Source organism: Streptomyces sp. NPDC002057 (genome assembly GCF_040296665.1).
In the GTDB taxonomy this organism is placed as follows: Bacteria; Actinomycetota; Actinomycetes; order Streptomycetales; family Streptomycetaceae; genus Streptomyces.
Genome location: NZ_JBEOXR010000013.1, coordinates 1 through 114,927, shown reverse-complemented (window position 1 = coordinate 114,927; position 114,927 = coordinate 1). Strand labels below are relative to the sequence as shown.

General features: G+C 73.9%; 98 protein-coding genes and 1 tRNA gene (1 of these 99 only partly in view). 46 read left to right on the top strand and 53 right to left on the bottom strand.

All coding sequences use genetic code 11. The features are described from left to right. From ABT129_RS14010 to ABT129_RS13975, 8 genes are all read left to right on the top strand, one after another. Positions 1-48 carry the final stretch of an ATP-grasp domain-containing protein gene (locus ABT129_RS14010; RefSeq protein ID WP_351900513.1) on the top strand. 1,191 nt of this gene lie to the left of the window's left edge, so only the last 48 of its 1,239 coding nucleotides appear in the window; its start codon lies beyond the left edge, outside the window; the stop codon is at positions 46-48. Next, positions 45-1,130 carry an aminotransferase class IV gene (locus tag ABT129_RS14005; RefSeq protein WP_351900511.1) on the top strand — a complete coding sequence of 362 codons (1,086 nt, stop codon included), beginning with the start codon at positions 45-47 and terminating at the stop codon, positions 1,128-1,130. The genes ABT129_RS14010 and ABT129_RS14005 overlap by 4 nt, the downstream gene beginning before the upstream one ends. Positions 1,131-1,218: 88 nt before the next feature. After that, entirely contained in the window at positions 1,219-1,512 is a 294-nt protein-coding gene (locus tag ABT129_RS14000; RefSeq protein WP_351900510.1) for a 4Fe-4S dicluster domain-containing protein, read from the top strand. 22 nt (positions 1,513-1,534) lie between these two features. After that, positions 1,535-3,112: a coproporphyrinogen-III oxidase family protein gene (locus ABT129_RS13995; RefSeq protein ID WP_351900509.1), complete on the top strand. Its 1,578-nt coding sequence runs from the start codon at positions 1,535-1,537 to the stop codon at positions 3,110-3,112. A 6-nt stretch (positions 3,113-3,118) separates the two neighbouring features. Beyond that, positions 3,119-3,400 carry an acyl carrier protein gene (locus ABT129_RS13990; RefSeq protein ID WP_351900507.1) on the top strand — a complete coding sequence of 94 codons (282 nt, stop codon included), beginning with the start codon at positions 3,119-3,121 and terminating at the stop codon, positions 3,398-3,400. Between the two features lie 49 nt (positions 3,401-3,449). Continuing rightward, positions 3,450-4,025, top strand: coding sequence for an RBBP9/YdeN family alpha/beta hydrolase (locus tag ABT129_RS13985; RefSeq protein ID WP_351900506.1), 576 nt, complete (start codon positions 3,450-3,452; stop codon positions 4,023-4,025). Then, positions 4,022-5,596 (top strand): amino acid adenylation domain-containing protein, encoded by a 1,575-nt coding sequence (locus ABT129_RS13980; protein WP_351900505.1) that lies wholly within the window; start codon positions 4,022-4,024, stop codon positions 5,594-5,596. Before ABT129_RS13985 ends, ABT129_RS13980 begins: the two co-directional genes overlap by 4 nt. Positions 5,597-5,610: 14 nt before the next feature. Then, complete coding sequence (locus ABT129_RS13975; RefSeq protein ID WP_351900503.1) at positions 5,611-6,981, top strand: S8 family serine peptidase; 1,371 nt, start codon at positions 5,611-5,613, stop codon at positions 6,979-6,981. Between the two features lie 100 nt (positions 6,982-7,081). Here ABT129_RS13975 and ABT129_RS13970 read toward each other — a convergent pair whose 3' ends face one another. Further along, complete coding sequence (locus ABT129_RS13970; protein WP_351900502.1) at positions 7,082-8,167, bottom strand: branched-chain amino acid aminotransferase; 1,086 nt, start codon at positions 8,165-8,167, stop codon at positions 7,082-7,084. A gap of 115 nt (positions 8,168-8,282) precedes the next feature. On the opposite strand from ABT129_RS13970, the gene acpS reads away from it, so the two are divergent. Further along, the gene (gene acpS / locus ABT129_RS13965) at positions 8,283-8,900 is read left to right on the top strand and encodes a holo-ACP synthase (protein ID WP_351900501.1); all 618 of its coding nucleotides are present in this window, start codon (positions 8,283-8,285) and stop codon (positions 8,898-8,900) included. 30 nt (positions 8,901-8,930) lie between these two features. Here the strand turns inward: acpS and ABT129_RS13960 are convergent, their stop codons facing one another. The 3 genes from ABT129_RS13960 to ABT129_RS13950 all read right to left on the bottom strand — a co-directional run bounded on the left by ABT129_RS13960 (position 8,931) and on the right by ABT129_RS13950 (position 16,254). Then, positions 8,931-13,817, bottom strand: a complete 4,887-nt coding sequence (locus ABT129_RS13960; RefSeq protein ID WP_351900499.1) for a hypothetical protein — start codon at positions 13,815-13,817, stop codon at positions 8,931-8,933. Positions 13,818-13,845: 28 nt separating this feature from the next. Further along, positions 13,846-16,179 carry a serine/threonine-protein kinase gene (locus tag ABT129_RS13955; protein WP_351900498.1) on the bottom strand — a complete coding sequence of 778 codons (2,334 nt, stop codon included), beginning with the start codon at positions 16,177-16,179 and terminating at the stop codon, positions 13,846-13,848. Between the two features lie 3 nt (positions 16,180-16,182). Beyond that, positions 16,183-16,254, bottom strand: a tRNA-Pro gene (locus ABT129_RS13950). A gap of 264 nt (positions 16,255-16,518) precedes the next feature. Here ABT129_RS13950 and ABT129_RS13945 point away from each other — a divergent pair. Further along, a complete protein-coding gene (locus tag ABT129_RS13945) occupies positions 16,519-17,544 on the top strand; it encodes a LacI family DNA-binding transcriptional regulator (RefSeq protein WP_351900496.1) in 1,026 nt (341 codons plus the stop codon). A 152-nt stretch (positions 17,545-17,696) separates the two neighbouring features. On the opposite strand, the gene ABT129_RS13940 is transcribed toward ABT129_RS13945, so the two are convergent. Next, positions 17,697-20,474 carry a glycosyl hydrolase gene (locus ABT129_RS13940; protein WP_351900494.1) on the bottom strand — a complete coding sequence of 926 codons (2,778 nt, stop codon included), beginning with the start codon at positions 20,472-20,474 and terminating at the stop codon, positions 17,697-17,699. Positions 20,475-20,750: 276 nt separating this feature from the next. Between ABT129_RS13940 and ABT129_RS13935 the strand changes: the two genes are divergently transcribed. From ABT129_RS13935 to ABT129_RS13920, 4 genes are all read left to right on the top strand, one after another. Continuing rightward, complete coding sequence (locus tag ABT129_RS13935) at positions 20,751-22,064, top strand: ABC transporter substrate-binding protein (RefSeq protein ID WP_351900492.1); 1,314 nt, start codon at positions 20,751-20,753, stop codon at positions 22,062-22,064. Between the two features lie 130 nt (positions 22,065-22,194). Further along, positions 22,195-23,160, top strand: a complete 966-nt coding sequence (locus ABT129_RS13930) for a carbohydrate ABC transporter permease (protein WP_502981756.1) — start codon at positions 22,195-22,197, stop codon at positions 23,158-23,160. Further along, positions 23,157-24,095 carry a carbohydrate ABC transporter permease gene (locus tag ABT129_RS13925; RefSeq protein ID WP_351900490.1) on the top strand — a complete coding sequence of 313 codons (939 nt, stop codon included), beginning with the start codon at positions 23,157-23,159 and terminating at the stop codon, positions 24,093-24,095. Before ABT129_RS13930 ends, ABT129_RS13925 begins: the two co-directional genes overlap by 4 nt. Positions 24,096-24,160: 65 nt before the next feature. After that, a complete protein-coding gene (locus ABT129_RS13920; RefSeq protein ID WP_351900488.1) occupies positions 24,161-25,564 on the top strand; it encodes a GH1 family beta-glucosidase in 1,404 nt (467 codons plus the stop codon). A 17-nt stretch (positions 25,565-25,581) separates the two neighbouring features. Here the strand turns inward: ABT129_RS13920 and ABT129_RS13915 are convergent, their stop codons facing one another. The 3 genes from ABT129_RS13915 to ABT129_RS13905 form a co-directional block, all read right to left on the bottom strand. Then, positions 25,582-26,334, bottom strand: a complete 753-nt coding sequence (locus ABT129_RS13915; RefSeq protein ID WP_351900486.1) for a hypothetical protein — start codon at positions 26,332-26,334, stop codon at positions 25,582-25,584. A gap of 135 nt (positions 26,335-26,469) precedes the next feature. Then, positions 26,470-27,840: a carbohydrate-binding protein gene (locus ABT129_RS13910; RefSeq protein ID WP_351900484.1), complete on the bottom strand. Its 1,371-nt coding sequence runs from the start codon at positions 27,838-27,840 to the stop codon at positions 26,470-26,472. 174 nt (positions 27,841-28,014) lie between these two features. After that, on the bottom strand, positions 28,015-28,950 hold the full coding sequence (locus tag ABT129_RS13905) for a LysR family transcriptional regulator (protein ID WP_351900482.1): 936 nt from the start codon (positions 28,948-28,950) through the stop codon (positions 28,015-28,017). Positions 28,951-29,198: 248 nt separating this feature from the next. Between ABT129_RS13905 and ABT129_RS13900 the strand changes: the two genes are divergently transcribed. Next, entirely contained in the window at positions 29,199-29,864 is a 666-nt protein-coding gene (locus ABT129_RS13900) for a GOLPH3/VPS74 family protein (protein ID WP_351900480.1), read from the top strand. A 437-nt stretch (positions 29,865-30,301) separates the two neighbouring features. Here the strand turns inward: ABT129_RS13900 and ABT129_RS13895 are convergent, their stop codons facing one another. Further along, on the bottom strand, positions 30,302-31,210 hold the full coding sequence (locus ABT129_RS13895; RefSeq protein ID WP_351900478.1) for a DUF4232 domain-containing protein: 909 nt from the start codon (positions 31,208-31,210) through the stop codon (positions 30,302-30,304). 396 nt (positions 31,211-31,606) lie between these two features. Here ABT129_RS13895 and ABT129_RS13890 point away from each other — a divergent pair, with 396 nt between their 5' ends. The 7 genes from ABT129_RS13890 to ABT129_RS13860 all read left to right on the top strand — a co-directional run bounded on the left by ABT129_RS13890 (position 31,607) and on the right by ABT129_RS13860 (position 39,419). After that, positions 31,607-32,374 carry a GntR family transcriptional regulator gene (locus ABT129_RS13890; protein WP_351900476.1) on the top strand — a complete coding sequence of 256 codons (768 nt, stop codon included), beginning with the start codon at positions 31,607-31,609 and terminating at the stop codon, positions 32,372-32,374. A gap of 40 nt (positions 32,375-32,414) precedes the next feature. Further along, entirely contained in the window at positions 32,415-32,642 is a 228-nt protein-coding gene (locus ABT129_RS13885) for a 4Fe-4S dicluster domain-containing protein (RefSeq protein WP_030313017.1), read from the top strand. Between the two features lie 44 nt (positions 32,643-32,686). Next, positions 32,687-34,057: an ABC transporter substrate-binding protein gene (locus ABT129_RS13880; RefSeq protein ID WP_502981755.1), complete on the top strand. Its 1,371-nt coding sequence runs from the start codon at positions 32,687-32,689 to the stop codon at positions 34,055-34,057. Beyond that, a complete protein-coding gene (locus ABT129_RS13875; protein WP_351900474.1) occupies positions 34,054-34,911 on the top strand; it encodes an ABC transporter permease in 858 nt (285 codons plus the stop codon). The genes ABT129_RS13880 and ABT129_RS13875 overlap by 4 nt, the downstream gene beginning before the upstream one ends. Continuing rightward, the gene (locus tag ABT129_RS13870; RefSeq protein ID WP_351900472.1) at positions 34,908-35,684 is read left to right on the top strand and encodes an ABC transporter ATP-binding protein; all 777 of its coding nucleotides are present in this window, start codon (positions 34,908-34,910) and stop codon (positions 35,682-35,684) included. The genes ABT129_RS13875 and ABT129_RS13870 overlap by 4 nt, the downstream gene beginning before the upstream one ends. Before the next feature lie 62 nt (positions 35,685-35,746). Continuing rightward, a complete protein-coding gene (locus ABT129_RS13865) occupies positions 35,747-38,479 on the top strand; it encodes a fumarate reductase/succinate dehydrogenase flavoprotein subunit (RefSeq protein ID WP_351900471.1) in 2,733 nt (910 codons plus the stop codon). Positions 38,480-38,582: 103 nt separating this feature from the next. Then, the gene (locus tag ABT129_RS13860; RefSeq protein WP_502981754.1) at positions 38,583-39,419 is read left to right on the top strand and encodes a VOC family protein; all 837 of its coding nucleotides are present in this window, start codon (positions 38,583-38,585) and stop codon (positions 39,417-39,419) included. 101 nt (positions 39,420-39,520) lie between these two features. Here the strand turns inward: ABT129_RS13860 and ABT129_RS13855 are convergent, their stop codons facing one another. Next, positions 39,521-40,987: an MFS transporter gene (locus ABT129_RS13855; RefSeq protein WP_351900470.1), complete on the bottom strand. Its 1,467-nt coding sequence runs from the start codon at positions 40,985-40,987 to the stop codon at positions 39,521-39,523. Positions 40,988-41,105: 118 nt separating this feature from the next. Between ABT129_RS13855 and ABT129_RS13850 the strand changes: the two genes are divergently transcribed. Both ABT129_RS13850 and ABT129_RS13845 read left to right on the top strand, forming a co-directional pair. Further along, entirely contained in the window at positions 41,106-41,573 is a 468-nt protein-coding gene (locus ABT129_RS13850; protein WP_351900469.1) for a MarR family winged helix-turn-helix transcriptional regulator, read from the top strand. A gap of 350 nt (positions 41,574-41,923) precedes the next feature. Continuing rightward, complete coding sequence (locus ABT129_RS13845) at positions 41,924-44,923, top strand: carbohydrate binding domain-containing protein (protein ID WP_351900468.1); 3,000 nt, start codon at positions 41,924-41,926, stop codon at positions 44,921-44,923. A gap of 51 nt (positions 44,924-44,974) precedes the next feature. Here the strand turns inward: ABT129_RS13845 and ABT129_RS13840 are convergent, their stop codons facing one another. Continuing rightward, positions 44,975-45,541, bottom strand: a complete 567-nt coding sequence (locus ABT129_RS13840; protein WP_351900467.1) for a TetR/AcrR family transcriptional regulator — start codon at positions 45,539-45,541, stop codon at positions 44,975-44,977. A gap of 7 nt (positions 45,542-45,548) precedes the next feature. Further along, positions 45,549-45,911 carry a DUF1304 domain-containing protein gene (locus ABT129_RS13835; RefSeq protein WP_351900466.1) on the bottom strand — a complete coding sequence of 121 codons (363 nt, stop codon included), beginning with the start codon at positions 45,909-45,911 and terminating at the stop codon, positions 45,549-45,551. 227 nt (positions 45,912-46,138) lie between these two features. On the opposite strand from ABT129_RS13835, the gene ABT129_RS13830 reads away from it, so the two are divergent. The 3 genes from ABT129_RS13830 (at position 46,139) to ABT129_RS13820 (ending at position 50,764) form a co-directional block, all read left to right on the top strand. Then, positions 46,139-47,965: a S8 family peptidase gene (locus tag ABT129_RS13830; RefSeq protein WP_351900465.1), complete on the top strand. Its 1,827-nt coding sequence runs from the start codon at positions 46,139-46,141 to the stop codon at positions 47,963-47,965. Positions 47,966-48,169: 204 nt separating this feature from the next. Continuing rightward, on the top strand, positions 48,170-49,072 hold the full coding sequence (locus ABT129_RS13825) for an AurF N-oxygenase family protein (protein WP_351900464.1): 903 nt from the start codon (positions 48,170-48,172) through the stop codon (positions 49,070-49,072). A 33-nt stretch (positions 49,073-49,105) separates the two neighbouring features. After that, a complete protein-coding gene (locus tag ABT129_RS13820) occupies positions 49,106-50,764 on the top strand; it encodes an FAD-dependent oxidoreductase (RefSeq protein ID WP_351900463.1) in 1,659 nt (552 codons plus the stop codon). A gap of 64 nt (positions 50,765-50,828) precedes the next feature. Here the strand turns inward: ABT129_RS13820 and ABT129_RS13815 are convergent, their stop codons facing one another. After that, entirely contained in the window at positions 50,829-51,407 is a 579-nt protein-coding gene (locus ABT129_RS13815) for a Type-2Aa cytolytic delta-endotoxin (protein WP_351900462.1), read from the bottom strand. Positions 51,408-51,502: 95 nt separating this feature from the next. Further along, complete coding sequence (locus ABT129_RS13810) at positions 51,503-52,294, bottom strand: LysR family substrate-binding domain-containing protein (RefSeq protein WP_351900461.1); 792 nt, start codon at positions 52,292-52,294, stop codon at positions 51,503-51,505. Positions 52,295-52,394: 100 nt separating this feature from the next. Here ABT129_RS13810 and ABT129_RS13805 point away from each other — a divergent pair, with 100 nt between their 5' ends. The 3 genes from ABT129_RS13805 to ABT129_RS13795 all read left to right on the top strand — a co-directional run bounded on the left by ABT129_RS13805 (position 52,395) and on the right by ABT129_RS13795 (position 54,743). Next, positions 52,395-52,793: a DUF5997 family protein gene (locus ABT129_RS13805; RefSeq protein ID WP_351900460.1), complete on the top strand. Its 399-nt coding sequence runs from the start codon at positions 52,395-52,397 to the stop codon at positions 52,791-52,793. A 102-nt stretch (positions 52,794-52,895) separates the two neighbouring features. Further along, positions 52,896-53,837: a universal stress protein gene (locus ABT129_RS13800; protein WP_351900458.1), complete on the top strand. Its 942-nt coding sequence runs from the start codon at positions 52,896-52,898 to the stop codon at positions 53,835-53,837. Between the two features lie 108 nt (positions 53,838-53,945). Beyond that, the gene (locus tag ABT129_RS13795) at positions 53,946-54,743 is read left to right on the top strand and encodes a VOC family protein (protein ID WP_351900457.1); all 798 of its coding nucleotides are present in this window, start codon (positions 53,946-53,948) and stop codon (positions 54,741-54,743) included. 57 nt (positions 54,744-54,800) lie between these two features. On the opposite strand, the gene ABT129_RS13790 is transcribed toward ABT129_RS13795, so the two are convergent. From ABT129_RS13790 to ABT129_RS13740, 11 genes are all read right to left on the bottom strand, one after another. Next, the gene (locus ABT129_RS13790; RefSeq protein ID WP_351900456.1) at positions 54,801-56,390 is read right to left on the bottom strand and encodes a hypothetical protein; all 1,590 of its coding nucleotides are present in this window, start codon (positions 56,388-56,390) and stop codon (positions 54,801-54,803) included. A 116-nt stretch (positions 56,391-56,506) separates the two neighbouring features. Next, on the bottom strand, positions 56,507-56,701 hold the full coding sequence (locus ABT129_RS13785) for a hypothetical protein (RefSeq protein WP_351900454.1): 195 nt from the start codon (positions 56,699-56,701) through the stop codon (positions 56,507-56,509). A 119-nt stretch (positions 56,702-56,820) separates the two neighbouring features. After that, positions 56,821-57,513, bottom strand: coding sequence for an ABC transporter ATP-binding protein (locus ABT129_RS13780; protein WP_351900453.1), 693 nt, complete (start codon positions 57,511-57,513; stop codon positions 56,821-56,823). Beyond that, the gene (locus ABT129_RS13775) at positions 57,506-58,504 is read right to left on the bottom strand and encodes an ABC transporter ATP-binding protein (RefSeq protein WP_351900544.1); all 999 of its coding nucleotides are present in this window, start codon (positions 58,502-58,504) and stop codon (positions 57,506-57,508) included. The genes ABT129_RS13780 and ABT129_RS13775 overlap by 8 nt, the downstream gene beginning before the upstream one ends. A 29-nt stretch (positions 58,505-58,533) precedes the next feature. Continuing rightward, positions 58,534-59,370: an ABC transporter permease gene (locus ABT129_RS13770; RefSeq protein WP_351900452.1), complete on the bottom strand. Its 837-nt coding sequence runs from the start codon at positions 59,368-59,370 to the stop codon at positions 58,534-58,536. Next, positions 59,363-60,355, bottom strand: a complete 993-nt coding sequence (locus tag ABT129_RS13765; protein ID WP_351900450.1) for an ABC transporter permease — start codon at positions 60,353-60,355, stop codon at positions 59,363-59,365. Before ABT129_RS13765 ends, ABT129_RS13770 begins: the two co-directional genes overlap by 8 nt. Further along, positions 60,352-61,968, bottom strand: coding sequence for an ABC transporter substrate-binding protein (locus ABT129_RS13760; RefSeq protein WP_351900449.1), 1,617 nt, complete (start codon positions 61,966-61,968; stop codon positions 60,352-60,354). Before ABT129_RS13760 ends, ABT129_RS13765 begins: the two co-directional genes overlap by 4 nt. An 88-nt stretch (positions 61,969-62,056) precedes the next feature. After that, positions 62,057-63,271, bottom strand: coding sequence for an acyl-CoA dehydrogenase family protein (locus ABT129_RS13755; RefSeq protein ID WP_351900447.1), 1,215 nt, complete (start codon positions 63,269-63,271; stop codon positions 62,057-62,059). Further along, positions 63,268-64,449, bottom strand: a complete 1,182-nt coding sequence (locus ABT129_RS13750; RefSeq protein WP_351900446.1) for an acyl-CoA dehydrogenase family protein — start codon at positions 64,447-64,449, stop codon at positions 63,268-63,270. Before ABT129_RS13750 ends, ABT129_RS13755 begins: the two co-directional genes overlap by 4 nt. Further along, positions 64,446-65,414 (bottom strand): NADPH:quinone oxidoreductase family protein, encoded by a 969-nt coding sequence (locus ABT129_RS13745; protein WP_351900445.1) that lies wholly within the window; start codon positions 65,412-65,414, stop codon positions 64,446-64,448. The genes ABT129_RS13750 and ABT129_RS13745 overlap by 4 nt, the downstream gene beginning before the upstream one ends. Positions 65,415-65,534: 120 nt before the next feature. Continuing rightward, on the bottom strand, positions 65,535-66,122 hold the full coding sequence (locus ABT129_RS13740) for a helix-turn-helix domain-containing protein (protein WP_351900443.1): 588 nt from the start codon (positions 66,120-66,122) through the stop codon (positions 65,535-65,537). A 67-nt stretch (positions 66,123-66,189) separates the two neighbouring features. On the opposite strand from ABT129_RS13740, the gene ABT129_RS13735 reads away from it, so the two are divergent. Beyond that, positions 66,190-67,164, top strand: a complete 975-nt coding sequence (locus ABT129_RS13735; protein ID WP_351900442.1) for an NAD(P)/FAD-dependent oxidoreductase — start codon at positions 66,190-66,192, stop codon at positions 67,162-67,164. A 234-nt stretch (positions 67,165-67,398) separates the two neighbouring features. Beyond that, positions 67,399-68,178, top strand: a complete 780-nt coding sequence (locus tag ABT129_RS13730) for a VOC family protein (protein ID WP_351900441.1) — start codon at positions 67,399-67,401, stop codon at positions 68,176-68,178. Positions 68,179-68,209: 31 nt separating this feature from the next. Here the strand turns inward: ABT129_RS13730 and ABT129_RS13725 are convergent, their stop codons facing one another. The 14 genes from ABT129_RS13725 to ABT129_RS13660 all read right to left on the bottom strand — a co-directional run bounded on the left by ABT129_RS13725 (position 68,210) and on the right by ABT129_RS13660 (position 84,149). After that, entirely contained in the window at positions 68,210-68,962 is a 753-nt protein-coding gene (locus tag ABT129_RS13725; RefSeq protein WP_351900439.1) for a PIG-L deacetylase family protein, read from the bottom strand. Further along, entirely contained in the window at positions 68,959-69,891 is a 933-nt protein-coding gene (locus ABT129_RS13720) for an SIS domain-containing protein (protein ID WP_351900438.1), read from the bottom strand. The genes ABT129_RS13725 and ABT129_RS13720 overlap by 4 nt, the downstream gene beginning before the upstream one ends. 90 nt (positions 69,892-69,981) lie before the next feature. Beyond that, positions 69,982-71,169 (bottom strand): GntR family transcriptional regulator, encoded by a 1,188-nt coding sequence (locus ABT129_RS13715; protein WP_351900437.1) that lies wholly within the window; start codon positions 71,167-71,169, stop codon positions 69,982-69,984. Between the two features lie 68 nt (positions 71,170-71,237). Then, a complete protein-coding gene (locus ABT129_RS13710; RefSeq protein ID WP_351900435.1) occupies positions 71,238-72,545 on the bottom strand; it encodes an alpha/beta fold hydrolase in 1,308 nt (435 codons plus the stop codon). A 132-nt stretch (positions 72,546-72,677) separates the two neighbouring features. Beyond that, entirely contained in the window at positions 72,678-74,150 is a 1,473-nt protein-coding gene (locus ABT129_RS13705) for a cellulase family glycosylhydrolase (RefSeq protein WP_351900434.1), read from the bottom strand. 159 nt (positions 74,151-74,309) lie between these two features. Beyond that, positions 74,310-75,275, bottom strand: a complete 966-nt coding sequence (locus tag ABT129_RS13700) for an ABC transporter substrate-binding protein (RefSeq protein ID WP_502981753.1) — start codon at positions 75,273-75,275, stop codon at positions 74,310-74,312. Then, positions 75,272-75,946: an ABC transporter permease gene (locus tag ABT129_RS13695; protein ID WP_351900541.1), complete on the bottom strand. Its 675-nt coding sequence runs from the start codon at positions 75,944-75,946 to the stop codon at positions 75,272-75,274. Before ABT129_RS13695 ends, ABT129_RS13700 begins: the two co-directional genes overlap by 4 nt. After that, on the bottom strand, positions 75,943-76,623 hold the full coding sequence (locus ABT129_RS13690; protein ID WP_351900433.1) for an ABC transporter permease: 681 nt from the start codon (positions 76,621-76,623) through the stop codon (positions 75,943-75,945). Before ABT129_RS13690 ends, ABT129_RS13695 begins: the two co-directional genes overlap by 4 nt. Before the next feature lie 117 nt (positions 76,624-76,740). Then, positions 76,741-77,130, bottom strand: coding sequence for a VOC family protein (locus ABT129_RS13685; RefSeq protein WP_351900431.1), 390 nt, complete (start codon positions 77,128-77,130; stop codon positions 76,741-76,743). A 104-nt stretch (positions 77,131-77,234) separates the two neighbouring features. Further along, positions 77,235-78,065: an NAD(+) synthase gene (gene nadE, locus ABT129_RS13680; protein WP_351900430.1), complete on the bottom strand. Its 831-nt coding sequence runs from the start codon at positions 78,063-78,065 to the stop codon at positions 77,235-77,237. Positions 78,066-78,302: 237 nt separating this feature from the next. Beyond that, entirely contained in the window at positions 78,303-79,493 is a 1,191-nt protein-coding gene (locus ABT129_RS13675) for a sulfite oxidase (protein ID WP_351900429.1), read from the bottom strand. A 54-nt stretch (positions 79,494-79,547) separates the two neighbouring features. Continuing rightward, positions 79,548-81,626, bottom strand: a complete 2,079-nt coding sequence (locus ABT129_RS13670) for an ATP-binding protein (protein WP_502981752.1) — start codon at positions 81,624-81,626, stop codon at positions 79,548-79,550. Between the two features lie 33 nt (positions 81,627-81,659). Next, positions 81,660-83,246, bottom strand: a complete 1,587-nt coding sequence (locus ABT129_RS13665) for a molybdopterin-dependent oxidoreductase (protein WP_351900427.1) — start codon at positions 83,244-83,246, stop codon at positions 81,660-81,662. Between the two features lie 216 nt (positions 83,247-83,462). Next, on the bottom strand, positions 83,463-84,149 hold the full coding sequence (locus ABT129_RS13660; RefSeq protein WP_351900425.1) for a sigma-70 family RNA polymerase sigma factor: 687 nt from the start codon (positions 84,147-84,149) through the stop codon (positions 83,463-83,465). A gap of 133 nt (positions 84,150-84,282) precedes the next feature. Here ABT129_RS13660 and ABT129_RS13655 point away from each other — a divergent pair, with 133 nt between their 5' ends. Continuing rightward, positions 84,283-85,275, top strand: coding sequence for a MerR family transcriptional regulator (locus ABT129_RS13655; RefSeq protein WP_351900424.1), 993 nt, complete (start codon positions 84,283-84,285; stop codon positions 85,273-85,275). Positions 85,276-85,441: 166 nt separating this feature from the next. Here the strand turns inward: ABT129_RS13655 and ABT129_RS13650 are convergent, their stop codons facing one another. After that, complete coding sequence (locus tag ABT129_RS13650; RefSeq protein WP_351900423.1) at positions 85,442-86,815, bottom strand: cryptochrome/photolyase family protein; 1,374 nt, start codon at positions 86,813-86,815, stop codon at positions 85,442-85,444. Between the two features lie 154 nt (positions 86,816-86,969). Further along, entirely contained in the window at positions 86,970-88,580 is a 1,611-nt protein-coding gene (locus ABT129_RS13645) for an SDR family oxidoreductase (RefSeq protein WP_351900421.1), read from the bottom strand. Positions 88,581-88,722: 142 nt separating this feature from the next. Between ABT129_RS13645 and ABT129_RS13640 the strand changes: the two genes are divergently transcribed. Together ABT129_RS13640 and ABT129_RS13635 are read left to right on the top strand one after the other, a co-directional pair. Continuing rightward, positions 88,723-89,217, top strand: a complete 495-nt coding sequence (locus ABT129_RS13640) for a MarR family winged helix-turn-helix transcriptional regulator (RefSeq protein WP_351900420.1) — start codon at positions 88,723-88,725, stop codon at positions 89,215-89,217. 332 nt (positions 89,218-89,549) lie between these two features. Next, complete coding sequence (locus ABT129_RS13635) at positions 89,550-91,682, top strand: MMPL family transporter (protein ID WP_351900418.1); 2,133 nt, start codon at positions 89,550-89,552, stop codon at positions 91,680-91,682. A 12-nt stretch (positions 91,683-91,694) separates the two neighbouring features. Here the strand turns inward: ABT129_RS13635 and ABT129_RS13630 are convergent, their stop codons facing one another. Continuing rightward, the gene (locus ABT129_RS13630; protein ID WP_351900417.1) at positions 91,695-92,318 is read right to left on the bottom strand and encodes a fasciclin domain-containing protein; all 624 of its coding nucleotides are present in this window, start codon (positions 92,316-92,318) and stop codon (positions 91,695-91,697) included. Between the two features lie 224 nt (positions 92,319-92,542). Here ABT129_RS13630 and ABT129_RS13625 point away from each other — a divergent pair, with 224 nt between their 5' ends. Together ABT129_RS13625 and ABT129_RS13620 are read left to right on the top strand one after the other, a co-directional pair. Beyond that, entirely contained in the window at positions 92,543-93,127 is a 585-nt protein-coding gene (locus ABT129_RS13625; RefSeq protein ID WP_351900416.1) for a sigma-70 family RNA polymerase sigma factor, read from the top strand. Continuing rightward, positions 93,124-93,879, top strand: a complete 756-nt coding sequence (locus ABT129_RS13620) for an anti-sigma factor (protein ID WP_351900414.1) — start codon at positions 93,124-93,126, stop codon at positions 93,877-93,879. Before ABT129_RS13625 ends, ABT129_RS13620 begins: the two co-directional genes overlap by 4 nt. 112 nt (positions 93,880-93,991) lie before the next feature. On the opposite strand, the gene ABT129_RS13615 is transcribed toward ABT129_RS13620, so the two are convergent. The 5 genes from ABT129_RS13615 to ABT129_RS13595 form a co-directional block, all read right to left on the bottom strand. Continuing rightward, positions 93,992-94,906, bottom strand: coding sequence for an amino acid ABC transporter permease (locus ABT129_RS13615; protein WP_351900413.1), 915 nt, complete (start codon positions 94,904-94,906; stop codon positions 93,992-93,994). Next, positions 94,903-95,568: an amino acid ABC transporter permease gene (locus ABT129_RS13610; RefSeq protein WP_351900412.1), complete on the bottom strand. Its 666-nt coding sequence runs from the start codon at positions 95,566-95,568 to the stop codon at positions 94,903-94,905. Before ABT129_RS13610 ends, ABT129_RS13615 begins: the two co-directional genes overlap by 4 nt. Before the next feature lie 9 nt (positions 95,569-95,577). Next, positions 95,578-96,426, bottom strand: coding sequence for a glutamate ABC transporter substrate-binding protein (locus ABT129_RS13605; protein ID WP_351900410.1), 849 nt, complete (start codon positions 96,424-96,426; stop codon positions 95,578-95,580). A 10-nt stretch (positions 96,427-96,436) separates the two neighbouring features. Next, entirely contained in the window at positions 96,437-97,201 is a 765-nt protein-coding gene (locus ABT129_RS13600; RefSeq protein WP_351900409.1) for an amino acid ABC transporter ATP-binding protein, read from the bottom strand. 253 nt (positions 97,202-97,454) lie between these two features. Beyond that, complete coding sequence (locus ABT129_RS13595; RefSeq protein WP_351900407.1) at positions 97,455-98,150, bottom strand: alpha/beta hydrolase; 696 nt, start codon at positions 98,148-98,150, stop codon at positions 97,455-97,457. Positions 98,151-98,354: 204 nt separating this feature from the next. Here ABT129_RS13595 and ABT129_RS13590 point away from each other — a divergent pair, with 204 nt between their 5' ends. After that, positions 98,355-98,813: a Crp/Fnr family transcriptional regulator gene (locus ABT129_RS13590; protein WP_351900406.1), complete on the top strand. Its 459-nt coding sequence runs from the start codon at positions 98,355-98,357 to the stop codon at positions 98,811-98,813. Positions 98,814-98,941: 128 nt separating this feature from the next. Next, positions 98,942-100,294 (top strand): carboxyl transferase domain-containing protein, encoded by a 1,353-nt coding sequence (locus ABT129_RS13585; RefSeq protein WP_351900405.1) that lies wholly within the window; start codon positions 98,942-98,944, stop codon positions 100,292-100,294. Positions 100,295-100,380: 86 nt separating this feature from the next. Here the strand turns inward: ABT129_RS13585 and ABT129_RS13580 are convergent, their stop codons facing one another. Then, complete coding sequence (locus ABT129_RS13580) at positions 100,381-100,863, bottom strand: SAM-dependent methyltransferase (RefSeq protein WP_351900403.1); 483 nt, start codon at positions 100,861-100,863, stop codon at positions 100,381-100,383. A 377-nt stretch (positions 100,864-101,240) separates the two neighbouring features. Between ABT129_RS13580 and ABT129_RS13575 the strand changes: the two genes are divergently transcribed. Continuing rightward, positions 101,241-102,944 (top strand): FAD-dependent monooxygenase, encoded by a 1,704-nt coding sequence (locus ABT129_RS13575; protein WP_351900402.1) that lies wholly within the window; start codon positions 101,241-101,243, stop codon positions 102,942-102,944. On the opposite strand, the gene ABT129_RS13570 is transcribed toward ABT129_RS13575, so the two are convergent. The 5 genes from ABT129_RS13570 to ABT129_RS13550 all read right to left on the bottom strand — a co-directional run bounded on the left by ABT129_RS13570 (position 102,921) and on the right by ABT129_RS13550 (position 107,975). After that, positions 102,921-104,564, bottom strand: a complete 1,644-nt coding sequence (locus ABT129_RS13570) for a glycosyl hydrolase family 8 (protein ID WP_351900400.1) — start codon at positions 104,562-104,564, stop codon at positions 102,921-102,923. The genes ABT129_RS13575 and ABT129_RS13570 overlap by 24 nt on opposite strands. A 135-nt stretch (positions 104,565-104,699) precedes the next feature. Further along, a complete protein-coding gene (locus ABT129_RS13565; protein ID WP_351900399.1) occupies positions 104,700-105,770 on the bottom strand; it encodes an AI-2E family transporter in 1,071 nt (356 codons plus the stop codon). 273 nt (positions 105,771-106,043) lie between these two features. Next, the gene (locus ABT129_RS13560; RefSeq protein WP_351900398.1) at positions 106,044-106,793 is read right to left on the bottom strand and encodes a 4'-phosphopantetheinyl transferase family protein; all 750 of its coding nucleotides are present in this window, start codon (positions 106,791-106,793) and stop codon (positions 106,044-106,046) included. Between the two features lie 22 nt (positions 106,794-106,815). Further along, positions 106,816-107,049 carry an acyl carrier protein gene (locus tag ABT129_RS13555; protein ID WP_351900396.1) on the bottom strand — a complete coding sequence of 78 codons (234 nt, stop codon included), beginning with the start codon at positions 107,047-107,049 and terminating at the stop codon, positions 106,816-106,818. 65 nt (positions 107,050-107,114) lie between these two features. After that, positions 107,115-107,975 (bottom strand): class-II aminoacyl-tRNA synthetase family protein, encoded by an 861-nt coding sequence (locus tag ABT129_RS13550; RefSeq protein WP_351900395.1) that lies wholly within the window; start codon positions 107,973-107,975, stop codon positions 107,115-107,117. 540 nt (positions 107,976-108,515) lie between these two features. Here ABT129_RS13550 and ABT129_RS13545 point away from each other — a divergent pair. The 6 genes from ABT129_RS13545 to ABT129_RS13520 all read left to right on the top strand — a co-directional run bounded on the left by ABT129_RS13545 (position 108,516) and on the right by ABT129_RS13520 (position 114,852). Then, the gene (locus ABT129_RS13545) at positions 108,516-109,712 is read left to right on the top strand and encodes a phytanoyl-CoA dioxygenase family protein (protein WP_351900394.1); all 1,197 of its coding nucleotides are present in this window, start codon (positions 108,516-108,518) and stop codon (positions 109,710-109,712) included. After that, entirely contained in the window at positions 109,694-111,028 is a 1,335-nt protein-coding gene (locus ABT129_RS13540; protein ID WP_351900392.1) for a DUF6271 family protein, read from the top strand. The genes ABT129_RS13545 and ABT129_RS13540 overlap by 19 nt, the downstream gene beginning before the upstream one ends. Further along, a complete protein-coding gene (locus tag ABT129_RS13535) occupies positions 111,025-112,797 on the top strand; it encodes a condensation domain-containing protein (protein ID WP_351900391.1) in 1,773 nt (590 codons plus the stop codon). Before ABT129_RS13540 ends, ABT129_RS13535 begins: the two co-directional genes overlap by 4 nt. A 1-nt stretch (position 112,798) precedes the next feature. Further along, positions 112,799-114,064, top strand: a complete 1,266-nt coding sequence (locus ABT129_RS13530) for an MFS transporter (RefSeq protein ID WP_351900389.1) — start codon at positions 112,799-112,801, stop codon at positions 114,062-114,064. Positions 114,065-114,223: 159 nt separating this feature from the next. Then, the gene (locus tag ABT129_RS13525; RefSeq protein WP_351900388.1) at positions 114,224-114,550 is read left to right on the top strand and encodes a hypothetical protein; all 327 of its coding nucleotides are present in this window, start codon (positions 114,224-114,226) and stop codon (positions 114,548-114,550) included. A gap of 113 nt (positions 114,551-114,663) precedes the next feature. Next, the gene (locus tag ABT129_RS13520; RefSeq protein ID WP_351900386.1) at positions 114,664-114,852 is read left to right on the top strand and encodes a CsbD family protein; all 189 of its coding nucleotides are present in this window, start codon (positions 114,664-114,666) and stop codon (positions 114,850-114,852) included. Positions 114,853-114,927: the final 75 nt, after the last annotated feature.

Here is a 114,927-nt window from a genome sequence, read left to right as displayed (position 1 = left end):
GACGTCGAGGGCGTCGACCTCAAGGACAAGGAAGGTGTCCGCGCATGAGCAACGAACTGGTGGTCACACCCACCGCCACCCCCCGCACGCGGCCGGAGGCGGACGGGTCGACCGTGCCGGTCCTCACCGATCACGCCTTCTTCATGCGGACCGGGAAGCGCCGTACCTGGCAGGGTCTCACCGTGGCCGACCGGGACGCGATCCCGGCGCTGCGGCCCACCGCCGCCGCCGTGCTGGCCGGCCAGACGGTCGTGGACACGTTCACGGCGTACCGGACGGAGGACGGCACCGTCGCCGTGTTCCGCCCGGACAGCCACGTCAAACGGCTGAACAACGGCGCCCGCCGCCTCGCCCTGCCGCAGGTCGACTTCGACCGGGTGTGGAGCTCCGTGCGCGCCCTGGTCGAGCTGGACCAGGGGTGGCTCCCGGCGGAGGCCGGCGCGGCCCTGCACCTGCGCGCGGTGCTCGCCGCCGACGGGGCGGGGCTCGCCCCCTCCCCCGCCGACGACTGCCTCTTCTACGTCCTCGCCTCCGTCGCCGACCCCGCCGCGGCCGGCAGGCCGGTCCGGGCGATGGCGCTCGACGGATACGTCCGGGCCTGGCCCGGCGGCACCGGTGACGTCAACGACGCCGGGTCGCTGGCGGCCGGCGTGGTGCCCGGCGAGGTCGCCGCCAACTACGGGTACGACCACGTGCTGTGGCTCGACGGGCCGCAGGGCCGCTTCGTGCAGCAGATCGGTCACCTCAACGCCTTCTTCGTGATCGACGGGGTGCTGACCACTCCGGCCCTCGACCGTTCCGTCCTGCCCGGTGTCACCCGCGACTCCGTCGTCAAGCTGGCACGGGACTCCGGGACGCGGGTCGTCGAGCGGCCGGTGGAGCTGGCGGAGGTCCTCAAGGGCATCGCCGACGGCACCGTCACCGAGGCCTTCGCCACCGGCACCGAGGCGGGCGTCGCGCCGGTGACCGCGCTCGGCCACCAGGGCGAGGAGTACCGGTTCGCCTCCGGGGAGGCCGGTCCCGTGACCGGTCGGTTCCGCGAGCTGCTGGACGGCATCCACCGGGGCGGGGCGGTCGACCGCTTCGGCTGGATGCGCCGGCTGACCGAGGTCGCGCCGATCCACGCGTGAGGGCGTCACACCCCCTGTGACACGAGCCGGCGGAGAACGCCGGAAACGCCGGAACGCCGGAAACACAGAGCGCGGAGGTACCGAGAAGATGGCGTACGTCGTCACCGACGAGTGCATCGGCTGCAAGTACACGGACTGTGTGGACGTCTGCCCCGTGAGCTGTTTCCACGAGGGCCCCGAGATGCTCTACATCAACCCCGAGGAATGCATCGACTGCAACGCGTGCGTCGCCGAGTGCCCGCCCGAGGCCATCTGGGCGGACGTCGACCTGCCGGAGGAGAAGCTCCAGTGGATCGAGATCAACGGAGAGATGAGCGCCACGTACCCGGTCCTCCACGAGAGCCGGGGTCCCCACGGGGAACCCTCCAGCCAGCCTTCCTGATCAGAGAGTGGGAGCCGAGGCCATGACGACCCAAGTCGAGAACCCCTTCATGCTCGGGCTCGACTCGAACTTCTATCTGAAGGACGAGTTCGAGAGCCCCGAGAAGCGCACCAACGTCACGTGGTTCTACCCCAAGATCTGCGCCTTCCAGGACTCCCTCGACGACGAGGCGAAGAAGGCCGAGTACTTCTCCTTCCTGGACCGGCAGTCCCACCCCGAGCAGACCGACATCCTGCTCTACTTCCACATCCCGTTCTGCGAGGCGTTCTGCAACTTCTGCGCGTGCTTCAAGGAGTCCGCGGCGAAGTACCAGGGCGAGCGGCAGAAGCGGTTCGTCCAGGCGATGGTGAAGGAGATCGAGCGGAACGCGCGCTCGAAGTACTTCCGGGGCACGAAGATCAAGTACGTCCAGTTCGGCGGCGGCACGCCCTCCGCGCTCGAACAGGACTCGATGGCCACCATCCTGGAGGCCGTGCACCGCGAGTTCGACCTGAGTGAGGTCGACGGCATCTCCCTGGAGGGCAGCCCGCTCGGGCTCTCCAAGGACGGCTACATCGAGATGCTGAAGTCGCTCGGCATCACCCGCATCTCCTTCGGCGTGCAGACGCTCGACCCGGAGATCCGCAAGAAGCTCACCATCAAGGCCACCGTCGAGCAGGTCCACCAGACGGCCGAGAACATCCGCAAGGCCGGCATCCGCACCTTCGCGCTCGACCTCATGTACAACCTGCCGGGGCAGGACGACGAGGTGCTCGCCAAGGACCTCCACGGCATCTGCGCCGAGCTGCGCCCCAGCTTCGTGCAGACCTACCGCTTCAACCAGTGGGAGGGCACCCGGCTCGACCAGCAGATCCGCGCGGGCAAGGTCGCCGACGTCAAGCCCTCGGGCGCGATCGAGCGCGAGCAGTACCGGCAGATCAAGCAGGGGCTCGCGGACTACGGCTACGACAAGCAGCTCCTGATCAACTTCTTCACCCACCTCGACGACGCGGGTGAGATCGGCCTCAACCACGCCTGCGGCGGCAACGGTTACCGCGCCAGCTACACCCTCGGCATCGGTCCGGCCGCCGAGAACTACATGGGCGAGCGCAGCTACCGCAACCACACCGACGTCGAGCGGTGGATGCGCGAGGTCGAGGCCGGGATCATCCCCATCGAGCAGGGCCGCATCTGCAGCGAGGACGAGGTCGAGAACCGCGTCATGGTCTTCTTCCCGGTCTTCGGGACCGTGAAGAAGGCGGACGTCGCCAACTTCGAGAAGTACCGGCGCGAGGTCGACTGGCTGGTCGAGGGCGGCTACGCGGAGGAGACCGACGAGGACCTGACGCTCACCCAGGTCGGCCGGGAGAACGCCGGCAACATCGCGTTCCTCTTCTACTCGGACGAGGAAAAGGCGCGGGCCCGCCGCACCATGTACCTCTCGCTGAAGAACAAGCGCAACCCGTTCCACCAGGACGCCCAGAACATCCCGCGGACCCCGCTCTTCCTGCAGACCCGCCCGAAGACGGCGGACGAGGCCGCCGCCGGGGCGAAGACGCCGGGCGAGGGCGCCCCGACGACGACGCCGGCCGAGGGCACCGCCGCGCCCGAGAGGAGCTGACCGACGGTGAGCGACCGCAAGACCCGGGCGGACATCGAGGACGACCTCCGCGAGGTCATCGCCGAGATCTTCCCGCACCAGCGGGTCGAACTCTCCTCCGGGACCCCGCTGTTCAACGGCGGGCTCTCGCTGAACTCGACCCAGATGATCGAACTGACCCTGGCCTTCGAGACGTTCTACGACATCGAGCTCGAACCGGAGCTGCTGACCGTCGAGAACTTCGCGACCCTGGGTTCGCTCTCCGAGCTGCTCGAAGAGCTCCTGGACGACGAGGTGTCCCCTGTCTGAGATCTCCACGACGGGGCCGGGCGCGGTCCGGCCCCGTTCCCGGGCGGACGTGCGGATCGTACTGATCCACGGGAACGCCGGGGCGAGCGTCGAGGGCATCTGGTTCCCGTACCTCAGACGGGAACTGGAGGCCCTCGGCCACCGGGTGGTGGCCGAGACGTTTCCGGACCCGATCAAGGGCCGGATGCGGTTCTGGCTGCCGTACCTCACGGACGTGATCCGGCCCGACGAGAACACGGTGATCGTCGGGCACTCCTCCGGCGCGCTCACCGCGTTCCGGTACGCGGAGACGGCGCCGCTGCTCGGTACGTTCGCCGTGGCCGGCCACCACACCGACTGCGGCTTCGAACTGGAGCGCCGCAGCGGCTTCTTCGACCGGCCCTGGGACTGGGACGCCATCCGGGGCAACCAGCGCTTCATCGCCCAGTTCCACTCCAGGGACGACCCCTGGGTCCCCTTCGAGGTCGCCGAGGAGCTGCACGGGCTGACCGGGAGCGACCTCACCGTGATGGACGGCATGGGCCACTTCGGCTCGTACGACCAGAAGATGGAGACGTTCCCGGAGCTGCTCGACGCCGTCCACCGGCGCCTGGAGTCGCCCCTCACCTGGCAGGAGGACGGATGACCGGGCACCCGGACGGCGGCGGCGTGCCGCTGTTCGCCGACGAGATCCTGGAGCGCCGCCGCGCGAGCGACGCCACGGCCGTGGTGGCGCTCGACACCGGGGAGACGGTCACCTACCGGACGCTCGCGCGGCGGACGCAGACGCTGACCGATCTCCTGGCCCGCCTCGGCGTCGGCCGGGGCTCCACGGTCGCCATCGTGATGGACAAGTCGGTCGCCTCGGTGACGGTCATGTGGGCGGCGCTGCGGCTCGGTGCCCGGTACGTGCCGGTGGACGAGTCGCTGCCGGCCGCCCGGATCGCCCTGCTGCTCGGCCTGTGCGAGCCCACGGTCACCCTGGTCCACCCCGAGCACCGGGGGCTGCTCGACGGGGCGCCCGCGGGCAGCGTGGTGACCGTCGGGGACGGCGCCGGCGACACGGGGTGGGATCCGGCCGCCGAGAGCGACGTGCGTCCGGCCGGCCCGCCGGACCGCAGCCCCGAGGACCACGCGTACGTCGTCTTCACCTCGGGCTCGACCGGCTCCCCCAAGGGCGTGGTGATCAGCCACCGCTCGCTGTGCGCCCTCCTCGAAGGGGTGCAGAAGGTGGTCGGCTTCGAGGACGGCATGCGCTTCCTCAACGTGGCGCCGCTCTTCTTCGACGCCTCGGTCGTCGACCTCTGGTCGACCTTCCTGGTCGGCGGCTCCGTCCATCTGCTGCCCCGGCTGCGGATGGCCACGCAGATCACCCGGGCCGTCGAGGAGTGGCGGATCACCGACACCCTCCTCGTCCCCTCGGTGATCCGCATGCTGGTGGGCCGCTTCAGCGACGCCGGCCGGCGCGACCTGACCTCGCTGCGGAGGCTCTGGTTCGGCGGCGAGTCCTGCCCGGTCCCGGTGCTGCGCGCGTTCGCGGCGATGGCGCCCGGCCTCACGTACGTGCACGGGTACGGGCCGACCGAGACCACCCACAGCGCGACGCTCTTCCTCACCGACGACATCGCCGGGTACGAGGAGGAGTTCCTGCCCATCGGCGGCCCCCTGCCGAACGTCGACGTCCTCGTCGTCGACGACGAGCTCCGGCCCGTCCCGGACGGCGGGACCGGGGAACTGCTCATCGGCGGCCCGCAGGTGATGGTGGGGTACTGCGGCGAACCGGACCGCACCGCGCGGGCGGTCGTGGAGCTGCCCGGCCCCGCCGGGGGCCGCTACTACCGCTCCGGCGACTACGTCCGGCGCCGGGAGGACGGCGCGCTCGTCTTCCTGGGCCGCCGCGACGACGCCCTCAAGATCAACGGCAACCTCGTCCATCTCTCCGAGGTGGACGCGGCCACCCTCGCCGTGGCGGGGGTGACGGACTGCTGCGCGGTCCCGGCCGAACACCCCGTGACGGGGAAGGCCATCACGCTCTTCGTCCTGGGCCGGGGGGACGGATCCGGCCCCGACGAGACCGAGCTGCGGCGGGAACTGGCCCTCCGGCTGCCCGGCTACATGCTCCCCGCCCGGATCGACTTCCTCACCGACGAGGACGTGAACCTGACCCCGTCCGGCAAGCTCGACCGGCACCGCCTGCGGGCGCTCGCGAACGGCTGAAGGGAAGGCACCGCATGGTGGAGGAGGAGCTCGCCCGCTTCGAGCGGCGCGGGGTCGTCACCGTCGTCCCCCGCTCGGCCACCGGACTCCGGATCGGCTCCGATCCCGCCCAGCTGCTGCGCCACCCGGTGGAGGAGTTCCTGCCCGCCCCCGGGGTGGTGGAGGCGCTCGCCGACGCGTTCACCGGCGAGGGGCTGAGCGTGGAGGCGCGGACGGAGGTCGGACTCACCGTCTCCGGGGAGAACACCCTGCTCGCGGAGGTCTTCGGCAGCCCCGTCCTGCCCGTACGCAACAAGTACATCCGGGGGTCGGTGCGGTACGAGCTGAAGGCACCGCGCGCCCTGCGCTCACGTGTCCGTCCCGAGCTGGTCGCCGAGGCGCGGGCCCCCCGTTCCGGCTTCGAGCTGACCGTCGCCGCCGCCCCGCCGCTGCCGCCCACCGACCGGTATCTGCGGCTGCCCGGGGACGCCGTCCGCGTGGCCGGCGCCGTGCCGCTGCACGCCGCCGGAATCCGGGGCGAGGGGGTACGGGTGGTGATGGTCGACACCGGCCTGTACGCGCATCCGCACCACCGCGCGCACGGCTACGCGACCTCCGTGGTGCCCGCCGTCGCCGGCCTCGACCCCGCCGCCGACGAGCGCGGACACGGCACCGCCATGTCGGCGCTGCTCCTGGCGGTCGCTCCCCGGGCCGAGCTCACGATGGTGAAGATGGCGAACGAGGCCTTCTCCTTCCCGCTCGCCGCGTTCCAGCGGGCGGTGGAGCTGGCACCGGACGTCATCTCGTGCAGCTGGGGAACCCTGCGGGAGGAGCCCCAGCTGCACCTGGAGGTCGCCGACGCGGTCCGGCGGGGCATCACCGTCCTCTTCGCCGCGGGCAACGGCTCCACCGACCGGCGCACCGCGATGTTCCAGTCGGTGGCCACCCCGGGTGCCCTGACGGTCGGCGGGGTCCATGTCGGCCCCGACGGCGCGCGGCGCGCCTCCGACCTGGCGTCGAGCTACCGCTCGGCGGTCTTCCCCGGCCGGAGCGTCCCCGACCTGTCGGGCCCCTGCGGGACGCTTCCGCACGGTGACTACATCGTCTTCCCGACCCAGCCGGGCTGTCTGTTCGACCGCCGCAACAGCGCCTACGACGGGACCGCGCCGGACGACGGCTGGCTGGTCTCCAGCGGGACCTCGGGCGCGACGGCGTACGCGGCCGGAGTGGTGGCCCTCGCCGTGCAGCGGGGGGTGGGCGGGGGCCGCGCCCTGCGGGCCGGGGACCTCGCGGACGCCTGCCTGCCGGTCACCGGGGGAACCACGTCCACCGGGGACGACTGCGGGGGCGTCTGCCCGAACGACGCGGTGGGCCTCGGTCTGCTGACGGCGGGGCCCCGGGGCTAGGGCCTGTCGTCACCTTCCCGTCGCCGGGAGGGCGGCCCCGCGGCGTCTGGTGCGGGCCGCACCGCGTGCCGCGTGCGGTCCCGGGCGTTCCGCCGGTCGGTCAGACGAGCTTCCGCATCCAGCCGTGCGGGTCCTCCGCACGCCCGAACTGGATGTCCACCAGACGGCGGCGCAGCCGCATCGTCACCGAGTCCTCGGCGCCCGTGTCCGGGGCGACGACCTCGCCGTCGTGCCAGACGAGGCGCCCGACGGGGGTCACCACGGCGCCGGTGCCGCAGGCGAAGACCTCACGGATGGCGCCGGTCCGCGCGCCCTCCTGCCATTCGGTGATCTCGACCGCCCGCTCCTCCACGTCGAGCCCCATCTCCTTGGCGAGGGCGAGGATCGACGCGCGCGTGACCCCCTCCAGGATGGTGCCCAGCTCCGGGGTGACCAGGCGCCCGTCGTCCGTGACGAAGTACAGGTTCATGCCGCCGAGTTCCTCGACGTACCGGCCCTCGGCCGCGTCGAGGAAGCAGACCTGGTCGCAGCCGTGCTCGCCGGCCTCCAGCATCGGCGCGAGGCTGGCCGCGTAGTTGCCGCCGCACTTGGCGGCGCCGGTCCCGCCGCGCCCGGCGCGGGTGTAGTCCGTGGAGAGCCAGATCGAGACCGGCTTCACTCCGCCCGAGAAGTACGGGCCGACCGGCGAGGCGATGACCATGTACGTGACCTCGGCGGCGGGCCGCACGCCGAGGAAGGGCTCGGAGGCGAACATGAACGGGCGCAGGTAGAGGCTCTGTTCCTCGCCGGTCGGCACCCACACCCGATCGGCCCGGACGAGTTCGGTGACCGAGTCGAGGAAGGCGGGCAGCGGGAGTTCGGGGAGGGCGAGGCGCCGGGCGGAGCGCACGAACCGCTCGCCGTTGGCCTCCGGGCGGAAGGTCCAGACGGAGCCGTCCGCGTGGCGGTAGGCCTTCATGCCCTCGAAGATCTCCTGCGCGTAGTGCAGGACGGCGGCGGCGGGGTGCATGGGGACCGGCGCGAAGGGGACCACGGCGGCGTCGCTCCAGCCGCCCTCCGCCGTCCACACCGCGCGGGCCATGTGGTCGGTGAAGTACTGGCCGAACCCGGGGTCGGCGAGGATCTCGGCGCGCCGCTCGGGACTCGCGGGAGTGGGGTTGGACTGAAGCGTGAACCGCAGACTCATCGCGGGGACCCTCTCGGTCGGCGCTCGGTGACGGCGCGCGCGTGCTCCATCATGGGTGACGGCTCGGCACCTTATCGGCCGATCGCTCGACGGAGCAAGAGAGTTGGATCTTGGGATGATGATCGGTTCGGTGGACGGCGGAGAGACCGCCGGGACGGTCGGCGAGAGGGCCGGCGAACAGGCGCCCGGGCCGGCCGACACGGCGCCCGGAGCGGCCGGGGCCGGGCCGGGGGCGGTAGGCGCCGGGCCGGGGACGGAGGGCGCGGGGCCGGGAGGAGTGGGCGCGGGGCCGGAGACCGGGTGCGGGGCCGTCGCTGAGGCCACGGTCGCCGCCGCGTCCGGGCTGGTCGGCAGGCGGGTCCTCCGGGTGGGCACGGACCTGGTGGAGGTGGACGAGATGCGGGCCGTCCTGGCCCGTCAACCGCGTTTCGCGGCGCGGGTGTTCACCCCGGGCGAGCGCGCCTACTGCGACATCCCCGCGGACTCGGCCGAGCGGTACGCCGTACGCTTCGCCGCCAAGGAGGCGGTGCTCAAGGCGCTGGGTGTGGGCCTCACCGGTTCGGTCCTCACCGAGATCGAGGTGGTGCGCGCCCCGTCCGGGAGCCCGTCCCTCCGGCTGACCGGCCGCGCCGCCGCGCTGGCCGAGGAGACGGGGATTCGGTCCTGGCTGATCACCCTCACCCACACCCGTACCCTCGCCCACGCCTTCGTGGCCGGGCTCCGGGAGGAGTGAGCCGGGCGGGGCCCGGCTCACTCCTCCCGGTCAGGCGTCCCGCCCCCGTTCGCGCTCCCACGCCTGGGCGAACAGCTCGTGCAGAGGTGCCGTCGGCAGCACCCGGACGAACGGGGCCTGAATCTGGTTGCTCCACAGCGGACGCACCTGATGGCTCGCCAGTTTCACCTTTTCGAGCGGCAGGTGCGGGGCCTTGAGCTCGGTCCACTCCCCGGGCAGGAACAGCGTCCGGCCCGCCCGCGCCCGCTTGGCCTCCAGGACCGCGCCGGTGGCGAGGAGTTCCGCCCGGACCTCCGCGTGCCGCTTGCTCGTCCACCCGTTCCACCGCCGTACGTTCCGGTCGGTGGGCGCGGCCAGCGCCGCCAGCTGGAGGTAGAGCGCGGCGGCGTCCGCCCCCACGCCCAGTTCCTGGGCCGCGCGCGCCACGAGCTCGGGGCAGGAGTGCCGGGGATCCGCCTCGTACGCCCCGTCGGGCACGGCTCCCGAGACTGCCCGGCGCATCATCCGGTCGACTCCGCCGCCCACCAGGATCGGTGCCACCCGGTCCAGCGCCTCCGCGAGGTCGGTGATCTCCCGGACCCGCCGCCACGCCTCGGGGTCGGCGGCCAGGGCGGGCCGCAGGAAGGCGTCGCCGCCGGGCGCGCACACCACCAGGGGGCCGGAGTCGTACGCCGTCGTCGCGGGCATCTCCCCCTGCTCCTTGCGGCGGTCCGTCGACACGGGCAGCCGCGCGGGCCCGAACCGCTCGGCGATCGGCACCGTGCTGTCCTGGATCCGGCCGCCGGGCAGTTCGACGAGGAGTTCCGGGCGGGCCAGTTCCGCTCGCAGCGTCTCGTGGAGGGCCGTCGCGCCGGCCACCGCGGGGTCCCCGACGGGGCGGTCGGTCCAGGCCCACACCAGTGCGCTCGCGATGTGGCCGAGCGGCAGGCCGACCGGTGTGCGGTAGGGCAGTTCGGGTCCGGCCGGCGGCAGGGCCCTCACCTCCACACCGAGGCCGTACGCGGGTGCCGCGAGGTCCCAGCCGGCCGCCGGGACGGTGTCGTCCCGGGCGGCCTCGTAGCCGCCGGCGAGGCGCCGGGCCCAGACGTCGGAGAGGCCGAGGTCGGCCTCCAGGGCGTCGGCCGCCTCGTCGTGCACGGCGGACAGCGTCCCCATCCGCTCGCTCCACACCGCGGCCATCCGCTCGACGGCCGCCTCGACGCCGCCGGGCCGCCACAGCTCGGCCGGGTCCCCGGGCAGCGCGGCGGCCAGGACGGCCCTCCGGCCGTCCCCGCCGAGCCGCGCGCGGAGCTTCTCGTACGCCTCGGCCGTCATCGGGCTCGCCCTGTACGGGGCCTTGCGGGCCAGGGAGCGGTCCGCGTCGCGGTCGCCGCGGCCGACCAGGCCGGCGACCACGAGCCGGGCCACGGCCCGGCGGACACCGGTCAGTTCGGCGAAGCGCACGGCCGCCGACTCGGGCACCGGCACGGGCCCGTTGGCCTCGATCGCCGCGAGCAGGGTCCGCAGCCGGGCGGCGTCGTCGCGGTCCACCCGGACGAGCCGGGTCCGACCGGCGTCCTCCGGGACCGGAGGCTCGCCCGTGCCGTCGCCCGCGGGCGCCACGAACCAGCACGTCCCGCCGCCGTCCCAGGCCCCGGCGGACGCCACGGGCCTGCCGCCCTCCCGTACCCGGTCCAGGACTCCGGCGTCGGAGGTGCGGCCCACCCACCACCGGCCGCCCGCACGGGCGAACGGCTGGTCGGCCCAGGTCTCCAGGAGTCCGAGGAGGGCCGACCGCTCCGTGTCGGGGGTCGGGGCCACCGCCGCCCGCCAGGCGACCGCGTCGATCGAGCCGAGCAGCTGCGACCAGTCGTGGGGCAGGGCGGGCGGGGAGAGCCGCCGCACCTCCTCGGCGATCGTCCCGGCCAGGCAGGCGCCGTCGGCGGCGAGCGCGCTCAGCGTCGCGGGCTGTGCCGCGTCCTTGGCCCGCCGCCAGGGGTCGCTCAGCCCGTCCACGAGGAGACCGAAGAGCGCGGGCATCAGCTCGGTGTCGGGCACGGCGCGGCTCGGCAGGACCGGCGGCGCCTCGGCGAGGAGGGTGACGCGGCGGTGCAGGTCGCGGCGGCGCTCCTCGATGCGGGCGGCCCGCTCGCCCACCGCGAGGACCGCCTCGACCAGGACCGGATCGGTGACCTCGGGCAGCTCGCGCGCCACGGCGGCGCGCAGGGCCTCCGTCCCTTCGAGGGCGGCGGCCAGGAGGGTGTCCGCGGTCCGCCGCTCCACCGTGCGGAGCGCCTTGGAGCCCGCCGGGTCGCGGGTCCGCAGCAGGTACCAGAACGCGGGCGGCAGGGCCACACCGTGGGACGCGGTGGCCAGGCGCTTGGGCTTCACCCGGGGGTGCCGGGGCGAGTGGTGCCCGTCCAGCTCCCACAGCAGCACGCCGTCCGCCGTGTAGGCGCGCACGCCCGTCCAGGTCTGCGCCTCGGCGAGGACCACGTCCTCCACGGCGCCCTCCGGGGGTGCCCAGAGGCCCCACGGCTCCTGTCCCGGCCGGTCGATGTCGAACCGGGCCGAGCGCCCGTCGACGCTCTCCACGAGGAAGTGGTCCGGCGCGTGGTCGCGGTGGCGGGTGCGGAACAGCACGCGGGTGCCGACGAGCCCGTCCCGGCTGCCCAGCGGCGAGTCGGTCAGACCGGCGGGCAGCGGCGCCAGCTGGAGCGCCTCGTGGGCCGGGGTCAGGTCCGCCTCGGCGGGGCCCGTGCTCGCGGGGCGGCCGGGGAAGTCCGGCAGCGGTGTCGCGCCGAGCCGCTCGCCGGTGACCGGGTCCACCACCTCCCACGCCCGCCTGCCGTAGACGGCGTTGGTCCAGATCCTGGTGCCGTCGCCGAGCTGGAGCTCCTCCCGGTCGATGCCCTCCGTGTCGCCGGGGCGCGTCACCCGCAGGCCGGCGTGGCGCCCGCCGCCGTCGGCGGTCTCGAACTGGAAGCCGTACCCGCCGTCCAGACTGCCGCCGAAGGCCACCAGACCGCCGGCCTCGGTCGGGGTGAAGGGCTCGTCCGGCCGGTCGGCCCAGACGGCCGTGTCGCAGTGGTACGGGCTCGACCCGAGGGTCCAGCTCACCAGGAAGGAGCCGCCCACGTAGTGCACGGCGAACATCGTCGCGCCCTCCGGCACCGTGAACCGGCAGGAGCCGCGCACCCCGTCGGGGGCGACGGCGACGGCCCGGTCGCGCCCGAAGACCGTGAGCACCGGCCAGGTGGAAGTCACCCCGGCCACTCCGGGGAGCCCGGCCGCACCGAGCGCCGCGGCCGCACCGGCGGCTTCCGGCCCGGCGGCTTCCGGCCCGGCCTGGGCGCCGCCCCGCTCCCCGGCCGGCGCCGGGGCGTCCGGCGTGCCAGGCGGTGTCGTCCGGCCGTTCTCCGCCTCGCGCGCGGCGTCCGCCGCGAACTCCTCGTACACCGTCTCCAGGGCGGGCCACGCCAGTTCCTCCGGCAGTCCGGCGGCGAGGGAGCGCCGCAGCGCGCCCGCGGCGGACGCGCCCGCGAGGGCGTCGACGATTCCGCCGAGCGCCGTCACCGTGGGCCGGTCGAGAACGGTCTCCAGCTCGGCGACGGCCTCCTCGGCCCCCGCCATGCCGCCGCCGCCGACGGTGTCGACGAGCTTGCCGACCCGCCCGGCCACCTCGTGGGCGATGCCCTCGTTGCCCGGGAGCAGCGTGACGGCGGATCCGGGCGTGCGCGCGGGTGCGCCGTACCAGTTCGGCGTGAGTCCGGCGTGGACGGTTCCTTCGAGGCGGGGGCCGAACACCGGGTCGGCGGCGAGCGCCGTGAGGTCCCGCTGGGACCGCTCGCCCCAGAAGCGCATCCGGGTCTCCGGGCCCGGGTCGACGACCGTGACCCCGGCCGCCAGGCAGGCGTCCAGCACGTCCGCGTCGAAGCCCTGGTAGTGGTGCCGGGTGGTGTGCGCGGTCACGGGGTCGCCCGCCGCGCGCAGGCGCGGCCCGAGGCGGCCGACCAGGTCGAGGAACTCCGGCGGCAGCTGCTGCCGTCCGACGCCGCCGCGGGGCTGGCGCGCGTACTGGTACATGTGGACGAAGTGCCCGACCCAGTGGTGCAGTCCGCGGTCCGGGACCACCCGTCCCGCCTCCATCGCCGCGGTCGCGCCGCAGCCGATCAGCAACCGCAGCCAGGGCCCGCCGTCGGTGACGCTCTCGGGGAAGACCTCGACGAGTCCGGCGGCGATCTCGTCCGTCGGCGGATGGGCCGTCAGGATCGGCTCGGCGGCGGTGAGGAGCGCGTCGGGCACCGACTTCTCCCGGGTGACGGAGAGGATCGCGGCGACCACCCCCGCGACCTCGTCGTCCCCGTGCCCGGCCTTCTTGGCGGCGGCCCGCACGCGGCGCACCAGGTCCGCCGGCAGATCCGCCTTGGAGCCCGCCCAGGCGGTCAGGAAGACCCCGAGGGCCGCGTACGCCTCGACGGGCTCCAGGGTGTCGGCGAGGAAGCGCTGGTGGGCCCCGAACTCCTTGGCGGGCATGGCCCCGCCCTTGGCGAACAGCAGGCCGTTGGCCCGGCGGTAGGCGGGGTCCACCGCGAGCCCGTGCTCGGCCTCGGCGGCCCGCGCCGCCACGTAGGCCCGGCCGCCGGGACGGCTCCCGTAGCCGATGAGGCGGTGGCCCACGGTGTCCCAGAACCAGGGCAGGTGCGCCGGCGGGAGCCGTCGGGCCCGCCACGCCATCGCGTCGACGAAGGCGCCGGGCTTGGTCCAGGAACGGTTGAGTTCGCCGCCCATGTCCTCCGTCAGGTCGCGCGCCGCCCCGGCCGCGGCCGGGTCGTGGGCGGCGACCCAGTCGGCGTACGTGGTCGAGACGTGCGTCCTGCCGTCGACGGGCAACAGGGCTTCGAGCGAGGCGATCATGTCCTGGATCGTCGCACGCACCACTGACACCGCCCGCGGCGGCAGGTGTTCACGCCTCCGGCGGCCGACCGGACCCGACCGGTCCGGCACACAGCCAGTGGCCGCCCGTGGCGGTCCAGCCGGTCAGTCTGCGGGCCCGTCCGGCGTCCGCCGTGCCGTCGGCGGCGAAGGACCCCCCGTCGGCGACCAGCCGCAGACCCGCCAGTGCCGGTGCCAGACGGGCGGCCACGTGCCCGGGGTGGCGGGCCAGCTCCCCCGGCATCCCGGCCAGTACCCCGGCCGCCGCGTCCCCGTCGCACAGGGACAGGTGGAAGAGCATCTGGCGCCAGGCGTACGCCGCGTCCTTGACCGTGGCGAGCGGCCACCGCTCGTGGTGCACCCGTCCGGTCAGGCGGCAGACCGTGACGAAGCAGCGGCGGGCCAGGTCCGCCCAGCCGCACGCGGGCGCGATGCCGACGCGGTGGACCAGGGTGGCGAGGTTGTGGGTCGTGAGGATCTGGGCCTGCTCGATCACCGTGCCGTTCTCCGCCACGCCGCCGAAGGGGCGCGCGCCGGCCCGCTGGTGGCACAGCGCGGCGAACTCCGGCGCGTCCCGCGCGGTCTTCCGCCGGGTGGCCCCGCGTCCGGGCCGGGCATCGGCCGGGGCGCGGACGGCGGCGTAGTCGATGCCGTAGTACCGCTCGTACAGCGATCCGCCGCCGAGCAGCTCGGCGGCCACCACGGCGGCGGCCTGGAACTTCGGGCTGAAGGTGCCCATGAAGATGTCGGCGGCCAGCTCCTCGACCAGCGGGGCGTCGAGGCCGGTCCGGCGGGCGAGCACGGAGAGTTCGCGGACGAGCGGGTTGGGCAGCAGGGTGCCGGGGAAGCCGTCCACGGCGACCTCGGCGAGCCGGCGCAGCGTCGCGTGCGCGGAGTCGCGGACGTCGGCGCCCGAGGCCCGCTGGGCCGACACCGCGCGGACCCAGGGCAGTTCCTCGAGCCGGACCTGCCGCTCCAGGTCGAGCAGCAGCAGGGAGCGGCGGTTGCGGAAGGCCCGGTAGTTCGCGGCCGCCAGCGCGCGCAGCGGGGCGTCCCGGTGGGCCCGGGCGGTCTCGGCGGCGACGAGCTGGGGGACCAGTTCGGCGAGCACCTCGGCGGAGGGCACCACGCCGAGCTCCACGAGGGTGGGGAGCGGCGCGCTGCGCGCCGCCTCGACCACGCGGCGGAGCGCGGGCGGTACGGCCGTCCCCGCGGGCAGGCCCGACCGTTCCCCCTCGGCCTCGGTCACCGGGGCGACGAGCGCGCTCACGTCGGCCGCGCCGGTGTCCTGCGGGAGGCCGGACAACCGGTGGGCGACGAGGCGGGCGAGGTCCTGGTGGGAGGGCAGGGCGGCCTGGGCCGCCTGAGCGCTCCGTACCGCCGTGTGCCGTTCCGAACCGGGCAGACCCCTCTTGCGGACCATCGAGGCGACGGCGTGCCGCAGCAGCCCGAGCCGCCGCGCGTCGAGGGGGCGCCCGGCCGCCGTCTCCTCCAGGGCTCCGCGCAGGATCCCGGGGTTGCCCCCGGGGTCGCGGTGGCGGCCGCACAGGGTGTGTTCCCGGGCCAGGGACCGGTAGCGGTCGAGGAGGGCGGTGCCGCGCTCGTGCCAGCCGCTGCCGGGTTCACGGTCGAGGACCCGGTGGCCGGGACCCGCCGTCTCCAGCCAGTGTGCGAGCAGTTCGTCCTCGAAGGGCCGCCAGACGCGGAGCGCCTCGCGCTGGGTCTCGACGGCGCTGTTCGGGCCGCGGGCGGCGAGCGTGGCGCCCGCCTCCGCGACCGTACGGCGGTGCACGGCGTCGGTGTCGGGCGCCGGGGAGCCGGTCGGGCGCGGGGTGAACCGCAGCGTGGCCGCGAACGGAGCGATCTCCCGGACGAGTTCGAGGGCCGCCCCGGCCTCCCCCGCGCGGACGAGCCAGGCCACCGTGAGGAGCGCGGCCTCCTCGGGGAGGGCCACCTCGTAGCAGGCGCTGTCGAGGAGCGCCCACAGCTCCGCCAGGCCCGTCTCGGTGAGGCAGTGGGCGAAGAGGGCTTCCCTGTCCTCCGGCACCCCGGCCTTCCGCGCCGCCTCCGTCTCGTAGGCGAGCAGGGGGCCGCCGGCGCGGGCGGTGCCCGTGGCGAAGCCGCCGTGCAGCACCTCGGGGGTCACCCAGGCGGGCAGACCCCGTACCGGTGTGCGCGAGCCGACCTTCAGCGTGCCCGCGGCCATGCCCGCGAGCACCCGGCGCCAGCCGCCGGCCCGCTCCTCGGCACGCGCCCGCGTGGCGGGGTCCGCGTGGGTGAGCGCGGTGACGAAGGCGCGGGCGAGCCTGCCCTCGGCGTAGGCGCCGGAGATGATCGGGGGCTGCTGGTCAGCGTGTGTGTCCATAAGCCGACATGGCGGGTTCCGCCCCCGCGCCCTCCGGGTCCCGAGCCCGGCGCTCTGCTGCTGAGCTACACGTCGTAGGCCCCTGACGGTAGTCAGGGCGCCGGGAGCGCGGCAACGGGGTTTTCCGGCGGTCCTTCGGCACCGGCGGGCGTCCGGCTCCGCGCGACCCGCCCCGTATCCCCGGGGAGGTGGACGCCGTTTCGGGCTGGGAGCGCTCTCAGAGGGTGGGGGGTACAGATATCCTGATCCGCACGAGAACCCACACCGTACGACGCGCACCGGAACGCGCCCGCCGCACGCCGGACACCGTCCACCCCACGCAGCCGAGGAGCGCCCGCCTTGCCGGAGCAGACCACGGGGCCCCGCCCCACGCTGGAAGCCGTCGCCGCTCGCGCCGGCGTGTCCCGCGCCACGGCCTCCCGGGTCGTCAACGGGGGTGCGGGCGTGCGCCCTCCGCTGGTCGAGAAGGTGCGCAGGGCCGTCGACGAGCTCGGCTACGTGCCCAACCACGCGGCCCGCACGCTGGTCACCCGGCGCAACGGCGCCGTGGCGGTGATCATCGCGGAGCCCGAGTTCCGGATCTTCTCGGACCCCTTCTTCGAGCAGCAGGTACGGGGCATCAGCCGGGAGCTGACCGCGCACGACGCCCAGCTGGTGCTGCTGTGGGTGGAGGGCCCGGGTGACCACGACCGGATCGCGCGCTATCTGGGCGGCGGGCACGTGGACGGCGCGCTGGCCTTCTCCCTGCACAACGACGACGCGCTGCCGGCCGTGATCGACCGGACCCGCATCCCGGTGGTCTTCGGCGGGCGGCCGGCTCCCGGCACGAGCCCGGCCGTTCCCTACGTCGACTGCGACAACCGCGGCGGCGCCCGGGAGGCGGTGCGGCACCTGGTGGGGCTCGGGCGGCGGACCATCGCCCACATCTCCGGGCCGGAGGACCAGACGTCCGCGCTCGACCGGATCCACGGCTACCGCGACGTCCTCGTCGACGCCGACCCCGGTCTGCTGTGCCGGGGCGACTTCACCGAGGCGAGCGGTGCCCGCGCCATGGCGGAGCTGCTCGACCGGCGGCCGGACGTCGACGGCGTCTTCGTCGCCAACGACCTGATGGCGTCGGGGGCGTTGCTGACGCTGCGGGAGCGCGGTGTGCGCGTCCCCGAGGACGTGGCGGTCGTCGGCTTCGACGACATGGACTCGGTGGTCCGCGCCGCCTCCCCGTCCCTGACGACGGTGCGCCAGGACATCGAGGGCATGGGGCGGCTGATGGTGAAGCTGCTGATGCGGCTGCTCGACGGGACCGGCCCGGAGCTTCCGGCGTCGGTGATCACCCCGACGTCGCTCGTGCTCCGCGACTCGGCCTGACCCGGGTTCACGGGGCAGGAGGACGGCGGCGGGCAAGGGACGGCGGGCCCGGGTGAGGAGGAACCCGGGCCCGCCGCCGTACCCCTGGGGGCCGTGGCCGGCCGCCGCGCCCCGAGGGACCCGGTCGGCCGCCGCACCCCGAGGCGATCGGGTCAGTCGTACGGGATGACGACCACGGAGCGGTCGGTGCCCGTCTGGAGCCGGGAGTCCCCGTTGCCGATGGCGCTCCAGACCTCGACGCGTACCGTTCCGCCGGTCAGGTTGCCGAGCGTGCCGGTGGCGGACTTGAGGCCGCGGGACTGGGCGTACTCCTCCCAGCCCGTCACCGGGTCGGTCGCGAAGTAGTGGTACGTCTCCGTCCGTTCGAACGTGCCGTCACCGGTGAGGTCGTAGCTGATCCGGGCCTGCTGGCCGAGTCCGACCCCCGTGCCGGCGTCGACCTGGAGGCGGAAGGCGGTGGAACCGCCGGCCTTGAGCGTGCCGTTGACTCCCCTGGCCACGTAGACCAGCGGCCGGTTCGGGGTGCCGTCGTGGTTGCCGCCCTGCGCGGAGGCGAGGGTGTCGCTGCCCGCCGTGGCGCCGGTGGCCGTGGTGAGCGTCCCGCCGGTGCGGAGCTGGAAGGTGTTGCCGGTGCCGGGCTCCGGCTCGGGGTCGGGTCCGGGGCCGCCCGCGCCGGTGCCGGACGCGGTGGAACGCGCGGGCACGGAGAGGGACTTGCCGTCGGAGAAGGTGACGGTACGGGCCGTGGAGCCGTGGTTGTGGGCCACGTACGTCCGCGTGCCGTTCTTGGCGAAGACGGCCGAGGTGGGGAGGGACCCGGTGACCGTCGTGTCGGGTGCGCCGAGCGTGTCGAGTGCGGTGAGCCAGTGGTAGGTGTGGGCCTTGGACTCCCCCGCCTCGGGGGTGTAGCCGGCGTGGCCCGCGTCCCACTTGGCCTTGGCGGCTCCGGGGTCGGCGAGGGACTGGAACTCCCAGAGGATGTCGCGCCATTCGACGGCGGGGCCGCCGTTCTCGCGTTCCATCTCGGCGATGTTGCGGCGGATCGCGTCCTTGTGCCCGCCGAGGTGGAGCGAACCACCGGTCACGGGGAGGACGTTGATGCCGTGGATCTCCTCGGGGTTGGCGGTCCACCAGGTGGCGTAGGCGCCGCCGCTGCCCCAGACCATGCCGACGGTGTCGTGCTGGAAGGAGCCGGGGAAGACCTGCTGGTCGGCGTCGAACCAGTACTGGGCGATGGCCTCGCCCTCGGTGGTGAGCAGATAGGTGCCGAGGTCGCGGAGCTGGGTGTTGCCGGTGGCCGAGCCCCAGAGGACGAGCGCGGCGCTGAGGTTGGTCGACTCGGAGGACGACTCCTGGTTGTTGCCGGCGGCGAAGCCCTGGTGGCCGCTGGCCCAGCTGTGCCCGGCGTAGACGTCGAAGCCGCGCAGGAACGGGAAGGCGGTGTCGGTGCGGCTGGGGTTGGCGGTGTCGCGGACCAGGGTCTTGACCATGGCGCCCCAGGCCGAGTCGGCGGCCCAGGCGGCGTCGTACTGGGCGACGATCGCGGCGGCGTACACGTAGTAGCCGTAGTGGAAGTGGTGGTCGTTGAGTTCGGTGTCGCTGCCGTAGGAGGCCGGGTAGCCGGTGAGGGTCTTCCAGGCGTTGTCGTACGAGAACTCGGTGGCGCCGCCGGCCGTGAACCACTCCTGGAGGCGGCCCTTGATCTGGCCGAGGAGCTTGTCGCGGGTCGCGGTCTCACCGATCTGGTCGGCGAGCGGGACCAGCTGGGCGAGCTTGCCGAGGGCCTTGCCGGTCCAGTAGGTGTCGACGGCTCCGGAGAAGGGGTCGGCGGAGTTCGCGACCTCGTTCAGGTAGCCGCGCAGCCGTGCGGTGTCCGCGCCGGTGGAGCCGGGCAGTCCGGGCAGGGTGGCGGCGGCCTTCTGGGTGGTCGTGAAGGAGGCCGACTCCCGGACCTTCATGGTGCCCCGGGGCGAGACGTAGGTGTACGGGGTGAGGGGGTCGGTGGTGTGCAGCCACTGGTGGCGGTAGAGCGCCTGGAGGGCGCCGCGCTCGGTGCCCTCCTTCGCCTCGGTGGTGAGGGCGTAGGTGGCGCGCACGGTTCCGGCGTCGTAGCCCCAGCTCACGGTGGAGCCGGTGACGAAGCTGAAGGCGTACTTCCGGTAGGTCGCCAGGGCGTCGGTGGAGGGCAGGACGGCGACGGAGAAGTAGTCCTTGCCGCCGAGTCCGGCGGTGATGGTGGAGCCGGAGACGTTCCAGTCGGTTCCGGTGGGCGAGAAGAGGGCGTAGTGGTGGCCCGCGACGGTGATGCCGAGGACGTTGCCCTGGTCGGAGAAGACGGTGGGCGCGGTGGCGGTGGTGATCCGCGCGTCGCCGCCGGTGCCCTTGGCGTACACGAAGGGCATGCCGTGGCCGATGGTGGTGCGCAGGGTGCGGGCGCCGTCGGACCAGTAGGGGGTGACGGTCCAGTCGGACCAGGCGTCGGCCTTGGTGTCCGGGGAGTTGAGGCCGGTGAGGCCGAGGGTGAGGTCCCGCTTGTGGGCGAACTCGTACTGCCGCCCGTCCCCGACGATCGCGGGGCTGGTCGGGTAGCCGACCTCCAGGCCGCCGGCGACGGCCTGGTAGGTGAGCGGGTGGCCGTACATGGGGGTGGAGTACGGGTTGTCCCCGTAGCGCTGGAAGGCGAGGGAGGACCACCAGTCGTTGGTGGGGACCGGCTTGCCCTGGGCGGCGGCGGTGACCTTGGGGGTGACCGGGGCGCCGGTGTTGGTGGTGGGTCCGGAGGTTCCGGCGGGGCGGGTGTCGGAGTAGCTTCCGGCGCCCGTGGGAACGGTGGCCGCGGCCGCGGGGGCGGCGGCGGGGCCGAGTCCCAGGGCGGCGAGGGCGGAGACCAGGACCAGCGCGGCGGCCGGCCTTGTGCGGGGGGCTGGCATGTACGGCACCTCATGTCGTCGCGACGAGTGGGGCACGGAGGGGATGCGCGGGGATGGGGGCGGAGCGCTCCAGAGAGCGCTCTCAGAACGCCGGAAACGTAAAACCCGCGAAACGAGTGTGTCAAGAGATTGAACACAGAGCCGAGTTGACGGCTCGTCCCGTCCGTTACGCCTTCGAGCCTTGACGGATGGGCTCCGTCCCAGGCACGCTCCCCCCGCATGCTTGAGAGCGCTCTCAGTCGCTCTCGCTCGTTCCGGAGCCAAGGGAGGCTTCCCATGCCCATCGCCCGAGCCGCCACCACCGCCAGGAGAACCGCCGTCCGTCTGGGGGCGGTCGCGCTCACCGGCGCCCTGCTCGCAGCCTGCGGAGGTGCGTCGGACGACACGTCCGCCGACGGCGCGGGAGGCGAGGTCACGATCACCGTCGACCTGTTCGGCTCCTTCGGATACAAAGAGGCCGGTCTGTACGCCGAGTACGAGAAGCTCCACCCCGGCGTCACCATCAAGCAGACGGACACCGAGGACGAGGCCGACTACTGGAAGTCCCTCCAGACCCGGCTCGCGGGCGGCGCCGGCCTCGCCGACGTCCAGGGCATCGAGGTGGGCCGGATCGCCTCCGTCGCCCAGCAGCAGTCCGAGCGGTTCGAGGACCTGCGGAAGTACGGCGCGGACGCGCTGGAGGGCCAGTTCGCCCCGGCCAAGTGGGCCGCCGCCACCGGCAAGGGCGGCGAGGTCCTCGGCCTCGGCACCGACGTCGGCCCGGAGGCGATGTGCTACCGCACCGACCTGTTCGAGCAGGCCGGACTGCCCACCGACCGCGCGGAGCTCGCCAAGAAGTGGGCCACCTGGGACGGGTACCTGGCGCTCGGCAAGCAGTACAAGGCGAAGGCCCCCGGCAAGAGCGCCTGGCTCGACAGCGTCGGCAGCCTCTACTCGATCATGATCGGGCAGGAGAAGGAGCGGTACTACGACGCCTCCGGGAAGCTGATCTGGGAGGACAACCCGGCGCTGCGCACCGCCTGGGACCACTCCGTGCAGGCGGCCCAGGACGGGCTGAGCGCGAAGCTCGACCAGTGGTCGCCGCAGTGGAACCAGGCCTTCGCCGCCGGTTCCTTCGCCACGATCCCGTGCCCCGCCTGGATGCTCGGCTACATCAAGGGCCAGGCCGGTGAGACCGGCAAGGGCAAGTGGGACGTCGCCACGCTGCCCGGCGGCGCCGGCAACTGGGGCGGCTCGTACCTGGCGGTGCCGAAGGCCGCGAAGCACAAGAAGGAGGCGTACGAGCTGGTGAAGTGGCTCACCGCCCCCGAGCAGCAGACCCGCCTCTTCGAGAAGCAGGGCAACTTCCCCTCCGCCACCGGCGCGATCGAGAAGGTCGCCGGCGCGAAGGACCCGTTCTTCTCCGACGCCCCGATCGGGCAGATCTTCGGCGAGGCGGCGAAGGCGGCCCCGGTCCAGGTCCTGGGCGTGCACGACCAGAACATCGCGCAGCAGATCACGAACGCGCTGAGCGAGGTCGAGCGGAAGGGCACGTCGCCGGAGAAGGCGTGGTCGAACGCGAAGAAGGGCGTCGCGAACACGATCGGCTGACGCGCGCGCGGACGGACTCCCTCCCCGGGCGTCCGTCCGGCCCGGTCACCGCCCGACCCGACACCGACCCGCCCCCGCTCGCGCCCCGCGCGCCGCGCCCCCGCCCGACCCCACCCCGAAGGGCCGCACCGTGACCCTCACCGCATCCGAGTCCCCGGCCCCGCCGAGGCCGGTCCCGCCGCCCGCGCGCCGGGGCTCCGCCCGGCGGGCCTGGCAGACCTTCTCGCCGTACGCCTACCTCGCCCCGTTCTTCACCCTGTTCGCGGCCTTCGGCCTCTTCCCGCTGATCTACACGGCCTTCGTCTCGCTCTACCGGGTGGAACTCCAGACGCCCGGCGACATGGAGTGGCGCGGCCTCGGCAACTACACCGCGCTCTTCGGCGACGAGTACTTCTGGCTCTCGCTGCGCAACACCTTCACCATCGGTGTGCTCTCCACCGTGCCGCAGCTGGTCATGGCCCTCGGCCTCGCCCACCTGCTGAACTACCGGATGCGCGGCCGCACCTTCCTGCGGACGGCGGTCCTCCTGCCGTACGCGACCTCGGTGGCCGCCGCCACCCTGGTCTTCGCCCAGCTCTTCGGGCGGGACTTCGGGCTGATCAACTACGCGCTCGGGCTCGTCGGCGTCGACCCCGTCGACTGGCAGAACGGCACGGTCGCCTCGCAGATCGCCGTCTCCACGGTCGTCATCTGGCGCTGGACCGGCTACAACGCGCTGATCTACCTGGCCGGGATGCAGTCGATCCCGAACGAGCTGTACGAGGCCGCCGCGATGGACGGGGCCTCGCGGTGGCGCCAGTTCTTCCACGTCACCCTGCCGGGGCTGCGTCCCACCATCCTGTTCACCGTCATCGTCTCGACGATCGGCGCGACCCAGCTGTTCGGCGAACCGCTGCTGCTCGAAGGCTCCATCTCGGGCGGCATCTCGCACCAGTACCAGACCCTCGGGCTCTACATGTACGAGCAGGGCTGGGGCTTCTTCCACCTGGGCCGGGCCGCCGCCATCGCCTGGGTGATGTTCCTGCTCATCGTGGTGCTCGTCGGGGTCAACGCCCTGATCGCGCGCCGCCGTTCCCGCAAGGAGGCCGGCCGATGACCGCGCCGATCGCCCCGGCGACGACCTCGGCGTCGACCGCGCCCGCCGACCCGCCGGCCGCTCCCCCGGCCCCCGCACGCGCGCGCGTGCCCCGCCGGGGCGCCTCCCGGGCGGGCCGCACCCTGCACGCCGGTCCGCTCGCCTACGGGATCCTCGTCGTCGCCGTCCTGTTCTCCGCCTTCCCGTTCTACTGGACGATCGTCGCCGCGAGCCGCTCCAACGCCGACCTGGCGAAGGTCCCGCCCACCCTGCTGCCCGGCCCGAACCTGATCCGGAACTTCGAGGCGGTCCTCGAAGAGGCCGACATCGGCAAGGCGCTCCTCAACTCGCTCATCGTGTCCGGCTCGATCACCCTCGGCACCGTGCTCTGCTGCACGCTCGCCGGGTTCGCCTTCGCCAAGCTCCGCTTCCGGGGCCGGGGGGCGCTCCTCGCGATCACCGTCGGCACCATGATGATCCCGCCGCAGCTCGGGGTGATCCCGCTGTTCATGCTGATCGCCGAACTCGGCTGGGTGAACCAGCTCCAGGCGGTGATCCTGCCGGGCCTGGTCTCCGCGTTCGGGGTGTTCTTCATGCGCCAGTACCTGGTGCAGTCGCTGCCGGACGAGCTGATCGAGGCCGCGCGGGTCGACGGCGCCTCCACCGCCCGGATCTTCTGGTCGATCGTCGTGCCGATCGCCCGGCCCGGCATGGCCGTGCTCGGCCTGCTGACCTTCATGGCCGCCTGGAACGACTTCTTCTGGCCGGTCGTCGCCCTCACCTCGTCCGAGCCCACCGTCCAGGTCGCCCTGCGCCAGCTCGGCGGCGGCTACGTCCACGACCAGTCCGTGATCATGGCCGGCACGCTGCTCGGCACCCTCCCGGTGCTGCTCGTCTTCGGCCTCCTCGGCCGGCAGATCGTCGGCGGCATCATGCAGGGCGCGGTCAAGGGCTGACGCCCGCCCGCCCCCGCCGGCTCCACGCCTCCCCCAGACGTCTCACCCCAGGGAGTTCCCACCCCATGACCGCGCTCGACGCCCGCACCGACACCACGACCGCCCTCCGCTTCCCCGAGGGGTTCCGCTGGGGCACCGCCACGGCCGCGTACCAGATCGAGGGGGCGGCGGCCGAGGACGGCCGTACGCCCTCCATCTGGGACACCTTCAGCCGGACGCCGGGGAAGGTGCGCAACGGCGACACCGGCGACATCGCCGCCGACCACTACCACCGGGTCGACGAGGACGTCGCGCTGATGCGGCGGCTCGGCGTGACCGACTACCGCTTCTCCATCGCCTGGCCCCGGGTCCAGCCCACCGGACGCGGCCCGGCCGTGCGCCAGGGCCTGGACTTCTACCGGCGCCTCGTCGACCGCCTCCTCGACGCCGGCATCCGCCCCGTGGCGACGCTGTACCACTGGGACCTGCCGCAGGAGCTGGAGGACGCGGGCGGCTGGCCGCAGCGGGAGACCGCGTACCGGTTCGCCGAGTACGCGGGGATCATGGCGGACGCCCTGGGCGACCGGGTGGCGACCTGGACGACGCTCAACGAGCCCTGGTGCGCCGCCTTCCTCGGCTACGGCAACGGCGTGCACGCCCCCGGCCGCACCAGCGACCTCGCCGCGCTGCGCGCCGCCCACCACCTCAACCTGGCGCACGGGCTCGGGGCGCGTACCCTGCGCGGGGCGCTGCCCGGCTCGGCGGAGGTCTCCCTGACCCTCAACCTCCATGCCGTACGGGCCCTTTCGCAGGCGCCCGAGGACATCGACGCGGCCCGTCGCATCGACGCCGTCGGCAACCGGATCTTCCTCGACCCCGTGTTCCACGGGCGGCTCCCGGAGGACCTGGTCCGCGACACGGCGTCCGTCACGGACTGGTCGTTCGTGCGGGACGGCGACCTGGAGACGGCGGCGGCGCCGATCGACTCGCTCGGCATCAACTACTACTCCCCCTCGGTCGTCGCGGCGGGCACCTCCGAGTCGCCCTCGCCGTGGGCGGGTGCGGAGCGGCACGTCCGGTTCGAGCCGATCCCCGGGCCGCGCACCGCGATGGACTGGCCGGTGGACGCGGACGGGCTGCACGAGCTGCTGGTCCGGCTGCGGGACGAACTCCCGGACGTCCCGCTGGTGATCACCGAGAACGGCGCCGCGTACGACGACTACGCCGACCCCTCGGGCAACGTGAAGGACCCGGAGCGGGTGGCGTACCTCCACGCGCACCTGGCGGCGGTGCACCGCGCCCTCGCGGACGGCGCGGACGTGCGCGGGTACTTCCTGTGGTCGCTCCTGGACAACTTCGAGTGGGCGTACGGCTACAGCAAGCGGTTCGGCATCGTGCACGTGGACTTCGCGACCCAGCGCCGGACGCTCAAGGACAGCGCCCGCTGGTACGCGGAGGTCATCGCCCGGGGAGGCCTCGCCGAGGCCTGAGGCGCGGGTCCGGGCGGCTACGCGCGCAGGGCGCCCGCGACGAAGTCCTGGGTCCACGGGACGGCCGAGTCGATCGGTACGTACTGCTCCCCGTTCGCGGGGAAGAAGTCCACGACGCCGGCCGCCCCGTAGTTCGCCCAGAAGCAGGTGGTCATCGGGAAGGTGTTGGTGACGTTCTGCCGGCACTTCACGACGAGGGTGTCGCTCGTGACCACCTTGGCCTCGCCGTTGAAGTCGCGGCCGTAGCCGGTCGCGAGCTCCACGGACGCGTCGAAGATCCGGTTCAGCGCGGCGACGGGGTCGGCCACCTGCTCGTACAGCGTGGTCCTGGCCGTGAAGGTGGGCGTCGTGGCCGACATGGAGCCCATGCGCAGGACGTTGCGCGGACTGCCGAAGCAGGACACCTCGTCGGCCAGGTCCTGGCTGTCGCCCTCGATCCGCTTCAGGTCGTCGTCGCCGGAGACGATCATGTCGAGGTCGCTGCCGTAGTGGAAGCCGCCGTCGCCCTCGTCGCAGACCTGGCCCTCCAGGGCCGGGACGGCGATGGCCCGGTACCGGGTGCCGGGGTCGGCGCCGAGCTTGCCGGCCGGGGACGGCTTCTCGTTCTCCACGTCGGCGACCGCGCTCGCGGCGGAGGACGGCGCCGCCGACGGCGCGTCGGCCGTCGGCCTCCCGGCCGGGGGCTTCGCGTCGACGGGATCGCCCGCTCCGCATCCCGCCACGGCCGACACCAGGACGACCGCGGCCACGACTGCCCGAACCCTGCTCATACGGCGACTCCCCCGCGAAGTGGCGCTGACCCGGCGATCACGTTCAAGATCGCGGTGATCATACGGGGAAGGCGAGGGGGGTGCCGCGACACCCCCCTCGGGTTCGCGGCACCCCTGCTCACCGACCGGTCGGCGTCACAGGCGCTGCCACAGCGCCGGGACGTTCGGCGGCTGCCAGCCGGCCTGGGCCTGGTGGCCCTGGAGGCAGCGGTAGCTCGCCCCGCCGTACGTGACCACGTCACCGGCGGCGTAGACCTTGCCCGCCGCCCAGCTGCCGCCCGGCTCGGGCTCGCCCGGGCCGGGACCCGGGTCGACGCCGGTGGTCCTCAGCGTCAGGCCGTAGTTCTGCAGCAGCGGGTTCAGCGGCTGGAAGAAGGTGGTCCCGCCACTGGAGCAGTTGCCGGAACCGCCGGAGGTCACGCCCTGGGCCTGGCTGCCGGAGATGTACGAGCCCCCGGAGTCGCCGGGTTCGGCGCAGACCGTCGTACGGGTCACCCCGGAGATGGTGCCCTCCGGGTAGGTGACGCTCGTGTTGTGCTGCTGCACGGTGCCGCAGTGCCAGCCGGTGGTCGAGCCGGAGCGGCACACGGAGGAGCCGACGGGCTGCAGGACCGAGCCGGTCACCTGGACGTTCGCGCCGCCGGAGCCCTTGACGTACGGGGTGGCGGTCCAGTTGGTGTTGGCGGCGACCCAGGCCATGTCGTTGCCGGGGAAGACCGAGCCCTGGAAGCTGCCCTGGGCCACCTGGTTGAACCCGCTGGTGGTGGTGCCGGTCCGGCCGCAGTGGCCGGCGGTGGCGAAGCCCTGGGTGGTGCCGCGCGTGACCGCGAAGCCGACCGAGCAGCGTCCGCCGCCGCCCATGTAGTACGCGTCCCCGCCCCGGATGTCGTACAGCGGGCGGGGGGCCTCCGCGGTGCGGACGACCCGGACCAGGCCGCCCGGGACACCGGCGGCCCCGACGAGCCGCGCACCGGCTCCGGCCCGCGCCTCCTCGACGACCAGGACGTTGGCGCGGACGTCGACGTACCGGACGGGCACGTCGGCGGTGGCGGCCTTGTCGAGGGTCTCCTTGACCCGCTCCAGGGAGGTCAGACTGTGCGTCACGAGCCGGGCCCGCGCGCCCGTGGCCCGTATCGCGGCCGCGTCGGCGGCGCGGGTGGTGGCCACGGTCAGGGTGCCGGCCTCGGCGCCGTCCACCCAGGCACCGGCGAAGGCGCCGCCCAGGTCCTGGCGGAGCCGGGCGGCGGTGGCACCGGCCTCGGCCTCGTTCGCGAGGCGGGTCAGGGCCTGGGAGTGGGTGAGTCCCAGGTCGCGCCGCATGGCCCGGAGCAGCTCGGGCCGTGCGGAGTCGGCGCCGAGGGCCTGGGCGGCGGTCTTGACCGCCGGGGCCCGGTGGAGGTGCGGGGCGTCCGGGGCCGCGGCGGCGGAACCGGCCTGGAGCCCGGCCAGCGCCATTCCGGCGGCGACCAGGGCGGTACACGCCGAGCGGGCGTGTCGTCGGAGCATGGGGAGTCTCCCTCGGTTCTCACATCTCGGTGGGGGATCTGCTGGAACCGTAGGGAACTCGACAGGGCGGCGGCAGTTGCCAGTTGGCCCCTGCCATCGTGTTATGGCGTCATCGGATCGCGGCGCGGCACCAGGTTGCGGCGTGACTCCGGGGGTCCCGCGCGCGCGGTGCCGTCAGACCGGGGGTGCCGGAGCGGGCACGCGGCCCGCGCTGGCCGCCAGCGCGTCGGCGTGGGCGGCCCGGGTGTGGGCGAGGACGGCGGCGGCCCGGGAGGCGGCCCGCCCCTCGGGGTGCCACCCGAGCAGGTGCCGCCACAGCAGCGGGGCGCCGGCGAGCGGGCGGGTGACGACGCCCGGCGTGACGGGGAAGGTGGCCCGGCAGAGCCCGACGGCCCGGCCGACCTGCACCAGGTGCACACAGGAGGCGGTGTCCGTCTCGTACACACAGGCCGGAGTGAACCCCGCCCGCACGCAGGCGGCCGCGAAACAGTCGCCGAAACAGCCGTCGCCCGGCACGTCGGTCCAGGCCTCCGCCGCCAGTTCGGCCAGGTCGATCTCGGCGCGCGGTGCCAGGGGGTGGTCGGCGGCCAGCATCACGTACACCGGGTCGCGGGCGACCTCCGTCCACGCGAGCCGCCCCGCCTCGGGCGGGCCGCTCTCCCCGCAGACGCCCACCAGGGCGAAGTCCAGCCGCCCGTCGGCCACGCCACCGGCGACCTCGCGTTCCGACCAGGAGATGTACGTGGTCACCGACGCTCCGGGGTCCGTCCGCGCGATCCGGTCGACCAGGCCCCCGAGCAGCGGCCCGTGCGTACCGCCGAGCCGGTAGCCCTCGGCTCCGTCGCGCGCGAACCGCACCGCCTCCTCCTGGAGCTCGCAGACGGCGGGCAGCACCACCCGGGCCCGGTCGAGGACCAGGTCCCCGAGCGCCGTGGCCCGTACGCCCTCCCGTCCCCGCTCGAACAGGGCGCCGCCCAGGGCCCGTTCGATCCGCTTGAGCTGGGCACTGAGCGCCGGCTGCGCCAGCCCGAGCGCGGTCGCGGCACGCGTGAGGCTGCCCGCGTCCGCGATGGCCCGGATCGTCTTGAGGTGCCGCAGCTCCAAGTCCATACCGAGAGCTTGACGCCCCCGCCCCCAGCGGTCCAGACCAAAGCGACGACGGGCGCGGGTCCGTGGCCCCCCGTCCTCGCTCCGCCCCCTCCACGCCCGTACAACGGCCCAGGTCACGGGGGCGGCGGCGGGGCGCCCGGGAACCGTCGGGGTCCGCCGCGCGTCCTCAGGGGCGTAGGGCGCCGAGGGAGCACGGATGGATGTGCCGGGCGCCGAAGAGACCGATGTGCGGAAGGCAAGGGATACGGGTGGCGGTCACGCTCGCGGAGGAGATCATGCTGCTGTCCCTGGACGACGAGTCCGGGGCGGCGAAGGAACGGCAGTCCGCCGCGTGGGCCGTCGCGGGCGGCATCCTGCTCGATCTCGTGCTCGCCGGGAGGGTGTCGGTCGATGACGGGCGGCTGCGGGTGACCGACGCGACGCCCACGGAGGTGCCCCTCCTCGACGAGCGGCTGGGGCAGCTCGACGCCTGGTGCGCGAAGAAGAACAGGGCCCCGAAGGTCACCGAGTGGCTGACGAAGGACCACACCAAGGCCGTGAGGGCCACGACCGTGAGCCTGTGCGAGCGCGGCCTGGTGCGGGAGGAGCAGCGCAGGGTGCTGGGCCTCTTCCCCGTCACCCGCTACCCGGAGGCGGACGGCACGGTCGAACGCGACCTGAGGGCCCGGCTGCGGACCGCGCTCCACGAGGGTCCCACCCACCACGCCCGCACCACGGGTCTCCTCGCCCTGATCCACGGCGCCAAGCTGCACCACCTCGCCTTCCCCGACGTGCCGCGCAAGGAGGTCGCCTCGCGCCTGGAGGAGATCACGGCCGGCCAGTGGGCGGCGGAGGGCGTGCGGCGGGCGATCCGCGACATGCAGGCCGCGATGCTCGTGGTGACGGCCGCGACGGTCGTGACGGTCACGAGCTGAACCGCTGACCGGGCCGGGCCCGTGCGCGGGGACACGGGGGGACCGGAGTGCGGGGCAATCCGGAGACGCGAGGACGCGAGGCCCCCGGAGACACCGGGACGCGTGGACACCGGCACCCGGAGACGCGGGGACGCGTAGGCGCCGGCACCCGGAGACGCGGGGACGCGTAGGCGCCGGCATCCGGAGACGCGGGGACGCGTAGGCGCCGGCATCCGGAGACGCGGGGCGGGCCCCCACGGCTCGCCCCGCGTCCGGTGCGCACGCACCGGCACTCCTCCGGTACGTGCCGGCGGCCCCGAACGGAGCGGTGGTGACACCGCCCCTGGCCTGCCGACGCGCACCACTCTTCCCGCCGCCGCTCACGTCTCGCTCACGTTCCGCTAACGCGGCGACGGCGGGCACGCCGTCCCGTGGCGCGGCCGATCCCAGGGGACGGGTCAGCGCGGCTCGTCCTTCTTCCACGGGCCGACGCCGAGCTTCCCCGTCGTGCCGATGTCGAACTCCGGGACGACCGTCACGGGGGCGGCGCCGGGCTTCGCCCACACGCGCGCGTAGGGGGCGTTCACCGGATCGCCGACCCCGGCCTCGACGGTGTTGCGCCAGACCAGACCGGCGTGGGCGCGCTCGCCCGGCTCCAGCGTGACCGGCCGGGCGGGACCGTCGGCGCCGGTGCCGCCGGCGACCGTCTCGCCGCCCCGGGTGATCGTCACTCCGTCCACGCGGTCGTGGTCCTCGTCGCGGATCTCGACGCGGGGGTAGCCGTCGAGCCGGTACGGCCGGGTGCCGCAGTTCTCCAGGTGGAGCCCGACGACACGGAGTCCCATGGCGGCGTCGCCGTCGTCCGCGTACACCCGTACGCCGGTGGCCGGGCAGGCGCCGGCCTCGGCCGGTGCCTCGGCGGTCGGGAAGCTCCGGACCGTGAGGACCCGCGCCCGAGCCACGCGGGGCGCGCCCGGGGGAAGATCGGCGGCGGTGACGGTGCGCCGCACGGTCCGGCCGGGAGCGACGGCGTCGACGGTCTCCTCGACGTTCGTGACCGCCCCGCCCGACTCCGACAGGAACGCCAGCGTGACGAGGTAGGTGAAGGGCTCGGTCTCCCGGTTGGTGACCGAGTACGCCGCACAGGGACGGTCGCCCCCGACGCTCCCGACGACCGTGACGCCGTCCGGGCCCGGGGAGGCGGTGGCCCCCGGCTCCGCGGCAGGGGACGGGGGCGCGCCGGGCCCGCACACCGGTGGCACGGCCGGTCCGGCGGCGCCGCCGCCCGGCGGCACGGTTCCGCAGGCGCTGAGCGGGAGGAGGAGCCCGGCGAAGGCGGCGGGAAGGGCGAGTCGGGCGGTACGCATGGGGAGAGTGGACCAGTCGGCGCCCGCCCCGGCCATGACGGACGTCACCCGGCAGGTAACAGGCCCGTCACAGACACGCGCTGTCGAAGCGTCAGGGAGTGGTCCGTCCGGCGGCCCGGGGTGGGTGGGGCGTGGCCCGCCGTCGGCGCCACCCGGAAGCGCACCGCCGCTCCGGGGCGCACCGCCTCTCCGGGGCGCTCCGCCTCCACGTGGGGGCGCGGTCCGGCCGGCGTTTCCGCATGGTGGGCGGGCGCCGGTCCACGTGGTGGGCGGGCGGGTGGCGGATCTCCCCGCGTCTCCGGCATCACCGCAGGTCAGGGCGGTGCGTACGGGCTGTCAGGTGGCGCAATACTGCCGCAACACCATCGGGGTCGTCCCACGGCTACGTTCCTTGCCATGCCCGCCGAACCCGCCTCCGCCGCCCTCCCGGTCGCCGCCGCCCGCCGTCGCCGGCTGCGCGCGGACCGGGCGCGGCAGCTCGCCGACCTGCTGCGCCACCAGATCCTGGCGGGTGGCTTCCCGGGCGGGATCCTTCCGCTGGAGGACGTGATCGCGGCCGACTTCCGGGCCAGCCGGAACACCGTCCGGCAGGCCCTGGACCTGCTGCGCGGCGAGCAGATCGTCGAGCGGCAGCCGGGGGTCGGCACGGTGGTGGTGTGCGAGAAGTATCCGCACGGCCTGGACCGGCTCCAGGGTCTCGCCGAGACGCTGCGCGAGCACGGGCGGGTCACCAACGAGGTGCGCACCGTCGGCCCGGTCTCCGCCCCCGCCCCCGTGGCCCACCGGCTCGGGCTGCCGGACCACTCCGACGTGCTGTGCATCGAGCGGCTGCGGCGCCTCAACGGGCTGCCGCTCTCCCTCGACCTGTCGTACCTCCCGATGGACATCGGGGGCGAACTCCTCGGCTGCGACCTGGAGAACACCGATGTGTTCCGGCTCCTGGAGCAGCTGACCGGCGGTCCGCTGGGGCACGCCGAGATCACCCTGGAGGCGGTCAACGCCGACGCGCACTCCGCCGCCGTGCTCCAGGCCCCGCGCGGGGCCGCCGTCCTCATGCTGGAGCGGCTGACCTGTCTGCCCGACGGGCGGCCGGTGGACCTGGAGTTCATCCGGTTCCGCGGCGACCGCATCACCATGGGCGGCGTTCTGCGCCGCTCCCTCTGACCCCTTCCCCCGTACCGTTCACCCCTTCCTGGAGACAGCCATGCCTCTGGTCCCCCAGCGTGCCGACGTGCCCGTGACCATCGACGAGTCGAAGTGCATCGACGGGTGCACGCTCTGCGTCGACATGTGTCCGCTGGACTCGCTCGCGATCCGCGAGGAGGACGGCAAGGCGTACATGCACGTGGACGAGTGCTGGTACTGCGGCCCGTGCGCCGCCCGCTGCCCCACCGGCGCGGTCACCGTCAACATGCCCTATCTGCTCCGGTGAAAGGCCGAACTCCCGTGTCCCGAGGAAGACTTCCCCTGCTCCGCGTGACGGCCCGCCCGGGCTCCCGCCCGCTCGTCCGCTCCGCCGCCCTCCCGCTCGTACTCCCGCTGGCCCTCCTCCTGCCGCTCGCCACCGCCTGCGGCGCGGACGCCGGGGACGGGGCCGACGCGAAGTCGGTCACCGTGACCGTCGGCTACCAGTCGAAGACCATCAACACCGTCACCGCCGGCACCCTGCTGCGCTCCCTCGGCTACTTCGAGGAGGAGCTGGCGGCCCAGGGGCGGAAGGACGGTGTCGCCTACCGGGTGGTCTGGCAGGACTACGCGACCGGGGCCCCGATCACCGCGCAGATGACGGCGGGGAAGATCGACATCGGTTCGATGGGAGACTTTCCCCTGCTGATCAACGCGGCGCGCGGCAAGGAGCTGAAGGAGCCGACGCGGCTGGTCGCGGTCACCGGCTACAACCTGCGCGGCGGCCTCAACACCGTGGTCACCGCGCCCGGTTCACCGCTGCGGTCGCTCAAGGACCTCAAGGGCCGCAAGGTGTCGACCAGTGTGGGTTCGGCCGCCGACGGCACCCTCGTACGGGCGCTGCGGCGTGCCGGGGTCGACCCGGAGAAGGACGTCAGCAAGCTCAACCAGCAGCCGAGCGTGGGGGCTTCGGCCCTGGCGGCGGGCAGTGTGGACGCGCTCTCCCAGTTCGTCGCGTGGCCCGGTCTGCTCGCCTTCCAGGGCAAGGCCACGCCCCTGTACGACGGGGCCGAGCTGAATCTGCCGACCTTCCACGGCGTCACCGTCCGGGAGCGGTTCGCCGAGCGGCGGCCCGCCGTCCTCGACGCCTTCCTGCGGGCCCAGCACCGGGCCACGGACCACCTGCGGACCCGGCCGGTCGCCGCCGCCGAGTCGGTGGCGAAGGAGACCGGGCTGCCGGCCGAGGTCGTCCACCTCTACAACGGCGCCCAGGGCATCGCCACCTTCGACCCGGCGCTCCGCCCGGAGCTGGTGGCCGCGCTCAAGGAGGACGTGCCGGTCCTGAAGGAGGCCGGTCTGGTGAAGGACGTCGACGTGGACGCGTTCGTCGACGCGGCGCCGCTGCGCCGTGCGGTGCCCGGCCTCGGGTATCCGAAGGCGGCCGTCCCGAAGGCGGAGCTGTGGCTGGAGGGGCAGGACACCACCCGTTCCTTCGACAGCCCCGGCGCCCTGCTCAAGGCGGTCAAGGGGGCCCCGGTGCGGGCCGCGTACGTGCCGGACGCCGTGACGGGGACGCCGTGGTTCGCCGACCGGGCGGTGTGGGTCGCGGACGGCGGGGAGTGGCGGGCCTTCGTGACCCGGTCGGGAGCCGAGCGGTACGTCGCCGCCCACCCCGGCTCCCGGATCACGGCGTACGCGGACGCCGTGAGGCTCGCGTCATGAGCGCCGGCCGCCGTCTGGTCCGGGTGGCCTCCCCGCTCGTGGCACTCGGCCTGTGGCAGGTGCTGACCTCGTACGACGTCGAGGTGTGGCTCCGGTTCCAGCAGTTCCCCACGGTCGTCGAGATCGCCTCCGCCCTCGCCGACCGGGTCGGCACCGAGGCCTACTGGCAGGACCTCGGCCACAGCCTGCGCCGGATCGCGGTCGGCTTCCTCCTCGCGGCCGTCCTCGGAGTGGCGGCCGGGACGGCGATCGCCCGGTCCCGGTGGGCCGCAGACCTCCTGGGCCCGCTGGTGGAGGTGGTGCGTCCGATCCCCGCCATCGCCCTGGTCCCGGTCGCGATCCTGCTGCTGCCCACCAACGAGCAGGGCATCGTCTTCATCACCTGCGCCGCCGCCCTCTTCCCCGTCCTCGTGTCGACCCGGCACGCGGTGCGGGCCCTCGACCCGGTGTGGGAGGAGGCCGTGCTCACCCTGGGCGGCGGCCGGGCGCGGGTGCTGTTCTCGGTGGTCCTGCCGGGCGCCCTGCCGGGGATCTTCGGCGGTCTGTCGGTCGGCATCGGCGTCTCGTGGATCTGTGTGATCTCGGCGGAGATGATCTCCGGCGAGTACGGGGTGGGCTACCGCACCTGGCAGGACTACACGGTCGTCGACTACCCGGGCGTCTTCGTCGGCATGGCCACCATCGGCGCCCTGGGCTGGCTGACCTCCACCGCGGTGGAGACGCTCGGCCGCCGCGTCACCGCCTGGCTGCCCCGTCCGGCCGCCCGGGGCCCGGTGGGCCCCGCGCGCGGGGCGGGCGGGCCCGCCCCCTCCGTCACCGTCGTCCGCCCGCCCCAGAAGGAGCCGGTCCCATGAGCACCGTGAGCCCGTCCGCCCTGTCCACGGATCCGGCGACCGCGCCGGCCCCCGGCGGCGCCGAACTCGCCCTGCACGGGGTCCGCCTCGGCCACCCCGAGGGCGTCGCCGTGCCCGGCCTCGTGGAGCTGCGGATCGCACCCGGCGAACTGCTGACCGTGGTGGGCCCCTCGGGCTGCGGCAAGACCACCATGCTGCGCACCCTCGCCGGTCTCCTGCCGCCGCTGGAAGGGCGGGTCACCCAGGACGGGGAGCCGATCCGGCGGCCCGGCGCCGACCGGGCCCTGGTCTTCCAGCACGACGCGCTGCTGCCCTGGCGGTCGGTCCGCGCCAATGTGGAACTGCCGCTCGCGATCCGCCGGGTGCCCCGGGCGGAGCGGCGCCGCTCGGCCGGGGAGTGGCTGGAGCGGGTGGGGCTCGGCGAGCACGCCCGCAAGCTGCCGCACCAGCTGTCCGGCGGGCAGCGGCAGCGCGTCCAGCTGGCCCGCGCGCTCGCGGGGCGGCCGCGCGCGGTCCTGATGGACGAGCCGTTCGGCGCGCTCGACGCCCACACCCGCGCGGGCATGCAGGACCTCCTGGTGGAGATCCTCCGGGGCACCGGCGCGACGGTCGTCTTCGTCACGCACGACGTGGACGAGGCGCTGCACCTGGGCGACCGCGTCGTCCTGTTCGCGTCCGGGGAGGTCCTGGAGGTGCCCCGGCCGCGCTCGCGCGACGCCCACCGGGCGCCGGACACGACCGCGCTGCGCCGCCGCGTCCTCGACTCCCTCTGAGGGCCGCCTGCCGGGCGGCCGGCGCACGCCCGAACCCCCGAAGCCCCCGAAAGGCATCCCCCGTGGACACCGACACCCTCCTGACCGTGCCCGATCCCGCCGACGCGACCGTGCTCTCCTGCGACGTGCTCGTCATCGGCGGCGGCACCGCCGGCACCATGGCCGCGCTGACCGCCGCCGAGCGCGGGGCGAACGTCCTGCTCCTGGAGAAGGCGCACGTGCGGCACTCCGGCGCCCTCGCCATGGGCATGGACGGCGTCAACAACGCGGTCGTGCCCGGCCGCGCCGAACCGGACGACTACGTCGCCGAGATCACCCGCGCCAACGACGGGCTCGTGGACCAGTCGACGGTCCGGCAGACGGCGACCCGCGGCTTCGGCATGGTCCAGCGCCTGGAGTCGTACGGGGTGAAGTTCGAGAAGGACGAGCACGGGGAGTACGCGGTCCGGCAGGTGCACCGGTCCGGCTCGTACGTGCTGCCCATGCCCGAGGGCAAGGACGTCAAGAAGGTCCTCTACCGGCAGCTGCGGCGGCGCGAGATGCGCGAGCGGATCCGGATCGAGAACCGGGTCATGCCGGTCCGGGTCCTCACCCACCCGGAGGACGGGCGCGCGGTCGGCGCGGCCGGGTTCCACACCCGCACCGGCGCGTTCGTCGTGGTCCGGGCGGGGGCCGTGATCCTGGCGACCGGTCCCTGCGGGCGCCTCGGGCTGCCCGCCTCCGGCTATCTCTACGGGACGTACGAGAACCCGACGAACGCGGGCGACGGCTACGCCATGGCCTACCACGCGGGCGCGGCCCTCACCGGGATCGAGTGCTTCCAGATCAACCCCCTGATCAAGGACTACAACGGACCGGCCTGCGCCTACGTCGCCAACCCCTTCGGGGGCTACCAGGTGAACCGGCACGGCGAGCGGTTCGTGGAGTCGGACTACTGGTCGGGGCAGATGATGGCCGAGTTCGCGGCCGAACTGGCCTCGGACCGGGCCCCCGTCTACCTCAAGCTGAGCCATCTGCCCGAGGAGACCATCGGCGCGGTCGAGTCGATCCTGCACACGACGGAGCGGCCCACGCGCGGCACCTTCCACGAGGGCCGGGGACACGACTACCGGACCCATGACATCGAGATGCACATCTCCGAGATCGGGCTGTGCGGCGGGCATTCGGCCTCGGGTGTACGGGTGGACTCCCACGCCCGGACCACCGTGCCCCGGCTGTACGCGGCCGGCGACCTGGCCTCCGTACCGCACAACTACATGATCGGGGCGTTCGTCTTCGGTGATCTCGCCGGCGAGGACGCGGCCCGGTACCGGGCGTACGAAGGGGAGTTGGACCAGGAGCAGATCGCCGCCGCGCACGACCTCGTCTACCGGCCGCTGCGCCACCCGGAGGGGCCGCCGCAGCCCCAGGTCGAGTACAAGCTGCGGCGGTTCGTCAACGACTACGTGGCGCCGCCGAAGACGGGCGCCAAGCTCTCCCTGGCCGTCGAGGCGTTCACCCGGATGTCGGAGGAGATCGCGGGCATGGGGGCGCGCACGGCGCACGAGCTGATGCGGTGCGCGGAGGTGTCGTTCATCAGGGACTGCGCCGAGATGGCCGCGCGCGCCTCGCTCGCCCGGACGGAGTCGCGCTGGGGCCTCTACCACGAGCGGCTCGACCATCCGGAGCGGGACGACACCGACTGGCTGCACCATCTGGACCTGCGCAAGTCACCTTCCGGGGCGATGGAGTTCACGGCCCGGCCGGTGGAGCCGTACCTGGTTCCGGTGCCGGAGTTCGCACCGCCGGGCGGCCCCGAGCGGCACCTCGGCGAGGTGGAGCTCGTGCCGGTCGCCACGGCCGGCCCCCGGGAGGCGGCCCCGGCCGCGCGTACGGGCGCGGAGTCTCCGGGTCCCGTCGTGTCCGCGCCGGTCGCGGCGCCCCACCCCAGGCTGCTCCAGCTGCTCTCGCTCGTCGAGGACTCCCCCGATCTCGACGCGCTCGGCCCCTATCTGGCCGACGCCGATCCCTCCGTACGGGCTGCCGCCGTCACCGCGCTCGGCGAGACCGCGCCCGCCGGTACGGGTCCGGTGCTCGCCGCGCGGCTGCGGGACGGCTCCCCTGTGGTCCGGGCCGCCGCCTCCGCGGCCCTGCGGGAGCTGGTCGAGGTGCTGCCCGCCGAACCGGAGCTCGGGGAGGGGCTGCGGGAGGCCCTCGCGGTTCCCGACGTGGGGGTGCGCGCCGCCGCCCTGGAGGTCCTGCGGGCGCTACGGCTCGGGGACGCCGCCCTGTACGCGGGAACGCTCGGCGACGACGCCGTGGAGGTGCGCGTCCAGGCCGTGCGTGCGCTGGTCTCGGTGGACGCCGTCGGTGGGCTGGCGGAGGCGGGGGCGGACCCGGCCCGTGAGGTCCGGGTGGCGGTGGCGCGGGGCCTCGCCGCCGTACGCAACCCGGTGCCGGAGCCGCTGGGACCGCTGCTGGACGACGCCGATCCGCTGGTCAGGGGGGCGGCGCTCGGCGCGCTCGCCGGCACCGGCTGCCCGCCCGGGTACGCGGCGCGGGCGGTCACGGCGCTCGGCGACGCCGCCTGGCAGGTCCGCTCGGGTGCCGCGACCGCCCTGCGGGCCGCCCCCGCCGGCCTGGCCGTCGCCGCGCTCGCCGGGACGCTGGACGACGCGAACGCGGACGTGCGCAAGGCCGCCGTCCTCTCGCTCCTGGCCCACCGCGCGGACCCCGCGGCCCGTGCGGCGCTGGCGGGGGCGGTCGACGACCCGGACGCCGACGTACGGGCCTACGCCGCCCGCGCGGCGCGCTGAGCGCCCCCGGGCGGGTGGTGATCGGCGGCAGTCGGGTGAGTGCGCGCATGCGGTGCGACGGACCGGGGAAGGGGCGCACGACGCACGCAGCGAGCAGGACGACATGGAGGTGGTGCCGGTGTCGGGGCCGACGACCGGAGAGGTGGTGGGAGCACCGTGCTGGCTGAGTCTGACCGCACGCGATCTCGACGCGGCGGAGCGCTTCTACGGAGCCGTGCTGGGCTGGACGTTCCGGCGGGGCGGTGACGAGCGGGAGTACGCGGTGGGCCGGCTGGGCGACCAGCCCGTGGCCGGGATCGCGGCGGTCGCCGCCGAGCTGTCCGTGCAGGTGGCCTGGACGGCGTTCTTCGCGGTCGACGACGCCGACCTGGCGGTGGCGCGGATCCGGGAGCGCGGCGGCACGGTCGGCGTCGGGCCGGTCGCCTACCCGCCCCAGGGGCGCGCGGCGCTCGCCACCGACCGGGAGGGCGCTGCGTTCGGCGTGTGGGAGGGGCGGCTGGAGACCCGGCTGCACATCGGCGAGCACTCGGCGCCGGCCTGGCTGGAGCTCCACACCCGGGACGCCTTCGAGGCGGCCGTGTTCTACGGGGAGGTGTTCCGCTGGGCGGACGGGAGCCCCGGGAGCTTCGAGGTGTCGTACGAGCAGGACAAGGTGGTGCTCCGGCGCGACGGCGAGGCGGTCGCCCGGCTGAACAGCGGTCCGGTCGAGGCGGCTTCGCCCCGGCCGCAGCTGCGTCCGCGGTGGCTGGTGCGGTTCCGGGTGCCCGACCCGGAGGCGGCCGCGGCGGCGGTCGAGGCCCACGGCGGTTCGATCGTGCCCGGCGGGGACTGGGGCGGCGTACGCGGCCCGGAGGAGACCGAGGGGCGCCGCGCGGTGGTCGTGCGGGACCCGGAGGGGGCGCTCTTCGCCCTGGAGGCGGCCGGGGAACGGAAGGACTGAGGCCCGACGGGCGCCGGGCGGGAGTCCCGGGGCCGAGCGGTGCGGGCCCGGGGGAAGCCCCCGGGCCCGCACCGCTCGTCGAGGGTCGCGGTGGTCCCCGGTCAGGCGGCCGTCTCGGAGGCGGCGCGCGGGGCGGTCCGCGGTCCGGTGCCGTCCGGGTCGCCGGCGGCCGCGGCGGCGGCCCGGGCGGGGATGAGCGCGGCGACGACCGCCGCCGCCAGGCCGACCCCGCAGCCGATGAGCATGGCGACGCGGAAGCCGTTCTCGGAGGGGAGCGCGTGGCCGCCCAGGGTCGTGGTCATCTGGGCGAGGACCACGCCGATCACGGCGGCCGAGACGGAGGTGCCGATGGACCGCATCAGGGTGTTGAAGCTGTTGGCCGACGCCGTCTCCTCCTGCGGGACCGCGCCCATGATGAGGGCCGGCATGGCCCCGTAGGCGAGGCCGACGCCCGTGTTGCAGATGAGGGTCACGACGAGCAGGCCCACGGTGGAGCCCATCAGGGCGAGCGAGGAGCCGTACCCGACGGCGATGACGAGCGCGCCGACGGAGAGGGTGACCTTGGGCCCCCGGGCGGCCGAGAGCTTGGCGCCGAGCGGCGCCAGGACCATCATCATCAGGCCCGCCGGGGCCATCCACAGGCCCATGGCCATCATCGACTGGCCGAGTCCGTAGCCGGTGGCCTCGGGCAGCTGGAACAGCTGGGGGACGACCAGGGACTGCGCGTACATGGCGAATCCGACCAGGACGGACGCCAGGTTGGTCATCAGGACGACGGGGCGGGCGGTGACCCGCAGGTCGACGAGGGGGTCTCGGGTACGCAGCTCCCACCGGCCCCAGGCGAGCAGGACGATCGTCGCGACGGCGAGCAGGCCGAGGGTGGTGCCGCTGCCCCAGCCCCAGCCGGCGCCCTTGGAGACGGCGAGCAGCAGGGCGACGAGCCCGACGCCGAGGCCGAGCGCGCCCGGCACGTCGAAGCGACCGGGGGCGGCGGCGCGGCGGCCCGCGGGGGCGACGCGCCAGATGAGGACGCCGACGACGGCGCTGAGTCCGGCGGCGACCCAGAAGAGGACGCGCCAGCTGGCGTTCTCGGCGACGGCGGCGGAGAAGGGCAGGCCGAGGGCGCCGCCGACGCCCATGGAGGCGCTCATGAGGGCGATGGAGCCGCCCAGCCTCTCGGCCGGGAGGATGTCGCGGAGCAGGCTGATGCCGAGCGGGACGACGCCCATGCCGAGGCCCTGGAGACCGCGTCCGACGATCATCGGGACGACGGAGGAGGCGAGGGCGCAGACGACCGAGCCGACGATCAGCGGGATCACCGAGACGAGCAGGACCCGCCGCTTGCCGAGGGTGTCGCCGAGCCGGCCGGCCACGGGGGTGGCGACGGCGCCCGCGAGCAGGGTCGCGGTGATCACCCAGGAGGCGTTGGACGCGGTGGTGTCGAGCAGCTTCGGGAGGTCGCCGATGAGCGGCACCACCAGGGTCTGCATGAGTGCGGCCACGATGCCCGCGAGCGCGAGGACGCCGACGACGCCTCCGGGTCGGGCGTCGGGCTTGGAGCCGTCCACGTGTTCTCCCTCGATCTCGCCCGGCGGCCTGCCGAGCTATATGCATCATGCACATCGATGGCCCCCTACACAAGTTATGTATGCTGCACATGGCACGCCCGCGAGAGACAATGGCCTTATGGACAAGCCCGTGGACAAACCCATTCACCTGGTCGAGTTCGAGACCATGCTGCTCGGCCGGCACGCCCATCTGTACGCACCCCGCTCCCGGGCGGGCGGCGGCAACCTCGACCGCAGCGCGTACGTCCTCCTGAGCCGCATCCGGATGCACGGGCCCATGTCCATCGGCCAGCTCACCGAGGCCTTCGGGCTCGACGCCTCCACCCTCAACCGGCAGACCGCGGCGATGCTGCGGGCCGGGGTCGTGGAGCGCATCCCCGACCCCGAGGGCGGGATCGCCCGCAAGTTCCGCATCACGGAGGAGGGCGAGCGGCGCCTGGACGCCGACCGGAACTCGAACATCGAGGGGCTCGACCGGGTCATGGAGCACTGGTCGCCCGAGGACGTGGCCCGCTTCGCGGCCTTCCTCGAACGCTTCAACCGGGACATCGAGCGCCTGGAGGGACGGCCCTGGCCGCGCCCCTGACGGCCCCCTGAGAGGCATCGGGAAACCCCTCGGGCCGCGAGCCCCGGCGATCCACCGCCGCGAGGGCGGTGTCGACCACCGCGACGACGGCGAGGACGAGGGCCGGCGCGGGCGGCCCGAGCGCGCGGACAGCGGCGGCGGGGGCCGCGACGGCGAGGCGGAGACGCGGGGCCGGGGCCTCCGCACACCACACTCTGCCGGAACCCTTTACGCGGGGGTCGGGCGGCGGTAACTTCCGGCCGACGCAAGATGTTTCTGCAACTTTCCGACTGTGTTTCCAAACGACCGCCTCCCTTCCCCAGGGGAGAGGTCTGCCCTGGGACGCGTCGCCCCCCCGCCTGGAGATTCAGATGACACGCACCCGCAGACGGTTGTCGGCGCGCCCGACAGCCGCCCTGGCGGTCGCCGCAGGCCTCCTCGGCCTGGTGGCCGCGCCGTCCGGCGAGACCTCCCCGCGCACCGAGCCCGTCGCGGCCACCGCGGAGAACACGGCGACGGTCTTCTACTGGACGAAGACCCGGAACTGGGCCCGGTACAACCTCCATTACGCGCCGGACGGCGGTGCCTGGACCGCCGTCCCCGGCGTGGCCATGGAGGCGGCCTGCACGGACTGGGTGAAGCGGACCGTCCCCCTCGGCGCGGCCACCGGGCTCCAGGCCACCTTCACCAACGGCGGCGGCACCTGGGACAACAACGGGGGCGGGAACTACGCCCTGGGCACCGGCTCCGTCACCGTCAAGGACGGGGTCGTGGCCCACTCCGACCCCTGCGCCGGAACCACACCCGACCCGACGCCGACGCCGGGCGCCAGGGCCACCGTCTACTACTCGACGGAGGCCCTGGGCTGGTCCACCGTCAACCTCCACCACCAGCCCGCGGGTGGCGCCTGGACCACCGTCCCCGGCGTCGGCATGCGGGCCGCCTGCGCCGGCTGGTGGAAGCGCGAGGTCGACCTCGGGACGGCCACCTCCCTCAAGGCCGCGTTCAACAACGGCAACGGCACCTGGGACAACAACCGGGGCGCCGACTACACCCTCGGCGCGGGCGTGAGCACCGTACGGAACAACGTGGTGACGGCGAACGCGGCCGACCCGTGCGCCGCCGAGGTGCCCGACACGCAGGCACCGACGGCCCCCGCCCGGGTCACCGCCGCCGCCGACGGCGTCTCGGTGCTGCTCACCTGGGACGCCGCCACCGACGACAGAGGCGTGACGAAGTACCAGGTCACCCGGGTCGGCGGCAGTGGTGGCAGTGGTGGCACGATCGTCACCGACGTCGGCTCCACCGTGTTCTCCGACACCGGCCTCGCCGAACGGACCGCGTACACCTACACGGTGAAGGCCGTGGACGCCGCCGGGAACGTCTCCCCCGCGTCGACCGCCGCGACCGCCACCACCGGCGAGAAGCCGGCCGGCCCCGCCGCCGGGAAGCCGCTCGGCACCGACCCGCGCAAGGACCCGATCTACTTCGTCCTCACCGCGCGCTTCAACGACGGCGACGCCTCGAACAACCGAGGCGGCGGCCAGCACGTCACGTCGGGCAACGCCGCCCACGGCGACCCCATGTTCCGGGGCGACTTCAAGGGGCTCATCCAGAAGCTGGACTACGTCAAGGGCCTCGGCTTCTCGGCGATCTGGGTCACCCCGGTGGTCCTCAACCGGTCCGACTACGACTACCACGGCTACCACGGCTGGGACTTCTACAAGGTCGACCCCCGGCTGGAGTCGGCCGGCGCCTCCTACCAGGACCTGATCGACGCCGCCCACGCCAAGGGCATGAAGATCTACCAGGACGTCGTCTACAACCACTCCTCCCGCTGGGGCGCCAAGGGCCTGTTCACGCCCACCGTGTACGGCGTGCGCGACAGCCAGTGGAGCTGGTACTACGACGAGAGGCAGCCCGGCTTCGAGTACGACGGCCTGACGATCGACACGAAGTCCGGGAAGTCGTACTACAACGGCGACCTGTGGTCGACGGCGGAGCCGGCCGGCAACACCTGTCTCCACTGGGGCAGGCCCACCGGCGGCAAGAGCGCCGAGGGGTACACCGTCTACAACTGCCAGTGGCCGAGCCCGACGTCCGGGATGTTCCCCAAGGCGCTCTTCCACCAGTGCTGGATCGGCAACTGGGAGGGCGAGGACTCCCGTTCGTGCTGGCTGCACGAGGACCTGGCCGACTTCAACACCGAGAACCCGGCCGTGCAGAACTACCTCATCGGCGCGTACGACAAGTACATCGACATGGGGGTCGACGGGTTCCGCGTCGACACGGCCGTGCACATCCCGCGCACCACCTGGAACCGCCGCTTCCTGCCCGCGATCCAGGAACGGGTGACACGGCGCCACGGCGCCGAGGCCGCGAAGAACTTCTTCGTCTTCGGCGAGGTCGCGGCCTTCGTGAACGACAAGTGGAACCGCGGCTCGGTGAACCACTCGGCGCAGTTCTACACCTGGAAGGAGCGCGAGGAGTACGCCGCCGACGACGCCGCGGCCGCCCTGGAGATGTACGACCACGAGCAGCAACTGGGCACGGGCGCGCAGCCCGTCTCCACCAACGCCTTCCTGAACGGGAACAGCTACCACGCCCCCGACCACAGCCGGTTCTCCGGCATGAACGTCATCGACATGCGCATGCACATGAACTTCGGTGACGCCTCCAACGCCTTCCACAACGGCAAGGACTCCGACGACAGCCACAACGACGCCACGTACAACGTCGTCTACGTCGACAGTCACGACTACGGCCCCAACAAGTCGAGCGAGCGGTACGCGGGCGGCACCGACGCCTGGGCGGAGAACATGTCCCTGATGTGGACCTTCCGCGGCATCCCGACCCTGTACTACGGCTCCGAGATCGAGTTCCAGAAGGGGAGGAAGATCGACTGCGGGCCGTCCTGCCCGCTCGCGACGACCGGCCGCGCGTACTTCGGCGACCATGTCGCCGGCTCCGTCACGGCCTCCGACTTCTCCCAGGTCTCCTCGGCCTCCGGAGCGGTCGCCACCACGCTCCAGCAGCCCCTGGTGAAGCACGTGCAGCGGCTCAACCAGATCCGCCGGGCGGTCCCGGCGCTCCAGACGGGCCAGTACTCCACCGAGGGCGTCTCGGGCGACATGGCGTTCAAGCGCCGGTACACCAGCGGCGCCACGGACAGCTTCGCCCTCGTCACGGTCTCGGGCGGGGCCACGTACACGGGCATCCCGAACGGCACGTACACCGACGCCGTCACCGGGGACGTGCGGACCGTCACGGGCGGCACCCTGACGGTCGCCGCACCCGGCAAGGGCAACCTGCGGGTCTACGTCCTGAACGGGCCCGGCAGGATCGGCGCCCCGGGCCCGTACCTGAAGTGAGCGCCGGGCCGTGGGGGCGGGCGCCGACCGCTCCCGCCCGCACGGCTCCGGCTACCGCAGGGGTGTGCGGTGCAGGGTGACGAGGAGGCGCCAGATCTGGTGGGCGATCAGGTCGGAGTCGCCCTCCACGAGGCCGTGCAGCCAGTCGGCGAGCACCCCGGCGAAGGTCGCGGCCACGGCCGAGGCGATGAGTTCCGGCTCCGGGGCACCGGCCAGGCTGCGCTCGTGGAAGCTGCGGGCCCGCAGGTCCTCGTGGAGCACGAGGCCGAGCGGTCCGCCGCCGCCCGGGCGCAGCAGGGCCCGGTAGAGGCCGGCGTGCGGGGCGAGGCCGGCGAGGAAGCCGAGCAGCGCGGGCGGCGGTGCGGCGGGGTCGGGGGTGCCCCGCCAGGCGTGGAGGGCGTCCACCGCGTCGCGGACCACGTCGGCGCAGGCGTCGACGGCCAGCGCCTCCAGGTCGGCGTAGTGGACGTAGAAGGTGGCGCGGCCGACCCCGGCCCGGCGGACCAGCGCGGCGATGGTGACCTCCGCGAGCGGGCGCTCCGCGCACTCCTCGAAGAGGGCTCGGCGCAGTCTGGTCCGTGTCCTGGCGGCCCGGAGGTCCCCCGGTGTCGTGGTCACCGCCCGGTCACCGGCTCAGCAGGACGGCGCCGAGGGCGAGCGCGCCGGGGAGCGCCTGGGCGAGCAGGATGCGGCGGTTGGCGGTGGCGCCGCCGTAGAGGCCGGCGATGAGGACGCAGCCGAGGAAGAAGACCTGGACGCGGAATCCGGTCGGGTCGTCGGCGATCAGGCCCCAGACGAGTCCGGCGGCGAGGAAGCCGTTGTAGAGGCCCTGGTTCGCGGCGAGGGGTGCGGTGGCGCGGGCCATGTCGGCGTCGAAGCCGGAGAGTCCGCGTCCCGGCTTCTTCTGCCACAGGAACATCTCCAGAACCAGGATGTACACGTGCAGGGCGGCCACCAGGCCCACCAGCACGTTCGCCGTCGTCTCCATCGCCGTCTCCCACCACTCACACTTCCTGGACAGGTGTCCACTATACATGGACACCTGTCCAGGAAATCGGGCCATTCTGACGCTGTCCGGTCAACAGTGCGTAACGCGAACAGGCTTCTCGGACAGAACGCTTCCTTCCGCCCCGTGAGTCTGCGATCTTGCGTCCACCCCACACATCACAGGGCCCGGCGGGCGCCACCCGCGCCACCGGGTCATCGGAGGACGCATTGTTTTCCCTCATATCCAGCCGGTTGAGAACGTCGGCCATAGCCGTCGCCGCCCTCGGTACGACCGTGGCACTCGCCGCCCCCGCCGGATTCGCCCAGGCAGCACCGTCGGACACCGCGCCCGTCGCGGCCCGTTCGGCGGGGGCGACGACCACCACGACGGCCACCCAGGCCGCGGCGGCTCCGGCCGCCTGGGCCGCGGGCACCCGCGCCTACCTGGTGATCACGGCGCCCGGCGGCACCTCGGCGGTCAGCGGCGCCGTGGCGAGCAACGGCGGTTCCGTCTTCGCCACCTACGACGCGATCGGCGTGATCGTGGCGCACTCGACCTCCGCGTCGTTCGCCTCGTCGATGCGCACGGTCGGCGGCGTCCAGCAGGTCGGGGCGACCCGTACCTCCGACGTCCCCGCCGACGCCTACAACCCGGCGCTCCCGGCCAACCCCTCGCAGTCGACGACCACGCTCACGGAGTCGAACCGCTGGGACATGACGCAGATCAAGGCCGAGCAGGCCTGGGCGGTCACCACCGGTTCACCGACGGTGAAGGTCGGCGTCCTGGACACCGGCGTGGACGACCAGCACCAGGACATCGCGCCCAACTTCAACGCCGCCGACTCGGCCTCCTGCGCCTACGGCAAGGTGGACACGCGCGCGGGTTCCTGGCGTGACGTCGGCACCCACGGCACGCACGTCGCGGGCACGATCGCTGCCGCCAAGAACGGCAAGGGCGTCATCGGCGTCGCGCCGGGCGTGAAGATCTCCTCCGTCCGCATCGCGGAGCCGACCAGCAGCCTGTTCTTCGCGGAGAACACGATCTGCGGCTTCGTGTGGGCCGGTGACCACGGCTTCAAGGTCACCAACAACAGCTACTACACGGACCCGTGGCAGTTCAACTGCCCGGACAACGTGGACCAGGCCGCCATCATCGAGGGTGTCCGCCGGGCGCAGGCGTACGCCGAGGGCAAGGGCTCGCTCCAGGTCGCCGCCGCCGGCAACTCCAACTACGACCTGGCGAACAAGACGACCGACTCCGAGAGCCCCAACGACTCGACGCCGGTCACCCGCACGATCACCAACGCGTGCATCGACATCCCGACCGAGCTGCCCGGCGTCGTGACCGTCGCCGCGCAGGGCAACGGCGGCGCCAAGGCCTCGTACTCGAACTTCGGCAACGGCGTCATCGACATCGCGGCCCCCGGCGGCGACGGCGCCTCCGGTGTCTACTCGACGCTCCCGGGCGGCAAGTACGGCAACATGAACGGCACGTCGATGGCCTCCCCGCACGTGGCGGGCGTCGCGGCCCTGATCGCGAGCGTGAACCCGGCGTTCACCCCGGCGCAGATCCGGGACCAGCTGGGCGTCCAGGCCACCGACCGCGCGTGCCCCTCGGACACCCGCTGCAAGGGCACCACGACCAAGAACGGCTTCTTCGGTGAGGGCGCGGTCGACGCCCTGAAGGCCGTCGGGGGCACCACTCCGCCGCCCGGCAAGTACTTCGAGAACCTCGCCGACGTCACGATCGTGGACAACGGCACGGTCGAGAGCCCGATCACGGTCAGCGGTGTGACGGGCAACGCCCCGGCCACGCTGAAGGTGGGCGTGGACGTCAAGCACACCTACATCGGCGACCTGAAGGTCGATCTGGTGGCCCCGGACGGCACCGTCTACACGGTCCACAACCGGACCGGCAGCGGTACGGACAACATCGTCCAGACCTTCACGGTCAACGCGTCGTCCGAGGTCGCGAACGGGGTCTGGAAGCTGCGCGTGAACGACAACGCGAGCCAGGACACGGGCAAGATCGACGCCTGGAACCTGACCTTCTGACGCCGAAGCGCCTTCTTCACGCGTCCCGTTGACGGGGCCGGAGCCGACCTGGCTCCGGCCCCGTCCCGCGTTCGCCGGGAGAAAAAGTCCGTACCGGGGGGTAGGCCTGCCGCGGCCCTTGCTATACGTTCCGTCTAACAAGCTTGCTAGACGCGACGTCTAACAAGAGTCCCGAGCCGATCGCGCGACCCAAGGAGCCGCACCATGGCCAGCAGCACCGTTCGCCCGGACAACGAGGATCAGGATGTCGCCGAGCGACTGCTCCGGTCGGCCGCGAAGCTGTCGTACGACCCCGCCGTCGACGTCGACTGGGACACCCCCCTCGACAAGGACTTCCACGGGCAGAGCCCCGAGTGGAACTCCCTCTACGGCACGGCGTACTGGAACGAGATGACCGAGGAGCAGCAGAAGGAGCTGACCCGCCAGGAGACCGCCTCGGTGGCCAGCACCGGCATCTGGTTCGAGATGATCCTCCAGCAGATGGTGCTCCGCGACATCTACCGCATGGACCACACCGACCCCCGGTTCCAGTGGGCCCTCACCGAGATCGCCGACGAATGCCGGCACTCGATCATGTTCGCCCGCGGCTCCCAGAAGCTCGGCGCGCCCTCCTACCGGCCCAGGCGAGCCGTGCTCGAACTCGGGCGCTTCATGAAGACCGTCGGCTTCGGCGAGGCCGCGTACGCCGGCATCCTCGTCGCCGAGGAGGTCCTCGACGTCATGCAGCGCGACTGGATGCGCGACGAGCGGGTCGTCCCCTTCGTCCGCACCATCAGCAACATCCATGTCGTCGAGGAATCCCGGCACATGAAGTTCGCCCGGGACGAGACGCGCCGCCACCTCGCCCGCGCGGGCAGGACCCGCCGTCACTTCCAGGCCCTCGTCGTCGCCATCGCCGCGTACTACATCATCACCAGCCTGGTGAACCCCGAGGTGTACGTGCGCGCCGGACTCGACCCCGAGCGGGCCCGCCGCGAGGCCGCCGCCAACGAGCACTACAAGGCGCAGCTGCGCGCCAGTTGCTCCGGACTGATGGAGTTCCTCGCCGACGTCGGGATGCTGACCCGGCCCGCGCTCTTCTTCTACCAGCGCGCCCACCTCGTCTGACCCCTCCGAGCCGAGCAGAGCAGAGCCGACGACATGACCTACGCGATCACCCAGACGTGCTGCAACGACGCGACCTGCGTCGCCGTCTGTCCCGTCAACTGCATCCACCCGACGCCCGAGGAGCCGGACTTCGGCACCACGGACATGCTGTACGTCGACCCCGGGGCCTGCATCGACTGCGGCGCCTGCGCCGACGCCTGCCCCGTCGACGCGATCTTCCCGGTGGACCGGCTCACCGGACGGCTGCGGGAGTACGAGGCGATCAACGCGGAGTACTACGCGGACCGGACCCCCGCGCCGGCGCTCGCCTCGCCCAACTTCCACAGCTGGGGCGCGCCCGCCTTCCCCCGCTCGCTGCCCTCCGACTTCGCCCCGCTGCGGATCGCGGTCGTCGGCACCGGACCCGCCGGCATGTACGCCGCCGAGGACCTGCTCCTGCACACCAACGCCGAGGTCACCCTCGTCGACCGGCTGCCGGTGGCCGGCGGGCTCGTCCGGTACGGTGTGGCGCCCGACCACCCGGCCACCAAGGGGGCCGGGGAGACCTTCGCCCGCTTCCACTCCCACCCCCGGGTCCGGATGAGGCTGGGCGTGGAGGTCGGCAAGGAGGTCACCCCCGAGGAGCTGGCGGCCCACCACGACGCGGTCATCTACGCGGTGGGCGCGCCCTCCGACCGGCGGCTCGGCATCCCCGGCGAGGAGCTGCCCGGCAGCGTCTCGGCGACCTCCGTCGTCTCCTGGTACAACGCGCACCCCGAGACCGGCGCGGACGCCGTCCGGCTCTCCGCCGAGCGGGTCGTCGTGGTCGGCAACGGCAACGTCGCCCTCGACGTCGCCCGGGTCCTCGTCACGGACCCCGACGTCCTCGCCGGTACGGACATCGCCGACCACGCCCTCGCGGCCCTGCGGGGCACCCGGGTCCGCGAGGTGGTGCTGCTCGGCCGCCGGGGCCCCGAACACGCGGCGTACACGGCGTCCGAGCTGCTCGCCCTGAAGCACCTGCCGGGCGTGGACCTGGTCGTCGACGACGGGGACCCGCGCACCGGCGCGGCCGTCGACGCGGCGGCCGCCGGGGAGAAGGCGGCGCTCCTCGGGGACGTGGCCCGGGAGGCGGTGGACTGGACGCGCGCTCCCGCGCCGGACCGGCGCAGGATCGTGCTGCGCTTCCACTCCGCCCCCGTCGAGGCGCTCGGCACCGACTCCGTACGGGCGGTCCGGGTGACCGGGGCGGGCTCCGCGGACGGTACGGAGATCGCGGCGGGGCTCCTCGTCCGGGCGATCGGCTACCGGGGCGTGCCGCTGGCGGGGCTGCCCTTCGACGAGGCGACCGGCACGGTGCCGCACGAGGCGGGCCGGATCGCGGGGCTGCCCGGTGCCTACGTCGTCGGCTGGATCAAGCGCGGGCCCTCCGGGGGCATCGGGGCCAACCGCGCCTGCGCGGAGGAGACGGTCGGGACGCTGCTCGCGGACGCGGTCGCGGGCACGCTCCCGGCACCGACGGGCACGGCGCGGGAGTTCCGCCGGCTGGCACAGCGCCGCAGCCGGCACCTCGTCGACGCGCGGGGGCTCGCGGCCATCGACCGGACCGAGCGGGCCAGGGGCCGGGACGCGGGGCGTCCCCGGGTCAAGCTGGCCACGGTGCCGGAGCTGGTCGCGGCGGCCCGGGGCGGGCGGCGGCGCCCGAAGGACTGAGGGAGGCGGAGGGGCGGGGTCCGGCCCGGGACGGCGGGCCGGTGGAACACGTCGACGGGGGACGTCAGGCCACGAGACCCAGGGCCTGACGGACCACGATCGCGTTGAGCCGCACCGCGAACGGCACGACGTCGGTCAGTTCGAGGGCGACGGCCTCCGCCTTCGGCAGCTCGACGGTCACGTCGACGCAGAAGGCCAGGGCGTACATGTGCTCCCCGGTCTCCTCGTCCTGGAGGGCGAAGAACAGGTCCCGGTAGAACCGGGTCCGCTCCCCCGTCTCCTCGTAGAAGGAGAGACCGGGCTGTCCCTCCTGCGCGGCGAGCCCCGTGAAGGCCTGGACGAGCTCCCGCTCGACGGTGGCCCAGAACCCGGCCTCCGCGCACTCGGGCGGCAGCGCCTGCCGGACGGCCTCCTTGAGGGAGAGCACCATCACCAGGACGGGGGCGTACTCCTGGAGCCCCCAGCCCCGCACCATCCTCACCACGGTGCTGTCCGGAACGGCCGCCGCGGCCTGCCGTATCGCCTCGAAGTCGAAGTTGACGGTCGCCGGGGCGATCGCCTGCTGGAACACCCGGTCGATGGACCGGGCCTGGTCGAGATGGTCCGCGCCGACCTCGACGACGGTCCTGAAACTGGCGGCCAAAGCTCCTCCTGGGTGATCTCGATGATCAGGAGGGGTCAGTATGACGAGCGGCCGCCCGCCGGAGCGGGCGGCGTCCGCCGTACGGATGGGGCCGGTCAGGACCGCTTGCGGGGCTTCCCGCCGGTGCGGCCCCGGCCGGAGCCTCCGGCGCCGCCGGGCTTGCGGGCCGTGGGCCTGCCCGTACGCGCGCCGGCCCCCGGCTTCCCGGACCTGGCGGGCTTGCCCGCGCCCTTCTGCTCCTTCGGCTGCTTCTGGCCCTTCTGGGCCTCGGCGCGGCGGCCGCGGGTGCTGTTCACCGTGCGGCCCCGCACGATGCCGATGAACTCCTCCACCAGGTCGGGGGCCTCGTCGGCGGCCGGCCACGACAGGGCCACCCGCGACTGCGCGCCCTCCGTCAGCGTCCGGTAGGTGAGGTCCTTGCGGTGGTGCAGCCGCGCGAGGGACTGGGGCACGGCGAGCAGGCCGACACCCGCCGCGACCAGCTCGATGGCGTCGGCGGTCGTCGCGGGCCGCTCGTTCGCCGGGCGGCCGGGCGGGCGCTCCCAGCCGAGGGTGTCGTCGAGCGGGTGCAGGACGAGCTCCTCCGCGAGGTCCTCGGCCGACACCTCCTCGGCCGCCGCGAGCGCGTGGTCCTTGGGGAGGACGACGACCGTCGTCTCCGTGTAGAGCGGGATGGCGCTCAGATCGTCCCCGTCGACCGGGAGCCGGACCAGACCCGCGTCGGCCGCGCCCTCCCGGAGGGCGCCGAAGGCCTCGGCGGGCGTCAGGGAGAGGAGGGTAAGGGGCACGTCGGGCAGCCGCTCGTTCCAGACCCGCACCCACTTCGAGGGGGTCACTCCGGGGACGTACGCCAGCCGGAAGGAGGGGGAATCCGAGGCGGCGGCCACGGGGGAGTCTGAGGGGGAAGCGTCCGAGCCTGTCACCCCGCCAGGTTACCGGTAGCTGCCGTGGTCGGAACTCGGCCGCACGCTCGATACCCTTGACACCATGACGTCGCACCAGAACACCCAGACGATGAAGCCCGCCACCGCGGCGAAGAAGCTGGGTGTGTACCTCGAGGCCACCCCCGCGGAGTTCCAGGAGGGTGTCGTCTCGCGCTCCGAGCTGAACGAGCTCCAGACCGATCCGCCCGCCTGGCTCCAGGAGCTCCGGAAGAACGGCCCGCACCCCCGCCCGGTGGTCGCGCAGAAGCTCGGCGTCTCCATCGCCGGTCTCGCGCGCGGCGGCATCACCGAGGCGCTCACCACCGAGCAGATCGACGCCCTCAAGCAGGAGCTCCCCGAGTGGCTGCAGAAGGAGCGCGCCACCCAGGCGGAGGTCCGCAAGGAGACCGTCCGCATCAAGGAGCGCGACGCGGAGCGGGCGCGCCGCGACGAGAACGCCTGATCGTCTTCCCCAGGACCGGCCCCCCGTGCGAACGGGGGGCCGGTCCTGCTTCGTCTCCACGGGCCGGTGTGGCGTTCGCGCGGGCGCGGGAGTCATTCCCCCATGAGTGACACGAGCACCGCGTCCGGGCCGCCCGTCGTCGTCGGCGTGGACGGATCCGAGCACAGTCTCCGGGCCCTGGAGTGGGCCCTGAGCGCCGCCGAGCACCTGGGATCTCCGCTGGTCGTGGCCCATGTGCGCTCCGACGCCCTGCAGCTCGGCGCCGCCCGGATCGCCTCCCTCGGCGGGTCGCCCGAGATTCCCGACACGGTCGTGACGGCCGTACGGGAAAGGGTGGAGGAGCGCGGGCACGGCGTCCCCGTGCGGTACGAGTCCCTGGACGGGTCCGTGACCGACGCCCTGCCGACCGCGGCCCGGGGCGCACGGCTCCTGGTGACCGGTTCCCGTGGTCACGGCGGCTTCGCGAGCCTGCTGCTCGGCTCGACCAGCCGCACCCTCGCCTCGACGGCCCCCTGCCCGCTCGTCGTCGTCCCGCACGAGGCCCGCGCGGCCGTCCTGGAGGGCGGCGCGGAGGCGGGCCGGGTGCTGCTCGGACTGCAGACGGAGGAGACTCCGGACGAGGTGATCGCCTTCGCCTTCGGGGCGGCGCACCACCGGCGCGTCCCGCTGGAGGTGGTGACGGCGTTCCGGGTGCCCCCGCAGCCCAGCGCCCTGATGGTCTCCCCCGCCCCGGCGCTCCAGGTGCCGCCGCCCCTGCCGCTCGCGGACGAGACGGAGGGGCTCGTCCGGGGGGCGGCGCGGGAGCAGGAGGAACGGCTGGTCCCCTTCGCGGCACGGTGGCCGGGGGTCGACCTGCGCCCGGCGGTGGTGCCGGGGGACGCGGCGGGCCGCCTGGTGGAGGGCTCGCGGGACGCCGGACTGCTGGTCGTGGGCCGCCACCACCGGCACCGCTTCGGCTCGCTGCTGATCGGCTCGGTCGCCCACGCGGTGCTGCACCACGCGCACTGCCCGGTCGCCGTGGTCCCTCCGGCGCTCCCGGCCTGAGCGGGGCATCCGGGGGTCGCCACACCGTGTCACCGAGCGCCCCGGGGCGGCCGTGACTAGCGTGGCTCGTAGGAACACGTCATCGAAGCGGAAGTGGGAGTCACCGTCATGGGCGCATCACCCGCAGGCACGCCGATCTGGGCCGACGCGATGTTCAACGACGTCGAGGGCGCCAAGACGTTCTACGGCGACGTGCTCGGCTGGACCTTCGGCGAGTCCTCCTCCGAGTACGGCAACTACACGCAGGCGTTCAAGAACGGGAAGGCGGTCGCGGCCGTCGTGCCGCCGATGCCGGGCCAGGACGGCGACATGCCGTCGGCCTGGTGTCTGTACTTCTCCTCGCCCGACGCCGCCGCCACGGCGGAGAGGATCCGGAGCGCGGGCGGCACCGTCCTGATGGAGCCGATGCAGGTCGGCGACTTCGGCACGATGTGCCTCGCGCAGGAACCGTCGGGTGCCACGTTCGGCGTCTGGCAGCCGGGTCAGCACACGGGCTTCGAGCTGCAGGGCGAGACCGGCTCGTACGCCTGGGCCGAGGTCTTCACCCGGGAGCCGGCGAAGGCCGACCCGTTCTTCACCGCGGTCTTCGGATACGGCTCGAAGACGATGCGGGACGGGGAGATGGACTACCGGGTCTTCGACCTCGGTGCCGATCCGGTGCTCGGCCGGATGGTGATGACGGCGGAGGACTTCCCGCCGGAGATCCCCTCGTACATCCAGCTGTACTTCGCCGTCGACAACTGCGACAAGGCCGTCGAGGCGGCCGAACGCCTCGGCGGACGCAAGGTGTTCGGGCCGATGGACAGTCCCTTCGGCCGTTTCGCGGCGATCCTGGACCCGCAGGGGGCCGCGTTCGCCGTGATCGACGTCAGGACCACCGTCGGCGACATGCCCGAGTTCGTCTGAGCGGTACGGGAGGGCGAACCGCCCCGGGACCGGGGTCCCGGGGCGGTTCCGTGTGCGTCAGGCGGTGTCGCGGACGGCGATGATGCCGTTGAAGACGCCCACGTACGCGGTGCCGTCGGGTCCGAGGGTGATCGGGGCCCAGTTGTTGTCGTACGAGAGGCCGGTGCCGGTGAAGCGGCTGAAGACCCGCCGGCCGGAGCGGAAGTCGACGGCGGTGAGGTACCAGGCGTCGATGCCCCAGGAGTTGGGGCGCTTCTCGTAGAAGTAGAGCAGTCCGTTGGCGGTGGAGAGCTTCGGCACGGTCGACGGCGAGCGGACGTCACTCTCCCAGACGGTGTCGCAACCGCTGCCGTCAGCGCGGACGTCGATCCGGGTCGCGCCGCCGACGACGCTCTTGCCGAGGAGGAGCGTGCTCGGGTTCTCGTAGCCGTAGTTGTTCTCGACGACGAGGCTGTTGCCCCAGCTGATCAGCGAGTTGTCGGTGGTGGAGGCTCCGGAGCCGAAGACCGGCACCTTGCAGACGAGGCGCTCGGCGGCGGGGACGTCGACGCCCCTGCGGTAGACGAGGACGTTCATCCGGTCGTCGGCGTTGTCGGTGATGGCGACGTACTCGTCACCGGTGCCGAAGAGGTCGGGGGTGGTGCCCGAACCCTGGTTCACCGAACCGGGCTTGGTGCCGGTCCCCCGGTCGTACACCTCGCGCCACCGCACGCGCGGGACCCCGTCGGCGTCGGCCTCGAAGCTGTACAGGGCGTGGTCGGTGACGAGGGAGACGCCGTCCTCGGCGACGGAGAAGGAGTTCTGGATCTCCTCGCCCGCCAGGCGGATCGCGCGGAGCGCGCCCGTGGCGGGGTCGACGGTGCCGACGCGGCCGAGACGGGTGACCCACCAGATGCGGCCGTCCCAGTCCGGCATGACGGAGGTGACGGGGTCGCAGACGCCGCTGGGGAAGAGGTTGGTCCAGGTGACACAGTCGTGCGGGACGAGGGAGGTGAGGTCCCAGTCGTTCTCGACGACGAACTCCCAGGCGCCGTCGGCCTTCTGGCGGTGGGCGATGCGCTGGATGTGCTGCCGGGAGTCGGCGAGGACGACCCGGTCCTGGTTGTCGAGGTAGAAGTAGGCGCCGCCGGAGGTGTCCTTGAAGATCTTCTCGAAGTCCAGGCGGGTGATGGCCTCGACCGTGGAGGAGCGCTGCGGCAGCTTGTACTCGGCGAGGGTGTCCAGGGTGCCCGGGTCGAGCAGCTTCAGCAGGAAGCCGTTGAAGGTGCCGCACACGGTGACGAGCCGGCCGCCGGAGTCGAAGGTGACGGTGGCGCACTCACCGCCGACGGGGGCGATCTTCTCGCTGTCCACCCGCGGGGCGCGGCCGAGCGGCCCGGGGTAGGGGTGGGTGCCGCTGCCCGCCCCGTCGGCGTGCATGCCGCTGCGCCCGTTGGGGGCGAGGTAGGGGTGCTGGGCGGTGCCCTTGCCGGGCACGGGCCGGGCGGTGCCGGGGGCGCCGTCGTAGTGGTCGACGAGCCGGTGTCCGATGGCGAGCGGTATCTCCTCGGCCTGGGCGACGGGGGCGGCGCCCGCGAGGAGGGTCGCGCTCAGCGCGGCGATCAGCACGAGCGCGCGTGCTCGTCTTCGTGGCGGGGGCGTGGTCACTGCGGCTCCTCGGGTTGCTGGCGTCTGTCGCGCCGGCGCCCGACGCTAGGCCCGAGTCCGTGAGATGTACATGCAACTGGCCTGTGTTTCACAGGCAGTTCACGACCGCGCAATGATCACGGCCTGAGGCTGGAGACCACGTCGGCGGTGGCCGCGACCCCGTTGTGGATGGTGGGCGCCATGCTGGTGCCGGCGAGGAAGAAGCCGAGCAGGGCGCAGACGAGCGCGTGGGTCAGTTTGAGCCCGCCGCTGCGCAGGAAGATCACGGCCAGCACCAGCAGCAGCAGCACGACAGAAATGGAAACGGCCATCGCGTTCACGTCCCTCCGTCGCCGCACCGGAATTGCGGCGTTCGGCGGACAGTGTGGCGGAATGCGCGGTCCGTCCGGGCGTACGGCGCGGCGGCCATACGGGTGAGATCCGTCCGGGCTCAGTCGCCGGGCGGCGTCGGCGCGGGGCTCTCGTCGGCGGGCAGGCAGTCCTTCCACTCCACCGTCCGGTCGCACCAGCGGCTCAGCAGGACGCGGTCGTGGCCGACGGCGAGGAGGCCGGCGCCGGTGTCGGCACGGTAGGCCTCGACGGCGGCGACCAGGGCGGCCGTCGTGGAGGCGTCGAGCATCGCGGTCATCTCGTCGCAGATCAGCCAGCGGGGGCGCAGGGCCAGGGCCCGTCCCAGGCAGGCGCGTTGGAGCTGGCCGTCGCTGACCTCGTGGGGGCGGCGGACGAGGAGGTCGGGGGTGAGGCCGACGGCCGGGGCGAGTTCGGCGAGCCGGGCCGGGGCCTCGGCGCGCCGTCCGGTGGCGCGCAGCGGCTCCACGACGAGGTCGGCGAGGGTGAGCCGGGGGTCGGCGGCGGTGCGGGGCTGCTGGAAGACGACGCCGACGGCGGTGCGGAGTTCGCGCGGGGCGCGGTGGCGCCAGGCGCGGATCTCGGTGCCGTCGAGGACGAGGCGGCCCGCGTGGGGGCGGTGGAGGAGCGCGGCGACCCGGGCGAGGGTGGACTTGCCGCAGCCGCTGGGGCCGAGGAGGCCGACGGACTCGCCGGGGGCGACGGTGAGCGAGGCGCCCCGGAAGACGGGGGTGCGGCGGTCGTAGCCGGCGGTGACGGCGTCGAGTTCAAGCACGGGGGCGCTCCGGGTGGTGGCAGGCCACGCCGGCGGTGAACGCGGGTCGGGTGGCGCAGAGTTCGGTGGCCGCGGGGCAGCGCGGGGCGAAGGCGCACCCCTCGGGCAGCGCGGAGAGTTCCGGGGGCATGCCGGGGATCGGGGTGAACGCCCGGTCGGGGAGGGCGTCGAGGAGTCCCCTGGCGTAGGGGTGGCGGGGGCCCGGGGGGCCGAAGAAGCGGTGCGCGGGGGCGATCTCGACGATCCGGCCCGCGTACATGACGGCGACGCGGTCGGCGATGCGTTCGGCGGCGGCCAGGTCGTGGGTGATGAGGAGCAGGCCGCGGCCGTCGTCGGCGTGGCGGCGCAGTTCGTCGACGGTGCGGTCGACGAGGTCGCGGTCGAGGCCGGTGGTGGGCTCGTCGGCGAGGAGCAGGCGGGCGTCGCCGATGAGGGCGAGGGCGGTGGCGGCGCGCTGGGCCAGGCCGCCGGAGAGTTCGTGCGGGTAGCGGTCGAGGTGTCCGGCGGGGAAGGCGGCCCGTGCGGCGGCGTCCTCGGCGGCCTTCCCGCGCTCCCGGCGGGAGGTGCCGGTGAGGGCGCGGACGGTCTCCTCCAGCTGGGACCGTACGGTGCGGACGGGGGTGAGGTGGGCGGCGGGGCTCTGCGGTACGAGGCCGACGCGGCGGCCCCGTACGGTGCGGGCGAGGGTCTTCTCGTCGGCGGCGAGCAGGTCGACGGCGCCGGTGGACCCCTCGGGGGCCGCGAGCAGCGCCGTGCCCGAGGTCTCCGCGTTGGCGGGCAGCAGTCCGAGGAGCGCGGAGGCGAGGACGGACTTGCCGCAGCCGCTCTCGCCGACGAGGGCGAGGCACTCCCCCGCCGCGAGGTCGAAGTCGGCGTCGGTGACCGCGGCGACGGTGCGGCCACCCCGGAGCCGGAACCGCACGGTGAGGTCGCGGACACTGAGAACGGCGTCCCCGGCCCGCTCGGCGGCGACGGCGTCGAGAGCGCGCAGGACCTTGCGCCCGGGAGCGGAGGGGGCGTTCACAGCATCAGCTCCGATCGGCGGCGCGGGTTGAGACGGTCGCGCCAGACGCCGGCGAGCCCGGCGATGGCGAGGGTCGGCACGATGAGCAGGACGCCGGGGAAGAGGGTGGGCCAGCCGTACCCGGCGAGGAGCGAGGAGCGCGCGTTCTGCACGAGGTTGCCGAGGCTGGCCTGGTGGCTGGGCAGGCCCAGGCCGAGGAAGGACAGCGCGGACTCGTGCCACATGGCGTGCGGGACCATCAGGACGGCGGCGAGTCCGGCCTGCGGCAGGACGGCGGGCAGCAGGTGCCGGACGGTGACGCGCCACCGGGAGGCGCCGCCGGAGACGGCGGCGTCGACGAACGGCCGGGTGCGCAGGGAGAGGACCTCGGAGCGCACGATCCGGGCGGTGGAGAGCCAGTGGGTGACGGCGACGGAGGCGATGACGGGCCAGACGCCGGGCCGGAAGAGGGCCACCACGAAGATGCCGAGGAGCAGGTGCGGCACGGAGGAGAAGGCGTCGACGAGCCGCATCAGGGTGCGGTCGATCCAGCCGCCGAGCGCCCCGGCCGCCGCTCCGACGGCGGTGCCGACGACGGTGGCGACGAGCGCGGCGACGAGTCCCACGAGGAGGGAGACCCGCAGGCCGTAGACGCAGCGCAGGAGGAGGTCGCGGCCGAGGTCGTCGGTGCCGAAGGGGTGCTCCCAGGAGGGCGGGAGGAGCTTCTGCGAGAGGTCGACGGCCTGTTCGTCGAGCTGGACGAGCGGCGGCACCACGAGGACGGCGAGGAGGACGACGCCGACGACGAGGGCGGAGCTCCAGAGCCGCAGGCGGTGGGTGCGCGGGTCAGCCATCGAAGCCCACCCTGGGGTCGGCGAGTCCGTACAGGAGGTCGGAGAGGAGGTTGCCGAGGAGTACGGCGGCGGTGGCGAGCACCGTGAGCGCGGCGAGGAGCGGGAAGTCGACGGAGGTGGCCGCGGTGACGGTGGCGGCGGCGATGCCGGGCCAGCTGAAGACGGTCTCCACGAGCAGGGCTCCGGTGATCAGCTCGGGGACGCGGGAGCCGACGAGGGTGAGCATGGGCAGCATTCCGGAGCGGAGGGCGTGGCCCGTGAGGACGGTGCGTTCGCGCAGGCCGCGGGCGCGGGCGCCGCGCACGGGGTCCTCGTCGAGGGCGTCGCCGACGCCCTGGCGGACGTAGAGGAAGAACCACGGCAGCTGCGAGACGCCGAGGACCAGCGCGGGCAGCACGAGGTGGCGGGCGACCTGGTCGAAGGTGACGGTGTCGCTCGCGGTGTCGGTGAGGCCGCCGGCGGGCAGGGCGCCCAGCTGGAGGGCGAAGAACCAGATGGCGAGGAGGCCGAGCCAGAAGGCGGGGGCGGCTTCCAGGGTGTACGCGACGGAGCTGACGGCCCGGTCGACGAGGCCGCCGCGGCGGCGTCCGGCGAGGACGCCGAGGAGGGTGCCGAGGGCGATGGCGACGAGGAAGGCGGTGACGGCGAGGAGGACGGACCAGCCGAGGCGTTCGCCGATGACCTCGGCGACGGGGCGGCGCATGACGGCGGAGTCGCCGAGGTCGCCGGTGAGGGCCGAGGTGAGCCACTCCCACCAGCGGGTGAGGAGGGGCCGGTCGACGCCGAGGTTGGCGCGGAGCTGGTCGAGGTTCTCCTGCGAGGCGGTGAGTCCGGCGGTGCCGGCGTAGGCCTTGACGGGGTCGAACGGGGAGGCTTCGGCGACGGCGAACACCGCGAAGGTGACGGCGAGGAGGACGGGGACGGCGGCCAGGGCGCGCCGTCCCGTCATCCGCGCCATGGCCCCCCAGGGGAGGCGGCGCTTCACTTCTGCGTCGCTGCGGCGGTCTTCGGCTTCCAGCTCTCGACGTTCCACCAGGGACCGGAGGCGAGACCGTGGTCGTGCGGCTCGGTCTGGGTGTCGAGGCCGTCCCAGGCGTCGTCGACGACGTAGAGGTGGTCGATGTGGGTGAGGAAGGTGTAGCCGGGGTTCTTCACCAGTTCGCGCTGGACGGTGTCGTACGCGGCACGGCGCTCGGTGAGGTCGTCGGTGCGGCGGCCGTCCTCCAGGGCGCGGTCGACGGCCTTGTTGTCGTACCAGGCCATGTTGTTGAAGCCGTCGCCGGCGAGGGCGGAGTTCAGGAGCAGGTACTGGTCGAAGTCGGGGTCGCCGGGCGAGCCGCCGCCCGCGAGGACCGCGTCGGTCTTCATCCGGGGCTCGATGACCTCCCAGGTGCCGGCCTGGGCGGTGATGTCGATGCCGGCCTTCTTGGCGTCGGAGACGTACGCGAGGGCGTGGTCCTGGCGGAGCTTGTCGCCGGAGAGGTACCAGATCGGGAAGGTGGCGCGGACGCCGTTCCTGACGCGGACGCCGTCGGGGCCGGGCTTCCAGCCGGCCTCGTCGAGGATCTTCCGCGCGCCGGCGAGGTCGTGGCGGCGCTCGGTGCCCTTCGCGAACCAGGGGCTGTCGGTGGGGACGGGCCCGTAGGCGGGCTTCCCGGCCCCTTCGAGGATCTTGTCGACCATGGCCTGCCGGTCGACGGCGAGGTCGAGGGCGCGCCGGACGGCGGTGTCGCCGGCGACCTTGTTGTGGGTGGGGAGGGTGACCGTACGGTAGTCGTAGGTCTTCGCCTGCCACGTCTTCTTCGCCTTGTCGCCCTTGAACCCGGCGGCGAGGTTGGGCGGCAGGACGGCGCCGTCGAGGTCTCCGGCGCGGAGCCGGGTGGCGCGGACGTCGTCGTCCTTGATGATCGCCATGGTGAACTTCTTCACCGCGGGCGCGCCGTTCCAGTAGGTCGGGTTGGCCTTGAAGCTGAGCTTCTCGCCCTTGGACCAGCCGGTGAGGACGTAGGGGCCGGTGCCGATCGGCTTGGTGGTGAAGGCACCGGTGTTGACGTCCTGCGCCGCCGCGACGTGCTGGGGGGCGATGGCGTGGACGGTGCGCTCGGCGAAGGGCGCGTAGGGGTACTTGAGCCGGAAGACGACGGTGTCGTCGCCGACCGCCTCGACGCTCTTGAGGGCGTCGAGTTCGGTGCGGGAGGCGTTGTTCGTCTTCGGGTCGAGGATCGTCCGGTAGGTGAAGACGACGTCCTTCGCCGTGAAGGGGGCACCGTCGCTGAAGGTGACGCCCTTGCGGAGGGTGTACGTGTAGGTGAGGCCGCCGTCGCCGATCCGCGGCAGCTTGCTCGCGAGCGCCGGCTGGAGCTTCATGTCGGCGTCGAAGGCGAGGAGCCCGTCGAAGATCTTGGAGTTGCCGTCCTTGCCGTATCCGAGGAGCGGGCTGAGGGTCTCCGGCTCGTAGGCGATGCCGACGACCGCGGAATCCTTGGGTCCGCCGGTGCCCCCGGCGGTGGAGCCGGGGTTCGAGCAGGCCGCCGCCGTGAGGGCCAGGGCCCCCGTGAGCGTCGCGGCGGCCGTGCCGCGGAGGAATCGGGCGGTCATCGTGTCCACACCCCTTTTGGAGATCAACTGTTTTTGCGAACAGCATGCAATTAAACAGTATGTAAAGGGGTGCGGGCGCGGCGGCCCCTTACACGGGCGGTGCCAGGCCGACGAGGGCGGCGATCGCGTCCTGATGCCGGCCCGCCGACCCCAGGGCGATCTGGTCGGACTTGGCCCGCTTCAGGGCCAGATGGGCGGGGTGCTCCCAGGTCATCCCGATCCCACCGTGCAGCTGGACGCACTCCTCGGCGGCCCGGACGGCCACCTTGGAGCAGTACGCCTGCGCGACGGCGACGGTCAGCGGGGCGTCCGCGCTCCCGGTGGCCAGCGCGTCGGCGGCGGCGCGGGCGGCCGCCCGGGCCCCGACGAGGTCCAGCCAGAGCTGGGCCATGCGGTGCTTGAGGGCCTGGAAGGAGCCGACCGGGCGGTTGAACTGGTGGCGCTCGCGGGTGTAGCGCACGGTCTCCTCCAGGCACCACTCGGCGAGACCGAGCTGCTCGGAGGCGAGGAGGCCGGCCCCGGAGAGGAGTCCGCGCCGGACCGCCGCGCGGGAGGCCTCGGGCCCCGCGAGCGGGGTGCCGCTCCCGGTCCCGGTGGTGACCGCCGCGAGCGGCCGGGTGAGGTCGAGCGGGGTCCGCGGCTCGACGGTCGCCTCCCCGGCGGGTACGGCGTACAGACCGTCGGCGCGGGGGACGAGGAACACGTCGGCGGCGGTGGCGTCGGCGACCCCGGACACGGAGGGGCCTGCCGCCGGGTCGGCGTCGGGTGCGGTCGACAGCGGTACGGCGAGGACCGCGACCGTACGGCCGCTCGCGAGGTCCGCGAGCAGCGCGGCCGCCGCGTCGCTCTCCCCCGCCAGGGCGAGCAGGGTCTCGGTGGCCACCACCGCGCTCGTCAGGTACGGCAGCGGGGTCACCGCGCGGCCGAGCTCCTCCAGGACGACGGCGGCCTCCCGGTGGCTCGCGCCCTGTCCGCCGAGCTTCTCGGGGACGAGGAGTCCGGCGGCGCCGATGTCGGCCGCGAGGGACTTCCACAGGCCGGGGACGTACGGGCTGTCCGTCTCGATCCGGCCGAGGAGGGTCTGGTGGCCCGCCCGGTCGGCGAGCAGGGCGCGGACGGCCGCGCGCAGGTCGTCCTCGGTCTCCGAGTAGAGGAGGTCGAGGGGGCTTTCCGCGAGACCGGCCGTCCCGGGCCGACCCGGGTGCTCGGTCTGTGCGGCCTGTCGGGTCTGCGCGGTCTGTTCCGTCTGTTCCGACTGTTCCGACTGTTCCGACTGTTCCGTCTGTTCCGTCTGCTCCGTCATCGGGCGAGGTCCTTCCAGGCGACGTCCTTGTCGTTGCGGGGCTCGGGCGGCAGGCCCAGGACCCGCTCGGCGACAATGTTGAGCAGCACCTCGCTGGTCCCGCCCTCGATCGAGTTGCCCTTGGACCGCAGATAGCGGTAGCCGGCGTCGCGGCCGGTGAAGTCGACCAGCTCGGGGCGGCGCATCTCCCACTCCCCGTACAACAGGCCCTCGTCACCCAGGAGTTCGACCTCCAGGCCGCTGATGTCCTGGTTGAGGCGGGCGAAGGCGAGCTTCATCGCGCTGCCCTCGGGGCCGGGCCGGCCCGCGACGAGTTGCTGACGGAGCCGTTCCCCGGAGAGCCTGGCCACCTCGGCGTCGACCCAGAGGTCGAGGAGGCGCCGGTGGAGGTCGTGGGTGCGCAGCTCGGGCCGCTCGCGCCAGGTCGTGGCGGCCTTCCCGATCATGCCGCCCTCGCGGGGGATGCGGGCGCCGCCGATGGAGACCCGCTCGTTCATGAGGGTGGTCTGGGCGACCCGCCAGCCGTCGCCGACCTCGCCGAGGCGGTGGGCGTCGGGGATGCGGACCCCGGTGAGGAAGACCTCGTTGAACTCGGCCTCGCCGGTGATCTGGCGCAGCGGCCGGACCTCCACACCGGGGGCGGTCATGTCGCAGACGAAGTAGGTGATGCCCCGGTGCTTGGGCGCGTCGGGGTCGGTGCGGGCGATGAGGATGGCCCAGCGGGCGGTGTGGGCGCTGGAGGTCCACACCTTCTGTCCGTCGACCACCCAGTCCTCGCCGTCGCGGACGGCGCGGGTGGCGAGCGCGGCGAGGTCGGAGCCCGCGCCGGGTTCGCTGAAGAGCTGGCACCACACCTCCTCGCCGACCCAGAGGGGCCGTAGAAAGCGCCGCCTGACCTCCTCGGAGCCGTGGGCGAGGACGGTGGGGGCGGCCATGCCGAGGCCGATGCCGATCTTGCGCGGGTCGTTGTCGGGTGCGCCGGCGGCGGCGAGTTCGGCGTCGACGACGGTCTGGAGCGCGCGGGGCGCGTCGAGCCCGCCGAGGCCGACCGGGTAGTGCACCCAGGCGAGTCCGGCGTCGAAGCGGGCGCGCAGGAAGTCGGTGCGGTCGGTGGTGGCCGGCGGATGCTCGGCCAGCAACGCCCGTGTGAGGGCGCGGAGTTCGTCGGCGTCGGTCATGCGTGGACCCCTTCCGGGAGGACGACGAGACGTCCGGTGGTGGTGCCGTCGGCGACCCGCTGGACGGCGTCCGCCGCGCCGGCGAAGGGGACGCGCTCTCCGATGAGCGGTGTGATGAGGCCCTTGGCGGCGTAGGCCGTGAGCGTCTCGTGGCAGCGTCCGATCGAGGCCGGGTCCTTGGCCGCGTACAGGCCCCAGTGGAGGCCGAGGATCGAGTAGTTCTTCACCAGGGCGTGATTGAGGGCGGGCGCGGGGACGGTGCCGCTCGCGAAGCCGACGATCACGATCCGGCCCTCGAAGGCGACGCACTTGGCGGACTGCTGGTAGGCCTCGCCGCCGACCGGGTCGTAGATCACGTCGGCGCCCCGGCCGCCGGTCGCGGCCTTGACGGCGGCGACGACGTCCTCCGCTCGCCGGTCGACGACGACGTCGCAGCCGAGCGCACGGGCGACGGCGGCCTTCTCCGGTCCGCCGACGACCCCGATGACGGTGGCGCCGGCGGCCTTGCCGAGCTGGACGGCGGCGCTGCCGACGCCGCCGGCGGCCGCGTGGACCAGGAGGGTCTCGCCCTCCTGTAGGGCGGCGCGGCGGTGCAGGCCGAACCAGCCGGTCTGGTAGCCGATGTGGAGGGCGGCGGCCTCGGCGTCGTCGAGCGACTCGGGGGCCGGGAGCACTCCGGCCGCGTCGGCGAGCACGTACTCGGCGAAGCCGCCGTGCGGGAGGGCCGCGGTGGTGATGACCCTGCGGCCGTCCTCGGTCTCGGCGCAGACCTCCACGCCGGGGGTGAAGGGCAGCGGGGGGCGCACCTGGTAGTGGCCGCGGCACAGGAGCGCGTCGGGGAAGTTGACGTTCGCGGCGCGGACCCTGAGGAGGACCTGGCCGTCGCCCGGTGTGGGTGGCGCCACCTCCTCGCGGCGCATCACCGCGGCCGGTTCCCCGTTCTCGTACACACGCCATGCCTGCATCCGGAAGCCTCCTCCGTACCGAGCGGTCGGTGGCATACTAAGCGGTCGCTTGCCCTGGGGGAACCGGCCGGCCGGACTTCTTCGGACGGTGGACCGCGCCGCGCCGGCCCGGTCCGCGCGTCAGCCGGACTTCTTCGGGCGGGCCCGGACGTGCATCCGCTCCCCCTGCGGGCCGAAGAGGCTCAGGAACTCCACCGGCCCGTCGGCCGTCGGCCCGAACCAGTGCGGGACGCGCGTGTCGAACTCGGCCGCCTCACCGGCCCCGAGGACGACGTCGTGCTCCCCGAGGACGAGCCGGAGCCGCCCCGAGAGCACGTACAGCCACTCGTAGCCCTCGTGGACGCGCGGCTCCGGGTCCTCCTGCGGCTTCTCCTGGATCACCTTGTACGCCTGGAGGCCGCCGGGCTGCCGGGTCAGCGGGAACATCGTGCGGCCGTGGCGCACGATCGGCTTGGCGCGGACCCGGGGGTCGTCCGTCGCGGGGGCGCCGACCAGCTCGTCGAGCGGGACCTGGTGGGCGCGGGCCAGCGGCAGGAGCAGTTCGAGGCTGGGTCTGCGCTGCCCGGACTCCAACCGGGAGAGGGTGCTCACGGAGATGCCGGTGGCGGCGGACAGTTCGGCCAGCGTCACCCCGCGGTCGCGGCGGACCCGGCGGAGCCGGGGGCCGACCTCGTTCAGGACGGCGTCGATGCGATCGTCTTCGGTCATGGGTCCAGTGTTGCAGAAACAGCAAGATTGCTTGCCGGATTCACTGGATCCGGGCGACGCTCGGCCCATGAACGCACCTCTGAAGGCAGAACGGGACAGCACCTCCGCGTACGAGGCGGTGGTGGTCGGCGGCGGCGCGGCCGGGCTCAGCGCCGCCCTGGTCCTGGGCCGGTCGCTGCGCCGGACCCTCGTCGTCGACGCCGGCCGGCCGCGCAACGCACCCGCCGCCCACATGCAGGGCGTCCTGTCCCGGGACGGCATGAGCCCGGCCGACTTCCTGGCGGCGGGACGGGGCGAGATCGCCCGGTACGGGGTCGAGCACCGGACGGGCGAGGTGACGGGCGCGGCACCGGACGGGAACGGCGGCTTCGTCGTCACCCTGGCCGACGGCGCCACGGTCGGCGCGCGGCGGCTCGTCGTCACCACCGGACTCGTCGACGAGCTGCCCGCGATCGACGGCCTCGCCGAGCGGTGGGGGCGGGACGTGCTGCACTGCCCGTACTGCCACGGCTGGGAGGTCCGTGACCGGGCCTTCGGCGTCATCGCCCACCCGGCGATGCCCGCGCACCAGGCGCTGATGGTCGCGCACTGGTCGAAGGACGTGACCCTGTTCCTGCACACCGCCGGTGAGCCGTCGGAGCACGACGCGGCCCTCCTCGACGCGGCGGGCGTCCGCGTCGAGCGGGGCGAGGTGGCCGGTCTCGCGGTGGCGGACGACCGGCTGACCGGGGTGCGGCTCGCCGACGGCCGGACCGTGGCCCGTTCGGTGGTCTTCGCCGCGGCCTCCCGCCTCGCGGCCCGGGACGGGGTGCTGCGGCAGCTCGGCGCGGAGCTGCGGACCACCCCGTTCGGCGCGTTCGTGGCGGTGGACGAGACGGGCCGGACGAGCGTGCCCGGCGTGTGGGCGGCCGGGAACGTGACGGGACCGCAGGAACAGGTGGCCAACGCGGTGAGCCGGGGCTACCGGGCCGGGGTCGCGCTCAACAGCGAGCTGCTCCTCGGCGACCTGGAGGCGAAGGCGGCCGGTCGGCCGGTCGGATGAACCCCCGCCGGCCGGTCGGCCGGTCGGATGAACCCCGTCGGCTGCGGCTGCGCCGCCCGAACCGAGGGGCGAGGATCGGTCATGGTGGCCGGAAGCCCGAGGGACCGGCGGCGCGGCCCCGAGGGCGCGCGCGGCTCCCCCGTCCCCGGCCGACCGCCTCCCGGCCGCCCGGGCCCGGCCGGCGAGGGGCACCGCGCGGCCACGGCCACGGACGACGGAAGGACCGCACCTCCCATGCTCGGTACGCAGTTCACCACGGGTTCCCCCTGCTGGATCGATCTCGGCAGTCCCGACACCGGGGCGGCGGCCGCCTTCTACGGCGCCGTCTTCGGCTGGGAGTTCCGCTCCGCCGGGCCCGACACGGGGGGCTACGGCTTCTTCGAGCAGGACGGCCGCACGGTCGCCGCCGTCGGCCCGCTCACCGAGGAGGGCGCGGACAGCGCCTGGACCGTGTACTTCCAGACCCCGGACGCCGAGGCCACGCAGCACGCCGCCGAGGCGGCGGGCGGCACCGTGCGCGTCGCGGCGCTCGACGTCATGGACGCGGGCCGCATGGCCGCCCTCACCGACCCGGGCGGCGCGCGGTTCGCCGTCTGGCAGCCCGGCGCCACCAAGGGTCTGGAACGGACCTCCTCGACCAACACCCTGGTCTGGGCGGAGCTGCACGTCGCCGACCCGGAGGCCGCCCTCGGCTTCTACCGGACCCTGTTCGGCTGGCGGTGGGCCGCGATGGAGGCGCCCGGGATGAGGTACCGGGTCCTCTCCACCGCCGAGGGGGACCAGGAGGACGCCTCCTTCGGCGGCGTCGCCGAGTTCCTGGACGCCGGCGACGTCCCGCGCTGGATCCCGTACTTCGACGTCGAGGACGCCGACGCCGTCGCCGCCTCGGCCCAGGGCGACGGCGGTTCGGTCCTGATGCCCGCGGCCGACGTCCCGGACGTGGGCCGGATCGCCTGGCTGGCCGACCCCTTCGGCGCGCCCTTCGCGGTGCTGAAGCCCGCGCCGATGGGCTGACCGCGCGGCCGGGGGCCCGGCCCCCGGTCCGTCAGCGGGCGAAGAGCTCGAAGGTCACCGCCGGGCGGCCGCCGAAGCGGGCGGACGCGCGGTCCGTCGCCGCCGTGAGGAAGGACCGGACGTACTGCTCCGGGTCCTCGTCCGTCAGCGCCTCGATGTACGCGCGGTGACAGAGCAGCGAGCGGATCGCGCGGTCCAGGCCCGGGGCCGCGTCGACCGCGTGCGTCGGGGTGCTGGAGGCCGCGACCGCGACCCAGCGGACCCCGTTCCAGGGCTCCAGGCCCTGGTCGGCGAGTTCGGGGAAGATCCAGCGGTTCCCGGCGTCGGCGGCCGCGTCGAGCGTGGCCCGTCCGACGGCCAGGTGGTCGGGGGTGTTCCAGGGGGCGCCGGGGGCGCCGCCCCAGGTGTCGCGGTGGTTGAGCGTGACGACGAGTTCCGGGCGGTGGCGGCGGATCGCGGCCGCGATGTCCCGGCGCAGCCCCAGCCCGTACTCGATGATCCCGTCCCGGTGGTCGAGGAACTCGACCGTGTCCACCCCCACGACGGCGGCGCTGTCCCGCTGCTCCCGCTCGCGCAGCGGACCGCAGACGTCCGGGGCGAGGGTGTCGATCCCGGCCTCCCCACGGGTGGCGAGGACGTAGACCACCTCCTTGCCCGCGTCCGTCCACCCGGCGACGGCGGCCGCGCAGCCGTACTCCAGGTCGTCGGGGTGGGCGACGACGGCGAGGGCGCGCCGCCAGTCGCCGGGCATCTCCGCGAGGTCCGTGACATCGGTTTCGATCATGACCGCAGGATACGGGCCGCCTCCTCGGCCGTCGGGCGGAACGCACCGGAGAGGATCACCGAACGCGAGACGTTCCGGGGCCGGTCGGGGTTGAGGCCGCGCCGGTCCGCGAGGGCGACCGCGAGCCGCTGCGCGCGGACGAGCGCGGCCACCGGATCGATCGCGTCGGCGGCGAACAGCGCCCCCGTGGACTCCACTTCGTCCTTGAGCCCCGAGGGCGCGGGGCCCAGGCACCAGACGAGGCTGGACCGGTCGCTGATGCTGATCGGACCGTGGCGGTACTCCATCGCCGCGTACGACTCCGTCCAGGCGCGGGCCACTTCCCGGAGCTTGAGGGCCGCCTCGTCAGCGAGTCCGACGGTCCAGCCGGTGCCGAGGAAGGTGAACTGGCCGCGCCGCTCCCAGGCGGCCGGCAGCCGCTCGTACAGGACGAGTTCGGCGTCGGCGATCGCCGGGCCGAGGTCCACCCCGAGCCCGGCGCGCAGGAGTTGGAGGGCGGTGGTCGCGAACCGGGTCTGGACGACGGAGCGTTCGTCGGCGAAGCCGAGGTCGACGACGCGGTCCGCGAGCCGTCCGGCGGGACTGCCGGACACGCCGGTGAGGACGAGGGTCGGGATGTTCCCCGCCGCGCGGGCGAGCAGGTCCACGACCTCCGTGGTGGTGCCGGACCGGGTGAGGGCCACGATCCGGTCGTATCCGCGTCCGAGCGGTGTGGAGTCGGAGGCGGGGAAGGCGTCGGTCTCGCCCGCGCCGAGGGACTCGCGCAGCGCCGCGTAGGCGCGGGCGATGAAGTACGAGGTGCCGCAGCCGACCACCGCCACGCGCTCACCGCGGGCCGGCAGCCGGTCGCCGTCGCGGTCGGCGATCTCGGCGGCGCGGCGCCAGCAGTCGGGCTGGCCGGCGATCTCCGCGCTGACGTGGGTGCTCATGTCCGGGTCCTCTCCTCGGAGGGTCCCCTCGCGGGGCCCGGTCCGAGTTCTACCGGTGTCCGTCAGGAGCACTCCATGAGCAATGGGGGCTCATCGCTTGGACTTTCGCGCGCCGTCCGTCCCGTGAGTGCCCCGGGTGCCGGGTCCGCCCGCCGTCGCCGGCCCGCCCTCCGTTCCGCGTCCGCCGCCGCAGGAGGCGCGGACGACCAGCCGGGGGCGGAGCTGCACCTGGTGCAGCGGGGCGGCCTCGCCCTCGGCGAGGCGCCGGAGCAGGATCTGCGCGGCGAGCCGGCCGAGCTGGTACTTGTGCGGTGAGACGGCGGTCAGCGGGATCTCCGCGACGTCGGCGAACTCGTTGTCGTAGCTGATCAGGGCGAGGTCGCCCGGGACCCGCACTCCGGCGCGGCGCGCGGCCCCGAGCATCAGCGCGGCCTCCCGGTCGCCGAAGCAGAGCGCGGCCGTGACCCCGGCGGCCCGCAGCGCGGCGAGGGCGCGGTCGGCGCGGTCCGGGTCCCACCGGGCCATCACGTCCCGCTCGTACGCAGGTGCCCCGGGCAGAGCGAGGTCGGTGACGGCCCGGGCGAAGCCGGACTCGATGGGCGCGGTGGTGGGCGCGTCGGTACGGGCGACGAGGCCGAGGCGCTCGTGGCCGAGGGCCCGCAGATGCCGCACGGCGTCGTAGGCGCCGCCCTCGTGGTCGGTGCAGACGTGCTCGGTGGGGTCGCCGGGGCCGTACGCGGCCAGTCGGCGTTCGACGAGGACGGCGGGCACGGGCAGGGCGAGCAGTTCCTCGGCGCGGCGTCCGGGGTCGGCGGCGGTGTGCAGGCCGGGGACGAGGAGGAGTCCGTGGACGCCGGCCGAGAGCAGGCGTGCGAGGGCGGCGTCCTCCTCGTCGGGGTCGTAGTGGGAGCAGGCGAGGACGAGCCGGGCGCCGGCCTCCGCGAGCTCCTTCTCGATGCCCTGGAGGACCCTCGGGTAGTAGAAGGTGGTGTCGGGGACGAGGACGCCGACGATCCGCTGTCCGCCGGTGCGTTCGGGGCGGTGGGCGGCGAACGTGCCCGCGCCCTGGCGGCGTTCGACGAGGCCGAGGCCGACGAGGTCCTCGTAGGCGCGGCGGACGGTCGTCACCGACACGCCCGTCTCGGTGGCGAGGGCGCGTTCGGTGGGGAGTTTCGAGCCGGGCGGCCAGGTGCCGTCGAGGATGCCGCGGCGCAGTTCGGCCGTGAGGGCCCGGAACTTCAGCTCCCGGCCGGACGCCGGTGTCTCGCGTCCCGTCATCCGGACCCCCTCGTGCTCGCGGCGCGCCCCCGCTCGTCGGGGGCGCGCCGCATCCTATGCGGGAGCCGTCAGATCTCGTCCCGGGCGAGGGCGAGCAGCCGGTCCAGGACGCGGGGTCCGCCGGCCCGTACGCCGTCGTGCTCGAACTCGTCGGTCACCCAGGTGCGCAGGCCGCGGACGGCGCGCGCGGTGTCGAGGGAGTGCGCGGTGTCGACGTACATGTCGTCGTGGTAGACGGCGGCGGCGACCGGGACGCGGTTGGCGGCGAGGCGGTCGGCGTCGTAGAGCGGGGCCCAGTCGGTGCGCGCGGCGAGGAGTTCGGCGGTCTCGCGGAGCGGGCGCAGGGCGGGGTCGGTGGTGAAGTGCCAGGGGTGGATGGTCTCGCCGGTGAAGAGGAGCGGGCGGCCCTCGGCGAGGGCGGTGCGGGCGTCGAACGCGGGGTGCTCGGCGCGGACGCGTTCGGCCGCCCAGTCGGTGGCGCCCTGTCCCTGGGCGTAGATGGCCTCGTGGAGGAGGGCGTACAGCGGGTGTCCCGCGAACGACAGGTGGGCCTGGACCTGCTCAAGAAAGGCGTCGGCGAGCGCGGGTCCGCCCGGGGTGGGGACGAACGCGCCCTCCAGGAGCAGGTGGAGCTGGTGGGTGCCGTCGCCGGAGCCGAGGAGGATGCCGAGGGACTGGAAGGCCTCGGGGGTGAGCAGGCCGCCGCCGGGGAGGGTGACCTCGTGGTCGAGGAGGTGGGCGGCGACGGCGCGGGCCCGTTCGGCGTCCTGCGGGTAGCGGGCGAAGTGGGCCTCGTTCTTGCGCAGGACACGGGGGAGGGCGGCGCGGTAGACCTCGTCGGCGGTGGCGTCGAGGGAGGGCAGGCCGCCGGTGATCAGGACCCGTTCGAGGCCCTGGGGCGCGGTGGAGAGGTAGTGGGTGGCGCAGAAGCCGCCGAAGCTCTGGCCGAGGACGGTCCAGGGGGCGCCGCCGGTGAGCCGCCGCCGGATGGTCTCGCAGTCCTTGACGATGGAGTCGGCGCGGAAGTGGGCGAGGTAGTCGGCCTGCTCGGCGGGGGTGCCGCGGAGGGGCAGGGTCTGGCGGTTGGCGGGGGTGGAGCGGCCGGTGCCGCGCTGGTCGAGGAGGAGGACGCGGAACTCCTTGACGGCGCGGCCGAGCCAGGCCTGCGGGCCGATGAAGCGGCGGGCGCCGAAGCCGGGGCCGCCCTCCAGGTAGACCAGCCAGGGCAGCCGTTCCCGGTCCGCTCCGGCGTGGCCGCTCGCGACGACCTCTCGGCCGAAGACCTCGATCCGCTCGCCGTCGGGCCGGGCGTGGTCGAGGGGGACGGGGAAGCGGTGGTCGGTGAGGACGAGTCCCGGCTGCCGGTAGGTGGTCACGCTGTTCCTGCTCCTGTTCGGTACGCCCCCGCGAGGACAGTGGATCACACGGCGGGGGCGTACCGGGGGCGGGGCGCCCGGCGGGGTCCGGAGTGTCAGGGGCCCCGGGTGCCGGGCGGTCGGGCCGGGGTGTCAGGAGGTCGGGAAGTCGTCCGCGGTCCTGACGCGGTCCCGGATCCAGACACCGGCGGGCTTCAGGGAGGCGGTTCCGGTCCAGGTTCCGCCGGCGGCGCAGGTGCCGGACTTGAACACCGCGCCGCTGCGCTCGTCGTCGGAGAAGTTCCAGTTGACCCAGCTGATCTTCTTCGCGGCCATGAGGTCGAGGAAGCGCTGGCTCATGGCGAAGTCGTTCGCGCCCTCGCCGGCGTAGTTCTGCGTGCCGAACTCGGTGACGAAGACGGGCAGTTTGTCGGCGGCGCGGGAGAGGGCGGCGAGGTACTCGTCGCGGTGCGAGTACGCGTAGAAGTGGAAGGTGTACATGATGTTGGTGGCGTTCACCGGGTTGGACACGACCTCGGACTCGTTCGCGCCCTCGGAGACGCCGAACGAGGACCACGCGCGCGTGCCGACGAGGACCGGGGTCTTGGCGTCCTTGGCGCGGATGACCGGGATGAGCTGCTCGGCGTAGCTCTTGATGCGGGACCAGGCGACGCCGCTGGGCTCGTTGGCGATCTCGTAGAGCAGGTTGGTCTTGGCGCCGTGGCGCTGGGCGATCTCGGTGAAGAAGGTCTTGGCGCGGGCGAGGTTGTGGTGCGGGTCGCCCGGGTCGAGCATGTGCCAGTCGACGATCACGTACAGCCCGCGCGCGGTGGCCTGCTCGATGAGGGAGTGGGCGAGGTCGGTGTACTTGCGCGGGTCGGTCTCGTACCCGCCCTCCTGGACGTAGGTGGAGACGCGCAGGACGTCGGCGTTCCAGTCCTTGGCGAGGGCGTCGAGCGAGCCGCCGGTCAGGCACTGGCCGTACCACTGGGTGCCGTGGCTGGACATGCCGCGCAGCTGGATCGGCTTGTTGTACTGGTTGCAGAGTCTGGTCCCGCAGACCTTGAGCCGGCCGTTGATCGCGGCGGGGGTGCTGCCGGTGGTCGGCGGGGTGGTGGCGTTGTCGACGGCGAGGTGGTCGACGTTGGGGCCGCCGTCGGCGGTGGTGGCGGTGGCACGGACGGTGTTGGCGCCGGCCTTCAGGGTGGTGGTGACGGTGGTGGTCGCCCAGGTGGTCCAGGCGCCGGTGCCGGCGAAGGACTTGCCGGCGGCGACGACGGCGCCGTTGACGGCGATGTCCATGGGGCGGTTGGTGGTGGTGCCGTTGGCGTAGCGCAGGGTGAGCGTCGCGGGGCCCGCCTGTGCGGCGTCGACGTTCCACTGGACGTGACTTCCGGTGGCGTTGTCGTAGTTGACGAACCCGTTCCCGGTGAACCCGGTGTGGTTGGACTCGACGAGGCCCTTCGAGACGGTGGCCGTCTCCGCCTCGTGGGTGACGGGGGCGGCGCTCGCCGGGGGCGGCGCCGTGGCGAGGCCGAGGAGCAGGGCTCCGAGGGCGGTGCCGGCGACACCGAGGCGCCGGAGGCCGGGGCGGATGCGGGGTCGTGCGGATCGTGCCGAAGTCATGGGGGTCTCCACGGAACGACGAACGGGGGATGGGGTGTTGGGGTCCGATTGGACTGGAAGGAAACTTTCCTAACGGATGAATAGCAGGGCCGTGAACCCCCTCGCAAGGGTCATGACAAGAGACGCTGTTCAGCGGGCTGACAGCGCGGCCCGCCGACGTCAGCGCGGGACGAGCCCCTTCTCCACGAGATAGTTCCGCGCCACGTCCTCCGGGAGCCGCCGCCAGCTGTCCACCTGTTCGTTCAGATGCGCCAGATCGGCCGTGGTCAGGACCGTGTTGAGCCGCGCGAGCGCGCGGGTGACGCCCTCGCTCCCGGCGCGGGCGCGGTTGACGACGGGGACGATGAAGTCCGCGTTCTGGAGGTGTCTGTCGTCGGCGAGCAGGACGAGCCCGAACTCGTCGAGCGTGGCATCGGTCGTCGTGGTCAGCACCAGCTGGTCCTGGCCGTTCTGGACGGCCTGCTTGGCCGGGGTGGTGCCGACGCCCTTGGGGTCGACGGCGGTCACGTCGATGCCGTAGACCTTCCTCAGACCGGGGGCGCAGTACGGCCGCCGGACGCATTCGTCCCCGGCCGCGAGCCGTACGGGAAGACCGGTGGCGCCGAGGTCGCTGAGCGTCTTCAGACGGTGCTCGGCGGCGAAGTCGGCGGTCACGGCGAAGGCGTTCTGGTCGACGGCACGGCCCGCGTCCAGGACGGTGAGTCCGCGCGGTCCCGCGAGCGCCCGGAGCGCCGTCATGGTCGCGGCCAGGTCGGGCGAGCCGACGGTCGGCGCGTCCGCGCCGTTGACCTTGGCGTTCAGCCAGTCGGCGAAGGTCGCCGCGTACTCCGGCACGACATCGATCTGGCCGCGCTCCAGGGCCGGTTCGTACAGCTCGCGGTTGGTGACGGAGAGGATCTTCGTACGGTATCCGGCCTCCTGGAGCAGCAGGGCGTACATCTGCGCCAGCAGGTCGCTCTCGGTGAATCCGGCCGAGCCGACGGTCAGGTCGCGGCTGTCGCCCGGCGGGGCCGTGACCGCGTCGCGGTCCTCCAGGGACGGGCCCGCCGCGCAGCCGCCGAGACCGGCGCAGACCGCGAGCAGCGGACCGAGGGCGGCGAGGAGCGCGCGCCGCCGCCCGTTCACCCGCCGCTCCCCCGCCCCGCGGCGGGCGCGAGACGCTGGACGCCCTCGAAGACGCCCTCCACCAGGAGCGCGAGGACCGCGACGAGACAGGCCCCGGCGACGACCTGCGGGGTGGAGGCGAGATTGAACCCGGCGGTGATGATCCGGCCGAGCCCGCCGCCCCCGGCGAGCGCGGCCACGGTGGCGGTGGCGACGAGCTGGACGGCGGCGATCCGTACGCCGGTGAGGATCAGCGGCAGCGCGAGCGGCAGTTCGACCCGGACCAGGGTCTGGCCGCCGGTCATGCCCATGCCCCGGGCGGCCCGTACGACATCGGCGTCGACCCCCCGTATCCCCACGTACGCGTTGGTCAGCAGCGGGGGCACGGCGAAGAGCACCAGGGCGATGATCGTCGGCCAGTCGCCGTACGAACCGATCGGGCTGAGCAGGAGCAGCACGAGGACCGCGAAGGTGGGGACGGCCCGGCCGGCGTTGGAGAGGTTCACGGCGAGCGCGCCGCCCCTGCCGAGATGGCCGAGGACGAGCGCGACCGGCAGCGCGACCGCGCAGCTGATGACGAGGGAGACGACGGTGAGGTACAGGTGCTCGCCGAGCCGGTGCCAGACGCCGTTCTCGCCGGACCAGTGCGCGGAGGTGGTGAGCCAGGACCAGGCGTCGGCGAGGACCGTCACGCGGCCCGCCCGCGGGTCCACGGGGTGAGCAGGCGTTGCGCGCCGAGGAGGAGCAGGTCGGCGGCGACGGCGATGAGGACGCAGAGCACGGAGGCGGTGAGGACCTGCGCCTTGAAGTACGTGTTCATCCCGGAGTAGATGAGGTTGCCGAGGCCGCCGTGGCCCACGATCGCGCCGATCGTCACGAGGGAGACGGCGGACACGGCGGCGATCCGCAGCCCGGCCATCGCCGCGGGCAGCGCGAGCGGCAGTTCCACGGCGAGGAGGAGCCGGACCGGCCCGTACCCCATGCCGCGCGCCGCCTGCCGGGTCTCCTCGGGCACGGCGCGGAGCCCCGCGAGGATGTTCCGGACGAGGAGCGTGAGGGAGTACAGGACGAGGCCCGCCACGACCAGCGCGGCGGAGAGTCCGTAGACGGGCAGGAGCAGCGAGAACATCGCGAGCGCCGGGATCGTGTACAGGAGGGTCGTGACCCCGAGGACGGGGCCCGCCGCCCAGCCCCAGCGGCGGGCGGCGACCGCGAGGGGCAGCGCGAGCACCAGGCCGAGGGCGACCGAGACGCCGGCCAGCTGGACGTGCTGCACCACGGCGTCGGTGAGGATCTGGCTCCGGGTGGAGAGATAGGCGCCGCAGATCCACTCGTTGCGGGCGAGGCAGTCGTCGGGCGGCGCGATCACCCTCCCATTCGAGGCGGTACGGGCCCGCCGCGCACCCGGGCCGGTCCGTTCGGGTCGGTCGGCCCCGGTCCGTACGGGCCGACGCCGTCCGCCGGCGGCGACCGGGGTCCGGGTCCGTCAGCCCTCTGCCTGGAGGACCGAGAGGACGTTGCCCGCCGGGTCCGTGAACCACGCGACGGCCGGTCCGCCCTCGACCCGCACGACGCCCTTCTCGTCGGCCTCGAAGCCCTCGTAGCGCTCCAGGGTGACTCCGCGCCCCGTCAGCTCGTCGACGGCCCGGTCGATGTCGTCGACCTCGAAGTTGAGGATCGTGAAGCTCGCGGGAGTGTGGTCGTCCTTGGGATAGACGAAGACCCGGGTCCCGCCGGCCAGGGTGAGGAACAGCATCCGCATGTCGTCCTGGCCCTCGTCCTGCACCTTCAGTCCGAGGGTCTCGCCGTAGAAGCGGCGGGCGGCGTCGAGGTCGTCGACCGAGAACCCGCTGAATGCCGAGGTTGAGCCGAACATGACGTGCTCCCTTCCGGGGCCCCGAGGGGGCGCCCCTTCCAGGATCCGCCGACTGCCCGGACTCCGCCGCTCGCCGCTCCCGCCGCCGCTCAGGGCGGGGCCGCTCAGGGCGCGATCGGCAGCTGCCGCTTGTGCTCGGTGAGCTCGTAGCGGCGCACGATCGAGGCGAAGGCGGCCTCCGCGACCGGCTTGCCCTCCAGGAAGTCGTCGATGTCGTCGTAGGTGACACCGAGCGCGTCCTCGTCGGGCTTGCCCGGGTCGAGGGTCTCCAGGTCGGCCGTGGGGGTCTTCCACACCAGCTCGGCCGGGGCGCCGAGCTCGGCTCCGACGGCGCGGACGCGCCGCTTGGTCAGGCCGGTGAGCGGGACGACGTCGGCGGCGCCGTCGCCGAACTTGGTGAAGAAGCCGGAGACGGCCTCGGCGGCGTGGTCGGTGCCGACGACGAGCCCGTCGTGGGCCCCGGCGACGGCGTACTGGGCGATCATGCGCTGGCGGGCCTTGATGTTGCCCTGCACGAAGTCCTGGTGGTGGGCGTCGCGGAACGTCAGTCCGCCGGCGAGGGCCGCCTCCAGGGCCGCGTCGCTGGCCGCCTTGACGTCCACGGTGAGGACCTGGTCGGCGCGGATGAAGTCGAGCGCGGTCTGCGCGTCCTTCTCGTCGGCCTGGACGCCGTACGGCAGGCGCATCGCGTAGAAGGTGGCCTCGTGACCGGCGGCGCGGGCCCGCTCCACGGCGAGCTGGCAGAGCCGTCCTGCGGTCGTGGAGTCGACGCCACCGCTGATGCCGAGGACGAGGGAGCGCAGACCGGTGGAGGTGAGGCGCTCGGTGAGGAAGGCCACGCGGCGCTCGATCTCGGCCCGCGGGTCGAAGGTCTCGGCCACCTGGAGGTCCCGGGCGATCTGCTGCTGGCGGGCGGTGGACGCCGGGTCGGTCACGGGGGTCTCCTCGTCAGGGGTCGGTCGGCGGCGGACCGGGGGTGTCCGGGATTTCCCGGTGGGTGCCGGGACCGCGCGCCGACGGGCTACGGGAGTCGACTCTACGCATCGCCGCACGGGGGCGTCGCCCTGCCCCGTACGCCCCGGCCCTCCGGTGCGCTCCGGCTCGCGCGCCCCGGCCCTCCCGTGGCCCCGCCTCCTCCGTAGGTCCTGGCCCCGGGAGGTTCCGGGCGGCACTCAGCCGGGGGGCGGCTCGGCGGCGTGGGGGTCCCCGGCGTACGGGTCCGCGGCGGTCGGCTCCGCGGTGCAGAGGACCTCGACCCGCTGGACGAGGTTGTTGGCGAAGCCGCCGCGGTTCCACGGGGCGACCAGCGGCTGGACGTGGCCCGCCGCGTCGGTGGCCCGCACGGTCAGGTGGCGCAGGCCCGGCGTCGCCGTCCAGGTGGCGCGCCAGGCGGTCCACGCCCAGGGGTGCGCGGGGTCCGGGAGCAGCTCGGCCCCGGTCCAGACCGCGCCGCCGTCCTCGCTCACCTCGACCCGGGTGACCGGCCCGTGGCCCGACCAGGCGCGCCCGACGAGCGTCACCGGCCCGGGGCGCACGACCCGCGTCCGGGACATGAAGTCGGGGAATCCGGGCGGCACCATCAGCGCCCGGGGCGCGATGAGGGTGACCGGCTCCCCCGGGTCGTCGGCCGCCTGCCGGAGCCGGTAGGCGACGCTCTGCTGGAAGCCGGTGTACGGGGTGTCGGTGACGGTGATGTCGGTGAGCCACTTCACGTGCGCCATGCCGTACCAGCCGGGGACGACGAGCCGGAGGGGGCTGCCGTGCTGCGGGGGCAGGGGCGCCCCGTTCATCGCGTACGCGACGAGGACGTCCCGGGCCGGATCGGCGGCCGTCGCCAGGGGGAGGCTCCGCCGGTAGTCCTGCTCGACGCCCCGCTCCACACCGTGGTCGGCGCCCGTGAACACCACCTCGACGGCGTCCTCGGTGATGCCCGTCTCCGCGAGGAGGGCCGCGAGGGGGACGCCGGTCCAGTCGGCGGTCCCGACCGCCTCCGCGAGCCAGGGCTGGCTGACCGGCCGGGGCGTCAGCCGGGCCCGGCCGTTCCCCGCGCACTCCAGGGTCACCCGGTGGGTCGCGGAGGGCAGGGCCCGCAGCGCCGCCGGGTCGAGGACCAGGGGGCGCCGCACCCGGCCGCCGACCGTGAGCCGCCAGCCGTCCGGCGTGGTGTCGGGGATGTCGTAGTGCACGAGGACGTAGTGGAGCCCGGGCGGGGTGACGTCGTACCGCAGCGCCTCCAGGGGAAGCCCGTGGTTCCGGGCGGCGAGGGCCAGCTCCTGCGCGCTCACGCCCTCGTCCGGGCCCGCCACACGGCCGGGTGCGCTGATGTCGCCCACGCCGCTCGCGGATCCGTCCCGTCCGTCCATGCCCTCATGGTGCGCCGCGCACCGGGGCCCGGCACCCCGGGGCGCACCGTGCCCTCAGCGCTGCCGGGGGACGCGCAGGGCCCGGTCGAGGCCGTCCTGCGGCAGGCCGGTGAGGGCGCGTACGAAGATCTCCTCGTAGGCGGGCTCGCCGATCGTCGCGCGGACCGTGTCGGTGTACTTCTCGTGCAGGGCCCGCAGCCCGGGCAGTCCGCGCCGGGGCTGTCCGGTGGAGCGCCAGTACGCCTCCCCGGTGCCGGAGACGTCCGCCGCGCGCTCCCCGTCGCCGGCCGCCGCGAGGGCGGTGGCGAGGACGTCGAGCCCCAGGGCGACGCCCAGGCTCGCGCCGAGGCCGCGGGTGCCTTCGAGCATGGCGCGGGCGTGTCCGGCGGCGGCCGCCGGATCGCCCTCCAGTAGCCCGGTGAGGGCCAGCTGGTACTCCAGGGCGGTCCGGGTCCAGTGCTCGTCGAGCTCCTCGCACCGGGCGCGCAGGGCGAGTGCCTGTTCCCGGGCCTCGGCGAGCCGGCCGAGGCCGGTGAGGGCGAAGACCCGGACGAGGCGGCAGCGGAGCCGGGCGGCGGAGTCGGCGCCGTCCCGCGCCGCGTCCAGGACGTGGCCCACGACGACGTACGCGGCCATCGGCCGGCCCGTGGTCAGGGCGAGGAGCCCGGCGAGCGCGGCGGCGTCGAGCGTGGGGTCGGCGGGGCGGCTCTCGGCGTGCTCGGTGTACTCCGCGTGCCGCGCCTCGCGGGCGCAGCGCTCGCTGACCTCCTGGGCGGGGCCGAACTCGCCCTGGAGCACGAGGGTGACGCCGAGCGCCCACAGGGCGCGGGCCCGGACGCGGCCACGGGCGTCGCTCAGCAGGAGGGCCTGTTCGAGGCCGTCGCGGGCCTCGCGGAGACGGCCGCGGCAGGACCAGGCGAAGGCGACGGAGCCGATGAGGTCGAGGGCGGCGTCGGGGTCGGTGCGCAGCAGCCGGTCGAGGGCGGTGCGCAGGTCGGTGTGGTGGGCGTCGACGGTCCGGTACCAGCGCAGTTGCCGGGCGCCGTGCCATTCGCTCTCCGCCCGGCGCGCCAGGCCCCGGAACTGGGCGGCGTGCCGGTCGGCGACGGTGCCGGTCTCGCCGGTCCGGTCCAGCCAGGTCGCCCCGTACGCGCGGATCGTGTCGAGCATCCGGTGCCGGCCGGCCGCGTCCGGCGGGCGGACCACGGAGGCGCGGACGAGCCCGTCGAGCGCGGCCGGGAGGGTCGCGCGGTTCAGCGGGCCGCCGACGCACACGGCGGTCGCCGACGCGAGGTCGAAGGGGCCCCGGAAGACGGACAGCCGGGCCCAGAGGAGGCGTTCCAGGGGCGCGCTCAGCTCGTGGCTCCAGCCGATGGCCGCGCGCAGGGTCTGGTGGCGGCTCGGCCACACCCGCTCGGTGTGGGCGAGCAGGTCGAAGCGGGCGGTGGGCGGGGCGTCGAACCGGGTTCCGAGCTGGTCGCGGACGGCTTCGGCGCCCTGGAGGCGGATCTGCGCGGCGGCCAGTTCGAGGGCGAGCGGAATGCCCTCCAGGCGTACGCAGATCTCGCCGGCGGGGCCGGCGGCGGGGAACTCCTCCCCGGCGGCCCGGCGGAGCAGTTCCAGGGCGTCGCGTCCGGCCGGCGGGAGCGGGTCGAGGGCGACGACCCGCTCGCCCTCGACGCCCAGGGGGCGGCGGCTGGTGGTGAGGACGGTGAGTCCGGGGGCGGCGGCGAGGAGTTCGGCGACGAGCCGGGCGCAGGGTTCGGCGAGGTGCTCGCAGGAGTCGAGGACGAGCAGCAGGCGGTCGTCGGCGAGGCGGCGGCAGAGCCCGGTGGTCGCGGTGCCGGGGGTGTGGTCGGCGAGGTCGACGGAGTCGGCGACGAGGGCGACGAGGAGGCGGTCGCCGTCGAGCTGACCGAGGTCGGTCCACCAGGCACCGTCCGGGTACCGGTCGGCGGCGCGGTGCGCGGCGCGCAGCGCGAGCCGGGTCTTCCCGACTCCCCCGACGCCGGTCACGGTGACGAGGCGGTGCTCCGCCAACGCGGCGGACACGCGCTCCAGTTCCGTGCGGCGTCCCACGAAACCGGGGTTCTCGTCCGGTAGATGTCCACGCACGGGAGCAGTCTCCCTCATGTGGGCGAGGAACGGGCGTACGGATCCGCTTCGTTACGCACCTTCGACCGTGACGACCACCGAGTGCCACCCCTGCGCCCCGTTCGGCATGGTGCCGGTGCGCTCCTCCGGCTGGGTGGCGCCGGTGCCGTCGGTGGCGCGGACGGTGAGGGTGTGCCGGCCGGGGTCGGCCTCCCACGGGTGGACCCACTGGCGCCAGGTGTCGCTGCTGTCCTCGGCGGCGAGCCGGGCCTCCTGCCAGGGGCCGTCGTCGATCCGCACCTCGACCCGGCGGATGCCGCGGTGCTGGGCCCAGGCGACCCCGGCGACCATCACGGTGCCGGCCGCGGGGCCGGCGAAGGAGCGGGGGGTGTCGATGCGGGACTGGGTCTTGACGGGGGCCTCGGCGGACCAGCCGCGCGGCACCCAGTAGGCGTCGTAGGCGTCGAAGGTGGTGAGCTCGATCGACTCGATCCACTTGCAGGCGGAGACGTAGCCGTAGAGGCCGGGGACGAGCATGCGGACGGGGAAGCCGTGGGAGAACGGCAGGGGTTCGCCGTTCATCCCGAAGGCGAGGAGGGCGTCGCGGCCGTCCATGACCTGCTCGACGGGGGTACCGATGGTCATGCCGTCGACGGAGCGGGCGACGAGCTGGTCGGCGGGTCCGCCCTCGGAGGGCGGGCGGACGCCGGCCCCGCGGAGGAGGTCGGCGAGGGACACGCCGAGCCAGCGGGCGTTGCCGACGTAGGGGCCGCCGACCTCGTTGGAGACACAGGCGAGGGTGATGTCCCGCTCGATCGTCGGCCGGGACATCAGCTCCCGCAGGGTGTACGTGACCTCCCGGCGCACACCGCTGCCGTGGAGGCGCAGCTGCCAGCGGTCGGCGTCGACCTTGGGGACCACGAGGGCGGTGTCGACGCGGTAGAAGTCGCGGTTGGGGGTGACGAAGGGGCTGATGCCGGGGACGTCGAGCTGGGCTCCGGGGGGCACGGCCGGGGCGGGGGACGTCGGCCGGGGCAGCCGCAGGGCGGCTCGGGAGGCGGCGGCGTTCGCCGCCACGGGGCTGCCGACCGCCCGGGCGACGGCGGCGGCGCCGGTCGCGGCGAGACCGGTGGAGGCGGCGACGACCAGGAAGCTCCGCCGGTCGGCGCGGGCCGCCCCGGACCCCGCGCCGGCCCCCCGGGTGAGACGGCCGGTCAGGACGTACAGGAGGAGGGCGCCCGCCGCCGCGCCGACCAGCGAGGGCACGGCGTCCATGGCCGAGTCCGAGTCGGGACGGGTGACGGCGGCCAGCGCCCCGAGGACGCCGAAGGCGCCGACGGCCGCCGAGCCGAGCAGCCGGTGGCGCAGCGCGAGGAGTCCGATCCCGACGGCGAGGGCGCCGAGCAGGAGCAGGATGCCGAGCTGGAGGACGGCTTTGTCGCTCTCGCCGAAGGCGCGGATGGCCCAGTCCTTGAGGGCGGCGGGGGTCCGGTCGACGACGGCTCCGCCGACGGCGGGCACGGGGCTCGCCTCGGGCCGTACCCAGAAGGCGGCGAGGTCCGCGACGGCGAGCGAGACGTACGCGGCGAGGAGGCCGCCGACCGCTGCCAGGAGGCGGTCCGTGCGTGTGGGCTCGCGCGGGGGCGCTGAGAGGCTCATGCCTCTCGTTTCGGCATCGGCGGCGCTCCGGATGGGCGGATTCACCTGGACGGGTGGACGCTCCGGAGGGGAGTGGGGCGGGGAGCCGACGGATCCGGCATCGGGTTCCCTCCCGGGACCCGCTCGACGGCCTCGGGCCGTGCGCGCGTCGGTCGTGCGTCGCTCGTACGTCGGCCCCTGCGTCCCGCGGACGTCCCTCGCGCCTCGCCCCCGGCCTCAGCTCGCGAGAGACGTGGCGCGCCGGTTCCGTCCCGGGGCCTCGGTCAGTGAGCGGCGCATCCGGTCGAGGCCGCGCCGCGCGTGGCTCTTCACGGTGCCGAGCGGCAGCCCTGTGCGTTCGGCGATCTGGACCTGCGTGAGGTCCCCGTAGAAGGCCATGGCGAGTACCTGGCGCTGCGCGGCCGGGAGCTTCGCCAGTTCGCCGGTGACCACGAGCCGGTCGAGGACCGCGTCGGGGCCGTGGGCCGTCGCGTCGTCGTCGTGGGCCAGCCGCGTCCCGGCCGCGATCACCAGGTCCCGGCGGCGGGTGCGCGCCGCGAGGGCGTCGGCGATCTTCCGCCGGGTGATGCCGACGAGCCAGCCCGGGAACGGGCCGCGCTCCGGCCGGTACCCGGCGCGGCCCCGCCAGGCGGCGAGGAAGACCTGCTGTCCGACGTCCTCGGCCTCCTTGGGGTCGCCCAGACTGCGAGCGGCGAGCGCGGTCACGAGGCCGGACCACCGGTCGTGGGCGGCGATCAGGCACCGGTCGTCACCGCGTACGAAGCCCTCGGCGACCTCGCGGTCGGACAGGGACCGGGCCTCGCCGCCGACGAACGCCCCGGCGGCCCCGACGGCCTCGCGGTCGTACAGGGGCCGGAGCTCGCTCCGGGACGGCGACCGGAGGACGGTACTCGGTGCGGTCATGGCGACTGCTCCTCTGACCTGGACCGGAGGTGACCGGTCGGCGGGCGGGGCTCCCTCGCGGGGGCACCCCCAGGCTCCGTCGCGCCGCCGCCGCGGCTCCACTCGCATCGCTTGTGCGTCGTATCCTGGAACCATGACCGAGCTCACGCCGGGCCTCACCAGCGGAGCGGTGGCCCGCCGCCTGGGCGTCGCCCCCACGACCCTGCGCTCCTGGGACCGGCGCTACGGCATCGGCCCCGCCGCCCGTGAGGACGGCAGGCACCGGCGCTGGTCGCCGGACGACATCGCCGTCCTGCGGGAGATGTGCCGGCTGACCGCGTCGGGGGTCCCTCCGGCGGAGGCGGCCCGCACCGCCATGGCCGGAGCGGCGCCCGCCCCGCCCGCCACCGACGACGCGCCCCCGGCGCCGCCCCCGGCGGACGAACCGCCCCCGGACGAGGTGCGACGGGAGCTGCGGGGCCTGGGCCGCGCGGCGGTCCGGCTCGACTCGGGAGCCATGGACGAGCTGCTGGAGTCCACGATCGCGAAGCACGGTCTGGTCGCCGCCTGGGAGGACGTGATGGCCCCGGCCCTGCACGCCGTCGGCCGCAAGTGGCAGACGTCGGAGGACCGTTACGTCGAGGTGGAGCACCTGCTCTCCTGGCACGTGTCGTCGGCGCTGCGCCGGTTCGGCGCCGTGACCCGCTCCGCCTCCCCCGCGGCCCGCACTCCCCCGGTCCTGCTCGCCTGCGTGCCCGACGAGCAGCACACGCTCCCCCTGGAGGCCCTGGCCGCGGGACTCGCCGAACTCGGGGTGCCCACCCTGATGTTCGGGGCGGCGGTGCCACCGGAGGCGCTCGACCAGGCCGTACGGAGGACCGGACCGGCCGCGGTCGTGCTGTGGGCCCAGGCGCGGTCCACGGCGCACCACCCGCTGGCCCGCCATGTCGCCGACACCTCCTGGGGCGTCAAGGGCGCCAGGACGAGGCCGGTCGTCCTCCTCGCGGGCCCCGGCTGGGCGGGCCGCACCCCCGCGCCGGGGATGCTGCGCCCCGGCGGGCTGCGCGAGGCCCTGACCGCGCTGCGCGGGCTCTGCGAGGCGGCACGGGACGGCGAGCGGCCCGCTTCCGCGTCGGCCTGGTCCTGAGCGCCGGCCGGTAGATCCGTCCGGGGAGCCCGACCGTCCTGGAACCCGACCGTCCTGGAGCCCGACACTCCGGGGCGCGCGGCCGGCCGGAGTGCCGGGCCGACCAGGAGCCGCGCCGTCCGGGCCGCCGGGCCGGCCGGGAGGCGGGCGGCCCCGGGCGCGGCGTTCAGTCCCGGTCGCGGGCGTGCTTGAAGCGGGCGAGGCCGTCGGCGAGTTCGACCACGGGGTCCGGGTAGTCGTACCGGGCCCGTTCGAGGCCGGGCAGCTTCCACGGCTCGTGGATGGCGGCGCCTTCCAGTCCCGCGAGTTCCGGCACCCAGCGCCGGACGTAGGCGCCGTCGGGGTCGTACCGCTTTCCCTGGATCACCGGGTTGAGCACCCGGTTGGGGCGGCTGTCGGTGCCGGTCCCGGCCATCCACTGCCAGTTGAGCTGGTTGTTGGCGACATCGCCGTCGACCAGCAGTTCCATGAAGTGGCGCGCGCCCTCGCGCCAGTCGAGGTACAGGGTCTTGGTGAGGAACGAGGCCGTGAGCAGCCGTCCCCGGTTGTGCATCCATCCCTGGTGGGCGAGCTGACGCATCGCGGCGTCCACGACCGGGTAGCCGGTACGGCCCTCCCGCCAGGCCCGGAGGTCGGCCTCGGCCTCCTTCCCGCGCCGCCAGCGGTCGTGCCGGGTGCGGTAGTCGCCGGCGGCCGCGTCGGGGCGGGCGGCGAGGACCTGGTGGTGGAAGTCGCGCCAGCAGAGCTGCCGTACGAACGCCTCGGCGCCGTGGCCGCCGCGCGACCGGGCCCGGTGGACGGCCTCGGCCGCCGAGACGGCCCCGAAGTGCAGGTAGGGCGACAGGTGCGAGGTCGCGTCGCCCGCGAGGTCGTCGTGGCCCTCCTCGTACGTGTCGGCGCCCCGGCCGAGCCAGGCCGTGAGCCGCTTGCGGCCCTCCTTCTCGCCGCCGGTGGCCAGGCCTGCGGAGACGCCGGGGACGTCCGCCGGGGCGGGCACGTCGTCGGAGCGGATCCCGTCCGGCACCGGGACCCGGCGGGGCGCCGCGATCGGTTCGCGCAGCCGCTCGCGCGACCAGCGTCCGTAGTAGGGGGTGAAGACCGCGTAGTGGTCCGAGCCGTTCGGTGTCACGGCCCCGGCGGGCAGCGCGGTGACGACGCCGTCGTGGACGTACAGGCGGCGACCGTCCGCCTCCAGGGCGCGGCGCAGGCGGTCCTCACGGCTCCGCGCGAAGCCGCTGCACCCGGCCGCCATGTGGACGTCGTCGGCGTCGGCCTCGCGCACGACGGCGCACACCTCGTCGACGGGGTCGCCCGTGCGGACCACGAGCCGGCCGCCGCGCTCCCGCAGCCCGGCGTCGAGGTCGGTGAGGCAGGCGGCGAGGAAGGCGAGCCGGTTCGGGGCGGGGGGGCCGGCGCGGTCCACGGCCGGATCGCGGACGAACAGGGGCACGACGTGGTTCCCCCGGTTCAGCGCGGCGCGCAGGGGCGGATGGTCGTGGACGCGGAGGTCCGAGGTGAACAGGACGACCGAGACGTTCATGGCACCGCTCCTGGCAGGGGACCGCCGCCGCCGTGCGACGCGCGGCCGGGGTGGTCACTGGGCTGACCTTGCGGGGTCATTCGCGGTGAGGGGGCGATCCGGATGCGGTCCACGGGGCGGGGAGGCGGGGCGGTACCGCGCCGCACCGCCACCCTCACTCCTCGCGGTCCCGCGCGGTGGCCGGTGAGGGGTGGCCGGCGGTCGCGGGACGCGGGCCCGTGGCCGCGTCGTCCCGGCCCTCGCCCGGCGTCGCCCCGGCCGCCGCCCCGTTGGCCTCCGCGGTCCGCGCGATCTTGCGGGCCATCCCGCCGAAGACCACGGCGTGGAAGGGCGAGACGCTCCACCAGTAGGCCTGGCCCGCCAGGCCGTGGGGGTGGAACAGGGCCCGCTGGCGGTAGCGGGTCCCTCCGTTCCCGTCGCGCTCGACGTACATCTCCAGCCAGGCGAGTCCGGGCAGGCGCATCTCGGCGCGCAGCCGCAGCAGCGTGCCGCGCTCGATCTCCTCCACCCGCCAGAAGTCCAGCGAGTCGCCGACCCGCAGGTGGGCGGCGTCCCGTCGGCCCCGGCGCAGTCCGACGCCTCCCACCAGCCGGTCGAGCCAGCCCCGGACGGCCCAGGCGAGCGGGAAGGAGTACCAGCCGTTCTCCCCGCCGATGCCCTCGACGACCCGCCACAGCGCCTGCGGTGAGGCGTCCACGGTCCGCTCGCGCTCGTCCGTGTAGAGGCTGCCGCCCGCCCAGTCGGGGTCGGTGGGCAGGGGGTCGCTCGGTGCGCCGGGCACGGACGCGGAGGACCAGCGGGTGAGGATCCGGGCCTCGCGGACGCGTTCGAGGGCGAGCGAGAGCGCCGTGCCGAAGCCGAGGGGGGAGCCGGGCGGGTCCGGCACCCACTCGGCGATGTCGTGCTCGTCGCAGACGACCTCGTACCGGAGCGACTCGGCGAGGGGTCGGGCGATGGACCGCGGGACCGGGGTGACCAGGTTGATCCAGTGGCTGGAGAGGCGCGGTGTCAGGACCGGTACGGGGAGGATGAGCCGCCGGGGCAGCCCGGCGACGTCGGCGTAGCGGCGCATCATCCCGAGGTAGGTGAGGATGTCGGGGCCGCCGATGTCGAAGGCGCGGCTGACCTCCGCGGGCATCCGCGCGCTGCCGACGAGGTAGCGCAGCACGTCCCGGACGGCGATCGGCTGGATCCGGGTGCGCACCCAGCTCGGGGTGACCATGACGGGCAGCCGTTCGGTGAGGTAGCGGAGCATCTCGAAGGAGGCCGAGCCGGATCCGATGATGACGGCGGCGCGGAGCACCGTGGTGGGGACGCCGGACTCCAGGAGGATGCGGCCCACCTCGGCGCGGGAGCGCAGGTGCGGCGAGAGTTCCCGGTCGGGGATGTTCCGGGGGGCGAGGCCGCCGAGGTAGACGAGGCGGCCGACCCCGGCGGCGCGGGTCTGTTCGGCGAAGGTGCGGGCCGCCAGGCGGTCGGTGCGCTCGAAGTCGTGACCGCCGCCGAGGGCGTGCACCAGGTAGTAGGCGACGTCGACGTCCTGGAGGGCGGGGGCGAGGGTCTCGGCGTCGGTGACGTCTCCCCGGACGATCTCCACCTGTCCGGCCCAGGGGTGGTCCCGCAGCTTCGCGGGGGTACGGGCCAGGCAGCGCACCCGGTATCCGGCCGCCAGGAGTTCGGGGACGAGGCGTCCGCCGATGTAGCCGCTGGCGCCCGTGACCAGGCAGAGCGGTCCCGGGGTCTCCTGTCCTGACGCGTCGCTCATGAAGCTTGCTCCGTTCCGCTGTCGGGGCCCGTTCGGCTCCGCCTCCGTCCGGGGCTCCCCCGGCGGCCCCGGGGGGCTTCGGCATCCCTTCCCCCGACGCGGCCGCTGTGGATGCACCTGCCGGTATCTATAGGCTGATCGTGTGGCCAGTACAGAGGAATCCGGGACCGGTGGGACCCACCCCGAGGGCGCTCCGGGTGATCTCCAGAGCTTCGCGCGCGCCCTCCGGCGGGCGAACGGCGAGATCAACCGACTGGTCCATGGTTTCGCGCTCGCGCAGGGACTGCATCCGACGGACATCCAGGCGCTCTCGGTCGTCCTGGACAGCCCGGAGCCGCTGACGCCGGGCCGGCTGAGGGAGCACCTGGGGCTGACCTCGGGGGCGGTGACGGCCTGTCTCGACCGGCTGGAGAAGGCCGGGCACGTCCGGCGCTCCCGGGAGAGCGCCGACCGCAGGGTGGTGCACGTGCACTACGTGGAGGGGGCGAAGGCCGCCGCGCGCAGTTACTTCATGCCGTTGGCGCAGGCGGCGGACCGGGCCCGGCGCAGGTTCGACGAGGGGGAGCTGTCCGCTGCCCTGCGGTTCCTGGACGCGCTGAACGAGGAGCTCGGCGACCTGCGCGTGCCCCGTCGCTGACGGGGTAGCCGCCCGTACACTGCCGCTCAGCCGGGTGGCCCCGGCCTCCCTCCTGTCCTCCTGACCTCATGTCCTCCTGTCCTCCTGTCCTCCTGGCCGATCCACGCGCCCGTGACCGGTCTCCGTCCCCCTTGGCCGACCCCGTACGCCCGGTCGGTCCACGTACGCCCGACCGACCTCGCGCCCCGGCCGACCCGCGTGTTCCACCCGCCCCCGTTCCCACCCCCCGCCCCGGCGGGGTCGTCAGCCGTGCTTCAATCTCTCTCAATCATTGAGATTCTTTTCCATTGAGATAACTGTCGAGACCTCGTCCCCTCGTCCCTGGAGTCCGCATGTCCCGCCCCACACGAAGGGCAGTCCGTCTCCTGCCCCTCGTCCTGCTCGTCGTCTGGCTCGCCGTCGGCGGTGGCCTCGGCCCGTACGCCGGAAAGCTCGGCGAGGTGGCCACCAACGACCAGGCCGCCTTCCTGCCCCGCAGCGCCGAGTCCACCCGGGTGATCGAGGCCCAGCGGGACTTCCGCCAGCAGGAGACCCTCCCCGCGCTCGTCGTCTGGACCTCGCCCGGTGGCGGGCGGATCGACCCGGAGACGCGCTCCGCCGCCACGCGCGCGCTGGCCACCCTCACCGGCACACCCGGGGTCGTCGGCGCCCCGTCCCCCGCCCTCCCCTCCGAGGACGGTGAGGCGCTGCGCGGAGTCGTCCAGCTCCGCCCCGACCTCGGCGAGGAACTGGCGCCCACGCTCGGGGCGATCGACCGGGCCGCCTCCTCCGTGCCCGGGACCACCGTGTGGCTGGCGGGTCCCGCCGCCACCCAGGCCGACCTGTCGGACGCCTTCGCCGGCATCGACGGACTGCTGCTCGCGGTCGCCCTGGTGACGGTGCTGCTCATCCTGCTGCTCGTGTACCGCAGCGTGCTGCTGCCCCTGGTCATCATCATCGGCGCGGTGTTCTCGCTCGCCCTCGCCTGCGCCGTCGTGTACGTGCTCGCCGACCACGAGATCGTCCGCGTCGACGGCCAGGTGCAGGGCATCCTGTCGATCCTGGTCATCGGCGCCGCCACCGACTACGCCCTGCTCCTCGCCGCCCGCTACCGCGAGGAGCTCGCCCGTCACGAGGGGGACCGCTTCCCGGCCATGCGCGCGGCGCTGCGCCAGTCGGCCGGGCCGATCACCGCCAGCGCGGCCACCGTCGCGCTCGGCCTGCTCGCGCTCCTGTTCAGCGATCTGACGAACAACCGGGCCCTCGGTCCGGTGGGCGCCATCGGCATCGTCTGCGCCGTGCTGAGCGCCCTGACCTTCCTGCCGGCCGTCCTGGTCCTGCTCGGACGCGCCGCGTACTGGCCCGCCCGGCCGCGCCCGTCCGACTCCGAGAGCGGCGGCACCGGCATCTGGCGGCGGGTGGCCGCCCTGGTGGACCGGGCTCCGCGCAAGGTCTGGGCGGCGACGCTCGCCGGCCTCCTCGCCTGCGCGGCCTTCGCCCCGATGCTCGACTCCAAGGGGGTCCCGCTCGACGAGATCTTCGTGAACGACGCTCCGTCCGTGGCGGCGCAGGAGACGCTCGGCCGGCACTTCCCCGGCGGGGCGGGCAACCCGGCGATCGTGATCGCGAACGCGGACGCGCTCGCCCCGGTGAAGGCGGCGGCCGAGGACGTCGAGGGAGTGGCCTCGGCCGACGCGGTCACCGCCTCCGGCCGGCCCGGGGCCGGTGCGCCGCTCGTCGTCGACGGGCGGGTCCGGATCGACGTCACCCTGGCCGACGCGGCGGACAGCGACGCGGCCGGGGAGGCCGTCGCCCGGCTCCGCGCGTCCGTGCACGCGGTGCCGGGGGCGGAGGCCCTGGTCGGCGGCTACACGGCACAGCGGTACGACACCCAGCGGACCGCCGAACGCGACCGGATGCTGATCGTGCCGGTGGTGCTCGCGGTCATCCTGACCATCCTCGTCGGCCTGCTGCGCTCCCTCCTGATGCCGCTGCTGCTCGTCGCCACGGTGGCCCTGAACTTCGTCGCCACCCTCGGGGTCTCGGCCCTGGTCTTCCAGCACGTCTTCGGATTCACCGGTACGGACTCCTCGGTGCCCCTCTACGGCTTCGTGTTCCTGGTGGCGCTCGGGGTGGACTACAACATCTTCCTGATGTCCCGGGTCCGGGAGGAGTCGCTGCGGCACGGCGTCCGGGAGGGCGTCCTGCGCGGGCTGACCGCCACCGGCGGCGTCATCACCTCCGCCGGTGTCGTCCTGGCCGCCACCTTCGCGGCCCTGGGCGTCATCCCGCTCGCCTTCCTGGTGCAGATCGCCTTCATCGTCGCCTTCGGCGTGCTCCTGGACACCCTGGTGGTCCGCTCGCTCCTCGTCCCCGCCCTCGTGCGCGACCTCGGCCCCGTCGCGTGGTGGCCGGGTGAACTCAGCCGGCGTACGACGGGGCCCGAGGGTGGTGGTGCTCCTCCGGAGAAGGCCCCCGCTCCGTAGGGGTCGGCACCGTTACTTGGGCATCAGCACCGTGTCGATGATGTAGACCGTCGCGTTGGCGGTGGGGACGTTGCCGCAGACCACCTTCGCGGAGTCGTTGACCGTGAAGGACTCGCCGGAGCCCTTGGTGGTCAGCGTGCCCTTCTGGAGAGTCTCGAAGGAGCCGTTCTCCAGCTGCTGCGGGGTCAGCTTCTTGCCCACCACGTGGTAGGTCAGGATGTCGGTCAGCATCGCCTTGTCCGCCAGCACCTTGTCCAGGTCGGCCTTCGGGATCTTGGCGAAGGCCGCGTTGGTCGGCGCGAACACCGTGATGTTCTCCGCGGTGTTCAGCGTGTCGACCAGACCGGCCTGCTTGACGGCCGTGACCAGCGTGGACAGTTCGGGGTTGTTCGAGGCGGCCGTGGCCACCGGGTCCTTCGCCATGCCGTCGAAGGACCCGGCGCCCTCCTTCGGCACCGAGGCGCACCCGGGGCCGAAGGGGCCGTCGGCCTTCGCGGCCGTGGTCGACTGCGACGGAGCCGCGGGCGCAGCGGCTCCGTCGCCGCTCGCCTCGGCCGAACAGGCGGTGAGGCCCAGCGGCAGCAGGACGGCGGCGGTCACGGCGACGGCGGCACGGCGGAAGGTCTTGCTGTTCATGATCGCTCCTGGGGCTACGGGACCCACCGGCCGGTGAATCCCACGCCCGTTATTCGGCGCGGGCCCGCGTCCGGATGGCTCTGTCGCCCGAATGAGTGATGAGGACCCGCCACCGCCCCTCGACGCACGAAGCTGTGAGAAAGAAGTTCGAAAGCGACCCGTCCGACGGACCGAGGGCTCCGAATCCCTCCACGTACCCGAATGCCTTCTGGAGGATCTCCCCGGTGACAGAGAACGTACGGATCGGCAGAGCCCGGTCCACGGCTCCGGACCTGCCCGAACTGATGGGCCGGGTGGCCCTGGGCGACCAGCAGGCCTTCACGGGCGTCTTCGAGGCCGTCTCCGGGCCGGTGCTCGGCCTCGTGCGGACCGTGCTGCGGGACCCCGCCCAGTCGGAGGAGGTCGCCCAGGAGGTGCTGGTCGAGGTGTGGCGCACCGCTGCCCGCTACCAGCCCGCGCGCGGGTCGGTGATGACCTGGGTCCTGACGCTCGCGCACCGCAGGGCCGTGGACCGGGTGCGCTCCGAGCAGGCGGCGTCGGACCGTGAGAAGCGGGTGGCGCTCCTGGACCACACGCCGGCCTACGACGAGGTCGTGGAGCAGGTGGAGAGCCGTCTGGAGCGCGAGCAGGTACGGCGCTGTCTGCGCGGCCTCACCGAGTTGCAGCGTCAGTCGGTGACGCTGGCGTACTACCGCGGCCTCAGCTACCGGGAGGTCGCGGAACTGCTTGCGGCGCCTCTGGGCACCGTCAAGGCGCGGATGCGCGACGGGCTCATCCGGCTCAGGGACTGCCTGGGGGTGGGCGCGTGAACGCCGTGGATCCGCACATGCTGACCGGCGCGTACGTGCTGGACGCCCTGGACCCCGAGGAGCGCGGGGCCGTACGGCTGCACCTGGCCGGGTGCGCCTCGTGCGCCCTGGAGGTCGAGGAGTTCTCCGAGACCGTGGCCCGGCTCGGACTCGCCGTCGCGATGACGCCGACCGCCACGCTGCGGGCCGGGGTGATGGAGCGGATCGCGACCGTACGCCAGGAGCCGCCGCCGACCACGAGTCCGGTGCGGACCCCGCGCGGGCGGCGCGGCCTCCGGCGGTGGTCGCACTGGGCGCTGGCGGCATGCCTGGCCGGGGCCGTCGGGCTCGGCGGGGTCGCGGCCTGGCAGTACGAGCGGGCCGGGGACGCCCGGCAGGAGACGGACCGGGCGCGGGCGGCGAACGACGCCGTGGCCGTGGTCCTGGCCGCCCCGGACGCCCGGGTCGCCACCAGCCGGCTCGACGGCGGCGCCGTGGGCACGGTCGTCGTCTCGGCCTCGCTGGACCGGGCGGTGTTCGCGGCGTCCGGCATGGCGCCTCCGCCGGCCGGCAAGGTCTACCAGCTCTGGTACGACGACCACGGCACCATGCGCCCCGCCGGGCTCATGGACCCGGGGGCCACCGCCGAGGCGACGCTCCTGCAGGGGCCCGTGGACGGGGCCTCGGGGATGGGGGTCACGGTCGAACCGGCCGGCGGCTCGCCGCAGCCGACCTCGGACCCGGTGGCGGTGCTGGCCTTCCCGGCCGTCTGACACCCCCCTCGCGCGCGGCCGGGCCCCGCGCGCGAGGGGCGCCTCGACACGCCCGCGCACGGCCACGCGGGAGGTGGCACCGGGGGGACCCGTGCACGGGCCCCGTCCGGGGTCATTTGGTCCCGTCGGCCGGGCCCATGTGCTCGCCGGGCGTGGCCAGCTCCTCCACGGCCCCCGCTCCGACGACCGCGCCCGTGGACTTCTTGCCGCGCCGCAGCCGGCCTTCGAGCCAGGAGGCGAAGGTGGTGAGCGCGAAGTTGAGGACGACGAAGATCACGGCGACGACGGTGAAGCAGGCGATCGTGTTGGCCCCGTAGTTGGCGCTCAGCGGGCGGACGGAGGCGAGGAGTTCGGAGAAGCCGAGCATCGCGCCGCCGAGCGCGGTGTCCTTGACGATGACCACGAGCTGGCTGACGAGGGCGGGCAGCATGGCCGTGACCGACTGCGGGAGGAGCACGTACGTCATGGTCTGGCCCTTGCGCATGCCGATGGCCTTCGCCGCGTCGGTCTGGCCGGTGGGGAGCGCGAGGATGCCGGCGCGGACGACCTCGGCGAGCACGGACGCGTTGTAGAGGACGAGGCCGGTGACGACGGCGTACAGCGGGCGGGTGTCCGGGCTGATGTCGGTGAACTCGGAGAGGGCCGCGTTGGCGAAGAGCATGAGGATCAGGACGGGGATGGCCCGGAAGAACTCGACGACGGTGCCCGCCGTTCCCCGTAGGGCCCGGTGGTCGGAGAGGCGCGAGATGCCGAGGAGCGCGCCCAGGGGCAGGGCGAGCACCATGGCGAGTCCGGCGGCGATCACGGTGTTCTTGAGGGCGGGGAGGATGTACGTCTCCCAGACCCGGGCGTCCGTGAAGAAGGGGGCCCACTTCGACCATTCGAGCTGGTCCTTGTCGGCGAGGCTCGCCAGCACCCACCACACCACGGAGGCGAGGGCGATCAGGAAGAGCAGGGTCCACAGGACGTTGCGCCGCCGGGCGCGCGGGCCGGGCACGTCGTAGAGGACGGTGGGTCGGGTCTTCACCGTTTCACCGCCACCTTCTTGGCCACCCAGCCGAGGAAGAGCCCGGTGGGCAGGGTGAGGCAGATGAAGCCGGCGGCGAAGATCGCGGAGATCAGGATGAGCTGGGCCTCGTTCTCGATCATCTCGCGCATCAGCAGGGCCGCTTCGGCGACGCCGATGGCGGCGGCCACGGTGGTGTTCTTGGTGAGGGCGATGAGGACGTTGGCGAGGGGGCCGACGACGGAACGGAAGGCCTGCGGGAGCACGACGATCCGGAGGACCTGGGGGAAGCTGAGCCCGATGGCGCGGGCGGCCTCGACCTGGCCGAGGGGGACCGTGTTGATCCCGGAGCGGACCGCCTCGCAGACGAAGGCGCTGGTGTAGGCGGTGAGTCCGAGGACGGCGAGCCGGAAGTTGATCGTGGTGAACCGGTCGGCGCCCAGGCTGACGCCGAGGGTCTGGAAGAGACCGAGCGAGGTGAAGACGATGATGACGGTGAGCGGGATGTTGCGGACGATGTTGACGTAGACGGTGCCGAAGCCCCGCATGAGGGGGACGGGGCTGACGCGCATCGCGGCCAGCAGCGTCCCCCAGACGAGGGAGCCGATCGCGGAGTAGACGGTGAGCTGCACCGTCACCCAGAAGGCTCCGAGCAGGTCGTACCCCTGGAGGAAGTCGAACACGGCGGGCGCTCAGTCCACGATGACGCCGATCTTCGGCGCGGGCTCGTTCTGGTAGCCGGCGGGGCCGAAGTTCTTCTCGACCGCCGCGTCCCAGGAGCCGTCGGCGACCATCTTCTCCAGGGCCGTGTTGATCTTCGCCTTGAGGTCGCTGCCCTTCTGGACGCCGATGCCGTAGTTCTCGTTGCTCATCTTGAAGCCGCCGAGCTTGAACTTGTCCTTGAACTGGCTCTGCGCGGCGTATCCGGCGAGGATCGAGTCGTCGGTGGTGACGGCGTCGATGACACCGTTCTCGAGTCCGGTCAGACACTCGGAGTAACCGCCGTACTCCTGGAGTTGGGCGTCGGGGGCGATGTCGTCCTTCACGTTCTGCGCGGACGTCGAGCCGGTGACGGAGCAGAGCCTCTTGTTGTTCAGGTCCGAGGGCTGCTTGATGGAGTCGTCGTCGGCGCGGATCAGGACGTCCTGGTGGGCGAGGAGGTAGGGACCGGCGAAGTCGACCTTCTCGGCCCGTTCGTCGTTGATCGAGTACGAGGCCGCGATGAAGTCCACGTCACCGCGCTGGAGCAGCGTCTCCCGGTCGGCGCTCTTGGCCTCCTTCCACACGATGTCGGACGGCTCGTGGCCCAGCTGCTTGGCGACGTACGTGGCCACGTCGACGTCGAAGCCCGTGTAGGTGCCGTCGGGCGTCTTCAGGCCGATCCCGGGCTGGTCGAACTTGATGCCGACGGTGATCTCGTCGCCGCCGTGGTCGCGTGGCACGGCGCCGGTGGCGCCGTTCGCGAATCCGGCGGAGGTGAAGGAGAGGACCACGGCCGCGGCGATCGCCACGGTGGCCCTGCCGGTCCTGGTCGGGTTCATGAGGATCACCTCAGTGATGGAGGATCTTGGAGAGGAAGTCCCTGGCGCGGTCGCTGCGCGGGTTGTTGAAGAACTCGTCCGGGGTCGTCTCCTCGACGATCTTCCCGTCGGCCATGAAGACGACCCGGTTGGCGGCGGAGCGGGCGAAGCCCATCTCGTGGGTGACGACGACCATCGTCATGCCGTCCCGGGCGAGCTGCTGCATGACCTCCAGGACCTCGTTGATCATCTCGGGGTCGAGCGCGGAGGTCGGCTCGTCGAAGAGCATCACCTTCGGATCCATGGCGAGGGCGCGGGCGATCGCCACGCGCTGCTGCTGGCCGCCGGAGAGCTGGGCCGGGTACTTCTCCGCCTGCTCGGCGACACCGACCCGGTCGAGGAGGGCGCGGGCGCGCTCCTCGGCCTCCTTCCGGTCCTTCTTGCGGACCTTGATCCGGCCCAGGGTGACGTTGCCGAGCACGGTCTTGTGCGCGAAGAGGTTGAAGGACTGGAAGACCATGCCGACGTCGGCCCGCAGGGCCGCGAGTTCGCGTCCCTCGGCCGGCAGCGGGCGCCCGTCGACGACGATCTCGCCCTTGTCGATGGTCTCCAGACGGTTGATCGCGCGACAGAGCGTCGACTTCCCCGAGCCGGAGGGCCCGATGACGACGACGACCTCGCCGCGGTGGATCGTGAGGTCGATGGAGTGGAGGACGTGCAGGGTGCCGAAGTGTTTGTCGACGCCGCGCAGCACGACGAGCGCGTCGCCGCCGTCCGCGCCTTCCGGGACGGGCATGGCACCCTCCTGGCTCACGCCCCCGTCTGCCGCTCCCTCCTCACGTTCATGCTCCGCCCTCCACCGGACCCCCGCACTCCGGAGGGCGGGCACGGAGGGTGAGCGGGCGGGGCGCGGCGTGACCCCCCGGCCGGGGGCCGGGGGGTCACGGTGGCGTAGGGGCGCGGGCGACGGCCCGGGGGCGACCGGCGGGCGGGAGGCCCGGGGACCGGACCGGAGCGGCGGGCGCGGGCCCGGGCCACGGCCTGAGGGGTCAGGCCCCGGTCTCGCGTACGGCCAGCTCGATCAGGTCGCAGACCTCGACGGGCCGGGAGGCGAGCGACGCGTGGCTCGCGTCGAGCTCGACCGTCTTGCGCGGGTTCATGCGCGCGGCCATACGACGCTCGTTGTCGGGGTGGATCATGCGGTCCTGGGTGGAGACCTGGTAGTACGTCGGCTTGTTCCGCCAGGCCGGGGCGGTGACCTCGTTGCCGAAGGTGGAGGCGAGCGGCGCCTTCTGCGTGACACCCATGACGAGGGCCTCCTCCCGGGTCAGGTCCTGGGCGAAGCTCTCGTGGAACTTGTCCTGCTTGATCCACAGGTAGCCGTCGGAGTCGGGCGCGATGTTCGCGAAGGCGGCCGGCGGGTGCTCCTGGCTGATCCCGCCCGGGCTCTCCCCGGCGTCCGGTGCGAACGCGGCGATGTAGACGAGTCCGGTCACGTTCGGCAGGTCGCCCGCCTCCGTGATCACCGCGCCGCCGTAGGAGTGGCCGACGAGGACGACGGGCCCGTCCACCTGCCCGACCATCTTCCGGGTGCGCTCGGCGTCGTCGGCGAGCGAGGTGAGCGGGTTCTCGACGGCGCGGATCCTGTCGTGTCCGCGCTTGTCCAGTTCGACGATGACGTTCGCCCAGTGGGCGGCTCCGCCCCAGAAGCCGTGGACGAGGACGATCGTGGGCTTGTCTGCCATGGGTTCCGTACCGTTCTGCGCGAGGGAGTGGATCCCGCCCCTGCTTGCGCCCCGTCACCCGGCGTCTCTCTTCGGGAGGGGGGCCGCACCGTGCGTCACGCTACGGGAGGGGTGGCCGCACCGCACGTCCGCCGGAGCAGACGCGCGCCGGGGCACCCTGACGGACACTGGGGGTGGGAGCCGAGTGTGCGAGGAGGGTCCGCCATGAGCAGTGCCGCACCCAAGGTCAGCACGTTGCCTCAGGAGCATCGGGAGCGCCTGATGGCCTTCGCCGAGGACGTGCACTTCGAGTCCGGTCACCGGCTGTTCGAGGAACAGCAGCACGCCGACCGGTTCTGGATCGTGAAGACGGGCGCGGTGACGCTCGACGCGAAGGTTCCGGGTCGGGGGGCGCCGGTGATCGAGACCCTGCGCCACGGGGAGCTGGTCGGGCTGTCGTGGCTGTTCCCGCCCTATCTGTGCCAGTCGGGCGCCGAGGCGATGACGCCGGTGCGGGCGCACGAGTTCGACGCCCCGGCCGTCCGCTCGATGTGCCGCGGGGACACGGAGTTCGGGGCGTCGGTCATGTTCTGGGTGGGCGCGATCCTGGCCCACCGCCTCCATGTGACCCGGGTCCGCCTCCTGGACCTGTACGCCCCGCACGGGAGCGGCATCCTGGCGTGAGCGCGGGGTGACGCAGGCCACGGAGGACGGCGCGCGGCCGAACGGTACGGTGGGGTCCGTACGACCCGGGTACGCCCGTCCCCGGCCGCACCTCCCCCACCCTCCGGCGACGAGCGGCGAGGCCACCGATGAGCGACCCCACGACGGCACGCGAGGCGATCGCCCTCGTCACCAGCGACGACTTCACCGAACTTCCCTTCGCCGAGGGGCCGTTGAAGGGTGACGGGCCGATCGACTGGCCCGGGTACTCCGCCGCGCACGCGCGCGCCGCCGACCGTACCGGCGAGACCGAGTCGGTGGTCTGCGGTACGGGCACGATCGGAGGGGTCGAGGCGGTCCTCGTCTCCTTCGAGTTCCGTTTCCTCGGCGGTTCGCTCGGGGAGCGGACGGGAGCACGTGCCGCCGCCGCCCACGCGCTGGCCCGCGCCCGGCGGTTGCCCGTGGTCGTCCTGCCGGCCACCGGAGGCAGCCGGATGCACGAGGGCATGCGGGCCCTGCTCCAACTCCAGCGCCTGGCGGGCGAGTCGGTCCGCACCAGGGCAGCCGGACTGCCGCAGATCGCCGTCCTGCGGGACCCGACGACGGGTGGCGGCTGGGCCACCCTGGGCGCGGGATCGGACGTCGCCCTCGCCCTGCCCGGAGCGCAGGTCGCCTTCGCCGGTTCCCGCGTCCGCCCGCCGGACGCGGACCCCGCCGCGTACACCGCCGAGGCGCAGCTCGCCCACGGCCACGTCGACGCGATCGTGGATCCCGCCTCGCTCCGCGACACGCTCGGGCGCTGGCTCTCCCTGCTGACCCGCCCCGCCGAGGGCCCGGTGACCCCGCCGCACGCGCTCGGCGCCCCGGACGCGCCGCCCGCCGCGAGCGGCTGGGAGGCGGTTGCGCGGGCCCGGCATCCGGAGCGCCCCCGGGCCGCCGCCTACCTCGACGCGCACTTCACCGTCCGCGAGGAGATCTCCGGCGACCGCGCCGGGGGCGTCGACCCGGGCATGCGGTGCGGCTTCGGACGGCTCCCCGACGGTCGTACGGTCGCCTACGCGGCGCAGTGCGGGACCGCGACCCGCCCGGCCGGCTTCCGTACGGCGGCGCGCCTGGTGCGCCTCGCCGACCGGCTCGGCATCCCCGTGCTCACCCTCATCGACACGCCGGGAGCGGCCAACGACCCCGAGGCGGAGCGGGCCGGCGCGGGCCCGGCGATCGCCGACCTGTTCGCCGCGGTCGCCTCCGCGCGCGTCCCCCTCGCCTCCCTCCTCGTCGGCGAGGGCGGCTCGGGCGGCGCGCTCGCCCTCGCCGCCCCCGGCAACCTCTGGGCCACGCCCGACAGTTACTTCTCGGTGATCGCCCCGGAGGCCGCCGCGTCCATCCTCAAGCGCCCCCCGGAGGAGGCCGCCACGACCGCGGACCACCTGCGCCTGCGCCCTCGGGACCTGGTCGAACTCGGCGTCGCCCGCGGGGTGGTGGAGGCGGCACCGGAGTCCTGAGAGCCTGCACCCGGCTCGTGGCCCCGGGCTTCCGGCTCCCGGCGTTCGCCTCCGGGCTCCGGGGCTCCTGGCTCCTGGCTCCTGGCTCAGTAGTAGCGGCGCATGATCTCGACGGCCCACTCGGGCTGGGAGGTCGGTCCCTGGGGGCCGAACTCGGCCATGTACGGCTTGATGTCGAGCACCGGCGTGCCGTCGACCGCGTCCAGGCCCTGCACGTGGATGTCCAGTCCGTCCGTCCGGAGCAGCCGGCAGCGGGAGACGCCGATGCGGTTCGGCCGGTTCTTGCCGCGCTGGGCGAAGATGCCGACCAGCGGCCACTCGGTGTTGCCGCGCGGGTGGCGGGCGCCGGTCTCGACGGCCTCGGGCCGCACCCGGTCGAAGTGGTAGACCACCTCCAGGTGCGAGAAGGCGTCGAGACCGGCCAGCGCCTCGGGGCCGAAGACCGCCGCGTCGATCCGGACGACCGAGACGACGTCGCCCCACTCGTCGTCCCGCACCTCGCCTCGCCCGCCGACGACCTGCCCGACCGGGTGCGAGACGACCGCCGACGGGGTGCTGTCCTGGGCCATGGGTTCCTCGTCCTCTTCTCGCGGGACGCGCGGCCCCGTCCGTGACCGGGGCCGGCAGGACCCCCTGTCCGGGCACGCTACTCCACGGTGATCGGCCGTCAGATGCCGGGGCGCCGGCCGGGATCCGGGGTCTGCCGGGGGGTGCCGGAACGTCGCGACGACCCGGAGACCGGGGCCGAACGGTCGCCGCCGGCCGGGGCGGTGGTGGCGTCTGAGCCTCCGACGTCTCTCCCCGGCCCCGTGCGGGCTCGTCGCTCATGTCCGGGAGGGGGGCCGGGCACCCTCCCCGGTTCCGCACCGTTCGCCGAACCGGCGGCGGCGGGTGACCATGGAGTACGGGGACCGGGCCGGAGGCCGGCGAGGACTGGGAGGCACCCGTGGCGCACACCGGGACCACCACCGACGTACTGATCGTGGGAGCGGGACCGGTCGGCCTGAGTGCCGCGGCCGAGCTCCGCCGTCAGGGGGTGGGCTGCCGGATCGTCGACCGGCTGCCCGCGCGTCTGCCGTACGCCAAGGCGGTCGGCATCCAGCCGCGCACCCTGGAGCTCTGGGACCGGATGGGCCTGGCGCGGGCCGTCCTGGAGGCCGCCGTCCCGATACGCGGCCAACTGACGTACGTCAACGGCACGGAGGCGACGCGGCTCGCCCTGGAGCTGCCGCCGGAGGTGCCGTACGGGTTCGCCGCGCTGCCGCAGTACGAGACCGAGCGGCTCCTGGAGGAGTACGTCACCGGGTTCGGCACGGCTGTCGAACGCGGCACGGAACTGGTCTCCTTCACCCAGGACGCGGACGGGGTCACCGCCGCGCTGCGCACCGCATCGGGCGCCTCGGAGGAGCTGCGGGTCCGCTATCTGGTCGGCTGCGACGGGGCGCACAGCGTCGTGCGCAAGACGCTGGGCCTGTCGTTCGGGGGCGGCGCCTTCCCGGAGACGTACATGCTGGGCGATGTCGTGGCCGAATCCGACTGGGAGCTTCCTCCCGGGTACGCGCTCCGCTGCGAGCACCGTGCGGCCGACGGTTCCCCGGTCGACGTGCTCGTCTGCATCCCGTTGCCGGGGGCCGGCCGCTACCGGATGTCGATGAAGGTGCCGCCCGAGCCGGCCGGAGCGGCCGGAACCGATCGCCGGCGGGCCGACGGCGCGGCCCCGCCGGACGGGATCGTCCACGGCCTCGACGGCGGGCGCGGACCCGGACTCCCCGACCTCCAGGCCGTCGTCGACCGCCTCGCCCCGCGCCCCGCCCGGCTCTCCGACCTGCGCTGGTCCTCGGTCTTCCGGATCAGTCACCGCATCGTCGACCGCTACGGCGAGGGGCGGGTCCTCGTCGCGGGCGACGCCGCCCACATCCATCCGCCGACCGGCGCGCAGGGCATGAACACCGGTGTCCAGGACGCCGCCAACCTGGGCTGGAAGCTCGGTCTGGTGGTGCGCGGCGAGGCGGGGCCCGCGCTGCTCGGCAGCTACGACGCCGAGCGTCGTCCGGTAGGCGAGGAGGTCGTCGGCCGGACCGTCCGGCACTCCACCCAGGGCTTCGGGAACGACCCGGGCGACCGGCGGTCCCTGCTGCTGCGTGAGGCCCAGCTGCTCGTCGGCTACCGGGGCGGTCCGCTCTCCGGCGTCCCGTACGGCCCGCCCGGCGCGCCGCAGCCCGGTGACCGCGCCCCGGACTGCGCCGGGCTGACGACACCCGTCGCCGCCTACCCGCTCCGGCTGCTCGACGTCCTGCGCGGCCGGCCGGGGCACGTGGTCCTGCTGTACGGGTCCGACGCCGCCGAGCTGGGGCGGGCGGCGGCGGACGCCGCACGAGCCGCCGCGGGCCCGCTCCCCCTCGCCGTCCTCGTCGTCCTGTCCCGGGACGCGGGGGCCGGGGACGCCCTGCCCGCCTCCCTCGGCGTCCCGGCGTACCGGGACGCCGCCGGGGAGTTCGCACGGCTCTACCTCCCCGACGGCCCCACCGGTCTCGTCGTACGCCCCGACGGGCAACTCGCCGCCCGGTTCCCGCTCGACGGCACCGCGGCGGCCCTGTCCGGCTGCCTCGGGGCGCTGTCCGTGCGGCTACGGGACCCAGTGGTTCCCTGAGGCGGTGATCATGACCTGGAGCTGGATGCTCGCGGAGAAGTAGCTGCCGGTGTCGATCGGGGTGGCCAGCATCTTGTTCCACAGGGCGTCCAGCCAGGCCTGGCTGCCGGGGTCGGTCATCGCGGCCACCGCGAACGGGGCGAAGTAGGCGGCCTCGCTGCCCGCCGAGATCTGGGTGCCGTTGAGCCTGTACCCGATGGCGATCTTGTTCGGGTCGCCGCCGGTCTTGGTCTTGATCCAGCTGTTGAGCTTCCGGGCGGCGGCGAGCGACGTGGCGTCACCGCTGGTCACCGCGTCGTCGGCGATGCGCCACGGGGTGCGACAGGCGTTCCACCAGTACGCGCCGTCGTTGGGGTCCTCCAGGACCTGCCCGGGGGCGGGCCTGGGCGTGGTGTTGGTGTCGACGACGAAGTCGGGGAGGAGTCCGGTGCCGGAGGCGTAGGTCGACTGGAGCCGGGAGATCTGGGTCTGGTGGGCGGTGCGCACGGCGTCCCAGGTGGTGTCGCCGGAGGCGGTGCGGAAGGCGCGGAAGTGGTCGACCATCCAGTCCGAGGTGCGGGAGATCCAGTAGTACTGGTCGCCCGAGCCGGTCCAGTCGCCCAGCTTCAGGAGCTTGGTCGTCGGGTTGAGCTCGTCCTTCTTGATCGCGGCGATGTGCTTGAGCGCGAGGTCCTTGTAGTCGTAGGTGCCGGAGCTCCCCCACTGCTTGTCGGCGAGGAGCAGGCCGTAGGCCACGTCCATGTCGCCGTCGGTGGCTCCGTCGCCGCCGTTGACGCTCCTGCAGGCGGTGTCCTGTTCGGCGGCGAGCAGGTTCGGGTTGATGGAGGAGGGGTGGTCGATCTTCCACTTGACGAGGCCGTCGAAGATCTTCTTCGCGTCGGGGTCGGCGCCCGCCATGGTGGCGGTGACGACCATGCCGTAGCCCTGCGCCTCGGCGACGTACGGGTGGTCGGCGTCGGGCGAGATGATCTGGTACCAGCCGTTGCCGCAGTTCTGCCGGACGAAGGCGGACTTCCAGCGGTTGTAGTAGTCGACGACCTTCTGGTCGTTGGCGGCCCGGGATCCCGAGGGCTTCAGGATGCCGGCGGCGTAGGGCTTGAGGTGGCTGCCGAAGGGGACGGCGGCCGTTCCGCCTCCGCCGCCGGCGGGCGCGCCGTACACCTCGAACTCCCAGAGGGAGTAGCCGTACGGCGTGCCTCTGCCGGTGCCGTGCATCCGGACGTAGCGACCGCTGCCGGAGACCGTCAGGTCGTCGGTCGCGCCGTCACCGGCGGTGGTGGAGTAGACGTCGGACCAGGTCGATCCGTCGGTCGAGGTCTGTATCTTGTACGTCTTCCCGTACGCGTCCTCCCAGTTGAGCTTGACGCGGGAGATGGTGTGGACGGCTCCGAGGTCGATCCGGATCCACTGCGGATCGACCCCTTCGAGGCTCGCCCAGCGGGTGGCCGCGTTCCCGTCCACCGCGAGACCGGCCCCGAAGGCCGAGGTCTCGACGGACGAGGCCGTCACCGCTTTCCCGGTGGACACCGGACCGTCGGCGGCCTGTGCCTGCGGCAGCGCTGTCAGGGGTACCGCCAGCAGTCCGGCGAGCCCGAGAAGCGAGACGCTTCGTCGACGCATGACAACTCCCTTTCCCTCCATGGCCAATGGTTAGGAAATATTCCTAACCATTGGCCGGGAGAGTAGAGAGAGCCGATCTCCCGCGCAAGACCCCGCACGACAACCGGGCCCGCCCCGGCCCTGACTGACGTCTCGTCAGCCAGTCCCCACCGTCGCCCGCCGGGCGTCCCGGAGCGCCGTGTGGACCGACCAGACCACCGAGACCAGGGGCACGGCCACCACGGCGCCCACGATGCCGGCGGCGATCGAACCCGCGATGACCGAGATCGCCACCACCAGGGGATGGAGCCGGACGGCCCAGCTCATGACGAGCGGGTGCAGCAGATGCCCCTCGATCTGGCCGATCACCACGATCAGACCGACCACGATCGCCGCCACCAGCGGTCCCTGCGAGGCGAGCGCCACGACGGCGGCGACCGCGAGGGCGATCGGCGAGCCGATCAGCGGGACGAACGCGGCCAGGAACTCCAGCAGGGCCAGCGGCACCGCCAGCGGAACCCCGAGGAGCCAGAGCGCGACCCCGACCAGGATCGCGTTCACCGCCGCGACCAGCACGATCCCGTGGGTGTAGCCGGTGAAGGTCCGCCAGGCCGCCCGCCCGCCGATCGTCACCCGACCGCGCACCGAGCGCGGCAGCTGTTCCTGGAACCAGCCCCACTGCCGATCGCCCGAGTGGATGAAGAACACCGCGCAGAACAGCGCGAGGGCCAGTGTCGTCAGGACGGCCACCACATGGCCGGCGCCGCTCACCGCCTCGCTGACCAGGGTCGAACGGTGGCTGGAGAGGAACTCGCCGATCCTGGACTGGAGGCCGGTCAGCGCCCCCGGGTCCAGCCGGAAGGGCGGCTGCTCCAGCCAGTTCTCGATCCGGCCGATCCCGTCCCGGAACTCGCGCACGAGGGTCGTCCGCTCCCCCGCCACGGCCTCGCCGACCAGCGTGAGCACGCCGAGGACGACCGCGATGCTGCCGAGCAGGGTGAGGGCGACGGCCGCGGGCCGGGGCAGCCCCCGGGCGACCACGTCGGCGACGGGCCGCAGCAGCGCGGTGATCACCAGGCCGAGGAAGACGGCCACACCGATCTCGTGGAAGCGGCCGAGCACCGCGAAGAGGCTGTAGACGAGCACGCCGACGATCAGCAGCCGCCAGGCGTAGGCGGCGGCCGTGCGGAGGAAGGGGGTCACCGTCGGCGGTGTGCCTGGCTGCATGGCGTACGACCTACCACCGGGGAGGCGCGGCCCCACACCCGAGGCCCGACATTCGCCCGACACGCGCGCGGCATTCGGCCGACCGGGTCCAGAGCGGCCCGCGTGGCCGGAGACGGCGGCGGGGAGCCCGGGCGTGGGGTGCGACGGGGCGTCGTCGACGCGGCCGGCGGAGGCTCTTCTAGCGGGAGGCTCCGCCACGACGGCGCACGGCCGCGGCGGGCCCGGGGCCCGGAACCGCCGTCGCCGGAACCGACGCGGAGACCGGGACCACCGTCACCGGAACGACGCGGAGACCGGAACCACCGTCACCGGGGCCGACGCGGAGACCGGGAGCACCGTCACCGGGGCCGTGCCGGCCACCGCCACGACGGCGCCTCGGTCCCCGTCCGTCCATTCGAGGAGGTGGAGGCCGTCCTGGCCGAGGAGGCCGTCGTCCGGGCCGGTGAAGTCGGCCCGCCCCGCCTTCAGCAGGGCTTCCCTGCGCACCCACAGCCGGAGCAGCGCCGGGCCGGGGTCGGGCCGGGCCGTGGCCTCGGCGAGGGCCGCCTCGGGCAGCAGGCGGCGAAGGACCCGCAGGGGGCCGGGGCGGCGCGTCGACGGCTCGACGTCGACGCCGACGGCGCCCGGGCCGACGGCCGCCGCGACGAGGCCGTCGGCGTGGCTGAGACTGACGCCCACGCCGGGACGGCCGGGCAGGTACGGGCGCCCGTGGCCGTCCCGGCCGCAGTCGGGGCAGCTCTGGGCCGGGGCCGCACCGGCCGGCGGGAGTCCGGTGTGGAGGGCGGCGCACAGCCGGACCAGGAGCCGTGACGCCACCACGTCGTCACGGCGGCTCGGCAGCCGTATCCCGGAGAGCCGTCGCCGCTCCCAGGGCGCGAGCAGATCCTCGTGCAGGTCCGGGTGGTCCAGGACCTCCCGGGTGGTCGCCACGACGACGGCCGTGCGCGGGCCGGGGCCGTCCGTGCCCGAGGCGACGGCGCCCGGCTCGGTCGCGTTCCCGCCCGCTCCCGGGCCGAAGGTCATCGGACGGGGGCGGCGCGGTCGCTCATCCGGCGGCGGCGCTCAGGAAGCGCTCCTGGACGCGGCCGAGCGTGCGGAAGTCGTCGATGGTGACGTCCTGGAGGTCGATGCTGGTGCCGGAGAGGTCCTCCAGGAGGTCGATGAACTCCAGGAAGTCCATGGAGTCGATGAGACGGGCCTCGATGAGGTCCTCGTCGACGTCGATCGGGCCGTCGAGACCGGGGTTCTTCTCGTGAAGCCACGCGGCGATGCGTTCCATGGGGAGGGGTCGCTCCTTACTGCGGTACGGGTGGACGTGGGGCGGGCGCCACTGCCGTGGCGGGGTTACGAGAGGTGGGCGTCGCGGAGCCGGTCCAGGGCCCGCTCGGGCGTGCCGTGGGTGAGGATCATGGCGTGGACCCAGCGCTCCAGGCCGAAGGCGACGCAGGCGCTGTACGCCGGTCCCGCCGAGCCCGCGCTGATGTCCAGCCGCTCGCCGAAGAAGTTCCGGTGGCGGTTGACGGAGGCGATGGCGGTGCCGTCGGGCGCGCAGAACTCGTGCTTGACCGGGTCGAGCGCCATCAGCTTGGCGCGGGATCCGCCCTTGTCGTAGAAGGGGTCGTCGGCCACGGCCCGCTTCAGTTCCAGTCCGAGGCGCGCGGCGGCCTCCAGGATGAACTCGGCTCCCCGATCGAGGTGTTCGACGGAACCCTCCTTGGTGCCGAGGTACAGGACCTCGCGCATGTGGAAGCCCCAGAGGCGGCGCAGACCGTCGTAGTGGGTCTCGTTGCGGAAGCAGCGGCCGGCGGCGGAGAGACGGAGGCCGTCCTCGCCGACGTCCCGGCCCTCCAGGGAGAGCAGCAGTCCGTAGCAGGTGGCGGACGGCAGCAGATAGCCGGTCGGCCGGAGCGGCAGCTCTCCCGGCGCCTCGCCGGCGGCCAGGCCGTCGAGCGCGCCCGGCTCGAACCGCCCTGCGGAGACGCCGAGATGGGGGAAGTTGCGGAAGAAGTCGAGCTTCGCGAGACCCTCCACGGACAGCAGCGGCGGGCCGACGACCTCGGGTGCGGAGAGCCGTGCGGCCAGTCCGGTGAGCAGGTCGTCCAGACCGCGCAGGAGCGCGGTGCGGACCGGGTCCAGGGTGATCAGGCCCGCACCTGGGCTCTTCAGGCCGCCGTCCGGCAGGGCCGTGGCGCTGGGTGTGGTCATGGAATCCGCTCCCTCTGGGGCGTGGACGAACAGTCAAGGGTGTCGGCCGGACGGGCGGCACGGGCCGGCTGTGGCATCGTCGCGGTGGTGCGTACGAGATCCCCCGTGTACGCGGGTACGTGCGACCGTCCGTGAGCGTGGTCACCGTTGACCGCGACGCGCGGCGAGGAGGCCGGCTGATTCCCCGTCAGGACCGGACTGCGCATGGGGACACTAGGCCAGCCGCGAGGCTGTTGTCTAGACCAAAGCCGCCGTGTCGACGATCTTGTGTACGTCATGTGACGGCCACCCTCCCGACACAACTCCGCATATTGAGATGACACTTGACACCAGCTATGGTCTAAACCAATTCTGCTGAACGACGTGGCCACGCACCCGCGTCACGTCGAGCCGTCCGTCCATGCCGTCCGCCACCGGCCCCGCGCCGGGGGTCGCCCCGTGCTGTCCGCCGACCGAGGAGAGCACGGGCCGCCCCTCCCGGCGCCCGCGCCCGCCGCCGAGCCGAATCTCCTCCCCCGACTCCCGTTTTGGAGGGACCACATGACGACACCCGCTCCCCCTCGCCCCCGCCGCCCCCACCTCCACCGGGCCGCGTCGGACCTGCCGTACTTCAGCGCGGACGGCGAGTCCTACCTCGCCCAGACCACCCTGCGGGAACTGAAGAAGTCGCGGCCCCTGCGGGTGCTGTCCGAGGAGGACTTCGCGCACTGGCAGACGTACGGATACGTCATCGTCCGGGAGGCGGTTCCCGCGGAGAGGGCGAAGCGACTCCTCGACTTCACCTGGGAGTTCCAGGGCCTCGACCCCGACAGGCCCGACAGCTGGTACGAGGACCGCCCGTTCCGTTCCGAACTGGACCAGCAGCTGCACGTCTACGGCTTCGTCGAGGCGTACCACCACCAGCTCCTCTGGGACAACCGGCAGTCCCAGCGGGTCTACGACGCCTTCGTCGACGTCTGGGACTGCGAGGAGCTGTGGGTCACCCAGGACCGGCTCAACCTCAACCCGCCCAACGTGAGGAACCGTGACCGTGCCCTGATCGAGCCCACGGACCGGGGCTTCGACATCGAACTGCACTGGGACATCGACACCACGCTCGGCGTCCCGCCGCAGCGGGTGCAGGGCATCATCGCGCTCAACGACACCCGGCCCGAGTCGGGCGGCTTCCAGTGCGACCCGGAGCTGTTCCGGCGGTTCGAGGAGTGGAGGATCGCCCAGCCGTCCGACCGCGACCCCCTCCGGCCCGCCGTGGACCGCGCGGAGTACCCCGTCGTCCGTCCCGACCTGCGCCCCGGCGACCTGCTGATCTGGAACGGCCTGCTCGCCCACGGCGTGGCGCGCAACGTCTCCCTGGACCAGGTGCGGGCGGTCCAGTACCTGTCGATGATGCCGGCGCTCGAAGAGCACGAGCGGCTCAGGAAGTCCCGCGTGGACTCCTGGCGCCATCTGCGCACCCCGCGCTGGAACCGGACCCTGGTCGGCGACCCGGTGCTCCACGAGTCCAAGCGGTACCCCACGGCCACCCTGAACGAGCTCGGCAGCCGCCTGCTCGGACTCACCTCGTGGAAGGACACCGGCGCCGAGGCGAGCACGGGCACGACCACGGCCACGGCCACGGCCGGCGTCAAAGAAACGGCCACGGGCGCGGGCACGCCCCACGGCACGCCGCCCGCCACCGCCGCGCCCGCCGCCGTCCCCGACCAGGGCGGGGAGCCGGCGTGCGCCGTGTCTGTCTGACCCTGCCCACCAACCGGGCCTGCGCCGCGACCATCGGGGCCGTCGCCGAGGAGGCCGCGTACGGCGCCCGGCGTTTCGGCGTCGAGGTGCACCTCCTCGTCCTGGACTCCTCCGGCCCCGCCGTGCTCGCCGAGCACCGCGCCGCCGTGGCCACGCTGCCCCGGGTCCCGGGTGTGGTCGTGCACCACCTGGACGAGGACGAGCAGAGGGCGTTCCTCCAGGGGGTCGTCGCCCGGTCCGGCGTCGCCGCGCCGGAGCGGGTGCTCGATCTGATGCTCCCGTCGCGCGTCTCCTACGGGGCCTGCACCAACCGCGCCTTCCTCTTCGCGGAGGCCCTCGGCTGCGCGTCGGTGCACCGCCGTGACTCGGACAGCCGCTACCAGTACCTGGACGGCGAGCCGGTCTTCCCCCTCCACCACGAGCTCATGACCCTGGGCCGCCGGGCCGCCGACGTCTCCGGCCTGGTGTCCCGGAGCCGGCTCGACCCGGCGTGCGCGGACCGGCCGGTGGCCATGGTCGGCGGATCCTTCGTCGGCGAGATGTCCGTGGACGTCGCGGAGATCCGCCGGCTCGACCCGGCCGTGTACGAGGACGTCGTCGGCCTGTCGGTCCCCGCCGGCTACCCGGAGATCTGGCGCAGGAACCTCATCGAGGAGTCCTTCCGGGGCGCCGGAACCGCCGCGTTCGCCGGCGATCTCTCCACCCTGACCAGCGTCAGCCCCACCCGCGTGGACATGTGCAACATCGCCTTCGACCGCGAGGTCTACGGCCGGGTGCCGCTGCCGCCCGCCACCGACACCATCGGAAGCGACTACTTCCTGATCCACCTGGTCCAGGACGCCCGCCTGCCGGGCGTCCTGCACAACCGGCACATCGTCAACTTCCATACGGGCGAGCGCCGTTCCGACGAGGGATTCCTCGCCTACCAGGTGCGGTTCGCCAAGTTCCTCCTCTCTGCCCCGCACTTCGACGCCGTCTACGCGGGGCTGAAGAAGGCCGGTGACGCGCTGCTCGACGCCGAGGGGCACGTGAGCGCCTCCGCCGTCGCCGGGTTCGTCCGGGACGGCGCGCGCGTGGATCCGGCGGAGAACGCCGGACGGTTCGCCGTCCTCGACCGCTCGTTCCGCAAGCTGGGCGGGCGTTACGCGACGGCGGCGGACGTCCTCGCGGCCCGCCGCGACCGGCTCGTCGACGAGGCCCGGCAGGACATGGAGGAGTTCGCCCTGTTGACCGACGTCTGGGAGGCCCTGGCCCGGGCGAGCCGTCGGGACCACCGCCCCGCCCTGCCGCAAGCGTCCGTGAAAGGCATCGCATGAGCCGCCCCCAGCCGAGGAGCACGCACACCGTCACCGTCGCGTACGCGGGCGGTGAGGCGCGCCGGGGCCCCGTCACCATGGGGCAGGCCAACATGATCCGCTGCATGCTGCGGGACGAGCCCGAGCACATCAACATCCACGATGTGTGGCCGGTTCCCGAGGGGACCGGCACGGAGGCGGTGATCGAGGCGCTGCGCGCGCTCGCCGTACGGCACGAGGCCCTGCGTACGACCTTTCCGCACGGCCCGGGCAGCGCGCCCGGCGAGCAGGTGGTGGCACCGGCGGGCGCGTTCACGGTCACCGTCCTCGACCACGACGCGTTCCCCGGCCGACCCGCCGCGTACGCCGAGTCCCTGGCCCGTGGCGCACGGATCGAACGTTTCCGTCTGGACCGGGACTTCCCCCTCCGGATCTCCCTGGTCACCCTGGCCGGGGCGCCCGCCTTCGTGACCATGGCGGCGAGCCACGCCGTGACCGACGTCGGCGCGCTCGCGGTCCTCAAGGCGGAGTGGCTGAGCCTGCTCGCGGGCGAGTCGCTTCCTCCCCTCGCCTCCCTCACCCCGCTCGACCTGGCCACCGAGGAGGCGACGCCCGCCGGGCTCCGCAAGTCCGGGGCCTCGCTGCGGTACTGGGAGGGGATCATCCGCACCGGTCCCCAGGCGATGTTCGCGGAGCCGGGCGCCGGGGGCACCGAGGTGGCGACACCCCGGCTCACCCTCCGGTCGCGGCGGGCCGCGCGGGCCCTGGCCCTGGCGGCCGAGCGCACCGGCAGTCCCTCGGCCACCGTGCTGCTGACCGCCTGGTGCGCGCTCGTCGCCCACCGGACGGGGCAGCCCGCCTGTGTGGCCGCCGTCCCGACCTCCAACCGGTACCACCCCCGGCTCGCGCGCTCGGTGAACACCCTCTCCCAGGACGCGCTGCTCTCCCTCGACGTCCGGGTGCCGAGCTTCGACACGCTCCTCAAGAAGGCCTGGGGGGCGGCCCTGAACGCCTACCGGCACAGTCAGTTCGACGCGGTCGCCCTCTGGGAGATGATCGGGCGGGCCACCTTCGAGCGCGGCAGCCAGTTCGCGCGCGACGTCGTCCTCAACGACGTGAGTTCGCTCCCCGACACCGTCGCCACCGTCACGTCGGGCAACCCCGAGGACGCCACCGGGCCGGACCTCGAACTGAGCTGGGGACCGGACCAGGTCCTGCCGACCCGCGTGCTGACCTTCGTCTACGCGACGGATCCGCTGGTCCACCTCTCCCTGTGGGCCGACCCCGCGCTGTTCAAGCGGGACGAGGCGGAGGGCTTCCTCACCGGTCTCGTACGGCTCCTGGAGGCGGTCGGCGCGGCCGACGTGCCGCTCGCGTCGCTCAGCGGGCTGACGGGGGTGCACCCGGTCGAGCGCGGGCCCCGGTGGTGCCGGGTGGACGGCTCCTGGACGTCGCCGCCCCTCGTGGCGGAGGCCCTGAGCGGGGCCCTGGGCGGCCTGCCCGTCCACGTCACGGCGGACGCCCCGCACGAGAGCGGGAGCACTCCGCCCGAAGAGGCCGCCGGTGACACCGCCGCGCACCTGACCGCGTACATCGCCGCCGGCTCCACCCCGCTGACCCCGGCGGGGGCCCACACCGCACTGATGGACGCCCTCCCCGGCCGCCCGGGAGTGCTGGCGCCGCGCCGGTACGTGATCGTCCAGGACCCGCCGGCGGAGGCGGACCGGAGCAGCGCTTGGCTCCGTCAGCAGATTCTCAGCGAAGGGACCGGCCGGGACCGGCGGATGTGACATGACGATGGATGAGGTAACCGCGCGGCGGGAGCAGAGCTCTCCGCCCAGCCCGTGGCGGTCGAGTCGCTTCCGGCTGTTCTTCACGGCCCGCAGCACCTCGCTGCTGGCCGACGGCATGCTGATGGTGTCGCTCACGACCGCCGTGCTCGGGGCGGGGTACGGGGCGGGCGGCGTGGGATACGCGCTGGCCGCCTGGATGGCGCCGATCGTCCTGCTGGTCCTGTTCGGCGGCGTGCTCGCCGACCGGTTCACCCCGCAGGTGATGATGGTCGGCGCGGACGTGGTGCGCATGGTGGCCATGCTGGCCCTGGCGGTGCTGCTGGTCGCCACGGACATCCGGCTGTGGCAGATCATGGCGCTGCTCGCGCTCAGCGGCGCGGCGACGGCCATGTTCCAGCCGGGGCTGGCGAGCCTGGTGCCGCAGGTCGCCGAGGACATCCAGCGGGCCAACGCCCTGCTGCGGATCTCCGAGGCGATCTGCACCCTGCTCGGCCCCGGCGTGGCCGGTCTCCTCGTGGCCTACTGGGACGTCGCGGGGTCCTTCGTGGTCATCGCGGCGGCGTACGCGCTGAGCGCCCTCGGCCTGGCGCCGCTGCGCAAGCTCGGCACGGCCCGGGACGAGAGCGACGAGCCGATGCTGCGGCGGCTGGCCACCGGATGGCACGAGTTCCGCTCCCGCGCCTGGCTGTGGGGGGTCATCGCCGTATGGGCGGTGTACGGCCTCTTCGTCTTCGGCCCGGCCCTGCCCCTGGGCGCGGCCCTGCTCACCGAGCAGCACGGAGCGAGCGGGTACGGCTGGATCGCCTCGGCCGACGGCGCCGGGACGATCATCGGCGGTCTGCTCGGCATGCGGGTCCGCCCGCCGCGCCCGCTGGTCGCGGGGGCCTGCGCGATGTTCTTCTTCACGCTGAACCCGTTGGCACCGGCCCTCGGCTGGTCCTTCACGGTCACGGCGCTCACGGGGGTCGTGGCCGGCTGCGGGTTCGCCTTCTGGGGGGTGATGTGGGCGACGAGCGTGCAGACCCACATCCCGCTGGCCGTCCTGAGCCGCGTCTCGGCCTACGACGTCGCCGGTTCCATCATGGTCATCCCGCTGGGCCGCGCCCTGGCCGGCCCGGCGGCGGACTCCTTCGGGGCGGACCGGGTGCTGCTCTTCTCCTCGGTGATCGGTGTCGTCCTCATCGGCGTCATGCTCTGCGTCCCGGCGATCCGGGCACTGGGCCGGGCACCCAAGGAGGCGGCGGCCGTCGGCGGAGGCGGCTGAGCCGGTGCGGGACGGGGCCGCCGGTCCTCCACCGGCGGCGCGGCCCTTTCTCGGAGATGCTGGACGAAGGACGTACGCGGGGATTCCCGGGCGCGGGCGAGTCGAGGAACATGTGTTCCAGTACCGACCGGTGACCGGACCGCTCGACGGGAGCTCGTCATGCACGAACCCAAGCTCACCCACCAGGAACGGAAGCTCCTCGAAAGCATCGAGGAGGGCCTACGGGGCGATGAGACCCTCGATCGCGAGCTGCGTTCCTTCGGGCACGCCCCCGCGCGCCCCGGAGGCCGGTGGAGCACGGTCCTCCGGCGCCGTCTCGGCTGGTGCACCGCGGGGCTCGGCGCCGTCTGCGCCGCGCTGTTCGTCCTCGCCGCCGTGTCGTCGTCCGCCGTCCCCCTGTGGTGCTTCGCCGCCGTGTGGGTGGTCACCGCCGTGTGCCTGATCCGGCTGGTGTACGTCGGGGCGGGGGCGCGCCGCCGCCGGTGACCTCGCGGGCCGGGCCGCCGCATGATCCCCGGTGACGGGGGCAGCCGCTGGTGGAGGGCCTGGATCCCCGGCCCTCCAGGACGATCTGTTCGCCCCACGAGAGGAAGCCGGCCATGCGCAAGAGTTCCGTGCAGAAGGGCAAGGGCAAGATCAAGGAGACCGTCGGCAGGATGACCGGCGACTCCGCCCTGGAGAGGGAGGGCAAGGGCGACCAGCTGGCGGCCAAGGCCCGCAAGGGGATGGAGAAGGTGCACGAGAGCGCGCTGAGGGCCCGCGACGAGATGCGGCGACGCGCCTCCTGACGGACCTCGCGACAGGCCCGCGCCCGCGCCCCCGTCGTCGCCGCGCGGAGACCGACGACCCCGCCGTCGGTCTCC

Bases quoted from the DNA above. Each gene is read 5' to 3' on its own strand.
- ABT129_RS14005 (WP_351900511.1), top strand. From the start codon at position 45: ATGAGCAACGAACTGGTGGTCACACCCACCGCCACCCCCCGCACGCGG.
- ABT129_RS14000 (WP_351900510.1), top strand. From the start codon at position 1,219: ATGGCGTACGTCGTCACCGACGAGTGCATCGGCTGCAAGTACACGGAC.
- ABT129_RS13995 (WP_351900509.1), top strand. From the start codon at position 1,535: ATGACGACCCAAGTCGAGAACCCCTTCATGCTCGGGCTCGACTCGAAC.
- ABT129_RS13980 (WP_351900505.1), top strand. From the start codon at position 4,022: ATGACCGGGCACCCGGACGGCGGCGGCGTGCCGCTGTTCGCCGACGAG.
- ABT129_RS13975 (WP_351900503.1), top strand. From the start codon at position 5,611: ATGGTGGAGGAGGAGCTCGCCCGCTTCGAGCGGCGCGGGGTCGTCACC.
- ABT129_RS13970 (WP_351900502.1), bottom strand. From the start codon at position 8,167: ATGAGTCTGCGGTTCACGCTTCAGTCCAACCCCACTCCCGCGAGTCCC.
- acpS (WP_351900501.1), top strand. From the start codon at position 8,283: ATGATGATCGGTTCGGTGGACGGCGGAGAGACCGCCGGGACGGTCGGC.
- ABT129_RS13955 (WP_351900498.1), bottom strand. From the start codon at position 16,179: ATGGACACACACGCTGACCAGCAGCCCCCGATCATCTCCGGCGCCTAC.
- ABT129_RS13940 (WP_351900494.1), bottom strand. From the start codon at position 20,474: ATGCCAGCCCCCCGCACAAGGCCGGCCGCCGCGCTGGTCCTGGTCTCC.
- ABT129_RS13935 (WP_351900492.1), top strand. From the start codon at position 20,751: ATGCCCATCGCCCGAGCCGCCACCACCGCCAGGAGAACCGCCGTCCGT.
- ABT129_RS13925 (WP_351900490.1), top strand. From the start codon at position 23,157: ATGACCGCGCCGATCGCCCCGGCGACGACCTCGGCGTCGACCGCGCCC.
- ABT129_RS13920 (WP_351900488.1), top strand. From the start codon at position 24,161: ATGACCGCGCTCGACGCCCGCACCGACACCACGACCGCCCTCCGCTTC.
- ABT129_RS13915 (WP_351900486.1), bottom strand. From the start codon at position 26,334: ATGAGCAGGGTTCGGGCAGTCGTGGCCGCGGTCGTCCTGGTGTCGGCC.
- ABT129_RS13910 (WP_351900484.1), bottom strand. From the start codon at position 27,840: ATGCTCCGACGACACGCCCGCTCGGCGTGTACCGCCCTGGTCGCCGCC.
- ABT129_RS13905 (WP_351900482.1), bottom strand. From the start codon at position 28,950: ATGGACTTGGAGCTGCGGCACCTCAAGACGATCCGGGCCATCGCGGAC.
- ABT129_RS13895 (WP_351900478.1), bottom strand. From the start codon at position 31,210: ATGCGTACCGCCCGACTCGCCCTTCCCGCCGCCTTCGCCGGGCTCCTC.
- ABT129_RS13890 (WP_351900476.1), top strand. From the start codon at position 31,607: ATGCCCGCCGAACCCGCCTCCGCCGCCCTCCCGGTCGCCGCCGCCCGC.
- ABT129_RS13885 (WP_030313017.1), top strand. From the start codon at position 32,415: ATGCCTCTGGTCCCCCAGCGTGCCGACGTGCCCGTGACCATCGACGAG.
- ABT129_RS13875 (WP_351900474.1), top strand. From the start codon at position 34,054: ATGAGCGCCGGCCGCCGTCTGGTCCGGGTGGCCTCCCCGCTCGTGGCA.
- ABT129_RS13870 (WP_351900472.1), top strand. From the start codon at position 34,908: ATGAGCACCGTGAGCCCGTCCGCCCTGTCCACGGATCCGGCGACCGCG.
- ABT129_RS13860 (WP_502981754.1), top strand. From the start codon at position 38,583: ATGGAGGTGGTGCCGGTGTCGGGGCCGACGACCGGAGAGGTGGTGGGA.
- ABT129_RS13850 (WP_351900469.1), top strand. From the start codon at position 41,106: ATGGACAAGCCCGTGGACAAACCCATTCACCTGGTCGAGTTCGAGACC.
- ABT129_RS13845 (WP_351900468.1), top strand. From the start codon at position 41,924: ATGACACGCACCCGCAGACGGTTGTCGGCGCGCCCGACAGCCGCCCTG.
- ABT129_RS13835 (WP_351900466.1), bottom strand. From the start codon at position 45,911: ATGGAGACGACGGCGAACGTGCTGGTGGGCCTGGTGGCCGCCCTGCAC.
- ABT129_RS13825 (WP_351900464.1), top strand. From the start codon at position 48,170: ATGGCCAGCAGCACCGTTCGCCCGGACAACGAGGATCAGGATGTCGCC.
- ABT129_RS13820 (WP_351900463.1), top strand. From the start codon at position 49,106: ATGACCTACGCGATCACCCAGACGTGCTGCAACGACGCGACCTGCGTC.
- ABT129_RS13805 (WP_351900460.1), top strand. From the start codon at position 52,395: ATGACGTCGCACCAGAACACCCAGACGATGAAGCCCGCCACCGCGGCG.
- ABT129_RS13800 (WP_351900458.1), top strand. From the start codon at position 52,896: ATGAGTGACACGAGCACCGCGTCCGGGCCGCCCGTCGTCGTCGGCGTG.
- ABT129_RS13795 (WP_351900457.1), top strand. From the start codon at position 53,946: ATGGGCGCATCACCCGCAGGCACGCCGATCTGGGCCGACGCGATGTTC.
- ABT129_RS13785 (WP_351900454.1), bottom strand. From the start codon at position 56,701: ATGGCCGTTTCCATTTCTGTCGTGCTGCTGCTGCTGGTGCTGGCCGTG.
- ABT129_RS13770 (WP_351900452.1), bottom strand. From the start codon at position 59,370: ATGGCTGACCCGCGCACCCACCGCCTGCGGCTCTGGAGCTCCGCCCTC.
- ABT129_RS13760 (WP_351900449.1), bottom strand. From the start codon at position 61,968: ATGACCGCCCGATTCCTCCGCGGCACGGCCGCCGCGACGCTCACGGGG.
- ABT129_RS13755 (WP_351900447.1), bottom strand. From the start codon at position 63,271: ATGACGGAGCAGACGGAACAGACGGAACAGTCGGAACAGTCGGAACAG.
- ABT129_RS13750 (WP_351900446.1), bottom strand. From the start codon at position 64,449: ATGACCGACGCCGACGAACTCCGCGCCCTCACACGGGCGTTGCTGGCC.
- ABT129_RS13745 (WP_351900445.1), bottom strand. From the start codon at position 65,414: ATGCAGGCATGGCGTGTGTACGAGAACGGGGAACCGGCCGCGGTGATG.
- ABT129_RS13740 (WP_351900443.1), bottom strand. From the start codon at position 66,122: ATGACCGAAGACGATCGCATCGACGCCGTCCTGAACGAGGTCGGCCCC.
- ABT129_RS13735 (WP_351900442.1), top strand. From the start codon at position 66,190: ATGAACGCACCTCTGAAGGCAGAACGGGACAGCACCTCCGCGTACGAG.
- ABT129_RS13730 (WP_351900441.1), top strand. From the start codon at position 67,399: ATGCTCGGTACGCAGTTCACCACGGGTTCCCCCTGCTGGATCGATCTC.
- ABT129_RS13725 (WP_351900439.1), bottom strand. From the start codon at position 68,962: ATGATCGAAACCGATGTCACGGACCTCGCGGAGATGCCCGGCGACTGG.
- ABT129_RS13720 (WP_351900438.1), bottom strand. From the start codon at position 69,891: ATGAGCACCCACGTCAGCGCGGAGATCGCCGGCCAGCCCGACTGCTGG.
- ABT129_RS13715 (WP_351900437.1), bottom strand. From the start codon at position 71,169: ATGACGGGACGCGAGACACCGGCGTCCGGCCGGGAGCTGAAGTTCCGG.
- ABT129_RS13705 (WP_351900434.1), bottom strand. From the start codon at position 74,150: ATGACTTCGGCACGATCCGCACGACCCCGCATCCGCCCCGGCCTCCGG.
- ABT129_RS13685 (WP_351900431.1), bottom strand. From the start codon at position 77,130: ATGTTCGGCTCAACCTCGGCATTCAGCGGGTTCTCGGTCGACGACCTC.
- ABT129_RS13675 (WP_351900429.1), bottom strand. From the start codon at position 79,493: ATGGACGGACGGGACGGATCCGCGAGCGGCGTGGGCGACATCAGCGCA.
- ABT129_RS13670 (WP_502981752.1), bottom strand. From the start codon at position 81,626: ATGAGGGAGACTGCTCCCGTGCGTGGACATCTACCGGACGAGAACCCC.
- ABT129_RS13665 (WP_351900427.1), bottom strand. From the start codon at position 83,246: ATGAGCCTCTCAGCGCCCCCGCGCGAGCCCACACGCACGGACCGCCTC.
- ABT129_RS13660 (WP_351900425.1), bottom strand. From the start codon at position 84,149: ATGACCGCACCGAGTACCGTCCTCCGGTCGCCGTCCCGGAGCGAGCTC.
- ABT129_RS13655 (WP_351900424.1), top strand. From the start codon at position 84,283: ATGACCGAGCTCACGCCGGGCCTCACCAGCGGAGCGGTGGCCCGCCGC.
- ABT129_RS13650 (WP_351900423.1), bottom strand. From the start codon at position 86,815: ATGAACGTCTCGGTCGTCCTGTTCACCTCGGACCTCCGCGTCCACGAC.
- ABT129_RS13645 (WP_351900421.1), bottom strand. From the start codon at position 88,580: ATGAGCGACGCGTCAGGACAGGAGACCCCGGGACCGCTCTGCCTGGTC.
- ABT129_RS13635 (WP_351900418.1), top strand. From the start codon at position 89,550: ATGTCCCGCCCCACACGAAGGGCAGTCCGTCTCCTGCCCCTCGTCCTG.
- ABT129_RS13630 (WP_351900417.1), bottom strand. From the start codon at position 92,318: ATGAACAGCAAGACCTTCCGCCGTGCCGCCGTCGCCGTGACCGCCGCC.
- ABT129_RS13605 (WP_351900410.1), bottom strand. From the start codon at position 96,426: ATGAACCCGACCAGGACCGGCAGGGCCACCGTGGCGATCGCCGCGGCC.
- ABT129_RS13600 (WP_351900409.1), bottom strand. From the start codon at position 97,201: ATGCCCGTCCCGGAAGGCGCGGACGGCGGCGACGCGCTCGTCGTGCTG.
- ABT129_RS13595 (WP_351900407.1), bottom strand. From the start codon at position 98,150: ATGGCAGACAAGCCCACGATCGTCCTCGTCCACGGCTTCTGGGGCGGA.
- ABT129_RS13590 (WP_351900406.1), top strand. From the start codon at position 98,355: ATGAGCAGTGCCGCACCCAAGGTCAGCACGTTGCCTCAGGAGCATCGG.
- ABT129_RS13585 (WP_351900405.1), top strand. From the start codon at position 98,942: ATGAGCGACCCCACGACGGCACGCGAGGCGATCGCCCTCGTCACCAGC.
- ABT129_RS13580 (WP_351900403.1), bottom strand. From the start codon at position 100,863: ATGGCCCAGGACAGCACCCCGTCGGCGGTCGTCTCGCACCCGGTCGGG.
- ABT129_RS13570 (WP_351900400.1), bottom strand. From the start codon at position 104,564: ATGCGTCGACGAAGCGTCTCGCTTCTCGGGCTCGCCGGACTGCTGGCG.
- ABT129_RS13565 (WP_351900399.1), bottom strand. From the start codon at position 105,770: ATGCAGCCAGGCACACCGCCGACGGTGACCCCCTTCCTCCGCACGGCC.
- ABT129_RS13560 (WP_351900398.1), bottom strand. From the start codon at position 106,793: ATGACCTTCGGCCCGGGAGCGGGCGGGAACGCGACCGAGCCGGGCGCC.
- ABT129_RS13555 (WP_351900396.1), bottom strand. From the start codon at position 107,049: ATGGAACGCATCGCCGCGTGGCTTCACGAGAAGAACCCCGGTCTCGAC.
- ABT129_RS13550 (WP_351900395.1), bottom strand. From the start codon at position 107,975: ATGACCACACCCAGCGCCACGGCCCTGCCGGACGGCGGCCTGAAGAGC.
- ABT129_RS13545 (WP_351900394.1), top strand. From the start codon at position 108,516: ATGACGACACCCGCTCCCCCTCGCCCCCGCCGCCCCCACCTCCACCGG.
- ABT129_RS13535 (WP_351900391.1), top strand. From the start codon at position 111,025: ATGAGCCGCCCCCAGCCGAGGAGCACGCACACCGTCACCGTCGCGTAC.
- ABT129_RS13530 (WP_351900389.1), top strand. From the start codon at position 112,799: ATGACGATGGATGAGGTAACCGCGCGGCGGGAGCAGAGCTCTCCGCCC.
- ABT129_RS13525 (WP_351900388.1), top strand. From the start codon at position 114,224: ATGCACGAACCCAAGCTCACCCACCAGGAACGGAAGCTCCTCGAAAGC.
- ABT129_RS13520 (WP_351900386.1), top strand. From the start codon at position 114,664: ATGCGCAAGAGTTCCGTGCAGAAGGGCAAGGGCAAGATCAAGGAGACC.